This is a genomic window from Anaerotignum sp. MSJ-24, assembly GCF_018918145.1.
Taxonomy (GTDB): Bacteria; Bacillota; Clostridia; order Lachnospirales; family Anaerotignaceae; genus Metalachnospira.
In genome coordinates, this window is the sequence record NZ_JAHLPX010000005.1 from 173,015 (window position 1) to 288,357 (window position 115,343).

At 39.2% G+C, this 115,343-nt stretch carries 103 protein-coding genes, 1 tRNA gene, 2 pseudogenes and 4 other annotated features (2 of these 110 running past the window's edge); of the genes and pseudogenes, 81 read left to right on the forward strand and 25 right to left on the reverse strand.

Annotated elements, in window-relative coordinates; genetic code table 11:
• From KQI66_RS05175 to KQI66_RS05260, 18 genes and pseudogenes are all read left to right on the forward strand, one after another.
• Positions 1–140, forward strand: the 3' portion of a protein-coding gene (locus KQI66_RS05175; RefSeq protein WP_216427616.1) for a hypothetical protein. Its footprint begins 25 nt before the window's first position; 140 of the gene's 165 nt are visible here — the last part of the coding sequence; the start codon falls outside the window, past its left edge; it ends in the stop codon at positions 138–140.
• Between the two features lie 89 nt (positions 141–229).
• Positions 230–485: a binding site (T-box leader), on the forward strand.
• Between the two features lie 98 nt (positions 486–583).
• Positions 584–2,254 carry a 2-isopropylmalate synthase gene (gene leuA, locus KQI66_RS05180; RefSeq protein WP_330655031.1) on the forward strand — a complete coding sequence of 557 codons (1,671 nt, stop codon included), beginning with the start codon at positions 584–586 and terminating at the stop codon, positions 2,252–2,254.
• A 2-nt stretch (positions 2,255–2,256) separates the two neighbouring features.
• A complete protein-coding gene (leuC, locus tag KQI66_RS05185) occupies positions 2,257–3,531 on the forward strand; it encodes a 3-isopropylmalate dehydratase large subunit (RefSeq protein ID WP_216427617.1) in 1,275 nt (424 codons plus the stop codon).
• A 1-nt stretch (position 3,532) separates the two neighbouring features.
• A complete protein-coding gene (gene leuD / locus KQI66_RS05190; protein ID WP_216427618.1) occupies positions 3,533–4,030 on the forward strand; it encodes a 3-isopropylmalate dehydratase small subunit in 498 nt (165 codons plus the stop codon).
• A 78-nt stretch (positions 4,031–4,108) separates the two neighbouring features.
• A complete protein-coding gene (gene leuB, locus KQI66_RS05195) occupies positions 4,109–5,188 on the forward strand; it encodes a 3-isopropylmalate dehydrogenase (RefSeq protein ID WP_216427619.1) in 1,080 nt (359 codons plus the stop codon).
• Between the two features lie 115 nt (positions 5,189–5,303).
• Positions 5,304–6,158, forward strand: coding sequence for a DegV family protein (locus KQI66_RS05200; RefSeq protein WP_216427620.1), 855 nt, complete (start codon positions 5,304–5,306; stop codon positions 6,156–6,158).
• A 283-nt stretch (positions 6,159–6,441) separates the two neighbouring features.
• A complete protein-coding gene (locus KQI66_RS05205; RefSeq protein ID WP_253287680.1) occupies positions 6,442–7,683 on the forward strand; it encodes an AAA family ATPase in 1,242 nt (413 codons plus the stop codon).
• A complete protein-coding gene (locus KQI66_RS05210; protein ID WP_216427621.1) occupies positions 7,676–8,377 on the forward strand; it encodes an RloB family protein in 702 nt (233 codons plus the stop codon). The genes KQI66_RS05205 and KQI66_RS05210 overlap by 8 nt, the downstream gene beginning before the upstream one ends.
• A 14-nt stretch (positions 8,378–8,391) precedes the next feature.
• Positions 8,392–10,641: an AAA family ATPase gene (locus KQI66_RS05215; protein ID WP_216427622.1), complete on the forward strand. Its 2,250-nt coding sequence runs from the start codon at positions 8,392–8,394 to the stop codon at positions 10,639–10,641.
• A 541-nt stretch (positions 10,642–11,182) separates the two neighbouring features.
• Entirely contained in the window at positions 11,183–11,329 is a 147-nt protein-coding gene (locus tag KQI66_RS05220) for a hypothetical protein (RefSeq protein ID WP_216427623.1), read from the forward strand.
• A gap of 164 nt (positions 11,330–11,493) precedes the next feature.
• Positions 11,494–13,065, forward strand: coding sequence for a recombinase family protein (locus KQI66_RS05225; RefSeq protein WP_216427624.1), 1,572 nt, complete (start codon positions 11,494–11,496; stop codon positions 13,063–13,065).
• Positions 13,016–13,177 (forward strand): annotated as a pseudogene (locus KQI66_RS05230) (sporulation transcriptional regulator SpoIIID); the annotation flags it as partial. The gene KQI66_RS05225 and the pseudogene KQI66_RS05230, both read left to right, overlap by 50 nt.
• A 276-nt stretch (positions 13,178–13,453) precedes the next feature.
• Positions 13,454–14,620, forward strand: coding sequence for a M20/M25/M40 family metallo-hydrolase (locus KQI66_RS05235; protein ID WP_216427625.1), 1,167 nt, complete (start codon positions 13,454–13,456; stop codon positions 14,618–14,620).
• A 27-nt stretch (positions 14,621–14,647) separates the two neighbouring features.
• Positions 14,648–15,685, forward strand: coding sequence for an ABC transporter substrate-binding protein (locus KQI66_RS05240; protein ID WP_216427626.1), 1,038 nt, complete (start codon positions 14,648–14,650; stop codon positions 15,683–15,685).
• A 68-nt stretch (positions 15,686–15,753) separates the two neighbouring features.
• Entirely contained in the window at positions 15,754–16,830 is a 1,077-nt protein-coding gene (locus tag KQI66_RS05245; RefSeq protein WP_216427627.1) for a M20 metallopeptidase family protein, read from the forward strand.
• Between the two features lie 113 nt (positions 16,831–16,943).
• Positions 16,944–17,264 carry a PadR family transcriptional regulator gene (locus tag KQI66_RS05250; protein WP_216427628.1) on the forward strand — a complete coding sequence of 107 codons (321 nt, stop codon included), beginning with the start codon at positions 16,944–16,946 and terminating at the stop codon, positions 17,262–17,264.
• A complete protein-coding gene (locus KQI66_RS05255) occupies positions 17,257–18,027 on the forward strand; it encodes a DUF1700 domain-containing protein (RefSeq protein WP_216427629.1) in 771 nt (256 codons plus the stop codon). The genes KQI66_RS05250 and KQI66_RS05255 overlap by 8 nt, the downstream gene beginning before the upstream one ends.
• A gap of 2 nt (positions 18,028–18,029) precedes the next feature.
• The gene (locus tag KQI66_RS05260; protein WP_216427630.1) at positions 18,030–18,593 is read left to right on the forward strand and encodes a hypothetical protein; all 564 of its coding nucleotides are present in this window, start codon (positions 18,030–18,032) and stop codon (positions 18,591–18,593) included.
• A 44-nt stretch (positions 18,594–18,637) separates the two neighbouring features.
• Here the strand turns inward: KQI66_RS05260 and asnB are convergent, their stop codons facing one another.
• Positions 18,638–20,218, reverse strand: a complete 1,581-nt coding sequence (gene asnB / locus KQI66_RS05265; protein ID WP_216427631.1) for an asparagine synthase B — start codon at positions 20,216–20,218, stop codon at positions 18,638–18,640.
• Between the two features lie 42 nt (positions 20,219–20,260).
• Positions 20,261–20,497 (reverse strand) — a binding site (T-box leader).
• Between the two features lie 328 nt (positions 20,498–20,825).
• On the opposite strand from asnB, the gene glnA reads away from it, so the two are divergent.
• The 7 genes from glnA (at position 20,826) to KQI66_RS05300 (ending at position 27,203) form a co-directional block, all read left to right on the forward strand.
• Positions 20,826–22,157, forward strand: coding sequence for a type I glutamate--ammonia ligase (gene glnA, locus KQI66_RS05270; protein ID WP_216427632.1), 1,332 nt, complete (start codon positions 20,826–20,828; stop codon positions 22,155–22,157).
• Positions 22,158–22,297: 140 nt separating this feature from the next.
• Entirely contained in the window at positions 22,298–22,603 is a 306-nt protein-coding gene (locus tag KQI66_RS05275; protein ID WP_216427633.1) for a hypothetical protein, read from the forward strand.
• A gap of 160 nt (positions 22,604–22,763) precedes the next feature.
• Positions 22,764–23,612: an amino acid ABC transporter substrate-binding protein gene (locus tag KQI66_RS05280; RefSeq protein WP_216427634.1), complete on the forward strand. Its 849-nt coding sequence runs from the start codon at positions 22,764–22,766 to the stop codon at positions 23,610–23,612.
• Positions 23,613–23,704: 92 nt separating this feature from the next.
• On the forward strand, positions 23,705–24,355 hold the full coding sequence (locus KQI66_RS05285; protein WP_216427635.1) for an amino acid ABC transporter permease: 651 nt from the start codon (positions 23,705–23,707) through the stop codon (positions 24,353–24,355).
• A gap of 12 nt (positions 24,356–24,367) precedes the next feature.
• Entirely contained in the window at positions 24,368–25,126 is a 759-nt protein-coding gene (locus tag KQI66_RS05290) for an amino acid ABC transporter ATP-binding protein (protein ID WP_216427636.1), read from the forward strand.
• A gap of 51 nt (positions 25,127–25,177) precedes the next feature.
• The gene (locus KQI66_RS05295) at positions 25,178–25,996 is read left to right on the forward strand and encodes a hypothetical protein (protein WP_216427637.1); all 819 of its coding nucleotides are present in this window, start codon (positions 25,178–25,180) and stop codon (positions 25,994–25,996) included.
• A gap of 61 nt (positions 25,997–26,057) precedes the next feature.
• The gene (locus KQI66_RS05300; RefSeq protein ID WP_330655053.1) at positions 26,058–27,203 is read left to right on the forward strand and encodes an aminotransferase class V-fold PLP-dependent enzyme; all 1,146 of its coding nucleotides are present in this window, start codon (positions 26,058–26,060) and stop codon (positions 27,201–27,203) included.
• A gap of 242 nt (positions 27,204–27,445) precedes the next feature.
• On the opposite strand, the gene trhA is transcribed toward KQI66_RS05300, so the two are convergent.
• Positions 27,446–28,117, reverse strand: coding sequence for a PAQR family membrane homeostasis protein TrhA (trhA, locus tag KQI66_RS05305; protein ID WP_216427639.1), 672 nt, complete (start codon positions 28,115–28,117; stop codon positions 27,446–27,448).
• Between the two features lie 180 nt (positions 28,118–28,297).
• Here trhA and KQI66_RS05310 point away from each other — a divergent pair, with 180 nt between their 5' ends.
• Entirely contained in the window at positions 28,298–28,810 is a 513-nt protein-coding gene (locus KQI66_RS05310) for a DUF1836 domain-containing protein (protein WP_216427640.1), read from the forward strand.
• Between the two features lie 45 nt (positions 28,811–28,855).
• Here the strand turns inward: KQI66_RS05310 and KQI66_RS05315 are convergent, their stop codons facing one another.
• The gene (locus tag KQI66_RS05315; protein ID WP_216427641.1) at positions 28,856–30,040 is read right to left on the reverse strand and encodes a DUF2974 domain-containing protein; all 1,185 of its coding nucleotides are present in this window, start codon (positions 30,038–30,040) and stop codon (positions 28,856–28,858) included.
• 135 nt (positions 30,041–30,175) lie between these two features.
• On the opposite strand from KQI66_RS05315, the gene KQI66_RS05320 reads away from it, so the two are divergent.
• The gene (locus tag KQI66_RS05320) at positions 30,176–30,409 is read left to right on the forward strand and encodes a FeoA family protein (protein ID WP_216427642.1); all 234 of its coding nucleotides are present in this window, start codon (positions 30,176–30,178) and stop codon (positions 30,407–30,409) included.
• A gap of 5 nt (positions 30,410–30,414) precedes the next feature.
• Positions 30,415–31,659 carry a FeoB small GTPase domain-containing protein gene (locus KQI66_RS05325; RefSeq protein ID WP_216427643.1) on the forward strand — a complete coding sequence of 415 codons (1,245 nt, stop codon included), beginning with the start codon at positions 30,415–30,417 and terminating at the stop codon, positions 31,657–31,659.
• A 221-nt stretch (positions 31,660–31,880) separates the two neighbouring features.
• Here the strand turns inward: KQI66_RS05325 and KQI66_RS05330 are convergent, their stop codons facing one another.
• The 12 genes from KQI66_RS05330 to KQI66_RS05385 all read right to left on the reverse strand — a co-directional run bounded on the left by KQI66_RS05330 (position 31,881) and on the right by KQI66_RS05385 (position 47,276).
• Complete coding sequence (locus tag KQI66_RS05330) at positions 31,881–32,432, reverse strand: type II secretion system protein M (protein WP_216427644.1); 552 nt, start codon at positions 32,430–32,432, stop codon at positions 31,881–31,883.
• A 15-nt stretch (positions 32,433–32,447) separates the two neighbouring features.
• Positions 32,448–33,038, reverse strand: coding sequence for a hypothetical protein (locus tag KQI66_RS05335; RefSeq protein WP_216427645.1), 591 nt, complete (start codon positions 33,036–33,038; stop codon positions 32,448–32,450).
• Between the two features lie 15 nt (positions 33,039–33,053).
• Positions 33,054–34,067 carry a pilus assembly protein PilM gene (gene pilM, locus KQI66_RS05340; protein ID WP_216427646.1) on the reverse strand — a complete coding sequence of 338 codons (1,014 nt, stop codon included), beginning with the start codon at positions 34,065–34,067 and terminating at the stop codon, positions 33,054–33,056.
• Between the two features lie 246 nt (positions 34,068–34,313).
• Positions 34,314–35,123, reverse strand: a complete 810-nt coding sequence (locus tag KQI66_RS05345) for a prepilin peptidase (RefSeq protein ID WP_216427647.1) — start codon at positions 35,121–35,123, stop codon at positions 34,314–34,316.
• Between the two features lie 129 nt (positions 35,124–35,252).
• The gene (locus tag KQI66_RS11430; RefSeq protein ID WP_216427648.1) at positions 35,253–35,642 is read right to left on the reverse strand and encodes a prepilin-type N-terminal cleavage/methylation domain-containing protein; all 390 of its coding nucleotides are present in this window, start codon (positions 35,640–35,642) and stop codon (positions 35,253–35,255) included.
• Between the two features lie 90 nt (positions 35,643–35,732).
• A complete protein-coding gene (locus tag KQI66_RS05355; RefSeq protein WP_216427649.1) occupies positions 35,733–36,929 on the reverse strand; it encodes a type II secretion system F family protein in 1,197 nt (398 codons plus the stop codon).
• A gap of 69 nt (positions 36,930–36,998) precedes the next feature.
• Positions 36,999–38,051 (reverse strand): type IV pilus twitching motility protein PilT, encoded by a 1,053-nt coding sequence (locus tag KQI66_RS05360; protein WP_216427650.1) that lies wholly within the window; start codon positions 38,049–38,051, stop codon positions 36,999–37,001.
• Positions 38,041–39,753, reverse strand: a complete 1,713-nt coding sequence (locus tag KQI66_RS05365; protein ID WP_216427651.1) for a GspE/PulE family protein — start codon at positions 39,751–39,753, stop codon at positions 38,041–38,043. Before KQI66_RS05365 ends, KQI66_RS05360 begins: the two co-directional genes overlap by 11 nt.
• Before the next feature lie 21 nt (positions 39,754–39,774).
• Complete coding sequence (locus KQI66_RS05370) at positions 39,775–40,287, reverse strand: prepilin-type N-terminal cleavage/methylation domain-containing protein (protein WP_216427652.1); 513 nt, start codon at positions 40,285–40,287, stop codon at positions 39,775–39,777.
• The gene (locus tag KQI66_RS05375; protein WP_216427653.1) at positions 40,280–40,597 is read right to left on the reverse strand and encodes a type IV pilus modification PilV family protein; all 318 of its coding nucleotides are present in this window, start codon (positions 40,595–40,597) and stop codon (positions 40,280–40,282) included. Before KQI66_RS05375 ends, KQI66_RS05370 begins: the two co-directional genes overlap by 8 nt.
• Positions 40,590–41,387: a hypothetical protein gene (locus tag KQI66_RS05380; protein WP_216427654.1), complete on the reverse strand. Its 798-nt coding sequence runs from the start codon at positions 41,385–41,387 to the stop codon at positions 40,590–40,592. The genes KQI66_RS05375 and KQI66_RS05380 overlap by 8 nt, the downstream gene beginning before the upstream one ends.
• A gap of 30 nt (positions 41,388–41,417) precedes the next feature.
• Positions 41,418–47,276 (reverse strand): hypothetical protein, encoded by a 5,859-nt coding sequence (locus KQI66_RS05385; RefSeq protein WP_216427655.1) that lies wholly within the window; start codon positions 47,274–47,276, stop codon positions 41,418–41,420.
• Between the two features lie 202 nt (positions 47,277–47,478).
• On the opposite strand from KQI66_RS05385, the gene KQI66_RS05390 reads away from it, so the two are divergent.
• Complete coding sequence (locus KQI66_RS05390; protein WP_253287681.1) at positions 47,479–48,345, forward strand: recombinase family protein; 867 nt, start codon at positions 47,479–47,481, stop codon at positions 48,343–48,345.
• A 14-nt stretch (positions 48,346–48,359) separates the two neighbouring features.
• A pseudogene (locus KQI66_RS05395) lies at positions 48,360–49,205 on the forward strand (nucleoside recognition domain-containing protein); the annotation flags it as partial.
• Between the two features lie 37 nt (positions 49,206–49,242).
• Here KQI66_RS05395 and argH read toward each other — a convergent pair.
• Entirely contained in the window at positions 49,243–50,619 is a 1,377-nt protein-coding gene (gene argH / locus KQI66_RS05400) for an argininosuccinate lyase (protein ID WP_334300585.1), read from the reverse strand.
• An 8-nt stretch (positions 50,620–50,627) separates the two neighbouring features.
• A complete protein-coding gene (locus KQI66_RS05405) occupies positions 50,628–51,854 on the reverse strand; it encodes an argininosuccinate synthase (RefSeq protein WP_216427659.1) in 1,227 nt (408 codons plus the stop codon).
• A gap of 303 nt (positions 51,855–52,157) precedes the next feature.
• On the opposite strand from KQI66_RS05405, the gene KQI66_RS05410 reads away from it, so the two are divergent.
• From KQI66_RS05410 to KQI66_RS05470, 13 genes are all read left to right on the forward strand, one after another.
• Positions 52,158–52,571 carry an FMN-binding protein gene (locus tag KQI66_RS05410; RefSeq protein ID WP_216427660.1) on the forward strand — a complete coding sequence of 138 codons (414 nt, stop codon included), beginning with the start codon at positions 52,158–52,160 and terminating at the stop codon, positions 52,569–52,571.
• A gap of 46 nt (positions 52,572–52,617) precedes the next feature.
• Positions 52,618–54,390 carry a single-stranded-DNA-specific exonuclease RecJ gene (recJ, locus tag KQI66_RS05415; RefSeq protein WP_330655054.1) on the forward strand — a complete coding sequence of 591 codons (1,773 nt, stop codon included), beginning with the start codon at positions 52,618–52,620 and terminating at the stop codon, positions 54,388–54,390.
• A gap of 50 nt (positions 54,391–54,440) precedes the next feature.
• Positions 54,441–54,956, forward strand: a complete 516-nt coding sequence (locus KQI66_RS05420; RefSeq protein WP_216427818.1) for an adenine phosphoribosyltransferase — start codon at positions 54,441–54,443, stop codon at positions 54,954–54,956.
• Between the two features lie 143 nt (positions 54,957–55,099).
• Positions 55,100–55,447: a 50S ribosomal protein L19 gene (gene rplS, locus KQI66_RS05425; protein WP_216427662.1), complete on the forward strand. Its 348-nt coding sequence runs from the start codon at positions 55,100–55,102 to the stop codon at positions 55,445–55,447.
• A 70-nt stretch (positions 55,448–55,517) separates the two neighbouring features.
• A complete protein-coding gene (lepB, locus tag KQI66_RS05430) occupies positions 55,518–56,069 on the forward strand; it encodes a signal peptidase I (RefSeq protein ID WP_216427663.1) in 552 nt (183 codons plus the stop codon).
• A gap of 12 nt (positions 56,070–56,081) precedes the next feature.
• A complete protein-coding gene (gene ylqF / locus KQI66_RS05435; RefSeq protein ID WP_216427664.1) occupies positions 56,082–57,029 on the forward strand; it encodes a ribosome biogenesis GTPase YlqF in 948 nt (315 codons plus the stop codon).
• A 129-nt stretch (positions 57,030–57,158) separates the two neighbouring features.
• Positions 57,159–58,121, forward strand: a complete 963-nt coding sequence (locus KQI66_RS05440) for a 2-hydroxyacid dehydrogenase (protein ID WP_216427665.1) — start codon at positions 57,159–57,161, stop codon at positions 58,119–58,121.
• A gap of 365 nt (positions 58,122–58,486) precedes the next feature.
• Positions 58,487–59,182: a FadR/GntR family transcriptional regulator gene (locus KQI66_RS05445; protein WP_216427666.1), complete on the forward strand. Its 696-nt coding sequence runs from the start codon at positions 58,487–58,489 to the stop codon at positions 59,180–59,182.
• 179 nt (positions 59,183–59,361) lie between these two features.
• Positions 59,362–60,786, forward strand: a complete 1,425-nt coding sequence (locus KQI66_RS05450) for an FAD-binding oxidoreductase (RefSeq protein WP_216427667.1) — start codon at positions 59,362–59,364, stop codon at positions 60,784–60,786.
• Positions 60,787–60,871: 85 nt separating this feature from the next.
• Positions 60,872–62,011, forward strand: coding sequence for an acyl-CoA dehydrogenase family protein (locus KQI66_RS05455; protein ID WP_216427668.1), 1,140 nt, complete (start codon positions 60,872–60,874; stop codon positions 62,009–62,011).
• A gap of 93 nt (positions 62,012–62,104) precedes the next feature.
• Complete coding sequence (locus tag KQI66_RS05460; RefSeq protein ID WP_216427669.1) at positions 62,105–62,875, forward strand: electron transfer flavoprotein subunit beta/FixA family protein; 771 nt, start codon at positions 62,105–62,107, stop codon at positions 62,873–62,875.
• Positions 62,876–62,896: 21 nt separating this feature from the next.
• The gene (locus tag KQI66_RS05465; RefSeq protein ID WP_216427670.1) at positions 62,897–63,874 is read left to right on the forward strand and encodes an electron transfer flavoprotein subunit alpha/FixB family protein; all 978 of its coding nucleotides are present in this window, start codon (positions 62,897–62,899) and stop codon (positions 63,872–63,874) included.
• A 254-nt stretch (positions 63,875–64,128) separates the two neighbouring features.
• The gene (locus tag KQI66_RS05470; RefSeq protein ID WP_216427671.1) at positions 64,129–68,799 is read left to right on the forward strand and encodes an S-layer homology domain-containing protein; all 4,671 of its coding nucleotides are present in this window, start codon (positions 64,129–64,131) and stop codon (positions 68,797–68,799) included.
• A 211-nt stretch (positions 68,800–69,010) separates the two neighbouring features.
• Here the strand turns inward: KQI66_RS05470 and KQI66_RS05475 are convergent.
• Positions 69,011–69,084: transfer RNA gene (locus tag KQI66_RS05475), tRNA-Pro, on the reverse strand.
• Positions 69,085–69,275: 191 nt separating this feature from the next.
• On the opposite strand from KQI66_RS05475, the gene KQI66_RS05480 reads away from it, so the two are divergent.
• Entirely contained in the window at positions 69,276–70,178 is a 903-nt protein-coding gene (locus KQI66_RS05480; protein ID WP_216427672.1) for a stalk domain-containing protein, read from the forward strand.
• Between the two features lie 47 nt (positions 70,179–70,225).
• Here KQI66_RS05480 and ptsP read toward each other — a convergent pair whose 3' ends face one another.
• The 4 genes from ptsP to KQI66_RS05500 all read right to left on the reverse strand — a co-directional run bounded on the left by ptsP (position 70,226) and on the right by KQI66_RS05500 (position 74,554).
• Positions 70,226–71,878: a phosphoenolpyruvate--protein phosphotransferase gene (ptsP, locus tag KQI66_RS05485; protein ID WP_216427673.1), complete on the reverse strand. Its 1,653-nt coding sequence runs from the start codon at positions 71,876–71,878 to the stop codon at positions 70,226–70,228.
• A 14-nt stretch (positions 71,879–71,892) separates the two neighbouring features.
• Positions 71,893–72,150 (reverse strand): HPr family phosphocarrier protein, encoded by a 258-nt coding sequence (locus KQI66_RS05490; RefSeq protein ID WP_216427674.1) that lies wholly within the window; start codon positions 72,148–72,150, stop codon positions 71,893–71,895.
• A gap of 120 nt (positions 72,151–72,270) precedes the next feature.
• A complete protein-coding gene (locus KQI66_RS05495; protein ID WP_216427675.1) occupies positions 72,271–73,134 on the reverse strand; it encodes a CPBP family intramembrane glutamic endopeptidase in 864 nt (287 codons plus the stop codon).
• Positions 73,135–73,258: 124 nt separating this feature from the next.
• On the reverse strand, positions 73,259–74,554 hold the full coding sequence (locus tag KQI66_RS05500) for an AI-2E family transporter (RefSeq protein WP_216427676.1): 1,296 nt from the start codon (positions 74,552–74,554) through the stop codon (positions 73,259–73,261).
• 210 nt (positions 74,555–74,764) lie between these two features.
• On the opposite strand from KQI66_RS05500, the gene KQI66_RS05505 reads away from it, so the two are divergent.
• The 14 genes from KQI66_RS05505 to KQI66_RS05570 all read left to right on the forward strand — a co-directional run bounded on the left by KQI66_RS05505 (position 74,765) and on the right by KQI66_RS05570 (position 92,551).
• The gene (locus KQI66_RS05505) at positions 74,765–75,736 is read left to right on the forward strand and encodes an AAA family ATPase (protein ID WP_216427677.1); all 972 of its coding nucleotides are present in this window, start codon (positions 74,765–74,767) and stop codon (positions 75,734–75,736) included.
• Positions 75,737–75,746: 10 nt separating this feature from the next.
• Positions 75,747–76,610: a DUF58 domain-containing protein gene (locus KQI66_RS05510; RefSeq protein WP_216427678.1), complete on the forward strand. Its 864-nt coding sequence runs from the start codon at positions 75,747–75,749 to the stop codon at positions 76,608–76,610.
• 276 nt (positions 76,611–76,886) lie between these two features.
• Positions 76,887–81,779: a DUF3783 domain-containing protein gene (locus tag KQI66_RS05515; RefSeq protein ID WP_216427679.1), complete on the forward strand. Its 4,893-nt coding sequence runs from the start codon at positions 76,887–76,889 to the stop codon at positions 81,777–81,779.
• Between the two features lie 195 nt (positions 81,780–81,974).
• Positions 81,975–82,802, forward strand: a complete 828-nt coding sequence (gene pheA, locus KQI66_RS05520) for a prephenate dehydratase (RefSeq protein WP_216427680.1) — start codon at positions 81,975–81,977, stop codon at positions 82,800–82,802.
• Positions 82,803–82,820: 18 nt separating this feature from the next.
• Entirely contained in the window at positions 82,821–84,767 is a 1,947-nt protein-coding gene (locus tag KQI66_RS05525; RefSeq protein ID WP_216427681.1) for a DHH family phosphoesterase, read from the forward strand.
• Position 84,768: 1 nt separating this feature from the next.
• The gene (gene rplI, locus KQI66_RS05530) at positions 84,769–85,215 is read left to right on the forward strand and encodes a 50S ribosomal protein L9 (RefSeq protein WP_216427682.1); all 447 of its coding nucleotides are present in this window, start codon (positions 84,769–84,771) and stop codon (positions 85,213–85,215) included.
• A gap of 30 nt (positions 85,216–85,245) precedes the next feature.
• Positions 85,246–86,595, forward strand: coding sequence for a replicative DNA helicase (gene dnaB / locus KQI66_RS05535; protein ID WP_216427683.1), 1,350 nt, complete (start codon positions 85,246–85,248; stop codon positions 86,593–86,595).
• A gap of 114 nt (positions 86,596–86,709) precedes the next feature.
• Positions 86,710–86,880 (forward strand): DUF362 domain-containing protein, encoded by a 171-nt coding sequence (locus KQI66_RS05540; RefSeq protein ID WP_216427684.1) that lies wholly within the window; start codon positions 86,710–86,712, stop codon positions 86,878–86,880.
• Positions 86,881–87,107: 227 nt separating this feature from the next.
• Positions 87,108–87,626, forward strand: coding sequence for a hypothetical protein (locus KQI66_RS05545; protein WP_216427685.1), 519 nt, complete (start codon positions 87,108–87,110; stop codon positions 87,624–87,626).
• Positions 87,627–87,790: 164 nt separating this feature from the next.
• Positions 87,791–88,039 (forward strand) — a binding site (T-box leader).
• Positions 88,040–88,104: 65 nt separating this feature from the next.
• Positions 88,105–89,151, forward strand: a complete 1,047-nt coding sequence (locus KQI66_RS05550) for an ABC transporter substrate-binding protein (protein ID WP_216427686.1) — start codon at positions 88,105–88,107, stop codon at positions 89,149–89,151.
• A gap of 29 nt (positions 89,152–89,180) precedes the next feature.
• Positions 89,181–90,065, forward strand: coding sequence for an ABC transporter permease (locus KQI66_RS05555; protein ID WP_216427687.1), 885 nt, complete (start codon positions 89,181–89,183; stop codon positions 90,063–90,065).
• Positions 90,058–90,831, forward strand: a complete 774-nt coding sequence (locus KQI66_RS05560; RefSeq protein ID WP_216427688.1) for an ABC transporter ATP-binding protein — start codon at positions 90,058–90,060, stop codon at positions 90,829–90,831. Before KQI66_RS05555 ends, KQI66_RS05560 begins: the two co-directional genes overlap by 8 nt.
• A gap of 156 nt (positions 90,832–90,987) precedes the next feature.
• Positions 90,988–91,977: a UDP-glucose 4-epimerase GalE gene (gene galE / locus KQI66_RS05565; protein WP_216427689.1), complete on the forward strand. Its 990-nt coding sequence runs from the start codon at positions 90,988–90,990 to the stop codon at positions 91,975–91,977.
• Positions 91,978–92,134: 157 nt separating this feature from the next.
• Positions 92,135–92,551, forward strand: coding sequence for a YjdF family protein (locus KQI66_RS05570; protein ID WP_216427690.1), 417 nt, complete (start codon positions 92,135–92,137; stop codon positions 92,549–92,551).
• 39 nt (positions 92,552–92,590) lie between these two features.
• Here the strand turns inward: KQI66_RS05570 and KQI66_RS05575 are convergent, their stop codons facing one another.
• Genes KQI66_RS05575 through KQI66_RS05585 form a run of 3 tightly spaced genes read right to left on the reverse strand, consistent with a single transcriptional unit; the run spans position 92,591 to position 95,095 of the window.
• Positions 92,591–93,424, reverse strand: coding sequence for a metal ABC transporter permease (locus KQI66_RS05575; RefSeq protein WP_216427691.1), 834 nt, complete (start codon positions 93,422–93,424; stop codon positions 92,591–92,593).
• The gene (locus tag KQI66_RS05580; RefSeq protein WP_216427692.1) at positions 93,408–94,172 is read right to left on the reverse strand and encodes a metal ABC transporter ATP-binding protein; all 765 of its coding nucleotides are present in this window, start codon (positions 94,170–94,172) and stop codon (positions 93,408–93,410) included. Before KQI66_RS05580 ends, KQI66_RS05575 begins: the two co-directional genes overlap by 17 nt.
• Positions 94,169–95,095 (reverse strand): metal ABC transporter substrate-binding protein, encoded by a 927-nt coding sequence (locus KQI66_RS05585; RefSeq protein ID WP_216427693.1) that lies wholly within the window; start codon positions 95,093–95,095, stop codon positions 94,169–94,171. The genes KQI66_RS05580 and KQI66_RS05585 overlap by 4 nt, the downstream gene beginning before the upstream one ends.
• Before the next feature lie 185 nt (positions 95,096–95,280).
• Between KQI66_RS05585 and KQI66_RS05590 the strand changes: the two genes are divergently transcribed.
• The 23 genes from KQI66_RS05590 to KQI66_RS05700 form a co-directional block, all read left to right on the forward strand.
• Positions 95,281–95,541, forward strand: a complete 261-nt coding sequence (locus tag KQI66_RS05590) for a TIGR03905 family TSCPD domain-containing protein (RefSeq protein ID WP_216427694.1) — start codon at positions 95,281–95,283, stop codon at positions 95,539–95,541.
• Positions 95,542–95,655: 114 nt separating this feature from the next.
• Entirely contained in the window at positions 95,656–95,805 is a 150-nt protein-coding gene (gene rpmG / locus KQI66_RS05595; protein ID WP_216427695.1) for a 50S ribosomal protein L33, read from the forward strand.
• Between the two features lie 27 nt (positions 95,806–95,832).
• Positions 95,833–96,114, forward strand: coding sequence for a preprotein translocase subunit SecE (secE, locus tag KQI66_RS05600; protein ID WP_216427696.1), 282 nt, complete (start codon positions 95,833–95,835; stop codon positions 96,112–96,114).
• A 19-nt stretch (positions 96,115–96,133) separates the two neighbouring features.
• A complete protein-coding gene (nusG, locus tag KQI66_RS05605) occupies positions 96,134–96,676 on the forward strand; it encodes a transcription termination/antitermination protein NusG (protein ID WP_216427697.1) in 543 nt (180 codons plus the stop codon).
• 90 nt (positions 96,677–96,766) lie between these two features.
• Entirely contained in the window at positions 96,767–97,192 is a 426-nt protein-coding gene (rplK, locus tag KQI66_RS05610; protein WP_177937303.1) for a 50S ribosomal protein L11, read from the forward strand.
• A 13-nt stretch (positions 97,193–97,205) separates the two neighbouring features.
• Positions 97,206–97,901: a 50S ribosomal protein L1 gene (gene rplA, locus KQI66_RS05615; RefSeq protein ID WP_216427698.1), complete on the forward strand. Its 696-nt coding sequence runs from the start codon at positions 97,206–97,208 to the stop codon at positions 97,899–97,901.
• Between the two features lie 35 nt (positions 97,902–97,936).
• Positions 97,937–98,075, forward strand: a sequence feature (ribosomal protein L10 leader region).
• A 31-nt stretch (positions 98,076–98,106) separates the two neighbouring features.
• Positions 98,107–98,607, forward strand: coding sequence for a 50S ribosomal protein L10 (rplJ, locus tag KQI66_RS05620; protein ID WP_216427699.1), 501 nt, complete (start codon positions 98,107–98,109; stop codon positions 98,605–98,607).
• A 70-nt stretch (positions 98,608–98,677) separates the two neighbouring features.
• Positions 98,678–99,049: a 50S ribosomal protein L7/L12 gene (gene rplL, locus KQI66_RS05625; RefSeq protein WP_216427700.1), complete on the forward strand. Its 372-nt coding sequence runs from the start codon at positions 98,678–98,680 to the stop codon at positions 99,047–99,049.
• 190 nt (positions 99,050–99,239) lie between these two features.
• Positions 99,240–99,518: a hypothetical protein gene (locus KQI66_RS05630; RefSeq protein WP_216427701.1), complete on the forward strand. Its 279-nt coding sequence runs from the start codon at positions 99,240–99,242 to the stop codon at positions 99,516–99,518.
• Between the two features lie 18 nt (positions 99,519–99,536).
• Positions 99,537–100,472: a copper amine oxidase N-terminal domain-containing protein gene (locus tag KQI66_RS05635; RefSeq protein WP_216427702.1), complete on the forward strand. Its 936-nt coding sequence runs from the start codon at positions 99,537–99,539 to the stop codon at positions 100,470–100,472.
• Between the two features lie 370 nt (positions 100,473–100,842).
• Positions 100,843–101,925 (forward strand): 3-phosphoserine/phosphohydroxythreonine transaminase, encoded by a 1,083-nt coding sequence (gene serC, locus KQI66_RS05640; protein WP_216427703.1) that lies wholly within the window; start codon positions 100,843–100,845, stop codon positions 101,923–101,925.
• Positions 101,926–101,956: 31 nt separating this feature from the next.
• The gene (locus KQI66_RS05645; protein WP_216427704.1) at positions 101,957–103,132 is read left to right on the forward strand and encodes a phosphoglycerate dehydrogenase; all 1,176 of its coding nucleotides are present in this window, start codon (positions 101,957–101,959) and stop codon (positions 103,130–103,132) included.
• Between the two features lie 15 nt (positions 103,133–103,147).
• Positions 103,148–104,386 carry a DUF1015 domain-containing protein gene (locus tag KQI66_RS05650; RefSeq protein WP_216427705.1) on the forward strand — a complete coding sequence of 413 codons (1,239 nt, stop codon included), beginning with the start codon at positions 103,148–103,150 and terminating at the stop codon, positions 104,384–104,386.
• A gap of 71 nt (positions 104,387–104,457) precedes the next feature.
• On the forward strand, positions 104,458–104,625 hold the full coding sequence (locus KQI66_RS05655) for a hypothetical protein (RefSeq protein ID WP_216427706.1): 168 nt from the start codon (positions 104,458–104,460) through the stop codon (positions 104,623–104,625).
• A 124-nt stretch (positions 104,626–104,749) separates the two neighbouring features.
• On the forward strand, positions 104,750–106,204 hold the full coding sequence (gene gltX, locus KQI66_RS05660) for a glutamate--tRNA ligase (protein ID WP_216427707.1): 1,455 nt from the start codon (positions 104,750–104,752) through the stop codon (positions 106,202–106,204).
• A 225-nt stretch (positions 106,205–106,429) separates the two neighbouring features.
• A complete protein-coding gene (locus tag KQI66_RS11275; protein WP_253287683.1) occupies positions 106,430–107,737 on the forward strand; it encodes a LysM peptidoglycan-binding domain-containing protein in 1,308 nt (435 codons plus the stop codon).
• 19 nt (positions 107,738–107,756) lie between these two features.
• On the forward strand, positions 107,757–109,223 hold the full coding sequence (rho, locus tag KQI66_RS05670) for a transcription termination factor Rho (protein WP_216427708.1): 1,467 nt from the start codon (positions 107,757–107,759) through the stop codon (positions 109,221–109,223).
• Positions 109,224–109,324: 101 nt separating this feature from the next.
• Positions 109,325–109,528 (forward strand): 50S ribosomal protein L31, encoded by a 204-nt coding sequence (gene rpmE / locus KQI66_RS05675; protein WP_216427709.1) that lies wholly within the window; start codon positions 109,325–109,327, stop codon positions 109,526–109,528.
• Positions 109,529–109,658: 130 nt separating this feature from the next.
• Positions 109,659–110,663, forward strand: coding sequence for a DUF1385 domain-containing protein (locus KQI66_RS05680; protein WP_216427710.1), 1,005 nt, complete (start codon positions 109,659–109,661; stop codon positions 110,661–110,663).
• A gap of 2 nt (positions 110,664–110,665) precedes the next feature.
• Positions 110,666–111,526, forward strand: a complete 861-nt coding sequence (gene prmC, locus KQI66_RS05685; RefSeq protein ID WP_216427711.1) for a peptide chain release factor N(5)-glutamine methyltransferase — start codon at positions 110,666–110,668, stop codon at positions 111,524–111,526.
• Complete coding sequence (prfA, locus tag KQI66_RS05690) at positions 111,527–112,594, forward strand: peptide chain release factor 1 (protein ID WP_216427712.1); 1,068 nt, start codon at positions 111,527–111,529, stop codon at positions 112,592–112,594. It abuts the gene before it with no gap.
• Between the two features lie 63 nt (positions 112,595–112,657).
• A complete protein-coding gene (locus tag KQI66_RS05695; protein WP_216427713.1) occupies positions 112,658–113,044 on the forward strand; it encodes a hypothetical protein in 387 nt (128 codons plus the stop codon).
• A gap of 20 nt (positions 113,045–113,064) precedes the next feature.
• Positions 113,065–115,343 carry the 5' portion of a glycogen/starch/alpha-glucan phosphorylase gene (locus tag KQI66_RS05700; RefSeq protein WP_216427714.1) on the forward strand. 160 nt of this gene lie beyond the right edge of the window, so only the first 2,279 of its 2,439 coding nucleotides appear in the window; its start codon is at positions 113,065–113,067; its stop codon lies off the right edge, out of view.

The window sequence follows — 115,343 nt, forward strand, 5'->3', positions numbered from 1 at the left end:
CGGACTTTTCCGAACGTATTTCGGACATACTTCCGAAGGTCATTGCTGACATAATAGTGAAGGATATTAAAAGGCGTTTTAAAGAGGATTTTAACAGTAAATATGCCGAAAGCAACAATGATATTCATTCCGGTACATAATGTCTGTTGCAAAAATGCTAAAAAAAGCTGTTGACAAAGATTTTGTTTTGTGTTAACGTAATTAGCATATTAATGAATTGAATAACTTTTACAACACTATGAAGAGGAATAGTAGGTTGTCGGAAGTTTTCAGAGAGCAGGCGGTTGGTGCGAGCCTGTAACGGAAGAGAACTGAACTCGCCTTGGAGTGATTCGCTGAAAATGCTTTTTGTATATAGGTGGAATCGGAGAGTCAACCGTTATAATGACAGGGTATCGGCAGTTGTTTAGCCCGTACCTATATGAGAGTATTCCTATGGAATAAATTAGAGTGGTACCACGGAAGTTCAGCCTTTCGTCTCTTAACAGAGACGGAAGGCTTTTTTATTTGCTTTTCGACTGTGGTAATTTTTGTTGTAAGAGAAGTTCAAAATAAATTTATATTGCAAAGGAGCAAAAAAATTATGATGAACTACACTAAGTACAGACCTTATCCCCCTATGAACATGCCAAACAGAAAATGGCCGAACAATGTTATTAAAAAAGCACCTATCTGGTGCAGTGTTGACCTTAGGGACGGCAATCAGTCGCTTGAAATACCTATGAACATAGACGAAAAGCTTGAATTTTTTAACTTTCTGGTTAAAACTGGTTTTAAAGAAATAGAAATCGGTTTTCCGGCAGCAAGCGATACAGAGTTTGAATTTGCAAGAAGACTTATTGATGATAACCTTATTCCCGATGATGTAACTGTACAGGTGCTTACACAGAGCAGACCGCACATAATCAAGAGAACATTTGAGGCACTTAAGGGAGCAAAGAGAGCAATCGTACACCTCTATAATTCAACATCGACACTTCAGAGAGATGTTGTTTTCGGAAACAGCATGGAACAGACAACACAGCTTGCCGTTGACGGAGCTAAGCTTATGATTGAAGAGGCTACAAAAATTCCCGAAACTGATTTTATGTTCCAGTATTCACCGGAAAGCTTTACAGGAACGGAAATGGAATATGCTGTTGAGATATGCAATGCAGTGCTTGACGTATGGAAGCCGACTAAGGAAAAGAAGGTTATAATCAACCTTCCGTCAACGGTCGAAATGGCAACACCGAATGTATATGCAGACCAGATTGAATACTGCTGTGAAAATATTAAATACAGAGAAAATGTTATTATTAGCCTTCACGCTCATAACGATAGAGGAACAGCAGTTGCAGCAACAGAACTTGCATTGATGGCAGGTGCGGACAGAGTGGAAGGAACACTTTTCGGCAACGGAGAAAGAACAGGAAATACAGATATTATGAATGTTGCAATGAATATGTTTTCACAGGGAATTGATCCTGAGCTTGATTTCAGCAATATAGATGAAGCTGTCGAGATATACGAAAAATCAACAAGAATGGCGGTTCATCCAAGACATCCTTATGTAGGAGCACTTGTTTATACAGCATTCTCCGGTTCACATCAGGACGCAATAAGAAAAGGTATGGAAAGAATGAAAGAGCACCCCGATAGATGGGAGGTTCCTTATCTTCCTATCGATCCTAAGGACGTTGGAAGAAGCTATGACCCTATCGTAAGAATAAACAGCCAGAGCGGTAAGGGCGGAGTTGCATTCATACTTGAACAGAACTTCGGATTATTCCTTCCCAAAGCATTTCAGCAGGATTTCAGCACAACAACAACCGGCATAAGTGACAGAAAACACAAGGACCTTACTCCTCAGGAAATTTACGATGCCTTTATGGATAAGTATGTGGACATAAAAGAACCGGTACAACTTGTTAAATACAATGAAATAGCCGGTGACAGAAAGGATTATGCAGAGGTTGAGGCAGTTATCAAATATTATGGTGTAGAAATAACCGTAAGAGGCGTTGGTAACGGTGTTATTGATGCTTTCTGCCATGCACTTGAAAAGAAGTTCAATGTCAACATGGAAATTGTGGATTATCGTGAACATTCAATGGAATACGGTACAAAAGCAAGAGCTATTTCATATATACAGATTTCAAACGGCAAGGGCGGTAGATTTTACGGAGCAGGAACTTCAAGCAATATTACAAAATCATCACTCAGAGCAGTTGTCAGCACAGTAAATAAAATGATTACAACGGAGGCGGAATAAAAATGGGAATGACAATGACACAAAAAATTCTTGCGGCACATGCAGGACTGGACAGCGTAAAGGCAGGACAGCTTATTGAAGCAAAGCTTGATATTGTTATGGGCAACGACATTACAACAGCCGTTGCGCTTAAGGAATTTAAGAAAACAGGAGCAAAGAAAGTATTTGATAAGGATAAGGTAGTAATTGTACTTGACCACTTCACACCAAATAAGGATATTAAAGCGGCTGAACAGTGCAAGGCCTGTCGTACCTTTGCATGGGATATGGGAGTAAATAATTTCTTTGATGTTGGTCAGATGGGCATTGAACATGCACTTCTTCCCGAAAAAGGAATTGTTGTTCCCGGACAGGTTATAATCGGAGCCGATTCACATACATGTACATACGGTGCGTTAGGTGCATTTTCAACAGGTGTAGGAAGTACAGATATGGCAATCGGAATGGCAACAGGAGAGGCATGGTTCAAGGTTCCCAGTGCTATTAAGTTTGTACTTACCGGCAAGCCTGCAAAATGGATAAGCGGAAAGGATATTATACTTCATATTATTGGCATGATCGGTGTTGACGGTGCATTATACCGTTCGATGGAGTTTGTCGGTGACGGTATTCAGTATCTTTCAATGGACGACAGATTTTCAATGGCTAATATGGCTATTGAGGCCGGAGCAAAGAACGGCATATTCCCTGTTGATGAAAAAACTATGGAATATGTTAAGGAGCATTCGGTTAAAGAGCCTGTTGTTTATACAGCAGATGATGATGCGGAATATGATGAGGTTTATACAATCGACCTCAGTAAATTAAGACCTACGGTTGCATTCCCTCATCTTCCCGAAAATACAAAGACAGTTGACAATATGCCTAAGGTGGAAATTGACCAGGCAGTTATCGGTTCATGTACAAACGGCAGAATTGAGGATATGCAGATTGCGGCCGAAATACTTAAAGGTAAGAAGGTAAATCCTAAAGTAAGAACAATAATTATTCCGGCAACACAGAAAATATATCTTGAATGCGTTAAACGCGGATATACAGAAATATTTATTGAGGCCGGAGCTGTATTCAGCACACCTACCTGCGGACCTTGCCTTGGCGGATATATGGGCATACTTGCGGCAGGTGAAAAATGTGTTTCAACAACAAACAGAAACTTTGTAGGCAGAATGGGACATACCGAAAGTGAAGTTTATCTTGCAAGCCCGGCAGTTGCGGCAGCATCGGCCATAGCCGGATATATTGTTGATCCCGAAGAAATAGCAGGAGGTAAGAACTGATATGGAAAACGCAAAAGGAAAAGTTTTTAAATATGGTGATAATGTAGATACAGACGTAATTATTCCCGCAAGATACCTCAACGTATCAAGCGGTGAAGAGCTTGCAAAGTACTGTATGATAGATATAGATAAGGATTTCGTTAATAATGTACATAAAGGTGATATAATTGTTGCAGAGAAAAATTTCGGCTGTGGCTCATCAAGAGAGCATGCTCCGCTTGCAATCAAGTGTGCCGGTGTATCCTGTGTAATTGCATCAACCTTTGCAAGAATATTTTACAGAAATGCAATCAATATCGGACTTCCTATTCTTGAATGTGACGAAGCCGCAAGGGACATTAAGGCCGGAGATGAGGTTTCGGTTGATTTCAACACAGGCGTTATAACAAATGTCACAACAGGAAAAAGCTATAAGGCAGAGCCGTTCCCTGAATTTATGCAGAAGATAATGGCTGCCGGCGGCCTCGTTAGCTATACAAGCAGTAAAATAAGTGAATAAATACTAAATAAAACTTGCCGGAGGAAAAAACAGGACAAGTGATAAAATAAAATAGTAAATAAGATTGGAGGAACTGACATGGGAAATTATAATATTACGGTACTTAAAGGCGATGGAATAGGCCCGGATATAGTTGCGGAGGCGATGAATGTTCTTGAGGCAGTAGGAAAGAAATATAATCATAAATTTAATTTTAATGAAAAGCTTGTCGGCGGAGCGGCACTGGATGCTTGTGGAGTGCCTCTTCCCGATGATACACTTGAGGCCTGCAAAAACTGCGATTCGATTTTGCTCGGCGCGGTAGGCGGTCCTAAATGGGATAACCTTCCTTCAAATATGCGTCCCGAAGCCGGAGCATTGCTCAGACTCAGAAAAGAGCTTGGTCTTTATGCAAATCTCAGACCGGCTATTATACATAAGGCACTCAGCTCAGCAAGCCCGATTAAGCCGGAAATAATCGGTGACAGCCTTGATATTCTTGTTGTAAGAGAGCTTACAGGAGGAATTTATTTTGGAGAAAGAGGTCACAGAGAAGGCAAATACGGCGAAGAGGCTTATGATGTTGAGGCATACAGCGAATTTGAGGTAAAAAGAATTGCCAAAACGGCCTTCGAGGCGGCAATGAAGAGAAATAAGAGAGTAACAAGCATTGATAAATCCAATGTTCTTGAAAGCAGTAAGCTCTGGAGAAAAGCTGTTATAGAGGTTGCTAAGGATTATCCCGAAGTAGAGCTTGACCATATGTATGTTGATAATGCGGCAATGCAGCTTGTAAGAAATCCTAAGCATTTTGATGTAATTGTTACATCAAATATATTCGGAGATATTATTTCCGATGAGGCAAGCCAGATAACAGGCTCAATCGGCATGCTTCCTTCGGCAAGCCTTTCGGATGGTGCATTTGGTATGTATGAGCCTATACATGGTTCTGCTCCCGATATTGCGGGAATGGATATTGCAAATCCCATTGCAACTATACTTTCTGCCGGAATGATGCTTAGATATTCATTCGGACTTAATGCAGAGGCAGACGCTATCGAGGCTGCTGTAACAGAAGTGCTTGACGCAGGTTATAGAACACCGGATATTTACAGTGAAGGCACAACAAAGGTAGGAACAAAGGAAATGGGAAGAATAATATCTGAAAAAATTAAGTAAAAATGTTGTAAAATGCAAATTTAATGTTACATTTTCGCAAAAGTGTTTAATTTGCGGTGCTGTTATGGTATACTTAATATAAATGATATAAGTTTATATGAGAGAGGTATACTGAATGAATAAAAACATAGTTATTGTTGCAGAAAGCGGTTCGGATATAACGCCGGAGGTTGCGGAAAAATACGGAATAGAGATTGTGCCTATGCACGTATCAATGGGAGATAAGGTTCGTGCGGACGGAACATTTCCGGTTGACGAAATATGCGAATATTACGATACAACAGGTAAGCTTCCTAAAACAAGCGGAAGTTCACCGGAGGATTTTAATAAGGTATTCGATCGAATCCATGAAAAATATCCGGACAAACATATTTTATATCTGGCTTATTCCGCATCAACAACTGTTTCATATGCAAGTGCGAATATTGCGGCAGAAGGCAGAGATTATATAACTATGCTTGACACAAAGCATGTTTCGGTCGGTCAGTATGCTGTTGTTACAACCGTTGCAGAAATGCTCGAAAAAAATCAGGATATTACAGTAGACGAAGCATTGGCTTATGCCGAAAAAGTGTGTAAAAAAACAAGAATGTGTTTTGTTCCGAATGATCTTGAATATTTAAAGGCAGGCGGAAGAGTAAGCAATGTTGTTTTCATAAGCGGAAGACTTTTAAAGATACATCCGAGAATAGAAATACTTGACGGAAAGCTTATTGCAACAAAAAAGCATAGAGGAAATTTATCTAAAATAGCTCCTCAGCTTGTATATGATTATGCCGAAGAAAATAAGCTGAACAGAGATAAGCTTTGGCTCATATGGGCAATCGGCACAACCGATGCGGTTAAAAAAGCGGCATATGATGCGGCTGTTGACTGTGGCTTTAAGGAAATAGAATGGGTAAAGACAGGCTGTGTAATTACTTGTCACGGAGGCCCCGGCGCATTCGGCGTAGTCGGAATGGCAGAATAAAAATGTCTTTATTGCTACATCTGTTCATACGGATGTAATGGAAATGGACGTTTTATTTGGGGACTAAAAATCTTAATAAAAATATATGAAAAAAGCAGATAAATGAAAAATACTCGTTTGTCTGCTTTTTTTATGTACTTTGCAGAATATGGATAAATTAAGTGTGATAGAAATCAAGTAAATTTACAGAGAGGATTTTTGACGTAAAATATGAGATTTTATCTCAAATATATATTGTAAAAATGAAAAATAAGGATATAATAAAAGAAAGAAGATTATATAAATGGAGGTAAAAGAAATGTTATGTCAATTTACAGTAAGGAATTTTAAGAGTATACGGGATGAAGTAACATTTGATATGCAGGCTGCCGCCATTTCCGAACATGAAGATAGAATTATAAAAGATACAGACGGAGAATTATATTTGCCGGTATCTGCTGTATATGGCCCAAATGGTGGAGGAAAATCGAATGTACTTGAGGCGTTGCATAGTTTGGTTACAAAGGTATTAAGGCCACTATATGCTACAAGCAACAATGAAGAAATAGCAATTAGGATGAAAAAGTTGGTAATAGAACCTTTTGCGTTCGATAAAGAAACAGTAAATGAGCCGACAGAGTTTGAATTATTTTTCAGAACGGCATTAGCTGAGTACAGATATGAGTTGGTTGTAAAAAAAGATGTGATTGAATATGAAAAATTGGATCGCATCAAATTGGAAACAGGACGTAAATCAGCACTTTTTGAGCGTGATAGAGATGCTATTCTTTTGAAGGGTGGGTTTGCACGTTTGAAAACAAGTGATGAATTATCTGATACATTACCTTTGTTATCATATCTTGGAATTACCTATAGAAAAAATGAAGTGGTTCGGGATGTAATAGATTGGTTTGATGAAAAAATTGATTTTTTGAATTACGGAAATCCTATACAGGAATTGGGAATGGCTGTTTCGGACTCTGAAGCAGTAAAGACACTTATGCTTCAGATGATTCAAGAGATGGATTTGGATATTGTTGATTTTCGTGTAGAAGAAAAAGAAAATGAACGTCTTGAGATATTTACAAAGCATGTGGTAAATGAGTATGAAGCAGAATTAAATTTGTTTGACGAATCCAGTGGGACTAAGAAAATATTTGGGCTCTTACCATTTATTGCAGAAAGTTTATTGCATGGTACAACCTTGGTAATTGATGAATTGGATGCAAAAATACATCCGGTATTGCTTAAGTATCTTATAATGACTTTCAGCAATATGGAAAAAAACAAAAAAGGTGCACAGTTGATTTTTACATCACATGATTTATCAACTATGAACAATGATGTTTTCCGCAGAGATGAAATATGGTTTGTAGCAAAAGGAAATCGTCAGAACTCAAAATTATATTCTCTTGTAGAATTTAAAAATGAAAACGGAGAATCTGTTCGTAAAGATGCTAAGTTTGATAAGCAGTATCTGGAAGGAAAGTATGGAGCAGATCCTTACCTCAAGAAAATCATAGATTGGGGGAAGGTAAATGGCTAAAAGGTCTGAAAAGAATAATTGGAAGAAAAAACGCCGTCAAGAATATTTGGAGAAAAAAGAATTTCGCTATTATATTTTTTGTGAAGGTCAGGCAACAGAACCATTTTATTTTCAGGGATTTAAACAGTATATAGAAGATAATCCTATTTATCGTGATATGGTTTTGATAGAAATAGAGCCATGTCAGGCGGAAACAATGCGAGTTATTGGCAAAGCAGAAGAATATGTAAGAAAGAATAAGTTGGAAAGAGGACAGATTTGGTGTGTATACGATAAAGACAGTTTTCCAGCGAGTGATTTCAATGGAGTTGCATTGCGTGCGGAGCAACTAAATCAGCAAAATCCTGATATTCAGTATCATGCTGCTTGGAGTAACGAATGTATTGAGATTTGGTTTATATTGCATTTTGCCAATTACACTTCTAATAACCATAGGTCTGAGTATGTAAAATTTTTGAATGATAAATTTCAAAAGTTAGGTATCGGAAAATATGAGAAGAATATGAAAAATATTTTTGATATTTTATTTGAAAATGGTAATCCAAGATTAGCAATTCGATATGCAAAGAGCATTATTAAAAATGGCAGCGGAAAAACACCGACGGAGATAGCACCGGGAACGAAAGTTTATGAGTTGGCGGAAGAACTGGCGAAGTATTTGCCGGAGAAGATAAAGATCAAGTTTATAAGATAAAAGAGGGAGAACATATGTTAAGTGGAAAGTTTTCAAATTGTTATGGCTTGAAGGATTTCGAATTGCCAAAGATTGATTTTTCAACAAGTAACAGGGCAATTATTTATGCGCCTAATGGTGTGATGAAGACGTCTTTTTCAAAAGTAATGGATGACATATCGAAGGGGATAGCGCCTGTGGATAGAGTGTTTAAGGATGCTAGAACAAGCTATTCCCTAACTTATTATACATCACAATATATTTATAGTTCTGCAATGCCAGAAGATATACCATCATCAACTGATAGAATTTATGTTGTAAATACTTTTGTAGATAAATTTGATTTTACAAAAGAAACAGTAAGCACAATTTTAGCAGATGAGCAAACAAGAAATGAATATAATATTTTAATGGCAGAAATGAATGGTGAAATTCAACAGATATTAGAATCGTTGAGATTGGCAACCGGACTTACAAAGCCCAAAATTAAAGGGCAATTAATAAATGATTTTAAATTATCAAATATTGCAGATTGGCCAGATATATTTGATGCAATAAAAAGTGAATTAGATAGATATGAACATTTGTCATTATTTGATGATATTCTTTATACAGAATTGATTAATGATAAAGCACTTGCGGTTTATGCGAAGCCGGAATTTAAATCATCTATAGAAGCGTATATTGATAGCTTGAATATTTTTTTGGAAGAAAGCAATCTGTTAAGTAAAAACTTTACAGATAAAAGTGCAGAAGCACTGGGAAAAGCATTTGTTGGTAATAATCTTTTTGCTGCTGAACATTCGATTTTGTTACGTGATGGAAGAACACGTATAAGCTCAGTTGCCGAGTGGAATAAACTGGTTGATAAAGAATTAGAAGAAATTTATTCAAAGCCTGAAATGAGTACTGCATTTAAAAAATTAAAAACTCTTTTGACAGCAAATGCGGATGTTAATAAATTGAGGGATATTATAATTGCTCACAGAGAAATTATTCCATTTTTTAGTGATATTGACAAATTACGAAAAATTCTATGGCTAAATGCTATGTATGGATTGAAAAAGCCATTCAATGAATATTATGAAAAAATCTCATCTTATTCAGTTCGAATTAGAACACTATATGAAAAGGCATCGGAACAGTCACAAAGATGGCAAGATGTGGTTTCTGAATTTAACAGGAGGTTTAGAGTTCCATTTGAAGTAAAAATCAATAATAAAGCGAACTTTTTATTGAAAGATGAAGCACCTAATTTATCATTTGATTATTCCAGAGGAGAAGGAACTGAAAAACAAACGGAATCATTAGCTAAGGATGATTTGATGTTGACTTTAAGTACTGGAGAAAAAAGGGCACTGTATTTATTGTATATACTATTTGACTTAGAGCGAATAAGAAAGTTGGCTTCTCAAGGAACGGGAAAATATTTAGTAATAGCAGATGATATAGCAGATTCTTTTGATTACAAGAATAAATATGCTATTATTGAATATCTATCCGATTTGGCAAAGACAAATGGAGTTGAATTGCTTATTTTAACACATAATTTTGATTTCTATAGAACGGTAAAGTCAAGATTAGGAATTGAAAGATCTAAATGCTTTGTAGCCCAGAGAGAACCATCAGGAAAAGTGGGAATAACAGAATTTAAATATCAAAAAGATTTTTTCAAAAATGTTGTTATTAATGGAATAAAATCAGGTTGTATTACAACAGATGAAAAAAAGAAATTATTAATTTCAAGTATTCCTTTCTATAGAAATTTGTGTGAATATAGCGGAGATGAGGAATCTTATCTGAAATTAACGTGTTTTCTACATATAAAGACGACACCATTAAATACAAAAACAATAAGATTACAAGACTTGTGGGATATAATTAAAAACTTTGTTGGGGGTGTAAGTTTTACAGGAACAGATGAAGAATTTTATACAGCAGTAAAACGAATAGCAGCTGGTATCGTAAATGCATCGACAACAGATGAAGTTTCTTTAGATAATAAACTTGTGTTATCTATTTGTATTAGATTATTAGCAGAAGAATTTTTACATCGTGTAATTACTGATAATATCGGTTCATGCGAAGACAGTACAAGCAATCAAACAAGAGAATGGTTTGATTTGGCACGTCCATACATGACAGTTGAAGAAATTGCGGTTATAGAGAATGTTAATCTGATTACACCAGAAAGTATACATATTAATTCATTTATGTTTGAACCGTTGATAGATATTTCAGATTGGACTTTAAAAGAATTGTATGGTTCGGTGAAGAATCTATAAAACAAGTGCAGAGAATTATAGACTCAGTTGTACATTGATTTTTCATAAAATTTTCTATATTTTATAGAGATTTTAATATTTTCAAAAAAATTCGATTTTTTTAAATTTCTGTCGGGATATTATATGGGAAGTAAAATTTCCGAGCCTATTACAACTGAATACAAAACTTGCAGGCAACATTTAAAGAAACTTCCGTTCAGCCACAGTCCGAGCGTGATAACAACCGTCGCAGGCAATGGGAGCAGGTCGCCAAGAGGGGATAGGTAGGATTCCTATGGGTTTAGGAAACTCAGATTTAGTCATTGGCACATATATCAGCAGTCTATTTTACATCATATTTTACAAAAAGCCTTGGAAATACCATTTTAGGTATTCCCTGCATTTTTTGTTTTATCTGACGAAAAATATTTTTGCTGCTCTATGCAACAGAATAAATCGGAGTTTCCTTTGCCGTCTGTAAGTATAAATAATGCTTGTACTATTTTGCAAGGTATTTTCATAGGATAAGAAAAAGGAAAAATAAGGAGGTGCGGATTCCATTGTGAAAAAGCGAGAATTGAAATATATCTTTCACAATCCCAATTCAATGGAAGCTACCGCCAATCATTTACTGAAAGTTCTCATTGAGATGAACACAAATAAGGTGGAGGAATTGATTATAACTGCCGCAAAGCAGGATAGTACATAATAAAATTCGGAAACATACAGGTGTTCTGTGCAGGCTGCGTAGAATACCTTTTCTTTATATAAATAAAAATAAATTTGCCGGCAACTTTTTTGCGAAAAAAGAACTTTTCCATTACACTCTGGTTGCAGGTTGGCAATGTAAATATAACGGAAAGGTTTGATGATATGAATATAGCAGCTTACTGTCGAGTTTCTACCGATAAAGAGGATCAGCTTAACAGCTTGGAGGCACAGAAGGAATTTTTTGCGGAATACACAAAGCGAACAGGTGATACCCTTGTGGGACTTTATGCCGATGAAGGCATTTCAGGTACGAAAATCAAGAACCGCAAGGAATTTCTCCGTATGATGACAGACGCACAGCATGGATTGTTTGACTTGGTTGTGGTAAAGGATATTTCCCGTTTTGCCAGAAATACCGTTGACCTTTTGCAGAATGTCCGCAAGCTGAAATCCTTAGGCATTGAAACACAATTCCTTACCGCAAATATGACCAGCATGGGGAACAGTGAGTTTGTACTTACCATCTTCGGTGCATTGGCACAGGAAGAAAGTGCGAATACGTCCAAGAGAGTAAAGTTCGGCAAGAAAATGAACGCCGAAAAAGGACGGGTTCCAAATATTGTCTACGGTTATGATAAGACAATCGGTGATTATTTTAATCTTTCTATCAACAAAGCAGAAGCTGAAACCGTTCGTCAGATTTACAAATGGTATCTGGATGATGGCTATGGTGCGGCTAAAATTGCAAATATGCTCAATGAAAGCGGCTCCAAAACAAAGCGAAACTGCAAGTGGAGTCAAAATGCCATTTGCCGTATCTTAACCAATGAGCTTTATACGGGAAAAATAATTAACGGCAAGCAGGAAGTCAGCGATTTTCTGACGGGACAAAGAAAAGCGAAGGACGAAACGGAATGGTTTGTTGTGGGACGTCCGGAACTGCGCATCATTGACGATGAATCCTTTGAAACTGCACAGGAGATTTTACGAGGCAGGCACGATGCCTTTCATATGAAACATGAACGCCAGAGCAATAAGCACCTGTTTTCCACGCTGATTAAGTGTAAGGAATGTGGGTGGTCATATCGGCGTATTGTTCGCCAATATAAAAACACCTATATTCGTTGGGTATGCTCCGGTCGCAACGGAAAAGGAGCGGACAGTTGCCCCAACAGTGTTGTTTTGGATGAAGATGAACTGATTGAAACCTTGCAGAAATATTTTGTAAACGTCTTAAACAGCAAGAAGAAGGTAACGGAATATGTTGTAAAAGAATTTCAGCGTATTTATAAGGCAAAGGACGAAAATCTGGAGTATGAAAAGCAGTTGCAGGCACAGCTTGCAAAGCTGCAAAAATCCCGTGAGAAGTACATGGAAATGTATACGGATGATTTGATTTCCCGAGAGGAACTGAACCGGAAAATCGGCGGTATGCGAAAAGAAATGGAGCGGCTGGAAAATGACTTAAAGCTGGTATCCTATCATCTGACCAAAGGCGAGCAGTTAGATGGTATCTTAAACAGCACCTTTAAGAGAATTGAAGATGTTACGGATATACGACAGATGACAAATACACAGTTGAAACGAATCATTCAAAAGATTGAAGTGGACAAGTCCGGAAACGTGGAAATATTCTTAAATCCGTTGGGTGAGGTCGGTATGGACAAAAACGTTCTGATAAATCACCTCAACACACAAAGATATAACGGACAGAGTCGAGAAAATAGATCCTGAGCTTGCCCGTTCTGTCAGATGTGTTCTGGAGATAAACAAGGCAGAAAGGCATATCAGAGGCGGAATGGCGACAAGAGAAAAATATCTGCATTGCGGACACAAAAGGAAATGAAATATGTGCAAAATGGATATAAAGTATATTATATCCATTTTCTTGTTGACAAAAATAAATAAAAAGTATATACTTGCATTGTTTTTAATTGAATAAAACACTAGGGGTGCTTGTTTAGCAGGCTGAGAGAAGCAAAATTAGCTTTAACCCTTGGCAACACATATTTGTGTGCCGAACCTGATTTGGATAATGCCAACGTAGGAAAGTGAATGCTGTATATTTTAGGTGCTTTCCGGCGAAAGCACCTTTTTTGTTACGAGAGAAGGAGAGATTAAAATGGATGTTCAGAAGATAAAAGAGCTTGCGGAAGGCTATCTTGACGAACAGGTCGAACTGCTCAAGACATTTGCGGCTATCGACTGTGAATCAAATGATGTGGAAGGCAACAGAAAAACGGTTGATGTTGCTGAAAAGGTTTTAAGAACAATCGACGGAATAAAAATCGAAGAAATGTTCTTTGAAGGAACCGGAACCCATATCATAGCAACTATCAAGCCGGAAAATCACGACGGAAAAATTGTGCTTAACTCACATCTTGATACCGTATTTCCGAAAGGCTTTGCGGAAAAATATCCTCCGTTTATTGATGATGAAAACTGGCTTCACGGACTCGGAACAGGCGACTGCAAGGGTGGATTTGCGGTTTCCGCTTTCGCCGTAAAAATTGCATCTGAGCTTGGACTTCTTCCGAATAAGGAAATAGTCATGATATACAGCTGTGATGAAGAAATCGGTTCAATAACAAGCAGAGAAGTATTTGAAAAAGCCGCAAAAGGTGCGGAATGTGCATATGTTTTTGAAAGCTCGGTAAGAACGGACAATGGCTTGGGCGTTGTAAACGAAAGACGAGGAGTAATTCTTGGAGCACTTGACATAAAGGGCGTAGAGGCTCATGCCGGCGGTGCATATCTTGCCGGACACAGTGCAACAAAGGAGCTTGCTCATAAAATACTTAAGCTTTACAGCTTTAATGATTATGACAGAGAAATTTATTACAATGCGGCACCTGTTTCCGGCGGACGCCCCAACGGAGTTGTTGCAGGAGATGCAAGAATGGAATTCTGCTGTGCAGGTCTTCCGACGAATGATTCATTTGCCGAAGCAGAGGCCAATATCCGTTCACTTGCCGAAAGCAATGAAGATCCCGGATGCTCATCGGAGGTTACATACAGAACTCTTTTCCCGGCACTTGAAAAGAGCGATGCAGGAGATAAGGCCTGCGAAATAGCGTCAGAAGCAGGAAAGCTTTTAGGACTTACGGTTGAGGCTGTTGCAGAGCCTACGGCAACAGATGCAAACTGGTTCTGCTATTACGGAGTTCCGGCGATAGATGCACTCGGTCCTGTACAGTTCGGTATGCACACAACGGAAGAAAAGGTTTATATCCCGTCAATCAGCGAAATGACAGAGCTTTTCACTGTTATGCTCGCAATAATGAAATAATAAAACAATTACACAGGAGGAAATTTTATGAAGAAAATACTTGCGGTAATACTTTCGGCGGCTATGATGCTTTCAATGGCAGCCTGCTCATCAAGCTCAAGCAATACTCAGCAGAGCAATGATGACAGCAGCACAAATACAGCCGAAGCAACAGGTGATCTTGAAAACTTTGACATAGTTCTTGACTGGTATCCCAATGCGGTACATTCATTTATTTATGTAGCTATGGAAAAGGGATATTATGAAGAAGAAGGACTTAAAGTAAATGTACAATTCCCTTCAAACACAAACGACGCAATCTCTCTTACAGCGGCAGGAAAAGCAGATGCAGGCTTATATTATCAGCCTAACATTATTTCTGTTGCGGCTAACCAGAACATTCCTATAAAGGTGCTTGGTACAGTTGTTCAGCATCCTCTTAATGTTGTTATGTCACTTAAGGAAAGCAACATAAACGGCGCAAAGGATCTTGCCGGAAAGGTAGTAGGTTATCCCGGAACAACAGATAATGAATTCTTCATTAAAGCTATGATGGAGCATAACGGACTTTCATATGATGATGTAACAATGCAGGACGTTGGCTTTGACCTTAACACAGCACTTATTACAGGCAATGTTGATGCGGTAATCGGTACATATATCAACCATGAATATCCTACACTTTTACAGGAAGGCTATGACGTAACATATTTCAATATTACTGACGAAGGTGTTCCCGATTATGAAGAGCTTGTTCTTATAACAGGTGAAGATCAGGTTAAGAATGAAAGCGATAAGCTTGAACGTTTCATAAGAGCATCAAAGAAGGGCTTTGAAGATGTTCTTGCCGATCCTCAGGCGGCACTTGATATTCTACTTAAAAACCAGGACGAAGCAAACTATCCTCTTGATCCTAATGTTGAACAGGCAAGCATGGAAATACTTCTTCCTCTTATGACAAGCGATGAACATGGCTTCCTTGAAATAAACAAGGACAGCTGGACAGAAGATATTGACTGGCTCAAGGAACAGGGACTTCTCGAAGGAGAAATTACTGCCGACGATTTAATTGCAAACTTAGAATAAAATAAATATTTCAATGCCTCTTGCGTTTTGCGGGAGGCATTTTATAATTTACCGTAGAAGGTGATATTATGGATTTGGACAGAGTGAAAAAATTAAGATATGAGCTTCACAACATACCTGAGATTTCGGAAAACGAAATAAAAACACAGGAGCTGTTGAAAAAATATATAAAAAACAATTCAAAGCTTAAAATAGTCGAAAAGGACGGATATTTTTATGCGGTGCATTACGAAGGCGAAAATCTGAAAAACATAGCTTTCAGAGCCGATATGGACGCACTGCCATGTGAAAACGGAGCATACCATGGCTGCGGACATGACGGACATTCGGCTGTTTTGGCTGAATTTGCGGTTGATACGGACGGAAAAAGCTTTGGTAAAAACCTGTTTTTCCTTTTTCAGCCGGCAGAAGAAATCGGCAAAGGTGCGGAAAAATGCTGTGAAATGCTTAAGAAAGAGAGTATAGCCGAAATATATGGCTGGCACAATATTCCCGGACATAAGGAAGGCAATATACTTATACATAAGGGCTCGTTTGCCTGTGCATCTAAAGGCTTAAGACTTATTTTTGAAGGAAAGCAGTGCCATGCGGCATATCCGGAAACGGGAATAAATCCATCGTTTGTTATAGCCGATATTGTAAATAAGCTTAAGGATTTTATTAATGCGGAATATAAAGCACCTGTGCTTGCAACCATTGTCGAAATAAAGGTAGGAAACCGTAATTTCGGTATTTCTGCCGGAACAGGTGAAATATCCATGACCATAAGGGCACAGTATACCGAGGATTTGCAGAAATTACAGACATTGCTTTTGGATTATTCAAAAAGTTTGTCAGATAACAGCAGAATATCAATGACATATGAGGTTTATGATGAATTTCCGGCAACTGTGAACAGCAATAAGCTGTATTATGGCTTTAAAGATATGCTGACCGAAAACAATATTGCCTATGAAGATCTTGCCGAACCTTTGCGGTGGTCGGAGGATTTCGGACATTATTCAAAATATGCCGATACGCTGTTTTTCGGAATAGGCGACGGCGAGGATTATGCGGCTCTGCATACTTCAGGATTTGAATTTAATGATAAAATAATTGAAAATGCGATAAATGCGTTTAATATGATAGCAAAAGCTCACTTATAACTAAGTGGGCTTTTTTCTTACAAAATTATTAATTTAACTATTGATAGATTTTTAGTACTTGACATTACAAGGTACTAAACGTAATATAGTAATCAAGGAGGCGATAGTCATACATGAACGTGCAGTTTAAAAAGGGTGTGCTTGAGCTTATTGTTCTTGTGGCCGTTAATAAAAAGGATATGTATGGGTATGAGCTTGTTGCGGAGGTTTCCAAGGTAGTCGATGTAAATGAAGGAACGATATATCCGTTGTTAAAGAGATTGACCAACGAGCATTATTTTGAAACATATCTGAGAGAATCAACCGAAGGACCTCCCAGAAAGTATTATCATCTTACAGATGCCGGAAAAATATATAAACAACAGCTGGAAAATGAATGGGACGGTCTGCAAAGAAGTGTAAACAGCTTTTTAAAGGAGCATGAATATGAATAAAAGTGAATTTTTAAGTGAACTGGAAAAAAGAATACGGGTATTGGATAAGAGCGAAATAAAGGATATACTTGCCGAATATTCACAGCATATAGATATGGAAATGTCCAACGGACAGACTGAGGACGAGGCAATAAAAAGCTTTGGCTCTATAGATGAGCTTACATCTGAAATATTGGTTGCTTACCATGTCAACCCGGAATATGAATATGATGCGGAAATATCAGAAATAATTGATTCGGACAATATTGAAAACAAAAGTAAGGGAAAGAAAGCCTTTTCCGAGGCTAAGGAAGGCATTAAGGAATGGCAAAAGAAGCTGCATGATAAAAGGCTTGCGAAAAAAGCGATAAAAGCAGAGCAGAAGGCTTTGAAAAAGGAAAAATCAAAAGATGAATTTGGCGAATTTATCGAAAAAGGCAAAAACAACGGAAAGGCTGTCGGCAGATCGGTCGGTAACGGTGTAAAAACGCTTACATCAAAAATATGGACATTATGCAAATGGATATTTGTTATTCTCTGTATAATTCCCGATGCGGCACTGGCTGTAATTTCTATATTCGGTATAGGCATACTTGTCGTTCTTATGTTTCAGGGCTACCCTGTTATCGGAGTGCTTATAGCATTAATAGGTATGGCGATTGCATCTGTGGCATTTGGTGGCTTACTTATATCCATTGTGGTAAAGAAAAAGGTTGTAACGGTTGAGTCTGTTGAATATGATGATATACCGAATGATACAGATGATTTCACTGGGGAGGAATAAAGATGAACAGAAAAAAGCTTGGCATAGCCTTCGGAATAGGAATTCTTTTATGTGGCTTAGGCTGTGGAATAGCCTTTGCACAGTATTCGGATTTTGAGTATGCGGGAGAACGAAAAATAGGTGAAGAAACGCTTAAAACCGAAACTGTTGAAAGAGATATAGATGCAGACAGCAAGATATTTATAGGACATCCGGATTACGGCTGTGACATAACTCTGGTGGCTGATGAGAGTGTACCGATCGATAAAATAGATTTTGATGTTACATATAATACAAACGAGATAGATTTGCGTATATCAAAATATAATGATGTATATACAACCTATACAGACGATTATTATGATGATGACGGAAATTTAATAGATGGCAATGAGGTTGAAAAAAAGGAAATTAAATTTGTGTTTGGCACTCATAAAGACGATAGGGATATAGACACAATGTTTAAGATTAAGGACGAGCTGTTAAAGGATATTAAAAATAAGAAAATAGGAAATTACTATGTTCCCGGATTTGAGTCTATTGTAATAAGAATAAATCCGTCAAATTATGATAGAGTAGAAATATAATAAACAGGGAGAGCCCGCTTTTATCGGCTCTCCCTAAGTTTTTGTTATTTTCCGCTTTCACCGTAGTTTGAAAGAACTCTTGCCGAAGGATCCTTAACGTCACAGCCTTCCCAACTGCTGTTCGGCATCCAGAAGTCCTTGACCATTTCTGCCTGTCCGGGATAATATTTTTCAAAAAGATCTCTGTAAAGAAGAGATTCCTTTGTGAAGGGTGTTGCAAAATCATATTTTTTACAGCCTGCTTCAAATTCTTCATCTGTATATACTGTTTCGGCATATTCTTTAAGGTCGTCAACCATTGAATGACCGACAGCATCGGAAAATGCAGCCTTTTCTCTGTAAAGAATGCTATGAGGAAGAATATCGCCTTCAAAAGCATGACGAAGAAGATATTTGCCTTTGTTGTATTTGTTCATTTTCATTTCGGGATCAACTGTCATGACATATCTTGCAAAGTCGAGATCGCCGAAGGGAACTCTTGCTTCGATTGAGTTTGCCGATATACAGCGGTCTGCACGAAGAACGTCGTACATATAAAGCTCGTCAACTCTTTTCTTTGCCTCGGCCTGGAATTCTTCGGCATTGGGAGCAAAGTCTGTATATTTATATCCAAAAAGCTCGTCAGAAATTTCACCTGTCATAAGTACACGGATGTCTGTATTTTCATGTATATATTTGCATACGAGATACATACCCATGCTTGCTCTTATTGTTGTTATGTCGTATGTTCCGAGTATTGAAATTACTTCTTCAAGTGAGTTGATAACGTCATCTCTTGAAATAATTACCTCTGTATGGTCGCTTCCGATGTAGTCGGCAACCTCTTTTGCATATTTAAGGTCGATTGCGTCAACGTCCATTCCGATAGCAAATGTTCTGATAGGCTTTTTCAGAAGCTTTGCCGATACGGCACATACAAGTGAGCTGTCAAGACCGCCGCTGAGAAGAAATCCGAGAGGTGCATCTGCATCAAGACGTTTTTCGATACCGAATACAAGCTTGTCGTGAATGTTTTTGCATACTGTTTCAAGGTCGTCCTTGCAGTAGGTATCTACTGTTGTAAGGTCACAGTAGCGTACAAACTCGCCGTCCTCGTAGTAATATCCGGGAGGAAAAGGAAATACCTTTTCCACAAGACCTACAAGGTTCTTTGCTTCGCTTGCGAATGTAATTGAACCGTCAGCTTTAAGATAGCCGTAGAAAAGAGGCCTTATTCCGATTGGATCTCTTGCGGCAATATAGCTGTCCTTTTTGCCGTCATATATAACCATTGCAAATTCCGCATCAAGCTTTTTGAACATTTCTGTGCCGTATTCTTCATATAAGGGAAGAATAATTTCGCAGTCAGAGTTGCTTTTGAAAGTATATTTTTTGCTTAATTCTTCTTTTATGGGACGGAAGCAGTAAAGCTCTCCGTTGCAGATAGCTGCGTTTCCGTCAAGCTCAAAGGGCTGCATGCCTCTTTCTGTAAGTCCCATTATCGCAAGTCTGTGAAAACAGAGATAACCTGATTTTGTTTCGATAACTCTCGACATATCCGGTCCTCTTGAAATAGTCCTGTCAAAAAACTCCTGAAAATCCTTCTGTGATAAAGCTTTTGTTGTTAAACCCATTATTGAACACATAAAAAAACACCTCCGAATTATTAAGCAGCTTCATATCCTATCGTTTAGGACGAATAGCTGCAAATCCGCGGTGCCACCTAAATTACTGTACTGACAGTCTCTTTCAAACTCAAACAAGTTCACGCAGTTTAACGCACTGTTTACGTCTCACCTACTGACCGAAGTGTTCGGATCGATGCTCCGGAGTGTTATTCATTCCGCCTCTTGTACAGGTTTTCCACTATCACCTGCTCACTGTAACAGAACCTCGCAATTACTTCTCTCCATCATAGCCGATAATGTATTTCGTTTCGTTGAAATGATATTACACCATGAAAAAAGATATGTCAACAACTATTTTTCAAAGTATTAATATTTATCATAATTTGTGATAGTAAAAATTTACTAAAACATAAATGCAAAATCGAGTATATATTTTAATGTTTTGTAAGTCGAATTTTGATAAAATTTAAAGTGTACACCATATTGACATATTTTTGGGTGTACTGTATAATTAAATCATATTAGGGCAAAGGTGCTTATCTAATGAGATAAAGTCATTCTTTGCCCTTTTTTACATACTTACGGAATTTTGTGAAAATGTTATAAATTTTAAGGAGTGAAACGAATGCCAAAGTATACAAAAGAGGACATAATAAACCTCGTAAGAGATGAAGACATCAAATTTATAAGACTTCAGTTTACGGATATTTTCGGACAGCTTAAAAATGTTGCCATTATGGCATCACAGATTGAAAAGGCTGTTAATAACCAGATAATGCTTGACGGAAGTTCAATAGAAGGCTTTGTACGTATAGAGGAATCCGATCAGTATCTTTATCCTGATCTTGACACATTTACAATACTCCCTTGGAGACCTCAGCATGGCAGAGTAGCAAGACTTATCTGCGATATATATAATCCCGACGGAACACCTTTTGTCGGCGATCCCAGAGGTGCACTTAAGAGAGTGCTTAAAAAAGCCGCTGATATGGGCTATACATTTAATGTAGGCCCTGAATGTGAATTTTTCCTTTTCCAGACAGATGATGAAGGCAGACCTACAACAAAGACAAATGATGAAGCAGGATATTTTGACCTTGGCCCCCTTGACCACGGTGAAAGCACAAGACGAGAGGCTTGCCTTTCATTGGAAACAATGGGCTTTGAAATCGAGGCGTCTCACCATGAGGTTGCGGCAGGACAGCACGAGATTGACTTTAAATATGCGGATGCACTCACAGCAGCCGACAATATTATGACATTTAAGCTTGCGGTAAAGACAATAGCACAGAAGAACGGACTCCATGCAACATTTATGCCTAAGCCCATATATGGAATAAGCGGTTCGGGAATGCATACAAATATGTCGCTTTTTAAGGACGGAGAAAATATTTTCTTTGATCCAAACGGAGAAAAGAAGCTTTCCAAAGAGGCATATAGCTTTATTGCGGGAATTCTCCACCATGTTAGAGGTATGGCAGCAATAACAAACCCTCTCATCAATTCATACAAACGACTTGTTCCCGGATATGAAGCACCTTGCTATATATCATGGTCATCATCTAATAGAAGTGCACTCATAAGAATTCCGTCATCAAGAGGAAAAAGCACAAGAGTTGAGCTTCGTTCACCCGATCCGGCATGCAATCCTTATCTTACGATAGCGGCTTGTCTTGCGGCAGGACTTGACGGAATAGAAAAGAATATGACTCCGCCGGCCGAAATAACAGACAATATATTTGAAATGTCAAGTGAGGAAAGAGAAGAAAAGAATATCGGAAATCTTCCCGGTTCACTCCACGAGGCCATTGCCGAATTTGAGAATGATGAGGTTATAAAAGAGGCTCTCGGCGATCACATCGTTACACAGTACATTGCCGGAAAGAACAGAGAATGCGAAGAATACAACACAAGAGTAAGCAGTTGGGAAATTGAAAAATACATTTTTTCTTATTAAAAATTGTAATATTTTTGAGCTTGAATGGGCATATTAAATTGATTAATATGCTCATTTTTATATTATTTGATAATAAATATTGTCAAATAATAATTATTATGATATAATAAAAAAATCAAAAATATAAAGGAGGAACAAATATGAAAAGATTAAAGGACGTTTATCGTTGTGTTGTTTGCAGCGGAGATATGCAGGTAGTTAAAATAGATTTAAAAGAACGTAAGGTATATTACCGTTGCGAAAGATGCGGCTATGAAGAAACACTTACATTTGAAGAGGCACTTGTTGAAGATGAAAATTATTCCTTCTTTATATTAAAGGAAGACGGAACTCTTACATGGGAGTGCCCGGAAAGCGGAATAAAGACAGAACAGGCTGACGAAAATACCGATTTTTCGCAGTATTACAACATTGAGCATCTTTGTCCGGAGTGTTGTGAGGATTGATAGGGACTATAAAACTTGGCTGTGAAAACAGCCATTTTTTTATAAATAAAATTTTTTATAAAAATAATAAAATACCTCTTTACTTTAGTGTGCTACTATGATAATATATTAAAGAAATAAGACAGAAGGAAACTGTTTTAAACTTTAGGAGGAGATTTTTATGAAGAAATTTATGGCACTTGCACTCAGTGCGGTTGTTGCTCTCGGTGTTATGACAGGATGTTCAAGCAGCAATACAACAGATGATAAAGAAACAGAAAATACCGAAACAACAGATACAGCAGACAGAACACAGCTTATTGTCGGTTTCGATGCTGAATATCCGCCTTACGGATATATGGACGCTGACGGAAACTATGTTGGCTTTGACCTTGACCTTGCTCAGGAGGTTTGCGACAGAAACGGCTGGACACTTGTTAAACAGCCCATTGACTGGGATACAAAGGATATGGAGCTTAACTCAGGTTCAATCGACTGTATCTGGAACGGCTTTACATGCACAGGCCGTGAAGATAAATATACATTCAGCGAGCCTTATGTAGATAACAGTATCGTATTTGTTGTTCGTGCAGATTCAGACATTAATACAAAAGAAGACCTTGCAGGCAAGGTAGTTGTTACACAGGCTGATTCATCAGCTCTTACAGCACTTACAAACGAAGAGGATAACGACGAAAACCTTGCTCTTGCCGCTTCATTTGCTTCACTTGAACAGGTTGCCGATTACAACACAGCATTTATGAACCTTGAAAGCGGTATCGTTGATGCAATCGCAGTTGACATCGGTGTTGCACAGTATCAGCTTACTTCAAGAGGCGACCAGTTCAGAAAGCTTGATGAGCCACTTTCAACAGAGCAGTATGCAATCGGATTTAAGCTTGGCAACACAGAGCTCAGAGATCAGGTTCAGAACACACTTAATGAAATGGTTGAAGACGGAACATTTGATAAAATAGTTGCTAATTACTCAGATTACAACCTTGATCAGATGGTTTGCCTCGGTAAATAATTTATAGATATTAATTGTTAATACGCATTTACGGCGAAGATGTTTCTTCGCCGCTTTGTGCGTTATTGGTTAAATGAAAGGAGTCACTGTTAATGTCCTTCGGAATGATAGTACAGCAGCTTGCCGGCGGTTTTACAAAAACGCTGCTCATATTTGTTCTTACTCTGCTTTTTTCTATGCCGCTCGGTCTGCTTGTAGCATTTTGCAGAATGTCTAAATTTTCTCCTCTCAGAGGAATTACAAAGGTGTTTATTTCAATATTGAGAGGAACGCCGCTTATGCTTCAGTTATTGGTTGCGTTTTATGGACCTTATTATATATTTAAGGTTCAGCTTACAACAAGCTATAGATTTGTTGCTCTTATATTGGGCTTTGTTATAAACTATTCTGCGTATTTTGCGGAAATATATCGTTCGGGAATAGAATCTATTCCGGTAGGACAGTATGAGGCTGCCAATATACTCGGATACAGCAAAAGCCAGACATTTATAAGAATTATATTTCCACAGATGGTTAAAAGAGTAATACCTCCGGTAACAAATGAGGTTATAACACTTGTTAAGGATACATCGCTTTCCTATGCCCTTGCTTATGCGGAAATGTTTACTCTTGCAAAGCAGATTGCAGCCGCAAAAACTAATATTATGCCGCTTTTTGTAGCCGGTGTGTTCTATTTTATATTTAATGCGGTTGTGGCATTTGTTATGGAAACAATAGAAAAGAAATTAAGCTATTATCGCTAAGGAGGTAAAATAATGAAAATACTTGAAATAAATCATTGCAGAAAGCACTTTGGCGATAATGAGGTATTGAAGGATATTTCGCTTTCTGTTGAAAAAGGCAATATAGTGTCGATTATAGGACCTTCCGGCTCCGGTAAATCAACACTTTTAAGATGTGCAACACTTCTCGAAACAATGGACGGCGGCGACCTTGCCTATCTTGGCGAATATGCCGCAAAGGATAACGGAAACGGCTCTGTATATGCCTCAAATGAGGAGCTTAAAAAGATAAAATCCAACTTTGGTCTTGTGTTCCAGAATTTTAATCTGTTTCCGCATTATTCGGTTCTCAAAAACATAACCGAAGCACCGCTTATAGTGCAGAAAAGAGATAAAAAAGAGGTAATGGAGGAGGCTAAAATTCTTCTTGAAAAGATGGGGCTTTCCGATAAAGCCGACTCATATCCTCATCAGCTTTCCGGCGGACAGCAGCAGCGTGTTTCCATAGCGAGAGCGCTTGCTATGAATCCGAAAATGCTGTTCTTTGATGAACCGACCTCGGCGCTTGATCCGGAGCTGACAGGCGAAATACTTAAGGTTATAAAGGATCTTGCGGCAGAGCATATGACAATGGTTATAGTAACGCATGAGATGTCATTTGCGAGAGATGTTTCCAACCATATCATATTTATGGACGGCGGAGTTATTGTTGAACAGGGTGCACCTAATGACGTTATCAACAATCCACAGCAGGAAAGAACAAAGCTTTTCCTCAGTCGTTTTCAGCAATAAATAAAGCTTTCGACAGAATTTTATTAAATATACTCAGAATAGGTGAAGACAATGAAGCTCGATTTTGTTAAAATCAGTCCGACAGAAAACATGACAATACTCGTAAAAACAGCCGTTCCGACCGAACAGCAGCTTGCTGTCGGAGCAAAGCTTATAGAATATTCTTCTGTTTATGCGGAGCAGGCAGGCTTCATTGAAGAGCCTATAAACAAAAATGCCGCAGCAAGGCTCAGAATGATGGCAGGTGAATTTTGCGGAAACGCAACAATGTCATTGGGAGCGTATATTGCCTTCAAAAACGGACTTGAAATAGGAAATGAAACGGATATTCCGCTTGAGGTTTCGGGAGCAGAAGGCATTAGAAATTGTCATATTAAGGCGGTTGATGGCGGCTATATAGGAACGGTAAGCATGCCTCTTCCTGTGTCGGTAAAGGAATGTACGCTTAACATAAATGATAAGGAATATTATGTTACTGAAATAGCCTTTGAAGGAATTAAGCATTATATACTTCCGAAAAACAGCATTGGAGAAGGCTTTAAAGCAAAGCTTGAAGGCTCGCTTGAAAACTTAAAAAATGCTATTGAAGATGATGTTTTCGGAATAGTTGTGTTTGACGAAGAAAATATGCGTATAGATCCGTTGGTTGTCGTTAAATCAGCCGGAAGTGTTTATTGGGAAAGAGGCTGCGGCAGCGGCAGTGAGGCAACGGGAATATATCTTGCATATAAAAACAAAGAAAGCATTAAATGCGGACTTAAGCAGCTGGGAGGAATAATAACGGTTGATGTTGAATACGATAACGGCATTAAAAAAGCCGCTATTACAGGAAAAGTTAAAATAGCTGCGGAAGGAACCGCATATATCTGAAAACATTGCTCCGGTTGTAAACCGGAGTATTTTTTTGCTATAATTAAGTCGGTGATGATTGATGAAGGTTTATTTTGACAATGCGGCAACAACCTATCCGAAGCCGGAGAGCGTTGCAGACGCAGTTTATGATTATATTAAAAATAACGGAGCAAACATAGGCAGAGGCATATATAAATCGGCTTTGTCCGCCGCCGAAAAGGTATACGAAACAAGAGAGCTTGTTGCAGAGCTTTTTAATGCGGAAAACCCCGATAATGTCATATTTACCGCCAATGTGACAGAGGCGTTGAATATGGTTATAAAGGGATATCTTAAGGCAGGAGATCATGTTATAGTTTCGTCGATGGAGCATAATGCGGTAATGCGTCCGCTTACACAGTTGTTAGATTACGACATTACATTTGACAGAATACCGTCTGAAAAAAACGGCACAATGTGCGAGGACATGATAGCTCCGCTTATTAAAAGCAATACGAAGGCGATTATAACAACTCATGCGTCCAATGTCTGCGGAACAATTATGCCGATTGAAAAAATCGGCGGTATATGCAGAAAATATGGCTTGAAATTTATTGTTGATACGGCACAGACAGCAGGAATGGAAAAAATAGATATGCAGAAATGCAATATATCGGCACTGTGTTTTACAGGCCACAAAGGGCTTTACGGGCCACAGGGAACAGGCGGTTTTGTGCTTACTGACGAGATGGCAGAAATGCTTGAGCCACTCATAAGCGGTGGAACGGGAAGTATATCCGATAAGGAAACAGTACCGGATTTCTGCCCGGATAAATTTGAGGCAGGCACACTCAATATACCCGGAATTTACGGCTTGAACGAAGGAATAAGGTTCATAAACAGTGTCGGCATTGATAATATAAAACGGCATGAGCTTATGCTTACCGAGCAGTTTATAAGGGGCATAAATAAGTTGGATATGCTCAAAATTGCGGGGATAAATGGCATAGAAAACAGAACGGCAGTTGTTTCGATTGTCGAAAACAATATGAAAGGGGATATGTCTGAGCTTGCGGCATATCTTGAAAAATGTGGAATAATGTTGCGTATAGGAATGCACTGTGCACCAAATGCGCATAAAATTTTGGGAACATTTCCGTCGGGAACGCTGAGGTTTTCATTTGGGTATTTCAACAAACCTGAGGAAGTGGACTATACGCTTGAATGTATGGAGAATTTTGAATAATATAGCTCAAAAATATCTTGGGCTATGCCCTAAACCATATGAGCCTTTAATAAAATATATTCTGTGAACGTAGTATTGGAAAAATATTAATAATTAATCACAAAAATCATTTGTTAAAATGATTTTTAGTGAATTTAGGGCAAGCCTTTTTAAAGGCTTGCCGGGTATGGGACGGAGTTCCATGGTTTTGAAAAGTATACTAAAAAGCTCTAAGCCGATTTGGTTTGACTCAGAGCTTTGTTTTATTTTATGATGTAGTTCAAAATGCAGACATACTGTAATGCTGTTCCGATAACAACAAATATATGGAATACGAAGTGCATATAGCGTTTCTTTTTGCCTATGCCGTAAAGAACAGCACCTATCGAATAGCTTATTCCTCCGCCGATAAGATACATAACGCCCCTAAGCCCAATATAGGCAACAAGCGGCTTTATTATAAATATTGCAAACCATCCGAGTATAAGATAGCACGCCATGGAAAGTTTTGAATATTTGTCAAGGTCAATCATGTTGAACACTGTTCCGGCGATTGCCGCCGCCCATATCAATGAAAGCATTACTATTCCTTTTACGGGTGAAACTCTGTATATTACATTGAGAATCACAGGTGCGTATGAGCCGGCAATGAATATAAATATCATGCAGTGGTCAACTATACGCATAATCTGTTTTTGAAGCATGCTTTCGGCAGACATTCCGTGATAAAGGCTCGATACGGAGTACATAAGTATCATGGAAATGCCGTATATAATGCTTCCGGTTATGTTTACGTAATCCTTTGATGCTATTAAGCAGGTTATTAAAGCAACAAATCCCAAGGCTATGCCTATTGCATGGGAAATGGTATTCATAAGCTCTTCGGTTTTTGTATAATTTGGTAACGGTTTTGCTTTTAAAGCTGCTGCTGTCATTTTTTTCACCTCATATCAATGGTTGTTAAACTATTACAAGTGGTTTTGAATACTATATTATGATTATATGTATATTATGTGTTGATGTCAATATAAAATACTAAATAATCTGATTTTTAATACTATGTATTGAAGTTTGATAAATTGAATGATATACTTTGATCATAAGGAGAGATTTTTATGAACGAAGAATTGAAAAACGGTCTTGAAAAGGCTGCGGCAGATATAAAAAACATAAACATACCGACATGGGACGAGTTACCGTCCTTTGAGCTGTATATGGATCAGGTTATTACGCTTATAAACGAATATCTTGATGTAATGCGAGATAATGAAGATGAAGGCGTTATAACAAAAAATATGATAAATAACTATGTCAAAATGAAAATAATGCCGCCTCCGGTAAGAAAAAAATATTCCCGTCTGCATATTGCCTATTTAATAATAATATGTATGCTTAAGCAGATATTCAGTATTTCGGTAATAAACAGCATACTGATAAGCGATGCAGAGCCGGAGGAGATAAAGCGAATATATACAGCCTTTGCATCAAATGTGCGTAAAGCCGCCGATATAGATATATCAAAGTACGCTAAGGACGGCGTTGCGAGCGAAGAAAGCTGTGTAATAAGATTTTCGGCAGAGGCAATAATATTAAAGACATTGGCGGAAAAAATAATAAAGAACGCATAAAAATAACAGGTATCTATCTTCGGAATAGACACCTGTTATTTCTGTTTACTCGGATTTTTTGTTTTTATGTCGAACTATAAGCTTAATCGACCGAGAGCTTCGGGAGTGCTTTTTCTTATTGTGGTTTTCGTTAAGAACTGCATTTATTGCCATTGCACTGTCCTTGAACAATGCTCCGACAATTTTCATCATTCCGTTACGCTGTTCCTCGCTCATGTTTTTGATTGTCTTTATAACTCCACTTGCGGCTTTAAGCTTATTGCTGTTAAAGCCTGTTAATGTCGTTGCGTCTGTGCATTCCAGAAGGTCGAAAAGCGTATCGACAAAAAGCAGACGTTCTTCACCGTCAAGGCTGTTTATCCATGTGCGGAGTGCCATATCCGCAATTTCGCTGTATGTCGAGCGTTCCTCTGAAACAACAAATCTTGGGCCGAGAACCTCCCATGTAAAGGCGTCGTGCTGGAGAATACCGAGCTGTTTGCTCTTTACAATGGTGTATTTTTCATCGTGTTCAAGCAGCATTCCGACAACGGAGGATTCGGGAATTATTGTTTTTACTCTGTCACTTATTCGCAAATAATCCGGAGTGGTAAGTATGTCGTTTGTAAAACCGGGGCCATCGTTGTTATAAATTTTTATTATTCTGTCCTTAACGTCGCCCTTGCAGTAAATTCCGGAAAATACGGCGATATTTCCGCCTTTTGAATGGCCGCCGAGTATTAATTCTCCGCTTAAGCTGTCGGCAACTCTGTTCACATATTCAACGCCGGAAATCTGCGAAGGAACAGGCGTTATAAAGCTCATGTTAAAATCTTCTTTCCAGCCGACTATTGTATCATCTGTTCCTCGGAAGGCAATGTAATTTGTTCCGTCGCCGAGTATTATCGTAACAGCCGAAAATTGCTGCTGCTTTTCGCTGTCTATTTCATCTATGTATTTTGCAAGCCTCATATTTTTATAACGCTCGCTCTGTGCCATTTTCAAAAATAAATCCACAACATGGTTGGGAACAAGAACACCCATATTTACGTTTTTATCTCTGCCGAATTCAAGAAACTTCTCTGCGGCATCGGCTATGGAAATTGAGCCGTACTGTGCCTCGGTCGGAACAATCTCGCTGAAATCCGCAAAGCAGAGCTGTGTAAATATAAGATTATCCACATCATTGAAGGGGATTTTATCCAGTGTGAAATCACCGTACCAGTCAATATAATCAAGAATATAGGCCATATCGAAAAACCTCCTTTTATGACTAAATTATACGGGCAAAAGCCACATCTGTAAATAGCACGATTTGTTGCGGCTGTAACAAATGATACACCGTTTTCATATACTTAGACTAAGACCGGAAGGAGGGGAAACTACATGGAGGTATGCAGGCTTACCGATTTGAAAGAAGGAGAAAAGGCAAGCGTTGTACGTCTGGAAATGGATGGAACAATAAGACGGCGTATGCACGACATTGGCCTTACTCCGAACTGCTGTATAGAATGCGTACAGAAAAGTCCCTTGGGCGATCCGGTTGCATATAACGTATGCGGAGCATTAATAGCCATCAGAAATTCTGATGCGGATTTAATATTTGTCAGTAAAGGGTGATGCAGATGGGGCTTACGGGAAGGTCAACCGGAGCAGAGGCTATTGATAACGGACTTATTATAAAAAAACAATCCGAAAGCGACAAAATAATTGCTTTGGCAGGAAATCCTAATGTCGGAAAAAGCACGCTGTTCAATGAGCTTACCGGAATGAATCAACATACGGGCAACTGGCCCGGAAAGACGGTTGCCAATGCACAGGGCTGTTGCAGTTATAACGGAGTGAATTATATATTTGTGGATATACCGGGGAGCTATTCACTTTTTCCTCATTCGGCAGAGGAGGAGGTAGCCGGAGATTTTATATGCTCGGGAATACCGGACGCCGTTGCGGTTGTGTGTAGTGCATCATGTCTTCAGCGGAATATGAATCTTGTTATGCAGATAGCCGGAGTGACGGAAAACATAATCATTTGTCTTAATCTTATGGATGAGGCAGAAAAAAAGGGAATATCGGTTGATTATAGGCTTTTGGAGGAAAGACTCGGCATTCCTGTAGTGCCGATGTGTGCAAGAAACGGTGTCGGCAAAGATGAATTCCTGAAGGAACTTGAAAAATTGGTCAAAAACGGAGCAAAAATAAAATATCACATCAAATATAATCCCGAAATAGAAAAAGCGGCAGAATTAAACGGAAAAAAAGGTTTTAATGCTCTTCGTGAGCTTGACGGCTTTGATGAAGAGAATGACGGAGTTAAATATCTTTTGTCGCAGGGCATTGACGCGGTAAAATATCGGGACATGACCGCCTGTGCGACGATAGAGGCGGCTGACGAGCTGTGCAGAGATATTATAGACAAAAGGGACAGTAAGTCGGACGAAAAGGACAGAAGGCTCGACAGGCTGTTTACGAGCCGAAAAACAGGCTTTCTGATAATGGGAATGTTATTAATAGCGGTTTTCTGGATAACTATTGTCGGAGCAAATATACCGTCAAATATGCTGAACGGTCTTTTTACCGATATAGAGGTACGGCTTTTGGCATTTTTCGAAAAAACGGAAATAACACCATGGATTTACGAAATGCTAATACTCGGTATGTATCGGGTTGTTGCATGGGTTGTTTCGGTTATGCTGCCGCCTATGGCAATATTTTTTCCGCTGTTTACTATTCTTGAGGACTCCGGCTATCTGCCGAGAGTAGCGTTTAATCTCGACAAATGCTTCAGAAAGTGCCGAACCTGTGGAAAGCAGGCCCTAACCATGTGTCAGCGGAACAAAAACAGCCTCGGAAATTCCGAGGACACCTAAGTCGAAATCAGGATTTCGACTTGTTTAAACAGAAGCATGAATAGCTCATTCCATCGGCTAAAAAGCCTTGAAACTCGCTATTCTCCTCGACGGGAGTAAATCCCGCCTGCGGATTCCACTTAGGAAACTCTTCGTTTCCTAATACCTTCCGCTGTACAAAAATAACTTTATCTAAAGTTATAGCCTCGGAAATTCCGAGGCTATGTTTTCGAATTAAGAACTTAGTTTTTTTCTATGAATGTAATTGTAAGGCTGACCGTTACCGGACTTGTTGCGATGGACTCGTTTGACGATGATTCCGGTTCAATGCTTACACTGTCAATCATACAGCGGTACTGACAGTTATTTAAGTTTAAAATAATGTTCTTTGCGGCGGCATAGTTAGCGCAGTCAAAGGACATATTTATAGGTCTGTATACAAGTCCTTCGTTTGTGGTAATCTGCGAGAAGGATATGTTATAATCCGTTGTTGCGGAGCCGACAATGTTGTCAAGCTGTACCATTACGTTCTTTATATTGTTATACTGCGGTATCTCGGCTTTAAGGGTGTTGGAATCTGCCGCATCAATAACAGCCTGCATTTTTTTCATTTTTGTTGCTTTTGCCGATTCTATAACCATATTGTCCTCTGCATCTGCCTGGAGTGCCTGTGCCGCTGTTATTCTGTCGGTAACAGGAACCTGAACAACAAAGTAATAGAAAACGCCGATAAGCATACAGGCAAGGATAACAAGCAATACCTTTTCACGATTGTTAAATGAATATGTAAACATATGTATCCCTCCTGTTTATTCCGCTGATGATGAAGTATCATCTATTGCCAATGAATCATCAACCAAAAGCTGAATTGTCATTGTTGCCGTTGTAAGTGAGTTGTTTTTGTCGTTGGTTGATGCGGTATAGACCTGCACGTTGTCTATAAGCGGATCGCTCATAAGGTTGGCATATATGGTTGAAATCTGGTTAAGTGTTACACCGGAAATCTGTGCGGTTATAACATCGTCCACAACATCGAAGGAGTTCACCTGTGATGCGGATATAAGGTATCTTTCCACAAGACCGAGTCTTTCCATGGGCGTTGCAACAACATTGAGAGAGGACTTTGATGCAAGAAGTGCATTGTATTCTTCAAGCACCTTAGGATAATTGTTTGTGTATTCCTTAAGTGTTTCAAGCTGCTGCTGTGCAACTGTGGCAGAGTTCTCTGCCTCGCTTGCCTGCTCAAGTCTGTTGATTACAGCAAACTTAGAGAAAATGGCAATTGCAATAACAAGAATGATGAATGTCGGAATGGTTGTAGACAGTTTGTTTTGTTTCTTTTCACGAATGGCAAGGTTAATGTCGGTTTTAACCGGATATTTGTTTGAATTTTTCTTCATTTTACCTGCCTCCTGTTACTGTAATGTTATGGCAATGGCCGCCGTTGCTATTTCAGCCTCGGATTTTTCGCTGTCATATTTTTCAGCATCATAACCGGGAATAAGCTCTGCAACATTATGTATGTTTGCATCAAGCGTTGACTGTATTATCTCCATAAGCGGCTTTATTTTAACAAGACCGCCGCAGAAATAAATGTCGTTAAGAGTGCTTTCCGGGTTGTTATAATGATAGAAGTTTAAGGCTCGCAAAAGCTCAACAGCTATCCTGTTGTATAAATCATGACAGACATCAAGAGATTGAACATCATACATATTTGAAATTTTGTAATTAGATGCAAGATGAATGTCTACGTCCATATAGTCGGCAATAAGTGCGTCCAGTGCGGCACCGCCGTATTCGATTACACGAGTGGTATCATATATTGTGCCGTTGAACATGTGCATTCTTGTTGCGGCATGACCCAAATCAACAATACAGTATTCATCGGGATGGTTTTCGTTATTTTTCTGATATGTTCGCAGAAGATTTCTGTATGTAAGCGGTTCGGGAATGGCAAGCTTAAACTTAAGTCCTGCCTTTTTTAACATGCCGGTGTATTCATCAAGAATATCGTTTCTTGCCGCCGCTATAAGAAGGTCGAGCGACTCAACCTCGCCTTTTTCGTTTTCAAACTTTCCGATTACGGCATAGTCATAATTATATGATTCCTTTTCGTTCTGTATGTAATCGTGAAATTCGTAAGGAAGATTGATTTTAAGCTGTTCAATAGGCATATAGGGCATAGTGGTACGTCTTGCAAAGCTTACGTCTGATGAAAGAACGACAGCGGCGTTTTTGCATTTTATCTGATTGTCTTTGACAATGCCTTTTATAAGCTCGGATATTGCGTCAATAGATAAAATACGTCCGTCCTTAACAAGGTTTTCAGGAAGGGGTGTTACAGATATTCTGTCGATTTTGTCATCGGTAACCTGAGTGAGCTTTACGCTGTAATTACCGATTTGTATTCCGGTATAAACTTTAGACATGAAATCCCTCCTACGGGTTATAATTTTCTGCAAAAGGCTGTGCCTTTAAAACCAATGTTTCACACTCTTCAAGTGTGGGAGTATGTACTTTCCGCCGGGAAATATTGACCGCACTGTCTTGTGAGGTCAGCATTCGCAATTTAAGAGTTTACTACCTCACAAAATAAATTCCTAAAACTGCCGACAGACAGTTAATTTTATATTTTACTGAATTAAATCAATTCAGACTATTTTCTTCTTTAAGGCTCAAAAGAACAAGCCGAGGTACAAATTTATTATCGGTTCTGCAACAATCAGCGAGATAACAGCCGAAGCGGCAATCGAAGGCCCAAAGGGAAACGCCATTGGGTTATCCTCATCATTCGCCTTTATATTACTGAATATAAGTGTAAACACTATTCCTATTATACATGAAAGAAGCACCATAAACAAACTATATTTCCAGTTGAAATACATCGAAACCATGAAAAATAATTTTATATCGCCGCCGCCCATGCTTTCTTTCTTAAGAATCTTATCCATTATAAGTACTATTATAATAAGCGGCACGGCAATAACAAGACCGTTAAAAACTCCGGTGAGTATATTTTTTATTATATTTCCGCCGCCAAGAACGGCAAAAACAACATAATCTATTATTCCGGCTAAAATAAATCTGTCCGGTATTATCGCAATATCAAGGTCAATGAGCGATATTGCAAGAAGTATAATTACAAGAATCAAATATTGAATTGTATTGAGGCTTATATCATAACGGAAAAGCACAAGCACAAATGCAATACCGGTTATAAGCTCTGTTAATGGATAGCGTACGGAGATTTTTTCACCGCAGTAGCGGCACTTGCCTTTTTGGAAAAGCCATGAAAAAACAGGCACTAAATCCTTTGCACCGAGCTGATGTCCGCAAGCGGTACAATGACTGTGGCCATGCACAAAATCCTCGCCATGGGCAATTCTCCAAGCCATGCAGTTGGTAAAGCTGCCAAGCACCGTTCCGAGTACAAATGTAAGTATAAATATGTATGCTTTAAAAGCAGGAGTCATATATAACAACATTTCTGCCTCCTATTAATTAACAGGAGCCGCAACCCATCGGCTCCTGTATTTTTTGGGTTGAATCCGACTAACCGGTGTATGTCGGACTAAAAATTAATTACTTAATAAATTCAAACTTAAACAGATTGATTAGTGATCTCCACCTACAACGAATGGATCAGCATCCTTTAAAGAGTCATTTGTGTATGTAAGCTTGAAATCATCAACTGTTGTACCTGAAGCTGTTACGTCAGCACCTTTAGCCTGAAGTTCATAGCCGGCTGTTTTCATTGCTCCTTTAATATCTGTGCTTGGAAGTGTAGGATCTTTTTCTGTCATATTCTTAACCATAATTTCTGCATAGTAAGAACGAACATTAGCCTCGTCAGCTACTGTCTTAGCCTTGTTAAGAGAGTTGTTGAATGAAGGGATAGCTATTGCAAGAAGAATAACGATGATTGCGATTACAATAAGCATTTCCATTAATGTGAAGCCTTTTTTGTTTTTAAGTTTCTTTCTAAGTTCTACTAATTTATTCATAGTGAACGTCCTCCTTAAATATCTTTATTTAGTTCTTTTATATATCGGATGTGAATGGGTTGGATTTCACATGGGATAACATATTAATTGTTACATACTTCCGTACATTGTGAACATAGGCATGTAAACCGAAAGCAGTATGAATAATACAAGGAATGCAAGCACACAGATGATTATAGGTTCAAGGAGAGCAAGCATCTTTGTTGCGGCTGTATCGGATTCGTTGTCATAAAATGTACCTATTGTATCAAGAGTTGATTCAAGAGTACCGGTTTCTTCGCCGACAGCGGTCATTTCGATAAGCAGCTCCGGAAGATATTCGCAGCTTTGCAATGCACTTCCGAGAGTACGTCCCTGTTCAAGCTGAGGAACAGCGTTTATTATCTGTGAGCCGACATAATAGTTGTCGATTACCTTTCCGGTTATATTCACCGCCTCCATAATAGGAAGTCCGGCGGAAATAAGCGTAGACATTGTGTTTGCAAACTGTGACGCTGTTTTCATTCTTGTAAGTCTGCCGAGAATGGGATTTTTAAGCTTCATCTTGTCTGTTTTCAGCCTGCCGTCCTCACGCTTTCTGTAAAGCTTGTATAATATTCCACAGCTCGCCATAATTATAATCATAAGCCACCACCAATGAGTGAAGAAGTTTGATGTGGCTATGAGTGCCTTTGTTAAACCGGGCAAATCTGTGCCGAGAGCGTCAAAGCTTTCTGTAAATATTGGTACTGCAACTACCATTATAATTATTACAACAATAATTGCAACAACTATTGTAAAAATTGGATAAATCATAGCACTTTTTATCTTATTTGCTATTTTTGATGATTTGTCATAATACCTGTGCAGACGTTCAAAGGACGCTTCCAATGTACCGGATTCCTCACCGGAACGAATTGTTTCGATAAAGGTAGCCGGAAGCTTAGGGCCTTCGTCCTCAAAGCTTTTGGCAAGCGGATGTCCGTCGCCTACGTCGCCGGCAACCGCAGTAAGTATTTTCTTAAGTGGTTTGAATTCAGTCTGCTTTGCGATAAGGTCAACGGCACTGACGATAGGCAGACCGGCACCGAGTATTATCGAAAACTGCGAACACATTATTGAAAGATCCTTTTCCTTTATTCGTCTTTCAAAGGTTATCTGGTTTTTTTGTTTAACTTCTTTTATTTCCGTAACAACGGAGCAGGTTTCTTTTATTTTGGAAACGGCGTCAAATTCATTGATTGCCTCAACATAGCCGTCTACATCAGCTCCGTTTTTGGATTTGGCTTTATATTTGTAGGTAAGCATAAGAAATTCCTCCTGCGGATTATGTCCGGATATTATAAAACATTTCCGCCCGTTTAATTTTGCGATTTGTTAAAAGCCGAGATTTTTCTTTATATAATCCTGGTTTCTTGCGTAAATTCTTGCCGATTCATTGGAAATTTGTTTGCTTCGTGCAAGACGCAAGAGTGAATTATCCATAGATATTGCACCGATGTCGGCAGATGTGGCTATTGTACTGTCTATCTGTGCTGTTTTGCCTTCACGAATGAGGTTTTTGATTGCCGGATTGACAATCATAAGCTCACAGGCAACAACACGTCCCGAGCCGTCTTTTTTGGGGATGAGCTGCTGGGAGATAACGCCGACAAGCGTCATGGAAAGCTGAGAACGAATCTGATGCTGTTTTGCCTCCTCGAACGAATCAACAATACGGTCGATTGAATCTGCCGCAGAACCCGTATGGAGCGTAGCAAAAACAAGATGTCCTGTTTCTGCCGCCGTAAGTGCGGTTTCGATTGTTACGGGATCTCGCATTTCTCCGATAAGAATAACATCGGGATCTTCACGAAGTGCGGCACGAAGTCCGTTTGCATAGCTTTTTGTATCTCTGCCGATTTCTCGCTGGTTGACGATTGCCTTATCGGGAGTATAGATATACTCGATAGGATCTTCAAGAGTGAGAATGTGGTCGCATCTTGTGTGGTTTATTTCGTTAAGTATTGCGGCAAGCGTAGTTGACTTACCGGAGCCTGTCTGGCCTGTTACGAGAACGATTCCACGCTTAAGTAATGTAAAATTGGTTACAGCCGGAGGCAGTCCGAGTGAATCCAAAAGCGGAATGTTGTCGTTCAAAAGACGGAGAGCGATAGAAGTATGGTCCTGCTGACTGAATATATTGACACGGATTCGTGTGTCGCAGAGAGTTACCGCAAGGTCAACCTCGCCTTCGTCAAGATATTGCTGATAGCCTTCCTCGCCTGCAAGCTGTATTGCAAGGGAGTCGCACTCATCATGTGTGAGTATGTGGTCTGTCATGGATCTAAGCTCACCGATAACTCTGTATTTCGGCGGAAGTCCGCAGATTATATGAATATCGGAGGCATTATTTTCTTTTGCAGCTAAAATAAGATCTTCAATCTTCATAGTCGTAATCACCTGTGTTTGTTATACGTCTTGCCTCGGAAATAGTTGTTGTTCCGTCAAGAATAAGCTTGCGGCATCCTTCGGCAAGAGTTGTGAAATGACCGCTTTCGTTTGCTATTGCGGTTATTTCGTCACGTTGTTTGTTCTTTGAAATTGCGGTTCTGAGCTTTCCGTCAAGAAGAAGTATTTCAAAAACACCTATACGTCCACGATAGCCTGTGCCGTAGCAGGCAGAACAGCCTTTGCCATGATAGAATTTATGGCCGGCGGCAGTTTCCTTTGTAAAGCCTACGCTTTTTAATTCCTCTTCTGTTGGAGTATATTCCTCACGACATTCGGGACATATTTTTCTTACAAGACGCTGTGAAATAACGCCGTTTAATGCACTGGAGATAAGATAAGGCTCAACACCTATATCCAGAAGTCGCTCTATGGTTGCGATGGCATTGTTGGTATGGATAGTAGAAAGAACGAGATGTCCTGTTATGGCGGCACGCATTGCTATCTGTGCGGTTTCACCGTCACGTATTTCGCCGACAGCGATAATATCCGGGTCCTGACGGAGTATGGAACGAAGACCGCCGGCAAAGGTCATGCCTGTTTTTTCGTTTATCTGTACCTGGTTTATGCCGTGTATGTTGTATTCGACGGGATCTTCAAGAGTAACAAGGTTTACAAGCTCTGTGTTAAGCTCTCGGATCATTGAATACATAGTTGATGTTTTACCGGAACCGGTAGGGCCGGCTATAAGTATAACGCCGCCGTTTTTATTATTTATCAGATAGTTGTACTTTGCGAGATTTTCGTCCTTGAGACCGATTTTTTCCTTGCTTAAAAGCTGTGAGTTCTTGTCAAGAATACGGATAACGAACTTTTCGCCGTTTATTGTAGGTATGGTTGACATACGAAGGTCAATATCGGAATTTTTGATTCTTACGTTTGAACGGCCGTCCTGCGGAACCTTACGCTCCGTAATGTCCATGTTTCCCATTATCTTAAGACGGGAGATAACGGAAGACTGAAGGTTTTTCGGAACAGACATAATTGTTTTAAGAAGTCCGTCGATACGCATTCGCACACGAAGCTCGTCCTCTTCCGGCTCAAGGTGAATATCGCTGGCGTGCTCAACAATAGCACGCTCGATAAGAGAGTTTACAAGTCGGATAGTAGGAGCGGACTGGTTATCGTTTTCCAGTGAGTTTACGTTATCCATAGCGAAAGAAGGTGTGTCGGAAATCTCTCGCTTCATTTCCTCGATAGCTCTTGCGGCACCTTCGTTTCCGTAAAGTGTGGCAATTTCACGCTCGATAGAATCGGCGGTTGCTATCATCGGGATAACACGTTTTCTTGTAGCGTTTTTAACGTCCTCTATCGCAACGAAGTTAAGAGGGTCGCTCATGGCTATGTATAAAGCGTTACCGATAAGCTTAACGGGAACCAGGCCATGCTTTTTAGCAATGTTTTTAGGAAGAATTTCAGTAAGCTGAGGCGATATGGATGCGGTAGAAAGGTCGATTGCTTCAACACCGAGCTGCATCTGAAGAGCCTCGATTAACTGGCTTTCTGTTATTATTCCTTCTTCTATAAGTTCTTTACCTAAACGGTTTTTGGTTATTTTCTGATTTTTTAATGCCGATTCGAGCTGTTCCTGCGTGATAAGTCCGGCAGAAATAAGCAGGTCACCGAGTCTTGCGTATCTCATTATATTTGTCACTCCTTAATGTCAGGATATAGTTCTGAAGCTGAAAGTAAAGGTTTTTGATAAATCGGAATACATTTTGCTCTGCAATGTATAGCTTCCGGTAAATTCTCCGTCGTTGTAATTTAACTGAAAATCAGTCATTTTTGATGCTGTATATGTGCTTCCGCCTATAAGAGGCTTAAGATGGTCGCCGATAACGTCGTCGGAAATGTCATTTGTTGTGTTTATGTATAAAAAGCCTTGCTTTATTACAAAATGTCCGTCATCAATGCTGTAATTTTTGTTTGAGAACGATGAAACTGTGTTTGTGTCATCTGCACAGTTTATATCATAAGCATATCTCAAAACATCGGAGAGAGCTATATCTATCGTTGATGCGGTCAGGTCGCTTTCCGATACGAAAAGAGATCTTTTATATACTCGGTTTGATGCACTTATTCCTATGGTGACGCATGATGCAACCAAAAGGACAATTATAAGGGCAACGAGCGTTTCCAGCAGAGAAAAGCCTTTAGAGGACTTAAGCTTATCCATTGTTTGTCACCTCCGAAGGAATACGGTAAGAACGAAGTCCGTCTTCTTTTCCGTAGTATTCAACCGAATATCTATATGTTCCGGATTCACTTTTGACAGTTATCTGGCCTTTTGCCGGATTCTGCAAGCCTTCTGCGGCGGCAAGCTCATCACGGAAGTTTGTATCTGAGCTTTCAACCTTTCTGTTTATATTGGTTGACGCTATTGTCATGTTTACAAGTATGATTGCCGAAAAGGTGATTATTACTATTGCAACAAGTGTTTCCACAAGTGTTTCGCCTTTAGAAGCTCTTTTGCGGATATTACGCATTTGTCGTTACCCCCTTTGTTATTGTGCCTGAATCGTAGGTAACTGTTGTATTCAAAGTATATATAGTTACATCAAAACCACGCTCTACTTCGTGTTCTTCATCGCCTTCATCGGTTTTAACAATTTCAAGAACCAAATGCTTATCTGAATTCGGTTTGTACTCGATTTGTTCATCGACACTTCCCTTGTTTGGAGAAATGACTACCGGATTAAATCTGAGAGTTAAGGCATAGTCCGAAACAGCGTTTTCGGCTATTGTAAGATAAAAGATAGTTCCGTAGGTTTGTGTATTAAAAATCATTTTTACTTTTACATCGGGTATATCGGTATCTGCCGATGATACAGTAAATTCCTTTTCTATTTCCGAAGGCACTATTGTAGGTGCATAGTATTTTGTATGTGAACGATATGCGGTATAAACTACATCGGCTATATCAGCCTTTAAACCGGCATCATCGTTGTTTTCGTAGGTCATTTCATCGCATACATCTGCTACGTCGGTATGTTTTTCCGGACTCATCCAGTCATAATATCCGTAGCACTGGTATACGGTGTTGTTTTCCCATGCGGAATAAACCGTTCCGCCGAGAGAAGTTCTTATTAATTCGGCAGCAGAGCTTAATGCAAGATATTCCTGCTGTTCTGCTTCACGTTTTCTCATCTTGTCTGCATTTCCTGCGGCTGATGAAAGGATTACCGAGCCGACCATAACGCAGACAAGGAGAAGAACAAGTGCAATTATAAGTGAGGCACCACTCTGGCTTTTAAGTTTTTTAGATATTCTGTTCAAAATAGTGATGCCTCCTTGAGTAGTTAAAAGTTAATTGTAAGTAAAAGTCTGATCTGTCGTTGAATACTTAAATGTATAAGCGGCATTATATTTTTCGTTTTTGATAGTCAAGCTATCCATTGTTATAGTTCCGAGTTTAAAGTTGTTTGAAATATTTATAGCATATAAATCGCCGTCAATATTTTCAATACTTAAATATTGAGTACTGTTACCCCATGGTATTTCCTTTGAACGTAATTTGTCATTTCCGTCCTTATAGTTAAGTGATATTGTCCAGTCGGACAGATGTCTTTGAATATCCGAATCACACAATACAGCAAGTGATGTAGGGTAAGATGTACTATATGAATAATCATTGTTGATATATGTTGTTACTTTTCCGTCAGTTGAGTCAACGCATACGCCGTTTCCTTTATAGCTTCTGCCGTTCGTGAAATATTTTACAACACCTATTCTACCACTATCCAGCGATTTTGCCCAGTCTCCGCAGTGGTCTAATGAAGAAATTCTCGGATAAGGATATGTTGTATCATCAATATCCGTATCTTTAGGCCATGTATGACCGGCATTGTTTGTTGTAAATGCGGTTGATATATTAAGGCTCTTTATTTCTCTTAACGATTTTCTTGTTCCGGCACTTGTTCCTGTAACGGAATAATTTATGCCGGCCGCACTGTAAGCCCAATAGCATGAATTTGTTGCTATCGAATTGCTTGGCGGTGCAAAACCATATGAGGTCTTTGCGTTTATTTCGGATATTGTATAGCAGTTGCTTATTGAACCGTTTTTGTCGTTCGCTCCGACAAAGCCTGCGCCGGTTGCCTCTGCCGAATTAACCTTGCCTGCCACATAGCAGTTGGATATTGTTCCTGTATTGGAACGGGTGAAACCGGAAGCAAAGCCGTAATCCGATGTTACGTCACAGTTAGCATAGCAGGAAGAAATTTTTCCGCTGTTAAGAGCGACAAAGCCGGATGCGAATACTGTTCCGTATGCCGTTACAGAACCTTCTGTGAAACAGTTATTTATTGTTCCGAAGTTCGATACTGCCAACGGAGCTGTGCTTACCGCTGATGATTCAACGGCGGCATCAATTATTGCAGTGTTTGTTACCGTTCCGTTTGCGGCTATTGTGTTAAATAACGGTTTAGTAAGACCGATTATGTAATTACCTTTATTTCCTATGCTGTTGTAGCTTCCGTAGTGAGCACCGCTGCCTCCCGAAACATAACCGCCATCAAAATTATAGCCTTTATTATCGATGTTTCCGGTTGAGTCGGAAGCATATATGTTGTGAGTAACCTTTATATACCATCCGGCAGAGGCGTTGCTCATGTTCTGGAGCTGTTCGGCTGTTCTGACCTGGAAACGGTTTGCGGTTGAATTTGTGAGTGCTTTATCCGATATTGCATTTGCAAAGTAAGGATTGATATATACTGTTACCGATTTACTTGATGAAATATTATAATCTACAATATTATAATCAACTCTTACCGAACTGTAAATATTTGTTCCGTTCGGTTTGATACGGTTTACTGCGGCAGCTGTAAGTTTATAAAGATTATAGGTGCCTTTACCTATCTTTATATTTGAAAGAACCTCGTCACCGTTTGAAACCTCAAGTCCGTTGAGAGATATTTTATGTGTATCTCCGCTGAGATGGAATAAACCATAGCCTGCTGATGTGATTCTCTTTGAATTTGTCGTATCCATGGTTCCGACTGAAACCATTTTCCCTTCATCGTCCATGTAATTATAGAAGTAGGTATCATCGGAATATTTTTCATAGTACGCAATATATCCGGTAGGAAGAGGATTTGCCTCCGCATACCAGTCACCGAAGTGGAGATAATCTCCGTAGGTCTTTGTTTCCGGATCATAATCTCTTACAACGGCAGGGAACGGATAATTCCTTCCCTTAAGGTCGTCCGACCAAGGATATGTGTTGTCAGCCGAAGCTTTTCCCGAAGCGGCGGCGTTGCCATACTTAGGAAGCGTTACTTCGGTGAGTTCAGTGTAATCACACGCAGTATAACCAAGACAGTTGGGATAGCCCGACCATGGTGTCCTTACTGTTGTATTAACGATAGTGTTTTTAAGATAATAACAACTGTTAACGGTAAGTGTTTTGTAATCACTTGAAATACCATAAGCACGTACATCACCCTTAAGGTTTTCGCCGTTTATCGTGCAATAGCTGTAGCTCTGTGTTATTTTCTGAGCTCTCTTACTTTCGTTATTATTACCCCAGTATGCACCGTAAATATTGTCAAAGCCGCCGGCAATACCTCCGACGTATGCAATACCTCCTCCGTATGTAACGGAGATTTCGCCTCCGGCATAGGAATTTATTATTGAGCCTCGGCCGTTTAAACCTCCGACAAGACCGCCAATCAGCTTATATTGGGGATTAAACGAAGAATTTGTATCTGCTTTGACAATTTTGGAAACAGCAGAGCAGTTTTCAATCTTACCAAAGCACTCTCCGACAAGACCACCAATAGCATAAGGATTATGCTTTTTTCCGTTTGAGTCGGATTCTATTCCCTGTGCAACTGTATATCCGGAAACGGAGCAGTTGTACATTGTAGAATATGTATGACTGTATGGGTCAGTGTTGCCGTAATTCTTTATATACTCCTTATCACTTTCGCATTCAACATAGAGCAGACCGACCATTGCACCGACACCGGAATGTTTTTCATCGGTAGCACGATAGTATGATTTTACATATCCGCTTTCGTTATCGGGATCTGATGCAATCATATGAATGTTTTTAAGAGTCGCCTCCTGAACCTCTCCGAAAAGGCCGGTGAACTGATAGTTGTCTTCCTCGTATGTAACACATCTATAATCGATAATAACCTTATTCTGTCCGTCATAAGTGTTACGGAAGTTGCTCGGTGAATACTTTACACCGCTCGGAGTTGTGAACGGCTGTGAGTTAGGTCTTCCGATAGGAACATTTCTGTATGTATTTCCCTTTGATGTATCCATAAGGTCATATGTTTTACCGCAGTAGGTTTTTACATATGTTCCGAAGTTAATATCGGTTTCCTGTAAGAAATACATTTTTTTACTTCCGTTAAATGTGTTCCAGTAATATGATGCATGACCTAAAGCGTTTATATGTCTTGCACTTCTTACATAAACCGGATTGTCTTCTCCGGTAGGGTCATCGGGACATTTTGCATTTGTAACGCTTATGTCGGGATTTATTGCATTCTTTGCAAAGTCCGGGCAGTAGAAGAATGTGTAATTTTCGAATTTAGCCTCTGTATTTATATAGCCCGTAACTGTGATTTTATCGTAAAATCTTGCGGCATTGTTTCTCTCGGTCATCTGGAGAACATACGGAAGCTGGAATATTTTACAACTTGTTACCGTATAGGAAGAACCGTCATTTACGTTTTTAAATTCCAATGTTGCATTGTTATCAATTCTTACAGATAAGCCGTCGCCTGCTGTTTCGCTTATTTTAACGGTATTAAGCTTTGCGTTTTTGTCTATATCGTCGTTAAGCTTATATGTATAGCTTGATAAAGAATAAATACTCATTATTGCATAGCCGTCTTCTATACAGGTTTCATCTCTTAAGGTATCGACCTTCCAGTTGTTAAGACCACCTGTATCAAGATCGGCATTAACAGCCGTAAGGCTTGTTTCCGCATAGTAGCCGAAATATTTTCCGTCGGCATCGGGAGTTGCATATTTTTCATAATATACAAGCGATGTCTGAAGCTTAAGCTCTGCCGGCCAGTCGCCGTAATGATCCATAAGAGAACCGTTTGAATCGTTAAGCATAGCAAAAGGGAATACCGCATTGGCAAGCTCTGTTGAGTACGGATGGCTGTTTGCCTTGCTGTTTGTTATGCCTTTCTTTAAATCCGTATATCCGTAAGCGAAAGCACCGGAAGGAATATAATAATCCGAGTTGTAATTTGCCTGGCGAAGGAATTTACAATCCGTAAGACCTATGCTGGTTGCGTTTCTGTTTCCGCAGATTGCCGCAGATGTGTTTAAATCAACGGAATCATCTTCTCTTGCTACTCGTCCGTAAGCGTTACATCTTGTTATAAGTCCGCTCGTTGCATAGCCGACAATTCCGGCTGAATAGCCCTGTGCGGTAATATCGGAGGTTGAATAACAATCTGTAAGTGAAGCCGATCGTGCAAAACCGACTATACCGCCTGCGTAGTTGAGTGTTGTTGTTATATCTCCGGAGGTATAGCATTTACCGATTATGCCGCTTTCGTGATAGCCTATAAGACCTCCGGCATAAGAAGATGCCTTGACATTTATTGCACCGAAGGAATCGGTGAATGTAACGCCTCTTGAAGTTTTGCCGACAAGTCCGCCGGCATTACTGCCTCTTGCTGTTATCATGTATTTTTCAACTCTGTCAGCCATATCGGGAAGATGTCTTCCGTATTCATCGACATTAGTAAGATAAACGCCTGTTGATATAACACTTCCGCCATTCATTTCTCCGGCAAGAGCACCGACATTGCTTATACCGTCAACATCGATATTCACAAGACGGGTATTCTGAACGGTACAGTTGTTAAGCGTTTCAAAAAGTCCTGTGCTTGTCGATGACGATGTATTTGCTATTTTGAAGTGGTTAATGCTGTTGTTGTTGCCGTTATATGTTGTTCCGTTGAAAAGAGTTGAGTTGTTTATAGGTTTAATACCTGTTTCTGCATAAGGGTTTGCCAACGGCTTTCCTTTTATAATTGCGTCATCATCCCAGTTCTTTGAACCTACATCGGTGCTTTTTACTTCAAAATCTATCGGTGCGGTTTGCGTTATTGTTATTCCGCCTTTTTTAGCGTCATAAATTGTGCTTCTGAGGTTGTTAAGATGACGTACCGCATGGACGGTGATATTTCCGTCTGCATCTCTTGAACCGAATAAGCTGTTTACATTTGAAACTTCTCCGTAGCCGGTAAGAGTCATTCCGTCATATGAATATGTAAGGCTTATTGCTACTTTAAGATTATCGCCGGGATTAAGTTTTCCGTTAGTAATCTTTTCAAAGGATTCGCGATCGCCACGAATACTGTCAAACAGAGTGTTAAATGAAAGCGTATCGTTTCTGAGCCAGAAATCCGTACCGCCTCGTAAATCGGTTGACCATATATGCTCTGTTTCGTTCCCGGAAACATACTCTTCGTCTGTAAGAGTTACCGTAGCGATTATATAACGCTGTGTTTTAAGGAGTTTTCTTACACCTGAGCATGTAACTTTGGCATATAAATCTTCTTTGTTGATTATATCTATAGTAGGATTCAAATTTTCGGGATAATCCGATTCGGCCGAAAGACCGATTGAACCGCCGTAATAGCCTATCATTACAGGTTTTCTGTCCGAACGGTCTCTTGAAGGAAGTCCGTTGAAATTAACTTCGTCATAAACAAAGCTCTTTTTGGCATAAAATACACCATAGACGTCACCTGATTCCGGATTAAGTTCGATTATGAAATGGCCGTTCTGGTCAAGCGAAGATACAAGTATTGAATCGTCGCCTATTATATAATCCTGTAAAATAGAATCGTTATTGTTCAGTACATAAAGTTTTTTCCAGTCATCGTCGCCTAAATCGTAATCCTGCGGACACATATCCGTTTCACTAAGTCTTCGTCCGAGATACCCGGCTTCGAGATCGTCCTGGAAATTAGCGAGAGATCCCGTTGCTTTCATGGTTGTAAGCTTGTTTTGCGTTACAAGATATATCTGCCGGGCTGTGTCGTCAAGCTCCGCAATCATAAGATTTTTTCTGAGTGAGGATATTGCCGGAATGGCAATAGCAAGCGTAATTATGATTATTCCGATTGTAATAAGAAGCTCTTGGAGAGTGAAGCCTTTTTTATTATTTATTTTTTTCATAGCATTTCCGCTCCGTTTTATTAAAAATTTGGTTGATTAAAAAAGCAGACATATACTTAAATTATAATACTATTAGGGCATGTAAACAACATTTTTTAACAATTTTTTGCCGAGAAATCTATTAAAGGCAAGTTGTATTAAAAGACGAATTTATACTTTCAAAAAGGGGATTTTGATGAAAAAATATGTTGCGGCCTTATACATGAGGCTTTCAAAAGATGACGGAAAAATTGAAAGCTCAAGTATTTCAAATCAGAGGAAGATATTGAAAAGATATGCAGAAGAAAACTGTTTTGATATATACAAAGAATACATTGATGACGGTTACAGCGGAACAAGCTTCGACAGACCGGCATGGAATAAAATGATAACGGATATAGAGAATGGAAGTATCAATACGGTTATGGTAAAGGACTTATCGAGGATAGGCAGGGACTACATAATTTCGGGACAATATACGGAAATTTATTTTCCCTCAAAAGGAGTAAGGATAATTGCAGTCAATGACGGATATGATTCATTCGGCGGATTTTCTGATATGATACCGTTTAGAAATGTATTAAATGAAATGTATGCAAGAGATATAAGCAGAAAGATAAGAAGTTCGCTCCACAGCAAAATGCTTGAAGGCAGTTTTATAGGAAATTTTGCACCGTACGGATATAAAAAAGATGAGAACAACAAAAATCATTTAATTATAGATAATGCTTCGGCAGAAATAGTAAAACGGATTTTTGAATATGCGTATTCGGGCTTAAGACCGACTGAAATTGCAGAAATGCTTAATAAAGAAAATGTACTTACGCCCAAGGAATACAGAAAATACGGTTTTATAAAAGGATACGTGAAAGATAAGCTTATGTGGAGAGCATCAACCGTGTGTAAAATAATTTCCAATGAGGTATACATAGGTAGTGTTGTACAGGGAAAATCAAAGAAGGTATCATTCAAAAGTGATGTAATGATACGGAATCCTAAGAATGAGTGGATAAAAAGTGAAAATAGACATGAAGCGATAATCGATAGAGAGACATTCGAGAAAATATCGGAAGTAAGGAAAAGAAAATAAATAATTCCGCTGACATGTGCATGGGATTCGGGTGCAATGCCGCCGGAGTAACCGGGTGCAGAATCATTGATTCGGAAAGAGAAAGACTGGTTGCGATAATAACAAACAGCTTTGTTCCCTGTAACGGGAGGTTTCCAATGCTTATTTCGATAATAACAATGTTCTTTACGGGCTATGCTGTCGGATTTAGGCAGACTGCGGCTTCGGCTGTTATACTCTGTGCATTTATTGTGTTCAGTGTAGTAATGACGTTTATTGCATCGGGAATACTTACGAGAACGCTATTGAAGGGGACGCCTTCGTCATTTATTCTTGAAATGCCGCCGTATCGAAAGCCGAAAATAAAAACCGTTGTGTTGCGGTCGGTAATAGACAGGACAATATTTGTTCTCGGAAGGGCGATAACTGCGGCAGCTCCGGCAGGTATACTCATATGGTTAATGGCAAATATCTATATCGGAGATATTACCTTGCTTTCTATGTTATCCGGAGCGTTAGACCCGATAGGGAAAATAATGGGATTGGACGGAGTTGTTTTGACTGCATTTATATTGGGATTTCCGGCAAATGAGATAGTTGTGCCGATTATGATAATGGCTTATATGGAGAATGGCGTTATTGTAAATATGTCGAGTTTAGCCGAGCTTAAGGCGTTGTTAATTTCAAACGGCTGGACATGGATAACTGCGGTAAGTATGATGCTGTTTTCATTAATGCACTGGCCTTGTGCAACAACGCTTATGACGATAAAAAAAGAAACCGGAAGTGCAAAATGGACTGTGATTTCGTTAATAATGCCGTTGGCGGCAGGTTTTATAATATGCACTTTATTTTCAAATATAGCGAGGTTATTTATATAAAAACAGGTCGGAAATTTTTCCGACCTGTCAGTTACTTTTATTTTGCAAGATATTCCTTGTTTTTCTGAATAAGTGTTTTGATGTATTCCGGTGAAGGTCCGCCGACAATGTTTCTTGCCTGAACGCATTTTTCAACGGATATAGCATCATATACCGTTTCATCAAAAACAGGCGATATTGCTTTGAATTCATCAAGTGATAAATCCTCAAGCGAAGTATTGTTGTTTATGCAGTAAAGCACAAGCTGACCGAGTATTGCATGGGCATCTCTGAAAGGAACGCCGTGCTTAACAAGCCAGTCTGCCGCATCGGTTGCGTTTGTAAAGCCGCCCTTTGCTGCATTATACATATTATCTGTTTTGAAAACAGCAGTTTTAATCATATTTGTGAATACGGGAACACACATCTTAATTGTGTCGATTGCATCGAATACGCCTTCCTTATCCTCCTGCATATCCTTGTTGTATGCAAGCGGAAGTCCTTTCATAACTGTGAGCATTCCCATAAGGTCGCCGTATACACGGCCTGTCTTTCCGCGGATAAGCTCTGCCATATCGGGATTTTTCTTCTGAGGCATTATGCTTGAGCCTGTTGAATATGCGTCATCAAGCTCAACAAACTTAAATTCGTGACTGCTCCAGAGAATTATTTCTTCGCAGAAACGGCTTAAGTGCATCATTATTATAGAAAGCGTTGAAAGAAGCTCAACACAGAAATCTCTGTCGGATACACCGTCCATGCTGTCGAGAGTTATTGCCGCAAAACCGAGAGTGTCTGCAACCATGCTTCTGTCGAGCGGATAAGTTGTTCCGGCAAGAGCGCCTGAACCGAGAGGCATTACGTTTGTTCTCTTGTATGTATCGTCAAGTCTTTCTATATCACGCTTGAACATTTCGCAGTAAGCAAGAACATGGTGAGCAAGTGTGACAGGCTGGGCACGCTGAAGATGTGTATAACCGGGCATAATTGTGTTGATGTTTGCTTCGGCTATATTGTTGAGTGCCTCAATAAGCTCAAGCATAAGCTTTCTGATGTCTGTAATCTGTTCCTTTACATACATTCTTATGTCGAGAGCAACCTGGTCGTTTCTGCTTCTGCCGGTATGAAGTTTTTTGCCGACATCACCTATTCTTGAAATAAGTATTGTTTCGACATTCATATGAATGTCTTCTGCTTTTTCATCAAAAACAACTTTGCCGTTTTCAATATCGTCAAGTATTTCAAGAAGGGTTTTGTGTATAAGTTTTGCGTCTTCAACAGGAATTACGCCCTGTTTTCCGAGCATATCGACATGTGCCATACTGCCGGTTATATCTTCCTTATACATTCTCTGGTCAAATGAGATTGAAGAATGGAAGTGGTCAGTAAAGCTGTCGGTTGATTTTGTAAAACGTCCGCCCCAAAGCTTCATAATGCGACTCCTTACTTATTGTTTTTTTCTACGTTCTGTAACATCATTGCACGAACCTTAAGAGGAAGACCGAAGAGGTTGATGAAACCGTCAGCATCCTTGTGGTTGTAAAGTTCACCTGTTGTGAAGCTTGCGATTGATTCGTTGTAAAGTGAATAAGGTGATGTTGATCCGGCAGGAATGATGTTGCCTTTGTAAAGTTTAAGTTTAACTGTACCTGTTGTTGTTTCGTTTACGCTGTCAAAATATGCTGAAAGAGCTTCACGGAGAGGTGTGTACCATTCGCCGCTGTAAACAAGCTCTGTGAATTTGTTGCTTGCGATTTCATTGAAAGCCTGAGTTTTCTTGTCGAGTGTAAGATATTCAAGCTCTCTGTGTGCATACATAAGGATTGATCCGCCGGGAGTTTCGTATACACCTCTTGACTTCATACCTACAACACGGTTTTCGCAGATGTCTTCGATACCGATGCCGTTTGCTCCGCCGATTTCGTTAAGCTTTGTAAGAAGTTCAACAGGGCCAACCTTTTCGCCGTTAAGTGTTGTGCAGATACCTTTTTCAAATCCGAGTGTTACATATGTAGGTTTGTCGGGAGCCTTTTCGGGTGATACACCAAGCTGGAGAAGGTGCTCATAGTTAGGCTCGTTTGCAGGATCTTCAAGCTCAAGACCTTCATGGCTTAAGTGCCAGATGTTACGGTCACGGCTGTAGCTGTCACCTTTCTTAACGGGAGCGGGAATTCCTCTGTCTTCAAGATATTTAACTTCTGCTTCACGAGAATCCATCTTCCATGTATCAAGTCTCCAAGGAGCGATGATTTTAAGATCGGGAGCAAGAGCCTTTATTGTAAGCTCAAAACGAACTTGGTCGTTTCCTTTTCCTGTTGCACCGTGGCAGATAGCTGTTGCGCCTTCCTTACGAGCGATTTCAACAAGTCTTTTTGCGATGATGGGTCTTGCCATTGATGTACCGAGAAGATATTTTCCTTCGTAAACAGCGTTAGCCTTTACACAAGGGAAAATAGCGTCTGTAATAAATTCTTCTGTAAGATCCTCAAGATAAAGCTTGCTTGCACCTGTTTTAAGTGCTCTTTCTTCAAGACCTTCTGTTTCTGAGCCCTGTCCTACGTTTGCACATACGGCAATAACCTCAGCATCGTTGTAGTTTTCTTTTAACCAAGGGATGATAACTGTTGTATCAAGTCCGCCTGAATAAGCAAGTACGATTTTTTCTTTCATAATTATTCAAACCTCCGATTTATAATAAATTTTATATATGTTTTTCAATATAAAGAAGTATACATTGATGTTGTGAAAATTGCAACAACTTAATCCAAAAATAATTAAAAACGTGAATATTTATGCAGTACAAACAAATTTTAATACATGATTGTGCATAATAAGTTGCTTTTTGGTATTTTTAGTGCTATTTCTGACAAAATATACAATTAAAATATACTATACCAATAATAGTGTTGCAATAATATATAAAAAGATGATATAATATGTCAGAGGAAGATATTAATGTTGGGGGAGTTTTATATGGCAAGCTTTTATAGAAATGAAAATTTAAAAAAATGTTTGTTGATTGTCTTATGGGGAGTTACTCTCTTTGCAATCGGTTTCGGCATCCAGTTTTACCGAGGACTCGGTCAGAAATTTGATGCTGTTCAGAATATTCCCATAAACGAAGTTAAGCTTGATACTGTTGCAGACGGTACATATGAAGGAGAATATACATTTGAAACCATAAGTGCCAAGGTTACTGTAATAGTAAAAGACAATGAGATTAAGAAAATAACTCTTGATGAATTTGAAACAGATAAGGGTGAGGCTGCTGCCGATATAGTAGACACCATTGTTTCGGATCAGAGCGTTATGGTTGATGATGTTACAAAGGCAACCGATTCCAGCCGAGTTATAAAGCTTGCTGTGCTTAATGCTCTCGGCCAGTAATTTAATATTAAAAAAATAAAGGGCCGCCTTTGGTGGCCCTATTTTGGTGAATAAAATGGAAAAATGGTTTATAGCAAATAAAAAAGCGGATTTTGATGCAATAGGAAAACACTTTGGTATTTCTCCTATATTGGCAAGAATAATAACGAACAGAGGAATAATAGGCGAAAAAAATATACATGAATATTTATTCGGTACAATAAATAACCTTTACTCACCGTATCTAATGAAGGACATGGAAAAGGGCATAAATATTCTTGTGAACGGAATAAATGAAAACAAAAAAATAAGGGTAGTGCAGGACTATGATGTTGACGGCTGTATGTCCGGTTACATACTTGTTACGGCATTGAAAAGATGCGGAGCTGATGCGGATTATGATGTTCCGGACAGAAAAAGCGAAGGCTACGGAATTAATGAAAGAATAATAAGAAACGCAAAGGCTGACGGTGTTGATATACTTCTTACCTGTGATAACGGCATAGCCGCAATAAATGAGGTTAAGCTTGCAAAACAGCTTGGACTTACGGTTATTGTAAGTGATCACCACGAAGTGCAGTATGAGCATACGGAAAACGGTCCGAATTATATAATTCCGGAGGCAGATGCGGTTATAGATATAAAAAGACCGGACTGCGATTATCCGTTTAAACAGCTTTGCGGTGCCGGAATTGCCTATAAAATAGCCGAATGTCTTTATGAAAAATTCGGAATCGCTAAAGGTGAGCTTTATAAGCTTATGCAGTTTGCAGCAGTTGCAACGGTGTGTGATATTGTTGATTTAACGGGTGAAAACAGAATAATTACCAGAGAAGGCATGAAGATACTTGATAAGACCGAAAATTTCGGAATGAGAGCTTTGCTCGACAGATGTCTTAAGCCCGGAGAAAAAATTTCGGTCGGAAGAATAGGCTTCTTCATAGGACCGGTAATAAATGCCGGAGGCAGAATGTCAACTTCTATACTGGCAATGCATCTGTTCTTCAGCAAAAGCAGAGACGAGGCAGAAAATATACTTGATGAACTTATTACATATAATAATGAAAGAAAAAAAGCAACAGAGGACGCTGTAGGGAAAATTGTATCGGAGCTTGGCGACGATGCCGAAAATTCAAATGTTATAATAAAGTATATTCCCGACTGTCACGAAAGCGTTGCCGGAATAGCGGCAGGACGAGTTAAGGATATTTACCACAGACCTGTTATAGTACTGACGGACAGCAGTGACGAAAACAGCATAAAAGGCTCGGCAAGAAGCGTTGAGGGCTTTGATATATTTGAAAGAATAATGACCTGTCGTGATCTGCTTTCCAGATTCGGAGGACATCCTATGGCGGCAGGGCTTACGCTCGAAAAGAAAAATTTCGATGAATTTGTAAGAAGAATGAATGAACCGGGCTGGCCCGAGGGTGCTGATAAATTTAAAAGAATAGTAATAGATGCGGCTGTTCCGTTTTCAAAAATCAACAGTAATTTAGTTAATGAAACGGCACTTATAGAGCCATGCGGAAAGGCAAATACAAAGCCTGTTTTTGCGGCTAAAAATGTTTCGATACGAAGGGCAATGATATTGGGAAAAAACAAAAATGTTCTTAAGCTGTATCTTGACGACGGAACAACGGAGCTTGAAGCTATATGGTTCGGCGATGTTGATAAGGTTGTTGAAAATATAAAAGCCAAATACGGTGACAAACAGGTGTCAAATATGTTTGCCGGAAAAGAAAACAATGTATACACTGACATTATTTATGTACCAAAGATAAATAAATATAATGGGTTTGAGCGAATACAGCTTGATATAACGTCATTCCGGTGGTAAAATAAAAATGTTGTTTATAAATAAATTCACTCGGCTATTGAGGAGGAATAATAATGGATTTAAAAGATACCATAAGAAGCATTAAGGATTTTCCGGAAAAGGGTATTATTTTCAGAGATATAACTACACTTCTTAAAGACGGAAATGCTTTAAGACAGGCAGTTGACGAAATGGCAGATGCTCTTTCTGATGTTGATTATGATATTGTGGTAGCACCGGAATCAAGAGGATTTATATTCGGTATGCCTATTGCTTATAATAAATGCAAAGGCTTTGTGCCTATAAGAAAGAAAGGCAAGCTTCCTGCCGAAACAGTAAGCAAGGAATATGCTCTTGAATATGGCACAGCAACAATCGAAATGCACGTTGATGCACTTCAGAAGGGACAGAAGGTAGTTATCCTTGATGACCTTCTTGCAACAGGCGGAACAGCAAAGGCTATGATCGAGCTTGTTGAGTCGGTAGGAGCAGAGGTTGCAGGTCTTTGTTTCCTTATTGAGCTTGAAGACCTTAAGGGCAGAGATGTACTTAAAGGCTACAACGTAAAGAGTATACTTAAATATTAAAAAATGCTTGCTTTTCGGGAAAGTATCTGATATAATAGCAAATGCGTTTGACCTGAAAAGGTCTTGTTGGTTATTACCGGTGCTCCGCTGTTACGAAAATAAGTAGTATTTATGAACACCGTTGGAAGGAAGGAGGAACGAAAATGAACGAATTAATCAGACAGATCGAAGCTGAACAGCTTAAGAGCGACATTCCTCAGTTCAATGTTGGTGACACAGTACGTGTTTATGCCAAGGTTGTAGAGGGTTCAAAAGAAAGAATCCAGATGTTTGAAGGCGTTGTTATTAAAAAACAGAACGGCGGCGTAAGAGAAAACTTCACAGTAAGAAGAATTGCATCAGGCGTTGGTGTTGAAAAGACATGGCCTGTACATTCACCCAGAATTGACCATATCGAAGTTGTAAAACGTGGTATTGTCAGAAGAGCTAAACTTTACTACTTAAGAGACAGAGTTGGTAAAGCAGCTAAAGTTAAAGAAGCAATCAGATAATTTTTTACAGCGTGCAGATTTTCTGCACGCTGTTTTCACAGTTGCGTAATTTTGTTTCGGAGGTAGCTTTATGAGCAAGGAAAAAGTTAAAAAAAGCCCCAAACAGGAATTAAAGGAATGGCTTACGGTAATAGTAATCGGAGCAGTACTTGTTATCGGAATAAGAAACTTCGGTTTTAGAATCACTACGGTTAAGGGTGTTTCAATGGAGCCGAATTATATACACGGAGAATTGGTGTTTACGGATATGTTTACATATAAAGTATCTGCACCAAAGAGAAATGATATTGTAATATGCGAATATGACAGCGGAATGGATAACGAGCTTTTTATTAAGCGAGTTATTGCAGGACCCGGTGATGAAATAAATATATATTATAATGAAGACGAAAGCTGTTACAATGTGGCAGTAAACGGTGAAACAATTAATGAAGATTATATAATGGAGCCTATGCTAAGTGGCGGTGACTGGCAGTATCCCATAAAGCTTGTTACAGACGAGTATTTTGTTATGGGTGATAACAGAAATATAAGTGCGGACAGCCGTGACAGCTATATCGGTATATTTGACCGAGATAAAATAATAGGCAAGGTACGTTTTAAAATAATGAGTAAAGCATAACAGAGGTGTAATATGAATATACAGTGGTACCCGGGACACATGACAAAAACCGTACGAATGATGTCGGAAAACATATCGTTGGTTGATGTTGTTGTAGAATTAATAGATGCTCGTATACCATACAGCAGTAAAAATCCCGATATAGATAATCTTGCAAAAAACAAAAAAAGAATTATAGTAATGAACAAAACCGACCTTGCGGATCCGGCAAAAACAGAGGTCTGGAAAAAATGGTTTGAGGCAAAGGGTTTTACGGTTATACTTGCTGATGCGGTTAAAGGAACAGGCGTAAACAAGGTTGCTGATACGGCAAGAACGCTTATGAAGGATAAAATTGAGCGAGAAAAAGCAAGAGGCAGACTTTTTGTTCCGGTAAGAGCTATGATAGTCGGAATACCCAATGTAGGAAAATCTACATTTATAAATAAAACGGTAGGAAAAACAACCGCAAAAACCGGAGATAAACCCGGTGTTACAAAGGGAAAGCAGTGGATAAGGATTAAAAAGGACTTTGAGCTTCTGGATACTCCCGGAATACTCTGGCCAAAATTTGAGGACGAAGAGGTCGGGCTTAAGCTTGCCATGATAGGCTCAATTAATGATAATATACTCGATACGGAAACATTGTGTACCGAATATATCAATCTTATGATGGTTGTTAATCCGAATTTTATAAAGAACAGATATAATGTTGAATTTGATACTATTGACGAACCGCATGATGTTCTTGAAAAAATAGCCGTTTCAAGAGGCTTTATCAAAAAAGGCGGAGAGCCTGACTGCGAAAGAACGGCAAAAATAGTTCTTGATGAATTCAGAGGCGGAAAAATAGGAAAAATTACATTGGAAATGCCTGAGGATATTCACGAAATGGAAGCTAAAATGGTTCGTGAGGAGAAGGAAAAGAAGGCAAAGGATGCCGCAAGAAAGGCAGAATACAAGAAAAAGAATAACAGATAACACAAATGATAATGAGTCCATTGGAATAATACACAATGGACTTATTTTATTTACGGTAATTTTATACATAGGTAATTACAGAAAAATATGCTAAAATTTTATGTATACTATTATATAGGAGGTTTGAATATGAAAATAAGTCTTTTGGAACCTATAGGAATTGATGCGGAATTAATGGATAAGCTTTCAGCTCCTTTAAAAGAAATGGGACATGAGTTTGTTTATTATAACAATAAGACTACGGATAAGGATGAGCTTTTAAAAAGAGCCTGTGACAGCGAAATAGTTATGATTGCAAATAATCCGCTTCTGGACAGCGTAATAGAAAAATGCGATAAGCTTAAAATGCTTGATGTTGCCTTTACGGGAATTGACCATGTAGGCCAGACTGCCTGCAAAGCAAAGGACGTTATGATATGCAATGCGGCAGGATATTCAAACGAAACGGTTTCCGAGCTTGCGGTGGGAATGGCAATAGCCGTTCTCAGAAAAATAGCCGAAGGTGATAAAGCGGTAAGAAACGGCGGAACGCTTGCAAGTGCCGGACTTATGGGAACAGAGCTCAATACAAAAACCGTCGGTATAATAGGAACGGGAAGAATAGGAATAATGACAGCCAAGCTTTTCAAGGCATTCGGCTGTAAGGTTATCGGTTACAGCAGAACAAAGAAGCCCGAAGCTGTTGAGGCCGGTATCGAATATATGGAGCTTGATGATGTTCTTAAGACAAGTGATATAGTATCTCTCCATATTCCGGCAACGGCAGAAACTAAGCAGTTTATCAATAAAGAAAAAATAGCTCTTATGAAGAAGAGTGCTATACTTATAAATTGTGCAAGAGGAGCTGTTGTTGATAATACGGCACTTGCGGAGGCACTTAATGTCGGAGATATAGCCGGTGCGGCAATAGATGTATTTGATATGGAACCGCCTATTCCTGTGGATTATCCTTTACTTTCGGCTAAAAATACACTCCTTACACCTCATGTCGCATTTGCGTCAAAGGAATCTATGATAAGAAGAGCTAATATAGTGTTTGATAACTTATATGCTTACTTAGAAGGCAAACCTATTAATGTTGTTAAATATTAATTTAACGATCTGCCTTTTGGATAGTTTGTTTTGTTGTCAAGTTTTATAAATTTTTAACAATCAAATTTAAAGTTTATTTAATCTCTGTCGGTAAATCCGGCAGAGATTGTTTTGTGCAATTTGTTCAATATGACATAATGATATGATGAATAACTCTGCATATGTATGAAAAATACGGTCGGATTTTGATACAATTTTTTTGCGGTTCGTTTCTTTAGGGTAATTTTTATAAATTTACGGTAACAAATACGTAAAAAATTACGGTTGACACTTTGTACTATTTTTAGTACCCTTTTAAATAACTTAAGCAATTCTGTAAGACAGCATGTGTAAAAGATTTTTAGGGCGGAAAGAAAGGAGTTGTCATGGAACTCAAGACTGTCCAAACCCAAAAAATTTACAAAAACATCGTTGAACAGATAGTAGACCTTATCCATGACGGCAGCCTCAAATGCGGAGATAAGCTTCCGCCGGAGAGATCGCTTGCGGAGATGCTAAATGTAAGCAGAACTTCCGTAAGAGAAGCACTTAAGGTTATGGAAATAATGGGTATAATCGAAATCAGACCGGGCGAAGGCTCGATAGTGTCGGATTTCAATGTACAGCCGTTTTTATCAATGGTCTGGCCCGTTATTATAGCCAATGAGAACACGGAAAGGGATTTGCTGGAGTTCAGAAAAATACTTGAAGAAGGCTCTATAAGGCACTTAGCACTTAAAGGCAACAGTGTGGAGTTTTACAAAGGTCTTAAGGATATAATCGACGAGATGGCTTGTGCCGGCGATGATATCGAAAAAAGCGTTCAGCTTGATATTCGGTTTCACAGGCATATATTTGAGCTTACCGGCAACAGAATGCTTGTAACGGTACAGAATTTTGTTGAGTATATACTTGAAAAAACAGTCAACTACAACAGAAGTGCCGCACTTGAAGAAAAAGGTTCCAATGTGGCGATATTCAACCAGCATAGAGAAATTTATGATGCGTTGGTTGCAGGAGATAGCTGTACGGCAGTTCAGAAAATGTCTGATCATTTGGACTACGTACAAAATTTAAGTTAATTCCGTCAGGAAAATTTTTTTTAGCATGACTGGTTAGACCATCATACCGATAGTTTATTAACAAACAATTTAATCGGTAGCTTCGGTCAGAACATAATAATCAGCACCAAATTAAGTAAATGCATCACAATGTCTTAAGTAAACAGATAATTTGATTTTTAAAAAGGAGGAAATTTAAGATGGAATTTAATAAGGTTACACCTGAAATTATTGAACAGCTTAAAGCAATCGCACCCGGCAGAGCGTTTGCAGGCAGCGAAATCAACGAAGACTACGCTCATGACGAAATGAGATTTTACGGAACAAAGCTTCCCGATGTAGTTGTTGAGGCTACTTCAGCTGAAGAAATTTCAGCTATTCTTAAACTTGCTAACGAGAACAATATCCCCGTAATCCCCAGAGGTGCCGGCACAGGCCTTGCAGGCGGTGCTGTTGCTAAATACGGCGGAATCATGGTTTCAACAGTAAGAATGAACAAGATCAAATCATATGACCTTGGAAACCTTACAGTAGTTGTTGAACCCGGTGTTCTTCTTAACGATCTCGCTGAAGATGCAGCGAAACAGGGTCTTATGTATCCACCCGATCCCGGTGAAAAGTTTGCAACACTCGGTGGTAACGTTTCAACAAACGCCGGCGGTATGAGAGCTGTTAAATACGGTTCAACAAGAGATTACGTTCGTGCTATGCAGGTAGTTCTTCCTACAGGCGAAATCGTAAGATTCGGTTCAAACGTAACAAAGACAAGTTCAGGTTACAGCTTCATCAACCTCATCTGTGGTTCAGAAGGTACACTTGGATTTATTACAGAGCTTACACTTTCACTTATTCCTATGCCTAAGGAATTCGTAAGCTTAATCGTTCCTTTCGAAGATCTTGAATCATGTATCGCTACAGTACCTCAGATCTTCCTCAACAAGTTCGAGCCTCAGGCACTTGAGTTCATGGGCAGAGATATTGTTGAAATGAGTGAGAAGTATCTTGAAAAAGAAAACTTCCCTAAAGTTATCGATGGTGTTGAAGCAGGCGCTTACCTTCTTATGACATTCGATGGTAACGACAGAGATCAGCTTGATGCAATCTGCGAGCAGATCAGTGAAGTATTATTCGAGAACGGTGCTCTCGACGTATTCGTTGCTGATACACCTGACAAGAGAAGAGATGCTTGGGCTGCAAGAAGCCAGTTCCTTGAATCAATTCAGGCTGCAACAGATGAACTTGACGAATGTGACGTAGTTGTTCCCAGAGATAAGATTGCTGAATACTTCAACTGGGTACTTACACTTCAGGATAAATACAAAGTTACAATCAGAGGCTTTGGTCATGCCGGAGACGGTAACCTTCATATCTATGCTTGTAAAGAAGGCGATATGTCACTTGATGAGTTCGCTGAAAAGGCTCACGATGTTATGCAGGAAATGTATGCAAAAGCTGTTGAAATGGGCGGCGAGATCTCAGGCGAGCATGGTATCGGACATAGTAAGGTTGGCTTCCTTGAGGATGCTGCCGGAGAAACAAAGATGGCTCTTATGCAGGGTATCAAGAAAGTATTCGACCCTAACAACATCTTAAATCCCGGTAAGGTTTGCGAGAAGTTTGACTAATTTGATAAATTTAATTAAAATTAAAACGGAAGTTAATTTTGAATAAACAGTAGTTATTTGTAATAATTTGGGGAGGAAATTAAAAATGGCTTATATTTTAGATGACGACGGACGTGCTTTAGTTGCTGACGTTAAGAATTTCTGCGATAAAGAAGTAAAAGAACAGTGCAAGGCTTATGATGAATCAGGCGAATGGCCTAAAGAAATTTATGACAAGGCTATCGAACTTGGTTACCAGATGCTCGAAGTTCCCGAAGAATACGGCGGACTCGGACTTCCCGGAGAAACAATCCTTGCAATGTATGAGGAAATGGCTTGGTCAGATGCAGGTTTTGCTGTAACAATGGCAGCAAGCAACCTTGCTCTTAAACCTATTCTTATTTCAGGTACAGAAGAACAGAAACAGAAATACTGTGACATGGTTGTAAACGGTAGCCTTGGTGCTTTCGGTCTTACAGAGCCCAATGCAGGTTCAGACCCCGGTGCAGGAAAAACAACAGCAGTTAAAGACGGCGATGACTATATCCTTAATGGTAGAAAATGCTTCATCACAAACGCACCCGTTGCTGATTTCTTCATCATCACAGCTCTTACAGACAAATCAAAAGGTCTTAAGGGTATGAGTGCATTCATCGTCGACAAGGGTACACCCGGATTAAGCACAACAAACCATGAAAACAAAATGGGTATCAGAACATCAATCACAAGTGACGTTGTTCTTGAAGATGTAAGAATCCCCGCAACACAGAGACTTGGTGCAGAAGGTACAGGCTTCGCAACAGCTATGAAGACTCTTGACCTTGCAAGAATGTTCGTTGGCGGACTTGCAGTAGGTATCGCTCAGAGAGCACTTGACGAAGGTATCGCTTATACAAAGACAAGATGCCAGTTCGGCAGACCTGTTGCTAAGAACCAGGGACTTCAGTTCAAGATGGCTGATATGGCTATCCAGATTGAAACAGCTCGTCAGCTCGTATTACATGCTCACAAGCTTTATGAACTTGGTCTTCCTTATGGTAAGGAAGCTGCTATGGCTAAATGCTACGCAGGCGACATCGCTGTTCAGGTTGCACTTGACGGCATCCAGTTATTCGGCGGATATGGATATTCAAGAGAGTATCCTGTAGAAAAACTCTTAAGAGACGCTAAGATCTTCCAGATCTTCGAAGGCTCAAACGAAATCCAGAGAGTTGTTATTGCAAACCACATTCTTGGAAAATTCTAATTAACTTAAAATAATAAACAACTTGACAGTAGACGTGCACAATTATGTGTACGCCTACTGCTGTTATAAAATACTATGAGGAGGAATTTCTAAATGGAAATTTTAGTTTGTGTTAAACAGGTTCCCGATGCAGACGTTGAAGTAAAATTAAACGCTGATGGCAAACCCAATGTAGATAGCATTGCACCTGTTGTTAATGCATTTGATGGATATGCATTAGAGATGGCTACAAGATTTAAAGAAGCTAACGGCGGTACAGTTGTTGTTATGTCAATCGGATCTGACAATGTTAAGGATTCGATGAAGAACTGCCTTGCTGTTGGTGCTGACGAAGCTTATATCATCAGCGATGTTATTGCTGATGCAGATACACTTGCTACAAGCGAAGTTCTTGCTGCTGCAGTTGCTAAGCTTGAAGAAGTTAGAGGTAAAAAATTCGATATCGTTTGCTGCGGTAAAGAATCAACAGACTTTGCTTGCGGACAGATTTCACAGGAGCTTTCAGAAAAGCTTGGCTATGGTGAAGTAGTTGACGTTATCGGCTTCGAGCCTAAGGACGGCGTTCTTTCAGTTAAGAAAGAAACAGAAGAAGGCTACAACATGCTTGAAATCGGAACACCTTGTGTTCTCGGTATCATTAAGCCCGATTACGAGCCCAGATACCCGACCATGAAGAGCAAAATGGCTGCAAGAAAGAAAGACATTCCTGTAGTTGAAACAGGCGTAAACGCTGCTTCTCCCGTAAAAGTTGTTAAGGTTTATACACCTGCTAAGAAATCAGCCGGCGTAAAAATCAAAGAAGAAACTAATGAAGAGTCTGCACTTAAGGCATTCGCTATGTTAGTTGATGCAAAAGTATTATAATAAGGGAGGAGGACTATTCAAATGAGTAAAAATATTTTTGTTTATGTTGAAGCTGCCGAAGGAAAGGCTAAAAATGTAGGTCTTGAAATTCTTACACCTGCAAGAGTAGCTGCTGACGGCGGAGAAGTTACTGCTGTTGTAATCGGAAACGGTGTTGAAGAGGCTGCAAAACAGGCTATCGCTTTCGGTGCTGATAAGGTTATCGCTGTTGACGATGCTCAGTATGCAACATACAATACAGATACTTATGCAAACGCACTTGTAGAACTTGTTAAGAAATACAATCCTAATGCTGTATTTGTTGGTGCTACTCCAGACGGAAAAGATTTTGCTCCCGTAGCTGCTGCAAAATTAGGTTCAGGCTGTGTTGCTAACGTAACAGGCGTTGCTGTTGAAGACGGAAAAATCGTTTACACATCACCTGTATATGCAGGTGCTATCCTTAACGATGCAGTTTGCGAAAGCGACGTTGAATTTGCTGTTCTTCGTTCAGGTGCTTTCAAGAAGGCTGAACCCGATGAAGCAAAGGCAGGAGAAATCATTGCTGAGCCTATCACATGTGCTGCAGATGCAATCAGAGCTAAGGTTGTTGACGTTGTAAAAGAAATTTCTGAAACAGTAAACCTTGAAGAGGCTGACGTAATCGTTGCCGGCGGACGTGGTGTTGGTTCTGCTGAAAACTTTGCAATCCTTAAAGAGCTTGCTGATGCACTTGGCGGCGTTATCGGTGCAACAAGAGCACCTATCGAAGCTGGCTGGATTTCAAGAGCTTACCAGATCGGTCAGTCAGGCAAGAGCGTTGCTCCCAAGCTTTACATTGCTTGCGGTATCTCAGGTGCTACACAGCATGTTGCAGGTATCACAGGTGCTGACTATATCGTAGCTATCAACAAAGATGAAGATGCTTCAATCTTTGATATTGCTAACGTAGGTATCGTAGGAAACCTTCTTGAGGTTGTTCCCGTACTTACAGCAGAAGTTAAGAAGCTTAAAGGCTGATATAAAAATTGATTTTAGCAGTCCCATGATTGAGTTCATGGGACTGTTTTTGTTTTGTCCAAAACTAAAAGTGAGCATAAGTTGCAATAATATGGCGAATAAATACAAATATATATTATCTTTCCTCGGTGGAGATTATGCCAAAAATTTCAAAAGCTATTGAAATTATAATTTGTTCTATGTATAATTATATTTGTTACAAGTTATATTTTATAACTCAAATAATAAATTATATTTTAAAGGGAGGATGCTTTATGCGAAAGCGCATAATAAGCACATTGCTCTGTCTTGTAATGGTATTAGGATTGGTTCCAGCCACTACTTTTGCGACAGGGCTTGATGCGGAGGACGATGGCGATTCAATAATATATGTTGATGCCATTGACGGCGATGACGACAACGAAGACGTAGGTACAAGCTGGGAGACAGCTTACAAAACGCTGAGCACGGCGGTGGAAAATGCGGAAAGCGGTTCAACTATTATGCTTTCTGCTACAAAGTACACACTCTATGGTTCTGTCAGTACAGAAGGCAAGGATTTGACTTTTGTGGGACAGGGTGCCGATGACGAAGGAACAATATGGAATATCGGCGCAGAAATCGACGAGGATGCCGATTTTAACAGCGATAACAGCTTTGACGGTGCAGGAACTGTTACTTTCAAAGATATGCTCATGCAGACAGGCGATACTGACGGCCTTGGCTTTGTCGGTGCTGACGAGACAGTTGTTGAGAACTGTGTTATAAACGGCAAAACATCATATTGGGGAACAACAGCAACATTTACAGATACAGAGTTCAACTGTCCCAAGGATGATTATTGCATTTTGACAGAAGGCTCGGATGAAATAACATTCGATACTTGTACTTTCAATGCTGACGGTTATCTTATAAAGGCTTATCGTGAAAGCGTTGATGAGGACAGTGTAGGCGAGTCAGCCGAAAATCCTATCAAAATCAGCCTTGAGAATTGCAATGTAAAATCAGATAAGGCCGAAAAGGCAGTTGTTGATATTAACGATAGCACAGCTTTCTATGAAGTGAGCTTTTCGGGCGAAAACACTGTAAAGGGTCTTGATGTCAACGAGTATACTTGCTCAAAGCTTTTCTCTGTTGAGGGTCTGACAGATGGATATAACCTCACAGAGGCTGCAGAAGGAAATGATATAAGCAAGCAGGCAACGGTTATTGTTGACGGCGAAATAGTTTGGGAGAATGGAAGAATGACTTCCCATGAGCTCACAGACGGCGAAAACGACGATGCCTTCACAGTTGCTTGGGGCGAGTGGAGCGAAGGCGAGGACGGCACACAGAGCCGTGACGGAAAACGTGTTTGTGATTACTGCGGCTACAGCGAGGAAGTTAAGGATACAATAGACGCTGAGTCTGAGGACAACAAGAATGAAAACGATGCTATATTGGACGACGAACCGAGCGTTTTAGATGGCGAGAACGGCGAGGACGGCAAGGCTGAAGCATCGGTTATATATGTAGATGCCAAAAACGGCAATGATGACAACGAAAATGTAGGTACAAGCTGGGATACAGCTTATAAAACATTGAGCAAGGCAGTAGCAAACGCAAAAAGCGGTTCAACAATTATGCTTTCTGCTGCAAACTACACACTTTACGGAATAAACAGTGCAGGTTCAACAAAGGGCAAGGATTTGAAATTTGTTGGACAGGGAACAGGCGAGGGTGGAACATCTTGGAACATCGGAGCAGAGGTTCCCAATCCTGATTTATACGGAACAGAATACAACGGAGACTATAGCTTCGACGGCGCAGGCACAGTTACATTTAAAAATATGCTGCTCCGTTCGGGAAGTACCGGCTATCTCGGCTTTATACGAGCTGACAAGACAGTTGTTGAGGACTGTGTTTTAAATGGCTTAACATATTATTGGGGCTATTCTTCGGCAATGTTTAAAAACTGTGAGTTTAATTGTCCTAAAAAAGATTATGTTATATTCACAGTTTATGATTATGCCGTAGATGCGTACAGCTCAGATGAAATGACATTTGATAATTGCACCTTCAACGGTGGCGGAAAGTGCGTCAATGTTTATGCTGACTACCTAGAAAAAGATAAGCCAGGTCTTTCTGCTGATAACCCCAGAGTTATCAATTTGATAGATTGTACGGTAAATTCAAGCACATCGGGTAAAGCCGTTCTTAATATTAAGGACAATAATGCTTACTATGAGGTAAATATTTCAGGTAAGCACAGCATTACCGGCTTAGAAACTGATAAGTATACATGCTCAAAGCTTTTCCAGGTTGAAGGCGTGGCAGACGGCTATAACCTTACAAAGGGAGCAAAGGGCAATGGCAACAAGACACAGGCAACCGTTTCTATTGATGGCGAAATCGTTTGGAAAGACGGAAAGATGGTTTCTCATGATTATACAGACGGCAAAAAGGACAACAACATTATAACAACATGGGGTGCATGGATCGCAGGACGTGACGGAAAAATGCACCGTTACGGTGAAGAAAAATGCGGCTATTGCGGATACTCAGGCTTAATAGAGGATACAAAGGATTTAGAGCTTGATGTATCACGTTCAAAAACAGCAACAGAGCTTAATTCAAGAAAACAATCTAAGGTAACATTATCAATGCCGAGTGCGGAAGAACCATTTGTGAGTGACGTAGTATTTGTTATTGACGGTTCTTCTTCAGCGGAAACAGATGCGGTCAAGAAGGCGCTTGGGCTTCTGGATGATCTTAAGGAATCCATTGAAAACAGTGAGGCAACGGTAAATGTTTGCGTTGTTAAGTTTAAAAAGAGAGCATACAAATCCGAGTGGTATAATCTTGCCACAAACTATAGCGATATAGAAACAGCCATGACAACAAAGCACAGCGAAGGCTCAAATATTCATTCGGGACTTCTTGCGGGTCAGGAGGCTTTGGAGGAGCATACGGCTGTTCCGGCAAAAAATAAATATCTTATTTTGATATCTGACGGTTCAACCTACCTCTATAATAAGGATTGCAACTGGGATAGTGAAACACCCAATACACGTTCATATTACACATTAGATAATTATAAATTTTTCGCCGGAAGCTTTAACGATGATGGACTTTATAACCCCAATAACTACGCTTGCAATGTAAGCCGTCCTAAAAACACATCTGACGTAATTGCATGGAAAGAATACTTTAAGGATGTTGAGGACAGAAACAAGGAAAACAATGGTGACAATTATGATTACCATTGCGAATACGACAACAACTTTAATAATGGAATTCCCAGTAAAGACTTTAAGTCACAGCCGGCTAAAGAGCGTAGTGCCAACAACCGAGATATGGCATATTACTATGCAAATAATACATGGCAGGAGATAAGAGAAGCAGGATACAATGTATTCTCAATTGCAACAAAGGACGGTTCTGCCGGAGCGGGAAATGCAGATGATTCAAAATGCTTTATGAATTATCTCAATGACGGAGCAAGTCTTAATTTTGATGATATTAAACGTGAAATGCTCTATGCTGTCGGCGAGGGTACAACTGTTGAGGACAAGATGGGCAGTGAATTCGATTTTGTTTCTGATTCAATGACTCTTACAGTTGGCGGAAAAGAGCTTGAGTCCAAGACAGTGGATAACGTAACATATTTTGGTAACAATAAGGAAGAGCTTGACGAATCCAACTATCGCTTTAAGGTAGAGTATGATTCTGATGAGGATAAGTTCACATGGTTCATAGGCGAGACAGTTTATGACTATGCGCCCGTTCAGCTTTCATACAATATTAAGCTTGCTAAGCCAAGCAAAACAAAGGGCAAATATACAGTACCCACAAACGAATATGCTAAGCTTACACCCGTTGACAGCTTAGGAAATAAGTATAATGCACTTCTTTTCCCCGTGCCTACGGTAACATATAAAGTAAGTGGTGGCAGCGGTGGCGGAGAAGGTTCTTCAACATATTACTACTTTGCCATTGAAAAGATAGACGGAGAGGACAACAGCACGCTTAAGGGTGCCAAGTTCGGTCTTTATCTCAACGGAAACCAGATTGCAACAGCAACATCGGACAAAAACGGTATTGCATTATTCACTGTTGCTGAAAGAGATTATAAAAAGATAAATGAAAACAGCGATCTCTATTATAAGGAGCTTAAAGCACCTGCGGGCTATGCACTTAACGAAGATAAGGAAGAGCTTGAAAAAACTGATTTCTATTGCAACGATATGGACAAGGCCGTTAAAAATGCGGAAACAGTAAAGAACTCTTTGGAGAATATCGATACAGGCTATAAGGTTCCCGAGGGCTTAAACGGTGATGACCATGTGGCTTATGTTCATGGCTACACAGATGGTACAGTAAAACCTAACAACAATGTTACACGTGCGGAGACAGCAACAATGCTTTATCATTTGCTTACTGACAGTCGCAGAAACGAAATCCAGACAGTAATCAATGGCTTCAGCGATGTTTCGGCTGATAATTGGTATAACGAATATGTTTCATCAATGGCAAACGGCAAATACATAATGGGATATCCCGACGGAACATTTGGCGGAGATAAGACCATTACCCGTGCCGAGTTTGTGGCAATGCTTGTACGTTTTATAGGCGTACAGGAGGATGAATGCAGCTTTACGGATGTTTCAAGAAGCCATTGGGCATACGGCTGTATTGCAACAGCAACAAAGGCAAATTGGATAAGCGGATATCCCGACGGCACATTCAAGCCTGAACAGCCCATAACACGTGCCGAGGCAATGTCTATAATAAACCGTGTTCTTAACCGTGGTGTCAACGAAAACAGTGAGTTGTTGAACTTCAAGGTTTGGCCGGACAACGAGCCTTGGGCATGGTATTATTACGAGGTTATAGAGGCGTCGAATGAGCATGAATATACAGGCGCACGTCCTTCGGAAAATTGGACAAAGGTTGGTATTAATTAATATTTAAAGGTATACAAAAAAGCCCGAACAATTAAGTTTGGGCTTTTTATTACAACATAAAAATTCAATAGTATACATAATTTTACTCAATCGTTTTAACGTGCGTTTTTACGTTAATAACCTTATTTCGCATTAAATAACTAATTTTTTATTAGAAAACAAAAGTGCCGGGAATCCTTAAGATTGCTGGATTTTCGGCACTTTTTTATAATCGGGGTAACAGGATTTGAACCTGCGGTCTCTGCGTCCCGAACGCAGCGCTCTACCAAACTGAGCCACACCCCGACACAGTATTTATATTATAACCAGTTATTAAGAAAAAATCAAGGCCTATTTTAGAAAATTTAATCAAACCGAATTTTTAAAACAAACCGATAAAATTCTTAAGAAAAACTGACTTTTGTGACAAATGTGATTTTTTATGATATTATGGTTGTACAAATAAATAAAAAATATTATTTGAAAGGAAGATTTATATGAAAAAATATTTAGGAATTTCAGCGATGGCTCTTTCAGCTCTTATTATATCAACAGTTGGGGTTACAGCATTTGCAAATGAGCCCGTACTCATCAGTGCAAAGGACACAACAACTGCGGTTGATACAACAAAGGTTGCCGCAGAAGCATATTCTGCACTTACAGGCAAAATTACAGCTTGCGAAAAGAACGAGCAGGGCTATTCAATCACTTTCGAAAGCAACGAAATGGGAACAATTATTTTAAACGAGGCTGAAAACGGCTGTTTAGTATTTGATGGTTCAAAGCTTGCTGATTTTACAGCACTCAAAGCAGATACAGAGGTAACAGTTGTTCTTGACAACAATGCACCTATGACAATGAGCCTTCCCGGACAGACTAACGGCGCTGTTGCAATAGTTATGAACAACAATGCTTTTGTAGGAAAGTTTAATGATAATCTTGAAAACGATAAGCTTAAACTCGAAATCGGTGACAATACACAGATTCTTGATGTAAGAGGAACAAAGCAGATTCTTAAGGCTGACGATATTAAGGGCAAAGAGGCTATCGTGGTTTACGGAGTATCAACAAAGAGCATTCCTGCTATTACAACACCTGACTTTGTTGTTATTCTTGACAATGATGCTGATGTTAAAGTACCCGAAGAAACAAAACCTGAAGAAACAAAACCCGTTGAAAAGGTTACATTAAGAAAAGCATTTGAAGAAAAAGGCTATAAGGTTGAATGGACAGCAAATGATAAGCCGATCGTTATTTCAAACGATAAGGTTAAGGCTGAAGTTACAATCGGAAGCAATAAGGTTGTAGTTGACGGAGATATGGCTTATGAAATTTCTGCTCCCGTAGAATTAATTGACGGTGTAACTTATGTAACAAGCGATGCTTTAGAACTCTTTTAAGCTAAAAAATATTTCAGGTATCCGCATTGAATGCGGATACCTGTTTTTTATATGTTCAGTTCATTTGGAAGGATATAGCCGGTTAAATCTGTATTCAATATAAGCTCCTTTACCGGGAGCAGATAGCCGGAGGAAACCGAAAATTCATCTATACCTATTGCTATAAAAAGCTTTAACAGCTCATTGTCTGCGGCGGCTTCTCCGCAAATGCCTATCCATTTACCTTCCTTGTGTATATTGTCGGCAGCAAGCTTTATAAGCCGGAGTATTGCGGTATGATGTGCGGTATAAAGCTTGGACAGATGTGGATTTTGTCTGTCGGCGGCAAGCGTATATTGTGTTAAATCATTTGTGCCTACACTGAAAAAGTCAACATGCTTGGCTAATTTGTCACTTATTATTGCGGCAGCAGGCGTTTCTATCATTATGCCGACGGGTATTTCTTTAAAAGGTATGTTTTCGGCCTTAAGGTCAGAGCATACTTTTTTAATTATTTCCTTTGCTCTTACAACTTCATCAACCGATATAATCATGGGAAGCATTATATATATGTTTCCGTATGCCGAGGCTCTGTATATTGCCCTTAACTGTGTTTCAAAAATATCAGTGCGTTCAAGACATATTCGTATTGCTCTCCAGCCCAATGCAGGATTCTCTTCATAAGGTAAGTCTAAAGCATCTGTCTTTTTGTCTGCACCTATGTCGAGTGTTCTTATTATAACAGGCTTGCAGTCCATTTTTTCCGCAATGGATTTATACATTTCAAAAAGCTCATTTTCAGAAGGCAGTGTTTTTCTGTCCATATACAAAAATTCACTTCTTAAAAGCCCTATTCCCCTTGCATCGTTGTCTATAATTCTGTCTACATCGGCCGATGTGGTTATGTTTGCAAAAAGCATTATTTCCTTACTGTTTTTTGTTATATTGGGTTTGCCTTTGAGCTTATTCAATTCTTCAAGCCGCATTTTTTCATGTATGCGTTTATTTTCGAGCATTTCGGTTGTGGTTGTATCCGGTTCAATGTATATTTTTCCGTCAGAACCGTCTATATAAGCGGTTTTTCCGTCATAATCCGGAGTTAAAGCGTCACCTATATTTATTATTGCAGGTATATTCATTGTTTTTGCCAGTATTGATGTATGAGATGTGGCAGAGCCGCCCTTGAGTATAAAGCCCATAACGTGTCCCCGGTCAAAGCCGGCTGTTTCACTTGGCGAAAGATCATCGGCGGCTATTATTACATTTCCTGACGTAAGACTGTTATATTCTGTATCGGAAAGAATGTTTATAAGTCTTTCGGAAATGTCGGCAACATCTCTTGAACGCTCACGTAAATATGCGTTATCCATATTTCTGAAAAGCTGTACATATTTTTTTGATATTTCGGATACGGCATATTCGGCACAAACCTTATTTTCGGTTATATAGCTTTTTATGTCATTGGTGAAATCATCATCGGAAAGCATAAGAATATGCGTATCGAATATTCCGGCAGTATCGGCGTCTGCCGATTTTTCGGTTTTCTTCCGAAGCTCTTCAAGTTCCTCTATGCCTTTAGTTACAGCATTTTCAAGACGGTTAAGCTCTTTGGGTATATCGTTTGCCGGTTTTCTTTCGATATTGACGGATGATTTGTTTATGAAAAATATTTTTCCACAGGCAATGCCGTTACATACGCCGTTTCCTTTAAGAGTCTGCATATATACGACCTCCTTTAAAGATTTTTGCCTATAAATTCGGATATATGGGCTTTTGCCTCAGCTTCGTCCGAACCGTCAAAGGTGAGCGTTATGGTATCTCCGCTGCGTACACCTAAGCCCATTACTGCAAATATCTTTTTTGCGTCGGCGGTTTTTCCGTTTCCGTCAATGGTTATGGAGCAGCTATATTTTGCACATTCCTTTACAAGCATTCCGGCAGGGCGTGCATGAATACCGTTTGGATCTTTTATAGCATAAGTAAATTCAGTCATTTTGATTATCCTCCGAGTTAAAATTGTTTATGGAGTTAATCTTTGCAATATGGAATTTTTTATGCGTGAAAAAAATTCCTATGACAGATAAAGTCATAGGAATGAAAAATTCAGTATTGATTATGCAAATGTAAGAACTATATATCCGATATATATAATCAAAATTACGAAAAATGCCGGAGTAAATACTTTTTCCGCAAAGCCGTCCTGAGGTTTGTAATCAAAAACCGTTTCGTTATATACGGGAAGAAATTCGTTGTCCGTTAAAATCATATTGTCGGCAGGAAGAGAAACAGTCCTTCTTCTGCCCATAAACTTCAATATGATGTATATAAGCGGTATTGATATTACAGTCATAAGTACATAAGGCAGAACGAGCTGGCCTATTGTCATTTCGGAGGCTGCCGCTGCTTCTGTAATTGTGTTTGTGAGTTCTTCTGTAAATTCGGTATCGGTTGTAAACCTTGAAAAAATAAGCTGACTGAAGTTTATAGTAAAATGAACAACGATTGTCGGTATTATTGAGTTTGTTTTATAAACAACATAGCACATCAACGCACCCATTGCAAAAGCATAAAGAAACTGCTGTGCATCAAAATGGGCGATTCCGAAAAGAACGCCGGTAAGCAGACAGGCTGTTTTTAACGGAATATTTTTAAACTGTGAAAACAATGCACCTCTGAAAAACATTTCCTCGCATACAGCCGGAATTAATGCTGTTGATATAACGGATATTATCAGCGGTGAATCATAGGTAACAGCCATATATTCCGATACTTCATTTGGAAATATTATCGTCGAAAGCATGGATAAAAGCGACATTGCCGGTTCAATGGCAAATGCAAGGAATATAGCAAGAATAATATCTAAAACAGGAACTTTGTTGAATTGATATATATTTTTCACACTGTCCTTTGAAACCGCAATACATATCAGAAGAAGTGGAATAAACATAATAAGCTGACCTATTATGTTATAGAGCATTAAATCGATATTCTCTAAGCCGGGTATGGAAAACAATACGAAACTACTTCCAAAATATAAAACTATGAATATAAAAAACATTATATAAGCTCTTTTTACTTTAGACAAAATAAAAACTCCTTTATTAAATAGTGCTGTCTGTGTCATCAATATCATTATTGATTTCGGTATCAATGTCATCTTCATCATATGACCAGTCGTTTGAATAGTCATCGGGAATATCGGGATTTCCGTTAGGATATTTTTCACGATAACGACGGTTTATGGCCTCAGATAAGAAAAGCTTTACGGAAGCAACAACCGGAACGGAAATGAACATACCCAATGCACCGCCGAAATATGCACCAATAGCTATTGCAAAAAGCACCTGCAACGGCGAAAGACCTGTCGGATCACCGAGAAGTCTGGGACATATAAGATAGTTGTCTATCTGCTGGATTACCAGTATGTAGATCAAAAGCCAAAGAGCTTTTATTGGGCTGACAAGCAAAACGATAAATACAGCAGGCACTGTTCCTATGAACGGGCCAACATATGGTATCATATTGGTTATGCCTATTACAACACTTATTACTAAAGCGTAAGGTATTTTTAAGATTATCATGCCGACAAAGCACATAAGACCGAGAACTATTGCATCAAGAAGTTTTCCGAGAACATAATTCTGGAAAATAATATTAACACGCTGCATATTGTGGATATACCCTTCCGCACGATCTTCCTTGAACATTGCAAGACACAGCTTTTTGCATGAGGCGGCAATACTTTCCTTTGTTGAGAGCATATAAAAGCTTATAATTATTCCGATTATAAAATTAATAACAGTCGAGAATATATTCACTGTTCCGTTTATAAAATCAGATATGTTCTTGCCTTCTGACATATATGTTTCCATAAGCTCCGGAAGATTTGCAAGCTTTTGTCTTAGAGGAATTATAAGCTCCATTATTGTGTTTATAATGGTTGTTCTTGTTTCCTCATCAAGCTTTGCGAGATAAACCGGCAGTTTTTCGGAAAGAGAATCCAGGTTATCCGGCAGAGTGTAAATTAGCATTGAAAAGCTTTTTCCTACCGTAGGTATCATATAAACCATAAGCCATATAAAACAGCCTATGAATATTGTATAGGTTATTAATATAGTAAGATTACGCAGAGCTTTAGGACGCTTGCGTAAGCCGTTTATATTGTTTCCGAGAAATTTTTCAAGAAAATTAACGAGTGGCGTAAAGAAATATGCAATGCAGAAACCGTATATAAAAGTAATAAGAATATCCTTTATTCTGCCAACAAAGCTTTCGGCAGATGCAAAAAATACATCGACATTGTCAAGAAATTTTGAAAGAAGTATACAGGCAGCAAGAACGATAAAGCTGTATATTGCTATTTTGGTATACTTTTTATCCGGTCTGAATTTACGCAAGCTTATCACCTCTCGGAAATATTTTCAATTTGATTGTACCATAATGTACAGCTTATTGCTATATAAAGAAAATCCATTAATCGTATTAAAATCTTAAATAAATGTTAAAGAAACCTTAAGCCGATTGACTACAAAGTGGATATAAGGATATACTGGAAATACGATAAATAAAATTTTAAATGTCATTAAATAATTCGGGAGGATAAGAATATGGCTGACCGCATAGATGAAGATAAAATAAAAGGCTTTGCATCGGATTTTAAAAAAATAGAAGATGAAATATCCAAGGATATTATCGGACAGAAGGATATAATACATAAAATAATTATTTCTATGATTGCAGACGGAAATGTACTTCTTGAAGGTCTTCCCGGAACAGGAAAAACACAGCTTGTAAAGACCGTTGCAAGAGTAATGGATTTAAGCTTTTCGAGAATACAGTTTACGCCGGACTTAATGCCTGCCGACGTTACCGGTACAAACATGATGGACGCCGAAACAGGTACGGTTTCCTTCAAAAAAGGCCCTGTATTTGCAAACATTGTGCTTGCCGACGAGGTAAACAGAGCAACACCCAAAACACATTCGGCACTTCTGGAGGCAATGCAGGAGAAAACGGTAACAGCCGGAAACACAACATATAAGCTTCCCGATCCGTTCTTCGTTCTTGCTACACAGAACCCGTTGGAGCTTGAAGGAACATATCCTCTTCCTGAGGCACAGCTTGACCGATTTATATTTAAGCTTGACGTTAAGTTCCCTTCAAAAGAGGAGCTTTTGAGCATTGTAAATATAACGACCGGAACAAGAGGAGCGCAGGCACAGAAGCTTTTTAATGCAGACAAAATAAAAGAAATGCGAGATATGGCACTTGAGGTTCCTGTTGCCGACGCCGTTGCGGAATATGCAATGAATGTGATAATAAAGAGCCATCCGGAGCTTGAGGCATCACCGGAGGCGGTAAAGAAATATGTACGTTACGGCTCAAGTCCGAGAGGCGCACAGGCAATAATAAAGACAGCAAGAATAAATGCACTTGCATCGGGAAGATATAATGTTTCGTATGATGACATTAAGGCAGTTGCCTATGATGTTTTAAGACACAGAGTTTTCCTCAACTTTGACGCACTTTCGGACGGAATAACGGTTGAAAACATAATTGATGAGCTTATTAAGGAATAAGGTGTAAGCTATGCTTAGAGATATACTTACAAATGAATATCTTTCAAGGCTTGAAGTGCTGGATATGTCCATACGCAAAAGGCTTTCGGCGGCACCTTCGTCCGGAGCACGAAAATCCTCCTCAAAGGGTTCGTCAATAGAGTTTTCGGATTTTCGTGAGTATGCACAGGGCGATGATTTGAGAAGGGTTGACTGGAACAGCTATGCACGATTCGGAAGACTGTATACAAAGCTTTTCAATGAAGAAAGACAAGCCTCGATAAATATAATACTTGACGGAAGTACGTCAATGCGGCTTTTTGAGAAAAAGCTTGATTTTGCACAGGCAGTTGCTGCATCGGTTGCATACATAGCACTGAACAATTCCGATAAGGTAAATATATTTATTGCTGACGGAATGAATCTGGAAAAATGCACCGGACTTGTTTCGAAACAGGCGTTTTCCAGATGTGTAAATTTCATAGCAGAGGAAAGAAAAGGTGGGGAAACTTTTCTCAATAAGTTTTCCGAACAGCTTGCCAATGAAAGACTCGGTGACGGTGTTTCAGTTATAATATCGGATTTCTTTTCCAATGATGGATATGATAAGGCTGTTAAGCTGTTAAAAGGAAAGAAACAAAATGTTATAATGGTTCAGATTTTGGATTTCAGCGAGGTTGAACCACAGGAAAAAGGCAATGTAAGGCTGATTGACAGTGAAACAGATGCAAAAAGAGAGCTTGAAATAACGCCGGAGGTTGTTGACAGATATAAAAAAGCTCTTGACAATTATAGAAATGAACTCAGAGAATTTGCGGTAAGGAATGAAACTGCATTTTATAGCTTTGATACATCTATGCCGATTATGGCGGCGGTTGGAGAAATAATAAAATAATTTAAGTTGAAAAAGCTCGTATTTTAATATACGGGCTTTTTAGCATATTTTTTGACTGAATGAAATTGAAATTAGTTTATTATGTTAGTATAATATAACAGAATATGTTAGCAAATGCTAATGTTTAAGCTTTAAACCTTAGTTTAACAATTCTTATGCAAAAATGTCGTAAAGAAGATTTTTATTGCGTAATAGGGATTTGTTGACGAAGGTTTTTTAAAAGATGCAATGTTAGCTAAGACAAACAAAAATCTAAAGAAAGAAGGGGTATTTAAAATGCAGAATTTCCAAAAGCAGATTGGAAAAAAGGTTTTAAGCTGTGTAATTGCATTGCTTATGGTTGTTTCAATGCTTCCGTTTGCGGCATTTACAGCTTTTGCCGAAACACAAAGTATATCATTTGTTACAGATACGATAACACCTGATACAAAAAAGGTTGAGGTAAATATCGGACAGGCAGTAACAGGTGGATTTGCAAAAATAATTCAGATTGACGGTGATGAAGAGTATAATCCGGAGAAATTATTTCAATATGACGGATTAAGTGGTGTTATCGGTTATAAAAACATCACCGAAGGAAGCAATACATTTGATTTGGTGTCAGAACCGACAGAAGGCATGGATGTATATGCAGTTCTTCGTGATACTTCATCCAGAGAATCACAGGAATATGTTGCAGGGCCTATTAAGGTAACAGCATCACATGGCGGTGGAGAAGAGGAAGCACCGACTACCGATCAGATACTTAAAGGCTGTGAAGTAACAATAGACGGCTATGAAGACAGCAAGATAACAGAGGACGCAACATCTTTAACAGCAAATGTAAAGCTTCATAAGAGCGTTGAAAGCTGCTATATGATAGTTATTTCATATCCTGCAAATGTCGAGTTTGATCCCGACAGCAGTGCAGTAAAGGTGCTTTACAGCGGAAGAGTAGTAGACGGCGAAACATATACATGCAATTTTGCTAAATCAAATCTTCCGTTACAGGTAGGCCAGAAGGTAAGTGCATATCTTAATGTTCCCATCGGAGATGACAATTACAGACAGGTACGTTCCAGAGAGCTTGTCGTTGTTGACGAAAATGGTGAAGGCTTTAAAGAGTATGTATGGCCAGAAGTAAGTATAGCAGATACAGAATTGAAGGCAGGAGATACAAAGCTCCACATCAACTTTTCGGCAGATGACAGACTTCTTGCATATGCAAAGGATGAAAATGTGGATTTCCACATGACTATTTCAATTCAGCAGTATCCTAAGGACGAGAAGTTTGACTTTGAAGGAGATTATATGCGCCAGATGATTTCGCCCATGCAAGTGAGCGAAAATCTTGATAATTATGAAGTAACTCTCAATGAGCCGCTTCTTGCAGGCTATCGTGTTCGTGCGGTTGTATATTGGTTACAGAATAAGGAGCTTTTCATTCCGAAAGGAAATGACTATGAGGCAGCCGGAATACACGATGATTCAGTGCTTATTCCCGAAGAGCCTGTTGCACCTTCATTAAAAATCAATGCAGAAAAAATCAAAGCTGGAGCAACAAATGTAAGCATTGAGGTTGCCGGTGACATAGAATCGGGCACTATGCTTATAGTAAGACAGTATGCTACATTAGACGATGTAGGAACAGATAATTGGAATTTCTTCGGAAGCACATCTGTTTCGGAAGCAGGAAATGTTTCTGTTGATAAAAATTCAGTTGCTCAGGAGCTTGAGGCAGGCGAATATGTTGCGGCTGTTCTTATGAAGAGCGGAACAGTTATTGCAACTTCAAATGCGGTGCCTGTTGTTTCGGAAACAGAGGTTGATAAGCCTGTACTTACCGTAAACGGAAATGTTTTTGAAGGCGACAAAACAGTAAGCCTTAATGTAAGCAAAACAGATTTAATTCTTTCCGGAAAAGGCATGATAAATCTTTATGTAGCTGATTCAAACGGAGAAGTAGATGTATGGGGCGGTGCTGTTTCAGTAGGAAGCAAGAGTCCTGTTGTAAGCGGAGATAATGTTGAAATACCTGTTACAGGAGAATTAAAGGCAGGAGATATTATTGTTCCGTATATCTACTACTATGATGTTGATGCGGACAGACAGTATTATTATCCCGGAACAGCATTTACAGTAAAGGCTGCCGTTGAAGGAGATAACTTCACTGTTTCTCCCGAAACAATAACAGCAGACACAGAAAGCATTACGGTTTCTGTAAACGGATATGATTCTTATAAAGACGGTTATGTATTTGCTAAGCTTGCAAACAGTGAAAATACTGATCCCGATTCGGCAACATTCATTGGAGGCGGAAAGAAATATACAGGCAGTGGAACATATACATTTGATACAAAGGGCAAGCTTACTCCCGGAAAATATGTGCTTGTATATCTTTACAAATATGATGTTGATACAGACAGAACAAATTACAGCGATAAGCTTTATCTTCCCATAACAGGAAAGGTAGAAAAAGAGCCCGTTGTTGAAATAACATCATCAAAGACTCTTTCAACAGATAATGCAATTTATGTGAAGGCTGATTATGATGCAGAGCTTACTGGACAGTTAGATATTTATACATACAGCTATGCCGGTGAATTTGATCTTACAAATGAAAACAATGTTCTTTTATATACAGGAAATGTAACACCGAGCGAATATGGCAACAAAGTAAGCTTTACAGACGCACTCACAGCAGGCAACAAAATTGTTGCTGTTCTTACACTCAATGGAGGAGAAAGCAGGGTTGTTAAGGTTTCTGATTCTAAAACAATACAGGCACCTCCTCAGATTACAGAGCCTTCAGCATACATAAGAGAAGAGCATATTTCCGAAGGCGATACTAAGATGGATGCTTATATCAATTTCGAAAAATATTACTATGATAAAGTAAGCTATGTTGTTTACAACTATACAGGTGATACACTTGACGAAAGCACAGCCAAGATAGCTGCACAGGGCGATAATATATATAATCCCGGTCAGTTGTCAATAGGCTTTAAGTCAGAGGTTAAACCTCTTGAGGCAGGTTCAAAGCTTGTTATCAAGCTTATACTTGTTAAGGACGATAAAACAAAGACAGTATATTCAAACGTAAAGGTTGTTGAGGCTGCACCCGATTGGGCAACACCTACCGTTTCAATAGACGTTGCGGCAGTGAGAACAACAGATACAACAATTCCCGTAACAGTAACATATGATAAGGGATACACAGAGATGAGTGACTACTATTGCAATGTAACAGCTTATCAGTTCCCTTCAACATATACAGATGATGATTTTGAAAAGAAAGAGCTTCATGAAAATACAACAATAACAAAGCGTGTCGGTCAGTGCGATGCAAATAAGGAACAGAAGGAATACCTTACAACAATAAGCATTCCGGTTAAGGCTGATGTGCTTGAGGCAGGAAAACGACTTATTGTTAAACTCAGACTTCCTCATCCCGAATGGGCAGGCGAAGAGGCTGATTATCTTTCATATTCAGTACCTGTAATAGGTGCTGATGAAGAAGCTCCTGTCGCAAAGGTACTTCTCTTCAATCTCGGTGAAGACACTGTAAAGGGAAGCAAAATAAGAAATATCCTTAAAGAAATGGGTATTGAGACAGTAACGGTTGAAAAGAGTGAGATTAATCAGACAGTAGGTTATCTTGCAGGTTTTAAGGGATATAACGGAGATGCGGAGAAGTTTACAGGCGAAGGCTATACATCAGAGTTCATGCTTATGAGCAGCTTAAGTGAAACACAGCTTGACAACTTCCTTGCGAAGATGAGAGAAGCCGATGCGGTTATAGACCACAAGGCAATGGTAACAGAAACAAATAAAGAATGGAGCTTCAAACAGCTTATCGGCGAAATCGAAGAAGAGCATGAAACAATGCAGGCTTGGAACGCTTTAGGCAATGTAATAAAAGAGGCTGAAAAGTTAAAAGAGACAGATTATAAGGCTGAGGACTGGGCTAAGTTCAAAGAGGTTCTTGATCAGGCTAAGGAGCTTTACGGCTATGAAGCATCGGCTAAGGATTACAATGATGCGGCAGCCGCATTAAAAGAAGCTTATAAAGAGCTTACGGGAACAAGCCTTGATAAGGTAAAACACACAGTAACAGTAGAAGGCAGCAAGGCTTCAAACACAGGTGCCGGAGAATATCTTGCCGGTGAAACAGTAATAATTTCCGCAGGCAAGAGAAGCGGATATAAATTCAAGGGCTGGACAGCTGATGGTATTAAATTTGAAGATGAAAGCTCGGCAGATACAACATTCGTTATGCCTGATGAAAATGTAACAGTTACGGCAGAATGGAAGAAAGTAAGCAGTGGTTCATCTTCCGGCGGAAGCGGCAGCTCAGAAAAGGATTACAGTGTAGTCAAGTCAGACGTTGATAACGGAACAGTAAAGGTAAACAAAACATCTGCATCAAAGGGCAGCAAGGTAACAATTACGGTTACTCCCGATAAAGGATATAAGCTTGATAGCCTTGTTGTGACAGACAAGAACGGAAACAAAATTAAGCTTATAGACGAAGGTGACGGAAAGTACTCATTTGAAATGCCGTCATCAAAGGTAGAAATAAAGGCAGAATATGTGCCTGTTGAGGAAAGCACAGACGATGACCAGAGCACCTCAACAGACGGTTTCATAAATCCCTTCAATGATGTTAATAAAAACGATTGGTTCTATAATGCAGTTAAATATGCTTACGAAAACAACATTATGAGCGGCGTTGCCAATAACGAGTTCGGTGTAAACAGCAGTGTTTCAAGAGGAATGGTTATTGCCGTACTCCATCGTATTGAAAACGAGCCTGATGCAGGTTTATCAACATTTACAGACGTAAGTTCGGATAAATATTATGCAAAAGCAATCGCGTGGGCTAAGGAAAACAATATCGTAAACGGTTACGATGAATATACCTTCGGACCCGATGATGTTATCACAAGAGAACAGCTTGCGGCTATATTATACAGCTATGCACTTTACAAAGGCATGGACGTAAACGAAAGTGGAAACTTAGCGATATTTGTTGATACGGAAAGCATATCCGCATGGGCAAAAAAGGCTGTTACATGGGCAGTTGGCGAAGGCCTTATCTCCGGAAAAGGCAACGGAAACCTTGCTCCTCTTGCAACAGCATCAAGAGCGGAAGCGGCACAGATATTTATGAACTTTCTTGACAAATAATTTTAAGACAGAATAATATTTAAAATTAAGGGTGAATGGCTTTTTAACGGCTTTTCACCCTTAGTCTTTATAGAGTTGTCTGAAATTTTTCTGTACTTTTAAGCTTTTATATTAAGGAAGTCTTTTATTTATTTACGGAATCGAATTTGTGTGGTAAAATACTATATCAGAGTTTGTTTTAAAGGAGATAAATCGATGAAGCTTGGTTATCTTGGCCCTAACGGAACCTTTTCCGAACAGGCGGCAATGATATATGCTAATAAACAAGAGGATGTATGTGAATATAAAATATTTTCGACAATAACCGATGTTATAGAGGCGGTTACGGACGGAACTGTGGACGAAGGAATAGTTCCTTTGGAAAACTCAATAGAGGGTACTGTTACAAGTACTATGGATAAGCTGATTTTTGATGTTCAGCTGTATATAAAGTGCGAGCTAATACTTAAGGTAAATCAGAACCTTATGGTTAAAAAAGGCACGGAGCTTAAAAATATCAAAGAGGTTGTGTCACATATGCAGGGTATTGCCCAGTGCAGAAAATATTTAAAGGATATGGGATTTACACATACCTCTACGGTCTCGTCAACTGCTGAGGCGGCTCATATTGTTGCAGAAAGTGACGGAACGCTGGCGGCTGTTGCTCCCGAAAGAGCAGCTGAGGTTTACGGACTTGAAATAATCGGAAAAAATATTGCCGATGATGATACAAACTCAACAAGATTTGTTGTTATATCAAAGGCGGAAGGAAAACTTCAGGCTAATAAAAAAACAAGCATAGCTTTTACGCTTGATGATGACAACAGTCCCGGACAGCTTTACCGTGTTCTGGATATTCTTAATATATATGATATAAATATGGTTAAAATTGAATCAAGACCGGCTAAACATAAGCTTGGTACATATGTTTTTTATATTGACCTTGTTGCTGATAACGATGATGATCTTAATGATGCCATAAAACTTCTTAAAAGAAAGGTATCGTTTTTTAAATATCTTGGAAGCTATTTATCTATTGATTGAGGACTGACGGTGGCTAATATGGATAATGATGATTTTAAAAAAAGTAATGACTTTTTGATTATTCTTCTTTTTGCTGTGCTTGGTGCAATAGGTGTTATTGTCGGCGGAATTTTCGGCATAGTTATTATTGCGGCAGAGGCTGTCATTGCTACTGTAATAAAGAAAAGACGGCTTATGCAGCAGAAGGAAAAGATAGAAGAGCCTGCCGAAGAGGACGATGAGCCGGAGGTGGTCGTGAAAAACGATATACCTGTGCCATATGCGGTGATTGACGGCGAATTTAACCTTATAGGCTGTAATGAGGAGTTTTATCAGCTTATGGGGCTTAAATGCTTTAAGGATCTTAATATTAAAGAAAAAATACCGGAATACAATGAGCATCTCAATAATCAGATAGTCAGTCTTAATGACAGACAATACCGCATCTATTCTTCTCATGCGGAGCTTACAGACGGAAGCATAGCCAATTCTTTATGCTTTATGGATGTTACCGAGCTTACAACGCTCAGAAAAAGCCTTGAAAACGATAAAACCGTTGTCGGACTTATATATATTGATAACTATGATGAGGTTATCGAAAGTGTTGATGATTCTGTTATACCTATGCTTACTGCCATTGTGGACAGAAAGCTTACGGCAATGGTACATGATGCAAAAGGTATACTCAAGAAAACGGAAAAGGACAGATATTTTTTCTGTATTGCGGCAGAAGAGCTTACAAAGCTCCAGAAAAACAAGTTTGAAATACTCAATGAAATAAGAGAGATAACAATAGGTGAGCATATTCCCGTTACTTTGAGTATAGGTATCGGAATAGGCGAAGCTTCACTTGAAGCTGCAATGAAGAGTGCAAAAGCGGCTATCGACCTGGCTCTCGGACGAGGCGGCGACCAGGCACTTATCAAAAACGGAGAGAAATATATATTTTACGGCGGAAAAAGCGGAGAGGTATCCCATAATGCCAGAATCAGAGCAAGAGTTAAGGCAGATGCACTTTCGGAGCTTATTACTGAATCCGAAAAGGTATTTGTTATGGGACATAAAATTCCTGATTCGGACTGCTTTGGTTCTGCAATAGGCATATACCGTATATCAAAGGCATTGAATAAGGACTGCCATATAATAATTGATGAAGTTCCGACAATAATAAGCAAAACTGTTTCTAAGTTTACTGCCGGTACGGATTATGAAGGGCTTATTATCGATTCACAGACAGCATGGCAGGATCTTACCGAAAACACACTGCTTGTTATTCTTGATACGCATATAAACAGCAGAGTTGAATCTGTTGATGTTCTGAATAAGGCAACTAAGGTCGTTGTGTTTGACCACCACAGAAAGAGCACAGATTTCATTGATAAGGCGGTTATGGTTTATCATGAACCGTATGCTTCGTCAACGAGTGAGCTTATAACGGAAATGATACAGTATATCGGTGAAAAGGTTAAAATTAAGCCGCTTGAGGCTGATGCACTTCTTGCCGGAATAACTGTTGATACACAGAATTTCAGCATGAAAACGGGAACAATTACCTTTGAGGCTGCTGCATATCTTAAAAGATGCGGAGCAGATGGCATAAGAGTAAGAAAGCTTTTGCAGGAGGATATGAGTGTGTTCCGTGCAAGAGCCGCTGCTGCGGCAAATGCCGAAATGATAGCAGACGGAATGTATCTTTCCATATGCCCTTCTGATTACGGAAATTCAGCAGTTACAGCCGCACAGGCGGCAGATGAGCTGCTTGATGTTGAAGGTGTTAAGGCATCATTTGTGCTTTGTGACGACAGAAACACAATATTTGTCAGTGCAAGAAGCCTTGGTGAGGTCAATGTGCAGGTTATACTTGAAAAAATCGGCGGTGGCGGACATCAGACGATAAGCGGTGCCCAGTTTAAAAATACGAATATTGAGGCTGTAAAGGAGCTTGTGAAAGAGGCTGTACAGCAGTATATAGAGGAGGCAAATTGATATGAAACTTATATTACTTGAAGATGTAAAAAGCGTTGGTAAAAAGGGTGACATCGTAAACAAAAACGACGGCTATGCACTTAATTACCTTATTCCTAAAAAACTTGCGGTTGAGGCAACAAAGGCAAATATGAATGACCTTGAGCTTAAGAAAAAAGCAGAGGAAAAGAGAAAGAAAGAGGAGCTTGAAGAGGCTAAGAAAATTGCCGAACAGCTTAATGACAAGGTTGTAAAGGTAAGCGTAAAGGCAGGAGAAAACGGAAAGGTATTCGGATCCGTAACAAACAAGGAAATTGCCGATGCACTTGCAAAGCAGACAGGAATGGATATAGATAAAAAGAAAATTTCTTTTGACGCTCCCATTAAGATGGTAGGCAGAAGAATTGTTAAGATTAAGCTTCATCCTCAGGTAACGGTTGAGCTTGCGGTTGAAATAGCCGGAGAATAATAGATTTTTTGATACAAAGGAGAGATTATCATGGAGCAGTCACAAAATGACAATAATTTAATACAGAAGAGAATGCCCCATGATATTGATGCAGAACAGGCTGTGCTTTCGTCCATATTTATGGACAGAGATGCGGCCGCTGAGGCATTTGAAATATTAAAAAGCGAGGATTTTTACTCACCGGAAAACAAGGCTGTCTTTGAGGCGGCCTTTGAGCTTTATACAAAGGGGACACCTATTGATGTCGTTACCGTAAAAAATAAGCTCGAAGAAATGAATGTGTTTAACGAAATCGGCGGCGTTGAAACGCTTGCCAATATTGTCGGTGCGGTAGGAAGCTCCGTTAATGTAAGAAATTATGCGAAAATAGTTGAGGAAAAGTCCGTTCTCAGAAGATTAATCAAGCTTTCCGGAAACATTTCCGAAATGAGCTACAAAGGTGCGGAAAATATAAACGATATTCTCGATAAAGCTGAAAAGGGAATATTCGATGTTATGCAGAACCGAAATACGGACAGCTTTTCTTCAATTATGGACGTTGCCTATAATACGTTCTCAAAAATAGAGGAAATATATAACTCGAATGAGAAAATAACAGGTATATCAACCGGCTTTGTTGATTTTGATGCAAAGACAGCCGGACTTCAGAAATCCGATTTTATACTTATTGCGGCAAGACCGTCTATGGGAAAAACAGCGTTTGCGCTTAATATTGCCCAGAATGCGGCTGTAAAACAGCATGTTCCGGTTGCTATATTTTCTCTGGAAATGAGCAAAGAACAGCTTGTAAACCGTATGATGTGTGCTGAAGCACTTGTTGACGCACAGAAGGTAAGAACCGGTGACCTTAATGCCGATGACTGGAGCAAGCTTGTCGATGCAATGGGTGTGCTCAGTGAGGCACCTATATATATTGATGATACTCCGGGAATTACGGCAATGGATATAAGAGCAAAATGCAGAAGGCTTAAGCTTGAAAAAGGGCTCGGACTGGTTGTAATCGACTATCTCCAGCTTATGAGCGGAAACGGGAGAACCGATTCACGTCAGCAGGAAATATCGGAAATATCCCGTTCACTTAAGGCTATTGCAAGAGAGATAGAGGCTCCGGTAATAGCACTTTCGCAGCTTTCCCGTGCCTGTGAGGCAAGAGCGGACCACAGACCTATGCTTTCCGACCTTCGTGAGTCGGGAGCTATAGAGCAGGATGCCGATGTTGTTACGTTCCTCTACAGAGATGAATATTATTTTCCGGAGTCGGAAAAGAAAAATGTTGCCGAACTTATTATAGCTAAACAGAGAAACGGCCCTACGGGAACGGTAAACCTTACATGGTTGGGACAATATACAAAATTTGCAAATATGGCTCCTCAATATTAAGTGCTGTTATCTAATACTAACAAAATTTTGTCATGTTTTACGCAAATTTTTCTTGCAATTTTTTGTATTATGTTATAAAATAATAAAAGATTTTATTTGAGGAGGTGTATTCAAATGGCATACCATATTGGTTCAGAATGCATCGGATGTGGTGCATGTGCAGCAGACTGTCCTACATCTTGCATCGTAGAAGACGGTGGCGTTTTCAAAATCAATGAGGGAGATTGCATCGAGTGTGGTGCATGTGCAGGTAACTGTCCTGTAGGAGCTCCTAAACTTGCTTAATTTCCATTATAAAGTGAAATTTATGTAGATCTACATAAAAAAAGGAACTGCTTTCAGAAGTAGTTCTTTTTTTATGCCTTTTAACGGTGATGAATAGAATAGGGCGGAGAAAAAGGTTGTTGATACTTTTCTGATATATGCTGAAGTGTGAGTGGAAATGTTTGAGGCTTTAGGATATAATTTAGATAAGTAAAGATGAATATGATTGTAAAAAGGAATATGAGGGTATGGAGTCGCTTTTTGAACGATATAAGAAATTGAATATAAATGGTTCTTTGATAGGCCTTGAGCATATTGAAGATGTTTGCGGATACTTTTGTTATCCTATCAACGCAAAGGCGATAGGCTTTGAAGGGAATATTATGTATTGCTTTATTGAGCCTTATGGAGATATGGTTTTTGCTTGCAATCCCGATACCTGTGCCGATGCTTTTGTATATCCTTTGGCAAAAAGCTTTGAGGATTTTATGCGTCTTATTATTGCTTGCGGTTCAACTAATCCTATTGAGCAGATTGTGTGGATGGATAAAAATAAATTTATAGAGCATCTAAAAGAAGAGAAAGCGATCCGAACGGAGGAGCAGAAAGCAACAATAAAATATATAGAAACAGAGTTAGGTATTGCTCCTATGGATAATCCTTATGAATATGTAAAAGAAATACAAGCATATTTTGATAATAGCGGTATTGAGTATAGTGATGAATATTATGACATACTGGGGATTGAGAGAGAACAGAAAAAATAATTTTTGGTTTGATGAATAATGCTTTTATTTATAGATTTTAATACCATTCTAAGTGTGGCTGTGTTCTTAAATTACTTAAGTATTGACTACGTTGGCTGAGTTTTATTCAATGTATTTGAAATAATACTTGACTTTTGCTATTTAACGTGATAGTATTTGATTTGTTAAAACCTATGACGAAGAGTAGTAGACTTATTCCGGAACTTCAAAGCGAGCTGTCGGTGGTGAGAGGACAGTATTTTTCAATAAGTACGAATGGACTTCTGAGGGCAGAACGAACGGTTTTCTTAGTAGTTTCTGACGGGTGTTTCTGTACCCGTTATCAAAGAGAAATGTATGATTGTACATTAGAGTGGCTTTAGGGCAAATTGAGTGGTACCACGATTATAATTATGTTTATAACCGTCTCAAACGATTAGTTTGAGACGGATTTTTTTATTTATGAATGAATTTAAAATGTGTTTAAGGGGGAAATATTATGAAAAAGAGAATTTTAGCGATGGTATTTGCAGCAGCAATGGTGTTATCAACAGCAGCCTGCTCATCATCAACATCAAACTCAGGTTCAACAACAGATACAAAGGAAACAACAGATACAACAGACGGAACAACATACAAAATCGGTATTTCACAGTTTGCTGAGCATGGTTCACTTGACAACTGCCGTGAAGGCTTTATACAGGGACTTGCGGAAGAAGGCATTGTTGAAGGCGAAAACCTTGAAATTGTTTACCAGAACGCACAGGCTGACACAGGAACAGCCGGACAGATTGCAGACAGCTTTATTTCAAGCGGCGTTGATATGATCTGCGGTATAGCTACACCGGCAGCATTAAGCGCATACAATGCAGCAATGAAGACAGATATTCCTGTTATATTCACAGCTATAACAGATCCCGTAATGGCAGGCCTTGCAAACGAGGACGGAACACCTGTCGGAAATGTAACAGGTACAAGTGATAAGCTTCCTGTTGAGGCACAGCTTGAAATGATAAGAAAAATTCTTCCCGATGCAAAGACAATCGGTATTCTTTACACAACAAGCGAAGTAAACTCAGAATCAGCAATTAAAGAATATGAAGCACTTGCAGGAAAATACGGATTTGAGCTTGAAACAGTAGGTATCAGCACAATAGCGGATATTCCTCTTGCAATGGATAACATAGTTACAAAGGTTGACTGTATCTCTAACCTTACAGACAACACAGTTGTACAGGGACTTGCAACAGAAATTTCTAAGGCAACAGCAGCCGGCGTTCCGGTATTTGGTTCAGAAATTGAACAGGTTAAGAACGGATGCTTTGCAACAGTTGGTCTTGACTATGTAAGTCTTGGTGTTCAGACAGGTAAAATGGCAGCAAAGGTATTAAAAGGTGAGGCTAAGGCTTCGGAAATGAATTATGAAACAATCTCAGAATGCGGATTATACTTAAATACAGCAGTTGCAGATAAGCTTGGAGTAATAGTAGACGACGAATATGCGTCAACAGCAGTAGAGGTTTTTGATACAATAGCAGAACAGTAATAGGTTTTTATGGAAGGGGCAGTAAAGACATGGGTATACTCATAGGAGTATTGGAACAGGGCCTTATATACGGAATAATGGCTCTTGGAGTTTATATAACATATAAAATACTTGATTTTCCGGATTTGACAACAGACGGAAGCTTTCCGGCAGGTGCGGCTATAACAGCCGTTCTGCTTACGAAAGGTATAAATCCATATCTTTCACTGCTTATATCCTTTATATCGGGTATGGTGATAGGTGCACTTACAGGTATTATACACGTTAAGTTTAAGGTTCGTGACCTTTTAAGCGGAATTATAATGATGACAGCGCTTTACAGTATAAACTTAAGAATAGCCGGAAAGGCGAATGTACCGCTTTTCAGCCAGAATACTGTTTTTGACAACAGCTTTGTCAATTCAATATTTCCGCAGTCACTTGTTCTGTATAAAACGGTAATAATTGCACTTATACTCACTCTTATTACTAAGTTTATTCTTGACGCCTATCTCAATACAAAGAGCGGATTTCTTCTCAGAGCCGTAGGAAATAACGAAACACTTGTGACCACGCTTGCAAAGGATACAGGACTTGTTAAAATACTCGGCCTTGCCATTGCCAACGGCCTTGTTGCAATGAGTGGCTCAATAATGTGCCAGCAGCAGAGATTTTTTGATATATCAATGGGAACGGGTACGGTTGTTATCGGTCTTGCAAACGTAATAATAGGTACAAATGTGTTTAAAAATGTTTCGGCAGTTAAGGCAACGACAGCGGTTCTTTTCGGAGCTGTTGTATATAAGGCTTGTGTTGCTTTTGCGATATCAAGAGGCTTAAGTGCAACGGATATGAAATTTATTACGGCATTTTTGTTCCTAGTGATACTTGTAATAACTATGGACAGAAAAAAGAAGGTGAAGAAAAATGCTTGAGCTTAAGAATATAGATAAATATTATAATGTAGGTACTGTAAACGAAATGTGCCTTTTCAATGATTTTAACTTTACGGTCAATGACGGTGAATTTGTTTCGGTTGTCGGCTCAAACGGTTCAGGCAAAACCTCTATGCTTAATCTTATATGCGGAAGCACATATGTTGACGGCGGCCAGATAATAATGAATGGCGAGGACATAACAAACAAAAAGGAATTTTTAAGATATAACGATATAGGAAGAGTATATCAGAATCCTTCAATGGGAACATGCCCCGATATGACAATATTGGAAAATATGGCACTTGCCGATAATAAGGCAAAAAGCTACGGTTTAAGCCTTGGAATAAACAAAAAACGTATTGAGTATTACAAAGAGCAGTTAAGTACTCTTAATCTCGGTCTTGAGGACAAGCTTCATATAAAGGTCGGTGTTCTTTCCGGAGGACAAAGACAGGCTATGGCTCTCCTTATGGCAACAATGACTGATATTAAATTCCTTATATTGGACGAGCATACTGCGGCACTTGATCCCAAAACGGCAGACCTTATTATGAAGATAACCGATGATGTGGTAAGAGAAAAGCATTTGACCACAGTTATGGTAACACATAACCTCAGATATGCCGTTGAATATGGCAGCAGACTTATAATGATGAATCAGGGCCATATAGTTATGGACAAAGGCGGAGATGAAAAGGCAAACCTTAACGTAGATGATATACTTGATGTATTCAATAAAATAAGTATTGAATGTGGAAACTGATTGAAACTGTATTTGAATTAAAACCGTATCGGATTAATGACATTTGTGCGTTAATTTGGATACGGTTTTTGTTTTTAATGCTGGTGTTATGCCGATAACAGTAATATAATAAGGATATATTATTTAATCTTTGTGTATAAAGGAGAGTGTGTATAAATGAAGGTTTTGGTACTCGGCGGAGCCGGATACATAGGCTCGCATACCGTTAAGGCATTATGTGAGGAAAATATAGATGTTGTTGTTGCTGATAATCTTGTTACGGGACATATTGAGGCAGTTGACAGCAGAGCAAAGTTTTATAAAGGTGATATAAGAGATATTAATTTTCTTGATGATCTTTTTTCAAAGGAAAAAATTGATGCGGTAATACACTTTGCGGCATATTCACTTGTAGGCGAAAGCGTTACTGATCCGCTTAAATATTATGATAATAACCTTTGCGGTACAAAGGTATTGCTTGAGAGCATGGTCAAAAATAATGTAGATAAAATTGTATTTTCGTCAACAGCCGCTACATATGGCGAGCCGGAGAACATTCCCATTCTCGAAAGTGACAGAACAGAACCGACAAATCCATATGGCGAAACAAAGCTGTCTATGGAAAAAATGTTTAAGTGGACAGCAAATGCTCATGGACTTCGTTTTGTATCGCTCAGATATTTCAATGCCTGCGGTGCAGATGAAAGTGGAAAAATAGGCGAGGCACATAATCCCGAAACACATCTTATACCGATTATTCTCCAGGTGCCTAACGGACAGAGAGAGTTTGTAAGTATATTCGGTAACGATTATCCTACAAAGGACGGAACATGTATAAGAGACTATATACACGTTACCGACCTTGCACAGGCACATATTTTAGCAGTCAAATATCTTATGAATGGCGGAAACAGCGATATATTCAATCTCGGAAACGGAGTAGGCTTCTCGGTAAGAGAGGTTATCGAGACAGCAAGAAAGGTAACGGGACATCCTATACCGGTAAAAGATGTGGAAAGACGTGCCGGAGATCCTGCACAGCTCATTGCGTCAAGCGAAAAGGCTAAAAAGGTTCTTGGTTGGAAGCCTGAGCATGACAGTCTTGAAGAAATTATTGCATCGGCATGGAACTGGCATAAAAATCATCCAAACGGATATACACATTAATGTTAAAAACAACAAAGATAAAAACACAACGCAGAAGAAACTCTGCCAGAGCCGGTAGGTAGTCCGGCCGCATCTTAAAATTAACAGATGTAAGTAACCCTCCCTCCTTGGGCCGTCCGTTCTTTGTTCATATCAATTTATTTAAGGAGGAATTGTCGTGGACAAAGTATCTATTGAGCTTACAGTTTTATTTGACGGACAGTTTTGGATGGGAGTGTTTGAAAGCACATCTGAAAACAAGCTGTGTGTATGCCGTACCGTTTTTGGTGCAGAACCAAAGGACGGAGAGGTATATAATTTTATAATCGGAAAATATTATAAGCTCAAATACAGTCCGGCTGTTGCAGCTGTTGTAAAGGAAAAAATAAAAAATCCCAAAAGACTTCGAAGAGAGATAAGAAAAGCCGTTGAAAACAACGGAATAGGAACAAAATCTCAGCAAGCCTTGAAAATACAACAGGAGCAGGCTAAGCTTACAAGAAAATCAAATAGGCATGAGAAAAATATGCTTGAAAAGTATTTGAGGTTTAATCTGAAACAGCTAAAACGCAAGGAAAAGCATAAAGGTCATTAATAAAAATGCAGTCAGTGAATAAAACTGACTGCATTTTTGTTATTTGTTCGATTTTAAATAGGTTATGAAATATACCGCTGCCGCAATAAGAACCATTGTTGCTCCGGCAGCTGTTCCGGCGTAGAAGGATATAACAAGTCCGGCAATACCGCAGACGAGAGCGATAACTGTGGAAATTATATGATACTGCTTTGAATTTGAACATATGTTTCTTGTTGCCGCTGCCGGAAGAATGAGCAGGGAATTTATTGTAAGAATACCTATCTGCTTTATAGAAATCATAACGGCTATGGCTATGGTTACAACAAAAATATTTTCTATAAGTGCGTTTCGTATTCCTCGGCTTGCTGAAAGCGAAGGATTAATGCTTAAAAGCAAAAGCTGATTATATATAAAATACCATATTATATATACAACTATAAGGAATATAGCCATTATCTTTATATCAGCCGGTGAAATTGTAAGTATATCACCTATAAGATATGATGAGTATTTTGCAAAGCCTCCGCTTTTGGAAAGTATGACTATACCGAGTGCAATAGATGTTGACGAAAATACGCTGATTACCGTATCGGAAGAGGTTTTTGTGTTGCTTTTTACCTTTCTTATGGCAAGGCCGAATATTATTCCGAATATGATCATGCTTATTATTACGTTTTTTGTTCCGAGTATTACGCCTATTGCTATGCCTGTAAGAGCACTATGACCGAGTGCGTCTGAAAAGAAGGCCATCTTGTTGTTTACTGCCATAGTTCCGAGCATACCGAAAAGAGGTGTAAGAAGAATTGTCGCAAGCAATGCGTTTTTCATAAAGTCAAACTTTATGAAGGAAAACGGAATAATTGCTTCCATTATATTATATATTGTCTGCATTGTTTTCTGCCTCCTTTAAGGTATAGCCGAATATATTTTTGAACGCTTCGGTTTGAAAAACTTCGTTCGGTGTACCCTGTGCGATTACTGTTCTGTCCATTAAAACTATTCTGTCAGCATAGTGCTTTATAAGCCCGATGTCATGGGAAACGAGAAGAATGGCCATATGATATTTGCTTCTCAGCTCGGTTACTTTTTTATAAAACATATCAAGACCGTTTATGTCAACGCCCGAAACAGGTTCATCAAGTATAAGAAGGTCGGGCATAGGCTCTATTGCGGTTGCGAGAAGAACTCTTTGCAGTTCACCGCCGGAAAGCTCTCCGAGAGTACGGTCGATAAGATGTCCGGCATTAAAATCATCAAGTCTTTTTTGGATACTGTTTCTAAGCTCTTTTTTAACTCTGAGCCATACCGGACGTTTTGTTACCGTTGATGCCATAAAGTCCAGCACGGAAACAGGAGTGCTTTTGTCAAAAGCAAGTTGTTGCGGCACATATCCTGTTTTATGTGTTGTTATTTGATTGCTGTTGTTATCGAAATATTTTATTTCGCCGGTATGTGGACGTTCGTTAAGCAGGGCTTTTATAAGAGTTGTTTTGCCGGAGCCGTTTTTACCTATTAGTGCTGTAAGCTCTCCGCAGTGAAATTCCATGTTTACGTTTGATATAATAGGTTCGTTTCCGTCGTATACGGCGAGATTTTCTATGTTTACACGGTGCAGACCGCAATTATTGTGTATACTCATTTTAATCCTCCGTTTATTGCATTTTCCAATATGTTTGTATTGTTTATCATAGCTTTCACATAGCTGTCGGCAGAATAATCTCCGGTAAGAACAGGATCAAGTCTTATGACCTTTGCGTTTGTTTCTCTTGCTATTGTGTCGGCGATAAGCTCTCCGGCATCATCTGCCGTTATCAAAAGCTGGATGTTGTCCTCATTTACTGAATTTATTATTTCCGCAAGCTCCTTTGCGGACGGACTTTGGTTTTCATCAAGCTCGACACAATATGGAATGTCCATATTGTATGAAAGCTCAAAATATTCAAATGCTTCATTAAATACACAGGCTTTTATGCCACTGCCGTCAAATGAAGGAATTGAAGAAAGTGAATCAATAAATGCTTTTGTGTTATTTTTAAATACTTCGCTGTTTTCCGGCATTGCCTCGCATAAGGCGTTGCATATATTTTGTGCCTGTATTGCGGCATTTTCGGGATAAATCCAGAAATGAGCGTTTTCCTCATGGTCATGCTCATGCTCATCGAGATTGCCTTCATCGTGCTCGTCAATCTCGATTGTTCCTATTGATGTATCAATTATGTTCAAATCGGGATATAATGCAAGAGCATTATCAAGAAAGCTTTCCATACCGCCGCCGTTAATTATAAAAATATTGGCTTTATCAAGTTTTTTCATATCCGTTGTTGAAAGCTGATAATCATGCAGACAGCCGGTTTGAGGCGGTGCCATATTTTCGAGCGATATTCCGTCGGCATCTCCTATTACGTTTTCGGCAATGACATACATCGGATAAAATGATGTCATGACGGTTAAATTATTATCCTGAGTACTTTCGTCCGGCTTTGAAGCGGAACATGCGGAAAGCATTGACACTGACAGTGCAGACAAAATTATAATTGACAGAATGTGTTTGAGTTGTTTCATATATATAATTACCTCCGTAAGGCATTTTGTAAATGCAAATGATTTGCGTTTAAGTGCAAGGACTATTATATTATCATATTTGGTGATATGTCAATATTTTTTATTGCAGTAGTTAAAATATTGTGTTATATTCAAATGACGAAAAACGATATATTTTAAATTAATATAGAAAAGGATGAAACGCTATGAGATATAAATATGAAACAAAAGGCACTTGCTCAAGACTTATCGAGTTTACGGTTGAGGACGGAATACTTAAAGACGTAGTTTATACAGGCGGCTGCAACGGAAACCTTCAGGGAATTTCAAAGCTTGTCGAAGGCATGAAGGTTGAAGACGTAATTGCAAAACTTAAGGGAGTAAGATGCGGAATGAAGAGCACAAGCTGTCCGGACCAGCTTGCAACGGCACTTACAGCAGTTCTTGAAAAACAGAAAAACGCTTGATAAAATTTGTTGACAAAGGGCGGTACTTATGATAGTATCGATATGATTGGCATAGGTATGCTTGTTTTAGTGTGCCGTTTTTGCCTTTGAATTTAATAACAGGAGGTGGAAGTTGTGAGAACAAGAATTACCTTAGCATGTACAGAATGCAAGCAGAGAAACTACAGTATTACAAAGGATAAGAAAACTCATCCTGACAGAATGGAAACAAAAAAATATTGTAGATTCTGCAAAACACACACTCTCCATAAAGAAACAAAGTAATTTGAGCTCGAAGGGAGTGAAAATGTAATGGAAGAAGAAAAGAAAACCACAAACCCAAACGAAAAAAACGAAGTGAAAAAGACTGCGGCTAAAAAGACCGATAAGAAAAAGAATGATAAGAAGAGCTTATCTGAAAAAGCGGCTGACTGTAAAGCTGAATTCAAAAAAATTATCTGGCCTAATCGTGAAACAGTCAGAAAAAATACAATCACAGTAATTTGCACATCTTTGATAATCGGTGTTATTATTTTCGGAATGGATACTGTTTACACAACAGTTATTAATTTAATTGTAGGCCTTTTAGGCTGATTTAAAAAGGAAGATTGTTATGTCAGAAGAAATCAATAAGCCGGTTGAAGGCGAAAGCAGATGGTATGTTGTTCATACTTATTCCGGATATGAGAACAAAGTAAAAGCTAATATCGAAAAAATCGTTGAGAACCGTGGTATGCAGGATTATGTTCATGAGGTAAGCGTGCCTGTTCAGGAGGTTGTTGAAATGAAGAACGGTCAGAAAAAGACTGTTCAGAGAAAGACATTTCCCGGATATGTGCTTATCAAAATGATTATGAATGAGGATACATGGTATATAGTAAGAAACACAAGAGGCGTTACAAGCTTTGTAGGCCCCGAAAGCAAGCCCGTTCCGCTTACTCCCGAAGAAGTAAGAATGATGGGTATTGAAACTGTTTCCGAAAACTTTGATATGGAGGTTGACGATACTGTTAAGGTTGCATACGGACCTTTTGTTGATTCAATCGGAAAGATCAAAGAAATCAATGAGCAGAGAAAGACTGTTACGGTTGTTCTTTCGATATTCGGTCGTGAAACACCGGTAGAATTCGACTTTAACCAGGTTATCAAGATGTAATTGTTCGTTTTTGGAAAGCATGTCCGTTTTCGGATGTGCGTGGGAGGGACAGTTCCCCGTTAATTACCACATTTTATAGGAGGTGCCACAATGGCAAAGAAAGTAACAGGTTATATTAAATTACAGATTCCGGCTGCAAAGGCAACACCGGCTCCCCCGGTAGGTCCCGCTCTTGGTCAGCACGGTGTAAATATCATGGGATTCTGCAAAGAATTCAATGAAAAAACAGCATCTCAGGCAGGTCTTATTATCCCTGTTGTAATCACAGTATATCAGGATAGAAGCTTCACATTTATCACAAAGACTCCTCCCGCAGCAGTTCTTCTTAAGAAGGCTTGCAAGATTGAGTCAGGTTCAGGTGTACCCAACAAAACAAAAGTAGCTAAGATTTCTAAAGATGAAGTTATGAAAATCGCAGAAATGAAAATGCCCGATCTTAACGCTGCTAACCTTGATTCCGCATACAGCATGATCTGCGGTACAGCAAGAAGCATGGGTATTGTTGTAGAGGAATAAGGAGGGTACAGTAATGAAAAGAGGAAAGAAATATACAGAAAAAGCTAAGCTTGTAAACAGAGCTACGCTTTATGATACAGATGAAGCTATCAAACTTGTACAGGAAACAGCTGCTGCAAAGTTTGATGAGACAGTTGAAGCACATATTCGTTTGGGCGTTGACAGCAGACATGCTGATCAGCAGGTTCGTGGTGCCGTTGTTCTTCCACACGGTACAGGTAAAACAGTTCGTGTATTAGTATTTGCTAAAGGTGATAAAGCTGATGAAGCTTTAGCAGCAGGAGCAGATTTTGTTGGCGCAGAAGATCTTATCCCTAAAATTCAGGGTGAAAACTGGTTCGGTTTCGACGTTGCAGTTGCTACACCTGATATGATGGGTGTTGTTGGTCGTCTTGGTCGTGTACTTGGACCTAAGGGCTTAATGCCTAACCCCAAGGCCGGCACAGTTACAATGGATGTAACAAAGGCTATCAAGGATATTAAAGCTGGTAAGATTGAATACCGTCTTGACAAAACAAACATTATCCATGTTCCCGTTGGTAAGGTATCATTCGGTACAGAAAAGTTACTCGAAAACTTCCAGACTCTTATGAGCGCAGTTCTCAAGGCTAAACCTGCAACTGCAAAGGGCCAGTATCTTAAGAGCGTTGTTATTACATCAACAATGGGCCCCGGCATCAAAATCAACCCTGCAAAGATTTCTGAGTAATCAGTGCTTGACAGGCATTGACTTTTGAGATATAATCAAATAGTTGAATATTGCCGCAGACAGCAGGTGCGAAAGCATAAAAGGTGAAAACCTTGCCAGCCGAGGAGACTTGATTAAAAAAGAGTACTTGAGCCCCTTTGTCTGCAATGACGAAGGGGCTGTTTATTTACGGCAATCCTTATAAAAAACTTAAGGAGGTGTTAAAATGGCAAAGATCGAAGCAAAACAGGCCGTTGTTAACGAAATTAAAGAAAAACTTGACAAGGCTGTATCACTTGTACTTGTTGATGCAAGAGGACTTACAGTTGCTGAGGATACAGACTTAAGAAAACAGCTCAGAGAAGCTGGCGTTGATTACAAAGTATACAAAAATACAATGATCAACTTCGCAATTAAAGGCACACAGTTTGAAGGTGTTTCTCAGTATCTTGAGGGACCTACAGCAGTTGTTATCGCATATGAAGAAGCAACAAAGGGTGCTGCTATTGTTAAAAAAGTATCTGAAACAGCAAAGAACCTTGAATTTAAGGCCGGCGTTGTAGAAGGTATCGTTTATGATGCAGAAGGTATCAAGGCTATCGCTGACATCCCTTCAAGAGAAGTTCTTATTTCCAAGCTTCTCGGAAGCTTCAAGAGCCCCATTTCTTCATTCGCAAGAGTTATTCAGGCGATTGCAGACAAGGACAACGAAGCAGCAGCTGAATAATTTATTCGGCAAAGAACAGAAATTTAAACAGAGAAAAAAGTTTTAAAAATATTATCGGAGGTGCTATAAAATGGCAAAATTAACAATCGAAGAAATCCTTGCAGCTGTAGACGAACTTACAGTTATCGAACTTAACGACCTCGTTAAGGCAGCAGAAGAAAAATATGGCGTATCAGCAGCAGCAGGTGTTGCAGTAGTAGCAGCAGGCCCTGCAGCAGCAGCTGAAGAAAAGACAGACTTTGACGTAGAACTTACAGAAGTTGGTTCAGAAAAGATCAAAGTTATCAAGGTAGTTAGAGAAGTAACAGGTCTTGGACTTAAAGAAGCTAAAGAGCTTGTTGACAACGCTCCTAAGACACTTAAAGAGCAGGCTTCTAAGGAAGATGCTGAAGCTATCAAGACAAAACTTGAAGAAGTTGGCGCTAAAGTTACACTTAAGTAATTTTAATTTAAAACTTATAGCTGAAATTTCGAAGAACGGTCATTTTATGGCCGTTCTTTTTTGTGGCGGAAAACAGTATTTCTGTTCTAAATTTTGAAGATTGTTGAAATAGTGGTTTTCTTATGATAAATTAAAATTAATAAGGTTGTTATGTAATGACATTTGAGCTTGTTGGAAAGGTTGAGGTTTTATGACGAGATTTCTTGAATATTTCAAGGGCAGAAGAGAGTTATTTATGACCTACAAAATAGAAGATTTATCAAAAGTAATCAATACCCTGAATGAACATAACATAAAATACTATGTATTTACAAGATATGATGGAATTGCAAACAGAAGAACCGGTGCATGGGTTTCAATTTTTGAGAGAACCGAATATGAAACACAGTATTATGTATATGTGGACAAAAATTCACTTGAACAGGCAAGATATGTTCTTAAGGAAGTCGGTGAGAATGTAAGCTTATAATTTAATGGAGTTGACGCTATGAATATCAAAAAATCAGTATTAATCAGCTTAATTTTTATGGCTGTAACAACAACAGCATACGGAAAGGATATTTCGGTAAGGTTGAACGGAAATGACATTGGCACTTCGGCAATTATTGAAGATGACAGGTCTTTTGTTCCTTACAGAGCTGTGTTCGAAAAAATGGGCTATACGGTAGAATGGAACGACAGAAGAATTACGGCGAAAAATAAAGATACCGAAATGATTCTTGCGGTCGGCTCTTCCTTGGTGCAGATAAGAAAAAACGGAGAAACTACTGCTGTTGATTGCGGCAATAATGTGATATTGAGAAACGACAGAACCTATATGCCGTTGAGGTTTGTTACCGAAAATTCCGGTTATACTGTTGACTGGAATGGTGATAGTGTTGATTTGTGTAGCATTGCGGAAATCCCGGTGTATGACGGAAAGCATGAAAGAGAGATTAAGCTTGATATGCCGATTGCCTGTGATGCAGAAAACGAGGATTTTAAATATATATCAGAATTTATCAGAAGAAATATAGATGAAAATTTTGATATAAATAAATTTGCGGTATCTGAAAATTCGTCGGTTAATGTGGGCGGAATAACAAATTTAAGCATACTGTCTTTAAAATATAAGCTTAACGGTTTCAGAACCGACAGCGGATATGATTTTTATATATGCAATAATGAGGCAATAAAGCTGACAATAAAGGGAAATCCTTTGTGTATTGATGATGAAGAATTTCCGGATATAAAATATTATTCCGATGAAGAGCTTAAACAGATGGCACTTGAAGAAATCAAGCTTTACAAAAATGAAGTTGTGGAAAAACAAAGAGTATTAAAGAAATACAAAGACGGAAAATATGTTTATGGCGTTGTGACTGAAATAATCAATACAGCATCAAACATAGGTAGAGCAGAATATTTTGAAATAGAAGGATAAAGTTGAAGAACGGTTATTAAGGCCGTTCTTTTATGTTAATGTGTTAGTTGCTACTGTGTGGACAAATGTATTTTTATTAACATATATTTTCTTTAGTTTTACACAAAAAGAATTAAATGATTTTTTATGATTTGAACACATTTTACATATTTGAGAACTCCTATTAAAACAATAGGAGATTGTTTGATTAAAGTGTAACAACAATAATGTAAAAATAAGGTCAATTTATTGGAGTAAACCACTATACTTTTAGTAGGAATTAGACTTGACTTATTTCATAGTATATTGGTATAATATGCGGAACAAACACAAATTACTCTGAGAGAAATACTCTCAGGTATATCTATTATTTTAAGGAGGCTTATTTACAATGGAAAGAGTTTACAATTTTTCTGCCGGACCATCTATGTTACCGCTCGAAGTGCTCGAAAAGGCACAGAAGGAGCTTGTCTGTTACGGAGACACAGGCATGTCAGTAATGGAGATGAGTCATCGATCTAAGCCTTTCGAAAAGATAATTCAGAGCGCAGAGGCTACACTCCGTGAGTTAATGCATATTCCCGATAACTATAAGGTTCTTTTCTTACAGGGTGGCGGCTCAACACAGTTTGCCATGATTCCCTTAAACCTTATGAACAAAAATAAAAAATGTGATATTGTTCTTACAGGACAGTGGTCAAAGAAAGCTAAATCAGAAGCATCTAAATATGGTAAGGTAAACGTAGTTGCTTCTTCAGAGGATAAAGTATTCAGCTATATTCCCGAACTTGACAAGAGCAAATTCGATCCCGAAGCTGATTATTTCTATATTACATACAACAACACTATTTACGGAACAAGATATACACAGCTTCCTGATACAGGAAACGTACCTCTTGTAACAGATATTTCTTCAATCATTCTTTCAGAAGAAATTGACGTAAGCAAATTCGGTCTTCTTTTCGCAGGAGCACAGAAAAACGTAGGCCCTGCCGGTGTTACTGTTGTAATTGTTCGTGATGACCTTATCGGAAATGCTATGGACTTTACACCTACAATGCTTGATTATAAGACACATGCAGATAACGATTCACTTTACAACACACCTCCTACATTTGCAATTTATGTTGCAGGTCTTGTATTTGAATGGGTAAAAGAACAGGGCGGTGTAAAGGCAGTTCAGGAAATCAACGAAAAGAAAGCGGGAATACTTTACAATTTCCTTGATTCAAGCGATTTCTTCAAAGGAACTGTTGTACCTAAGGATCGTTCGCTTATGAATGCACCTTTCATTCTTCCTACAGAAGAGCTTAACGCTAAGTTCATTAAGGAAGCAACAGCAGCAGGTTTTGTAAACCTTAAGGGACACAGAACAGTAGGTGGTATGAGAGCAAGCATGTACAATGCAATGCCTGTTGAAGGCGTAGAAAAGCTTGTTGAGTTTATGAAGAAGTTTGAGCTTGAAAACAAATAATTCAAGCTTGTCGGATACGGAGGAATATAGCATGTATAATATTTTGACATTAAATTCAATTTCAGAGGTTGGTTTAAATAAACTTGAGCCGGAAAAATTCGCTGTAAGCGGAGAAATGGCTAATCCCGATGGTATAATTTTAAGAAGCTACGAAATGAAGGATATGGAGCTTCCAGAAAAACTTGCGGGCGTTGCAAGAGCAGGTGCAGGAACAAACAATATTCCCATTGATAAGTGTTCGGAAAAAGGTATCGTAGTATTCAATACTCCCGGTGCAAACGCAAATGCCGTTAAGGAGCTTGTTCTTACAGGTATCTTCCTTTCATCAAGAAAGATCGTTGCCGGTATCGAATGGGCAAAGGAATTAAAAGGCAAAGAAAATGTTGATAAGCTTGTAGAAAAAGGCAAAGGCCAGTTCACAGGCCCCGAAATAAAGGGCAAAAAGCTTGGCGTAATCGGCCTTGGAGCTATCGGTGTACTTGTTGCCAATGCGGCTGTTGCTCTTGGTATGGAAGTATACGGATATGATCCTTACCTCTCTGTTGATGCGGCTTGGAATCTTTCAAGCGATGTAATTAAGGCTGCAAGCATGGAGGCACTTGTTGCCGAATGTGATTATATTACTATCCATGTACCTCTTAATGATAATACAAGAGGAATGTATAACAAAGAGCTTTTTGCAGCAACAAAGAAAGGTACAAGACTTCTTAACTTTGCAAGAGGCGGTCTTGTTGACACAGAGGCACTTAAGACTGCACTTGCAGACGGAACAATTACAGAATATATTACAGACTTCCCTGACGGAGAGGTTATTGAGCTTGAAAATGTAATCTGTATTCCTCATCTTGGTGCATCAACACCCGAAAGTGAGGACAACTGTGCAGAAATGGCTGCTATCGAGCTTAAACAGTATCTTGAATACGGTATAATTAAAAATTCGGTAAACTTCCCTAACTGTGACGCACCTTACACAGGAAAGGCAAGAATTGCATTATTACATAAAAATGTATCAGGTATGGTCGGTGCAATCACAAACATACTTTCAGCAGACGCACTCAACATTGATAACATGGTTAATAAGAGTAAGGGTGCATGGGCTTATACACTTATTGACCTTGATACATTCGGCGGAAAAGCAGACAAGCTTGTTGAAGAGCTTGGAAAAATCGAAGGTATCTGCCGTGTAAGAATAGTACAGGAAGCATAAGAGAGGGCTGATAATATGGCTGTAATCAGAAAATTTAAAGCTATACGTCCCACAAGCGAAATGGCAGAGGCTGTTGCGGCACTTCCTTATGATGTTGTAAACAGCGAAGAAGCAAGAGAGATGACTAAGGATAAGCCTTATTCATTCCTTCATGTGGATAAAGCGGAAATAGACCTTCCTGTCGATACGGATATTTATTCACCTCAGGTTTATGCAAAGGCAAAGGAAAACCTTGATAAGCTGGTAAGTGACGGAATACTTGTACAGGATAATAAGCCTATGCTTTATGTATATGAGCTTACTATGGACGGCAGAAGCCAGACAGGTCTTGTCGCCTGTACATCTATTGACGAATATCTCAACGGCATAATTAAAAAGCATGAGCTTACAAGAGAGGATAAGGAGCAGGACAGAATACATCATGTAGACATATGCAACGCAAACACCGGCCCTATATTCCTTGCATACAGAACCGTTGATGAAATATCGGCGATCATCGAAAATGTAAAGAAAAATGCACCTGTTTATGATTTTACCGCAGAAGACGGAATAAAACATAGAGCATGGGTAATAGATAATGATGAAACGGCAAATAAGCTTATTGAGCTTTTCAAGGCTGTTCCCAATCTTTATATTGCGGACGGACATCACAGAAATGCGTCGGCGGCTAAAGTCGGTCTTAAAAGACGTGCGGAGCATCCGGATTATACAGGTAATGAAGAATTTAACTACTATCTTGCGGTTATATTCCCGTCAGACCAGCTCAAAATCATGGATTACAACAGAGTTGTAAAGGATCTTAACGGAATGACAAGCGAAGAATTTATGAATAAGCTTGCCGAAAAATTCGATATACATGAGGCTGAAGGCAAAGCGAAGCCCGAAAAGCAATATGATTTTGGTATGTATCTTGATAAAAAATGGTATATGCTTACTGCAAAGGAAAATCTTCGTGTAAACGATGCCGTTGCCGGACTTGATGTTTCGATTTTACAGGACAATGTGCTTATTCCTATTCTTGGCATCGGCGACATCAGAACCGATAAAAGAATTGACTTTGTCGGCGGAATAAGAGGACTTGGTGAGCTTGAAAGACGAGTTGACAGCGGAGAAATGAAGGTTGCCTTCGCAATGTATCCCACATCAATCGACCAGCTTATGACAATAGCGGACGAAAACAAAATAATGCCGCCAAAATCAACATGGTTTGAGCCAAAATTAAGAAGCGGTTTATTTATTCATTCGTTGGATTAAAAATATAAATATATGAAATACTAATAGCGTACCTGATTTTGAGGTACGCTATTTTTTATGGAGGTGGCTGTATGGGCAGATTTGTCAATGGATTGATTTTAGGCGGTATCGGTGCAATGGCAGGAGCTTATTATCTGGATAAAAACAAGGATAAGGGCAGACAGATTGTTCAGGACGGTAGAGATGTGCTTGAAAAAGCGGAAAACTGTCTGGATAAAGCAGAGCAGAAAATGATGTAAATTACTGATTTTACCGGCAGGAGGTCTGCGATTTATGCAGGCCTCTGCTTTTTTTGCTTTACAATTATAACTTAAAAGTATATGATATTATAGAATAAATATGAATACTATCGGAGGTAAAACAATGGAGATAAGAACCAGATTTGCACCAAGCCCGACAGGTTATATGCACATCGGAAATTTAAGAACAGCACTTTATGAATATCTTATTGCCAAATCACAGGGCGGCAAATTTATACTCAGAATAGAAGACACCGACCAGGGAAGAAAGGTTGATGGTGCGGTTGACGTTATTTACAATACACTCAAAATGACAGGTCTTCAGCATGACGAAGGTCCCGATGTCGGCGGAGATTACGGCCCTTATGTACAGAGCGAAAGAATGGGAATGTATATGGATTATGCTTTACAGCTTGTGGAAAAAGGCAAAGCATATTACTGCTTCTGTACAAAGGAACGTCTGGACTCACTTAAGGCAAGCAATGAGCATGGTGATGCCTTTGCAAGATATGACCGTCACTGTCTTTCACTCAGCCAGGAAGAGATAGAGGCTAATCTTGCGGCAGGAAAGCCTTTTGTTATACGTCAGCTTATGCCTAACGAAGGCACAACAACATTCGAGGACGTTGTATACGGCTCAATTACTGTTGACAACAGCGAGCTTGATGACCAGATACTTATTAAATCCGACGGTTTCCCGACATACAATTTCGCAAATGTAGTTGATGACCATACAATGAAAATAACCCATGTAGTAAGAGGCAGTGAGTATCTTTCATCAACACCTAAATATAATCTTCTTTATGATGCTTTCGGTTGGGAGGCACCTACATATATCCACCTTCCGCCCGTTATGAGAGATGCACAGCATAAGCTTTCAAAGCGTCATGGAGATAAGTCATTTGAGGATCTTATAAACGAAGGTTATCTTGTAGATGCAATAATGAACTACATTGCACTTCTTGGCTGGAGTCCTTCGGACAACCAGGAAATATTCACAATGGATGAGCTTATAAAGAAATTCAATATATCCGGAATAAGCAAGTCACCTTCTATTTTTGATATTAAAAAGCTCACATGGATGAACGGTGAATATATTAAGGCTATGGATTTTGATAAGTTCTATGAGCTTGCCGAAAGCAGACTTAAGGACGCTGTTAAAACTCCGGGAGTTGACCTTAAATTTATTGCACAGCTTCTCAAAACAAGACTTGAAACACTCAATGATATAGCAGAAATGGTTGACTTTGTGGATAAGCTTCCCGAATATTCAACAGATCTCTATGTTCATAAAAAGATGAAAACAACACCCGAAATTGCACTTAAAGCACTTAAGGCTGTTGTACCTGTTCTTGAGGCACATGAGGACTGGACAAATGACAGTCTTTATGAATGTCTTATGGGACTTGCAAAGAGCATGGAATTTAAGAACGGTCAGATTTTATGGCCGGTAAGAACAGCTCTCTCCGGCAAACCTTCATCACCCGGAGGAGCAACAGAGCTTGCTGTAATTCTCGGCAAAGAGGAAACAATAAGAAGAATAGAAGAAGGAATTAAGCTTCTCGAAGCGGCAGAATAAAAATTGATTTAAACGGGATATGTACTGTATTTGTGCATATCTCGTTTTGCTTTTAACCGCATTATATGTCTTATATAAAAATTACAATATACTTAAATAAAAGCCTCGGATGTTGACACATCGGCTAAGGAAATGTAAAATAAGACAATAAAGTATCTTACAGTGGATAACTATGTAAACATACAGTTGTTGACACATATATATTGTCAGGAGGATAATAAAAATATGGACGATAATATGAATAACGATAACCTCAACAATGAGGAAATTGATGATGTGCAGAAAGATGAAAATTCAGAAACAACTTTCGGCTCAAGCGAATACTATAAAAAGCTTTATGACGATATGCCGGAAGATGTAGCGGAAATGCTTATTGGAACACATCCGCTTATGAAAAAAGAGGTAAGTGATGAGCTTACTCACAACATGAGAATAAGATCCGCAAGAGCAAAAAACAGAAGAGCTATGGAGGAACCGGAAGAAACGGAATACGCAGAAGAACAGAATACAACAGAGGAACCTGTTCATGATGTTGCACCTTCAAAGGATCCTGTTGATGAAATTCCGGAGGAACCGGCAACAGATGATTTTAACGAAGATATTGATGATGTAACAAGCTTCACAAAAGGCCTTGTTTCCGCATCAGCGGCAAGTAAACACGGTGCTGCAGAGGCTGCACAGGAGGAATCGGAAGAGCCGGAGGAAAAACCTGCCGAAAACAAGAGCGAAAACGACATTACAGCCGAAAAAATAGCACAGATGCTCGGCGGCGGCAATGTTACACCTGTTGATGAGTCCGAATATGATGATTTTGAATTTGAGGACGAAAACGAAAATGAAAATGCTCCGGAAGAAAGAGTTGAAGAGGAAAAGCCTTTAAAGAAGCATCATTCTAAAAAAGAAGCAAAGAAAGAGCATTTGAGAGAAGAAAGACCTGCAAGAAAGAAACGTAAACGTATCGATGAAAAGGATCTTGAGCTTTCAAACATTGATAAACAGGCTAATCTCAATGAGCTTTTCCGTGAAGATGATGATTATTATGATGAAAAGCATTCCGGAAACAGCGTTGTAAGAATAGTTATAATTGCTGTTGTTATCGTTGTATTTGCATTCCTTATTTATAAGGCTGCATCGCTTTCGGGACAGGTTTCTAAGCTTAATGAGCAGATTGAAACATATAAGACTATGGAACAGGAATATGAACAGCTTAAGCTTGACAACCTTAGCCTTACAGAACAGGTTGAAGCTCTTGGCGGTGGACAGACAACAAACGGCACAGACAGCAATGGTGAAAACGGAGATACAACAAACGCTTCAACAACAAACAACAGCCAGACCAATACTAACCAGAGCTCCAATTCAACATCTGCCGGTTCAACAACATATACTGTTCAGAGCGGCGACACATATTGGGGAATCGCAACAAAGGTTTACGGAAACGGCTCATACTATACAAAGATTCTTTCTGCCAACGGTCTTACTGAAAAAGATACAATCCAGGCTGGTACAGTCCTTACCATACCTGCGTTATAATTCGGAGGAATGAATAAATATGTACCTTGACTTAGAGGGCAAAACGCTTGCAGAGCTTAGAGAAGAAGCGAAAAAGCTCGGTATCAAACGCATAAGCGGAATGAAAAAAGACGAGCTTTTGAAAAATATTAAAATAGCAATACATGAAATAAATGTAGCGGAGGCGGCCGAAAAGAACGAAAAATCGGCTGCCGAAGGTGCAAATAAACAGGATAAATCCGAAAAAACGGAGAAAAACGAGAAATTCGAAAAAAACAATAAACCTCAGCAGTCTGAATCACAGGAAAATGAAAAATCCGAAAAAACGGATACGTCGGATAAGAAAGAAAAACAGCCCGATCCGGCATCTGCCGAAGGCGAAATAAGCCACGGTATTCTTGAAATAATGGCTGACGGTTATGGTTTTCTCCGTACGGAAAATTTTGAACAGGGCGATAATGATATTTACATAGCGCAGTCACAGATAAAAAGATTTGGGCTCAGAACCGGCGATAACGTAATGGGTGTTACCCGTGCGGCAAGAGAAGGCGAACGCTATGATGCAATACTTTATGTCAAGAGCGTAAACGGAGATAATCCGGATAAAGCTGTCGGAAGACCTGTTTTTGAAAATCTTACACCGATATATCCCTGTGAAAAGCTGAAAATCGAAACAACAAGGGACGAAATAAGCGGAAGAATTATAGATCTGGTTTCACCGATAGGCAAAGGTCAGAGAGGAATGATTGTTGCTCCGCCTAAGGTAGGAAAAACAATTTTGCTCACAAAGCTTGCCAATGCGATAACCAAAAATCATAAGGAAGTAAATCTCATAATGCTGCTTATCGATGAGCGTCCCGAGGAAGTAACGGATATTCAGCGTTCAATCGAAGGCGATAATGTGGATATTGTTTATTCAACATTTGACGAAAAGCCGGAGCATCATAAGCTTGTTGCGGAAATGGTGCTTGAAAGAGCCAAAAGAATGGTTGAACAAGGTAAGGATACGGTTATACTTCTGGACAGCATAACAAGGCTTTCGAGAGCTTATAATCTTATTGTTCCTCCCAGCGGAAGAACTCTTTCGGGCGGTCTTGATCCGTCTGCATTGTATTTTCCTAAGAAATTTTTCGGTGCAGCAAGAAATATAGAAAACGGCGGAAGCCTTACTGTTCTTGCAACAGCACTGATAGACACAGGAAGCAAAATGGACGAGGTTATATTCGAGGAATTTAAAGGAACAGGCAATATGGAGCTTGTTCTTGACCGAAAGCTTGCCGAAAGACGAATATTCCCTGCCATAGATGTGAACAAAAGCGGCACAAGACGAGAGGAACTTCTTTTAAGCAAGGCAGAACTTGAGGCAATGTATGCAATGAGAAGAATGGCCGGTATGTCCAATGCGGCTGAAACAACTCCGTTTGTTATCGAAATGATGACCAAGACAAAAAACAACAAAGAATTTGTGGAAAGATTGTCACAAATGGAGAAAAATATTGTAAAGTAGTATATTGCAAGATGAAAAGCAGTATGTTATAATCTATTTGTTGTCTATAAATAGAGATAGAAACTATTGATCAACGAGTATACAGAATGAGGTGAATAACAATGAAGAAAGGTATCCATCCTGAGTACAAACAGGTAAAAGTAAAATGTCATTGCGGCAATGAATTCGTAACAGGTTCTACTAAAGATGAAATCACTGTTGAAGTTTGCTCAAAATGCCATCCGTTCTACACAGGAAGCCAGAAGCTCCTCCTTGAAAACGGCGGACGTGTTGAGAAATTCAACAAGAAATACGGCAGAAAGTAATTTTAAAAAGAGAGAGGGCGGGCATTTGTTGCCAGCCCTTTTTGCGTATTTGACCAAAATTTGGAAATATACAGAAATAAAAATAACAGGCTACTACACTTACATTTAAAAAGTAAAGAAGGAATACAATATGCCTAATGAAAATACAAAAAACAAACCTACTTTCTATTACGGCGGACAGGCAATAATAGAAGGAGTTATGATGAGGGGCCGTAAAATATATGCGGCAGCTGTGCGGACAACCGATGAAGAGATTACCGTCGAAAAGAAAGAAAATGAAACGGTTCTCGGAAACATAGGCCTTTTTAAACTGCCAATTTTCAGAGGAATGTCGGCTTTTATAGATTCGCTTGTAACCGGAACAAAAATACTTATGAGAAGTGCATCTCTTGCCGGAGAAGAAATAGAGGAAGAACCGTCTAAATTTGAAAAAATGCTTATGGATAAATTCGGAGACAAGCTTACTGATTATCTTATGTATTTCAGTGTCGGTGTTTCCATGATTATTGCACTTGTGCTGTTTTTTCTTCTTCCGGTAGTTCTCGGAAGCTTGTTTAATAAATTTATATCCGGCACATATCTTCTCGGTGTTATAGAAGGTTTAATAAGAATAGCAATATTCCTTGTGTATATATTCATAATATCAAGAATGAAGGAAATAAAACGTGTTTATGAATATCACGGAGCAGAGCATAAAACAATAAACTGTTTTGAATCTGGAAAGGCACTTACTGTTGAAAACGTAAAGAAATGCTCAAGAATGCACAAGCGTTGCGGAACAAGCTTTTTGCTTATAGTTATGCTTGTCAGCATGATTGTGTTTGTTTTTATAAGAACCGACCATATCGGCTTAAGACTTTTAAGCCGTATACTTCTTGTGCCGTTTGTATCCGGTATAAGCTATGAAATAATTAAATGGGCAGGCAGAAGCGACTCAACATTGGTAAAAATAATAAGTGCACCCGGTATGTGTCTGCAAAAGCTTACTACGGCAGAACCGAAGGACGATGAAATAGAGTGTGCAATAGCCGCACTTGTGTCTGTAATTATGGAGGAAGAGCCGGAGGCTGTACCGGAATATCATGTTAAATGGAAATATCTTGAACCGGAAGAAACAGTAAAGGAAACGGTGTAAATATGGAAACAGGCAGTATAAAAATGCTGTTATATAATGCAAAAAAGATATTGAAGGAAGCCGGAATACAGGAATATGCACTTGATGCAGAGCTGTTTATGATGAAGGCTGTCGGAATGGACAGAATTCATATAATAACCGAAGGAGACAAAATGCTTACTGAGGAACAGCTTGAATATTTTAATCGGTGTGTAAACCGAAGGCTTAAAAATGAGCCGACTGCGTATATAATCGGAAGCAGAGAATTCATGGGCTTGGATTTTTATGTTGAAAACGGTGTTCTTATACCTCGTCCGGATACGGAAATATTGGTTGAAAGAGTTATAGAAGAGGCAAAAAAGAGAAACGGAAAGGCTCTTGTTGCGGAAGTCGGTGCAGGAACCGGTTGTATTTCAATAAGCATTGCAAAATATACAAATGCCGTATGCCGTTGTACAGATATAAATCCGACTGCTGTTAAGCTTGCAAGAAAGAATGCGGAGCTTAATAATGTTTCGGACAGAGCTTTTTTCTATGACGGAGATATATTTAAGGGTTTACCCGAAAATGGAAAATATGATATTATAGTATCCAATCCGCCGTATATAAATAAAGCGGATATGGAAACACTTATGCCGGACGTTAAAGACTATGAACCGTCAAATGCACTTTTCGGAGGCGATGACGGTATGGATTTTTACAGAAAAATAGCATCTGACGGCTTTGAACTGCTCAATGCCGGCGGCGGTATATTCTTTGAAATAGGCTATGATGAGGCTGAAGGCGTAAGTGAGATATTAATAAATAACGGATATACAGATATAGAGGTTTTGAAAGATTTAAGCGGACTTGACCGTGTTGTTTCGGCATACAGGAGGAAATAAATGTTTGATCGTTTAGCTGAATTTATAAACAGACATGAGGAGCTTTCCTCACTTATAAATGATCCGGATATAATTGCCGACCAGACACGCTGGCAGGCACTTATGAAGGAATACAGCACAGTTACGCCCATTGCGGAGAAATATCGTGAATATTGCGATGCAAAAAAGGCTGTTGAAGAAGCGATAGAAATGCTTGACGATAATCCGGATGAGGAATTTCGTGAGCTTTTAAAGGAAGAACTGGCTGAAAACAAGACTAAGCTTGCGGAAACCGAACAGGAGCTTAAGCTTATGCTTATTCCGAAGGATCCAAATGATGATAAAAACGTAATTATGGAAATAAGAGGCGGTGCCGGCGGCGACGAAGCGGCACTGTTTGCCGGTGACCTTTTCAGAATGTACACAAGATATGCTGAAAAGCATGGCTGGAAGACAGAGTTTATGAGCGCCAGTGAAAGTGACCTCGGCGGATTTAAAGAAGTATGCTTTATGATTACCGGACAGGGTGCATACAGCAGACTTAAATATGAAAGTGGTGTACACCGAGTTCAAAGAGTTCCGGAGACTGAGTCTGGCGGAAGAATACATACATCAACGGTAACGGTTGCAGTTCTTCCGGAGGCAGATGAGGTTGATGTAGACCTTAATATGAATGATGTAAGAATTGATGTTTTCCGTGCATCGGGAAACGGCGGACAGTGCGTAAACACAACCGATTCGGCTGTGCGTGTAACGCATATACCTACAGGCATAGTTGTTTCATGTCAGGACGAAAAGAGCCAGCTTAAAAATAAGAATAAGGCTTTGAAGGTATTGTATGCAAGACTTTACGACATGGAGCTTGCAAAGCACAATGCAGAAATTGCCGGAGAAAGAAAAGCACAGGTCGGAACAGGCAACAGAAATGAAAGAATAAGAACATATAACTTTCCGCAGGGGCGAGTTACAGATCACAGAGTCAATCTTACGCTTTATAAGATAGATTCAATAATGGAAGGCGATATTGATGAAATAATCGATACGCTTACTGCCGCTGAACAGGCGGAAAAGCTTAAGACAGAAGAATAATAATTTTAGACAGGCGTTTGAATCATATAATGTAATAAGATTATATGTATATGGGAGAATGCCATGAGAGTTAATAAAAAAAGACTTACGGAATTTGCGGAAGGTTTGTTCGGAGGAGTATTTATTGCTGTCGGGGCATTTTCGGCAATAGGCTTTACGGAAAATCCGGATAAATCATTTGCGGCTGTTGCTTTTTTGATTGTCGGAGCTTTTATTGGAATTTTGATTGATATATTGAGAATAAACAGATATTTTGTAAGTATGTTGTCGGTGGTTATTCTTGCTGCCGCATATTTTTCAAAAATTGAGCTTTTAGGATATATTGTTTCGGGAACGGTGCTTTATGCAGGCTGTCTGCTGGCACTGCCGGAAAAAGAAATGTCCGAAAATACATTGACGGGAGCGGCAGCTGCCGTCGGATTCATCACAGCGGTTATACTGATTCTTTAAATTCCGAAGGGAGAAGGAAAATGGAGCAGAGCTTTTCAAAAGAAACTATTAAAAATGCTGTTGTAGAATGTCTTAGAAATTTGTTCAGAAAGACTGTGGAAACTGCAACAGATGTGGAGCTTTACGAGGCGTGCATATATGCGCTCAGAACGGTTTTTACTGAAAAATGGATAAAGACACATGATGAATATAAAGAGAAAGATGTAAAAATGGTATATTATCTTTCCATGGAATTTCTTATGGGAAGATTTTTCGGCAACGGTGTAATAAATCTCCAGATGTATGATACCATAAGAGAGGCTCTTGGGGAGCTTGGTATTGATTATAACCTTATTGAAAACACAGAGCCGGATCCGGGACTCGGAAACGGCGGCCTTGGCAGACTTGCGGCATGCTTTCTGGATTCCCTTTCTACAATGGAATATCCTGCATACGGCTGTGGAATAAGATACCGTTACGGAATATTTGAACAGAAGATAGAAAACGGTTTTCAGGTTGAAAAGCCCGACGGCTGGCTTGAATCGGGAGATTTCTGGTCAATAAAGCGTACCGAATATGAGGTTGAGGTAAAATTCGGCGGTGATGTCCGAATAGAAGCAAAAGAGGATGGAGAATATAAATTTATACAGGAAAATTATTCTTCTGTAATTGCCGTACCTTATGATTATCCGGTTATAGGTTACGGAAATAATACGGTTAATACACTCCGACTTTGGGAGGCAAGACCTAAAAATATGTTTGACCTTCAGTCCTTTAACGAAGGAAATTATGCGAAGGCTGTTGAAGAGGCAAACATAGCAAGAACAATAACCGAGGTGCTTTATCCTGCCGACGAACACATACAGGGCAAGGAGCTTAGATTAAGACAGCAGTATTTCTTTATTTCGGCAACGGTTCAGAGAGTTATTGCAAGATTTAAAACAAACCATACCGATTTCAAGGAATTGCCGGATAAGGTTGCTTTCCAGCTCAATGACACACATCCGAGCATTGCAGTTGCAGAGCTTATGAGAGTGCTGGTTGACGAAAACGATGTTCCATGGGACAATGCCTGGGACATAACAACAAATGTATGTGCGTACACAAACCATACTATCATGTCGGAGGCACTTGAAAAATGGCCTGTTGAGCTTTTCAGCAGACTTCTTCCGAGAATTTATATGATTGTTGAAGAGATAAACAGACGTTTCTGCATAAGCCTTGTTCAGAAATACGGAAACAATCCCGGAATTGTACACGATATGTCTATAATATCCGATGGACAGATAAAAATGGCGTACCTTGCCATTGTCGGAAGCCACTCCGTAAACGGCGTTGCAAAGCTCCATACGGAGATTCTCAAAAATCAGGAGCTTAAAAACTTCTATGACTTTTATCCGGATAAATTCAATAATAAAACAAACGGCATAACACAGAGAAGATGGTTATTGCACGCAAATAAAAAGCTTTCAGAGCTTATTACAGAAAATATAGGTGACGGCTGGATAACAAACCTTGATGAACTGAATAAGCTTATACCGCTTGCGGACAACAAAGAATTCAGAGATAAGTTTATAGAAATAAAGAAACATAATAAAAAAGAGCTTGCGGATTATATATTAAAAACAAACGGTATTGACATTAATCCCGATTCAATATATGATATACAGGTAAAAAGACTGCATGAGTATAAAAGACAGCTGCTTAATGTATTCCATATTATAAATCTTTATTTCATGCTTAAGGATAATCCTGATATGGACATTGTTCCGAGAACATTTATTTTCGGAGCAAAGGCTGCCGCCGGATACAAAATAGCAAAGGATATAATAAAGCTTATTAATTCCGTTGCTGATGTAGTAAACAATGATCCGGATATAAAGGGAAAAATAAAGGTTGTGTTTATGGCAAACTATTGTGTAACGCTTGCGGAAAAGCTTATACCTGCGGCAGATATAAGCGAGCAGATTTCCACAGCCGGAAAAGAAGCCTCCGGAACAGGAAACATGAAGTTTATGCTTAACGGTGCATTGACGGTCGGAACAATGGACGGTGCAAATGTGGAGATTTACGAAGAGGTCGGAAAGGACAATATATTTATTTTCGGACTTTCCGCACAGGAAACTGCAAGAATGTATGCAGACCACAGCTATAATCCTTGGACTGTTTATGAATACGACAACCGCATAAAGCGTATAATGAATTCACTGGTTGACGGCACATTTGCTCCCGAATATCCCGATATATTCAGAGATATTTATAATTCGATAATCGGCAGAGATGAATATTTTGTGCTTGAGGATTTCGCATCTTATGTTGA

Coding starts and splice junctions, on each gene's coding strand:
- leuA (WP_330655031.1), top strand. CDS start 584: ATGATGAACTACACTAAGTACAGACCTTATCCCCCTATGAACATGCCA.
- leuC (WP_216427617.1), top strand. CDS start 2,257: ATGGGAATGACAATGACACAAAAAATTCTTGCGGCACATGCAGGACTG.
- leuD (WP_216427618.1), top strand. CDS start 3,533: ATGGAAAACGCAAAAGGAAAAGTTTTTAAATATGGTGATAATGTAGAT.
- leuB (WP_216427619.1), top strand. CDS start 4,109: ATGGGAAATTATAATATTACGGTACTTAAAGGCGATGGAATAGGCCCG.
- KQI66_RS05200 (WP_216427620.1), top strand. CDS start 5,304: ATGAATAAAAACATAGTTATTGTTGCAGAAAGCGGTTCGGATATAACG.
- KQI66_RS05205 (WP_253287680.1), top strand. CDS start 6,442: ATGGAGGTAAAAGAAATGTTATGTCAATTTACAGTAAGGAATTTTAAG.
- KQI66_RS05210 (WP_216427621.1), top strand. CDS start 7,676: ATGGCTAAAAGGTCTGAAAAGAATAATTGGAAGAAAAAACGCCGTCAA.
- KQI66_RS05215 (WP_216427622.1), top strand. CDS start 8,392: ATGTTAAGTGGAAAGTTTTCAAATTGTTATGGCTTGAAGGATTTCGAA.
- KQI66_RS05225 (WP_216427624.1), top strand. CDS start 11,494: ATGAATATAGCAGCTTACTGTCGAGTTTCTACCGATAAAGAGGATCAG.
- KQI66_RS05235 (WP_216427625.1), top strand. CDS start 13,454: ATGGATGTTCAGAAGATAAAAGAGCTTGCGGAAGGCTATCTTGACGAA.
- KQI66_RS05240 (WP_216427626.1), top strand. CDS start 14,648: ATGAAGAAAATACTTGCGGTAATACTTTCGGCGGCTATGATGCTTTCA.
- KQI66_RS05245 (WP_216427627.1), top strand. CDS start 15,754: ATGGATTTGGACAGAGTGAAAAAATTAAGATATGAGCTTCACAACATA.
- KQI66_RS05250 (WP_216427628.1), top strand. CDS start 16,944: ATGAACGTGCAGTTTAAAAAGGGTGTGCTTGAGCTTATTGTTCTTGTG.
- KQI66_RS05255 (WP_216427629.1), top strand. CDS start 17,257: ATGAATAAAAGTGAATTTTTAAGTGAACTGGAAAAAAGAATACGGGTA.
- KQI66_RS05260 (WP_216427630.1), top strand. CDS start 18,030: ATGAACAGAAAAAAGCTTGGCATAGCCTTCGGAATAGGAATTCTTTTA.
- asnB (WP_216427631.1), bottom strand. CDS start 20,218: ATGTGTTCAATAATGGGTTTAACAACAAAAGCTTTATCACAGAAGGAT.
- glnA (WP_216427632.1), top strand. CDS start 20,826: ATGCCAAAGTATACAAAAGAGGACATAATAAACCTCGTAAGAGATGAA.
- KQI66_RS05275 (WP_216427633.1), top strand. CDS start 22,298: ATGAAAAGATTAAAGGACGTTTATCGTTGTGTTGTTTGCAGCGGAGAT.
- KQI66_RS05280 (WP_216427634.1), top strand. CDS start 22,764: ATGAAGAAATTTATGGCACTTGCACTCAGTGCGGTTGTTGCTCTCGGT.
- KQI66_RS05285 (WP_216427635.1), top strand. CDS start 23,705: ATGTCCTTCGGAATGATAGTACAGCAGCTTGCCGGCGGTTTTACAAAA.
- KQI66_RS05290 (WP_216427636.1), top strand. CDS start 24,368: ATGAAAATACTTGAAATAAATCATTGCAGAAAGCACTTTGGCGATAAT.
- KQI66_RS05295 (WP_216427637.1), top strand. CDS start 25,178: ATGAAGCTCGATTTTGTTAAAATCAGTCCGACAGAAAACATGACAATA.
- KQI66_RS05300 (WP_330655053.1), top strand. CDS start 26,058: ATGAAGGTTTATTTTGACAATGCGGCAACAACCTATCCGAAGCCGGAG.
- trhA (WP_216427639.1), bottom strand. CDS start 28,117: ATGACAGCAGCAGCTTTAAAAGCAAAACCGTTACCAAATTATACAAAA.
- KQI66_RS05310 (WP_216427640.1), top strand. CDS start 28,298: ATGAACGAAGAATTGAAAAACGGTCTTGAAAAGGCTGCGGCAGATATA.
- KQI66_RS05315 (WP_216427641.1), bottom strand. CDS start 30,040: ATGGCCTATATTCTTGATTATATTGACTGGTACGGTGATTTCACACTG.
- KQI66_RS05320 (WP_216427642.1), top strand. CDS start 30,176: ATGGAGGTATGCAGGCTTACCGATTTGAAAGAAGGAGAAAAGGCAAGC.
- KQI66_RS05325 (WP_216427643.1), top strand. CDS start 30,415: ATGGGGCTTACGGGAAGGTCAACCGGAGCAGAGGCTATTGATAACGGA.
- KQI66_RS05330 (WP_216427644.1), bottom strand. CDS start 32,432: ATGTTTACATATTCATTTAACAATCGTGAAAAGGTATTGCTTGTTATC.
- KQI66_RS05335 (WP_216427645.1), bottom strand. CDS start 33,038: ATGAAGAAAAATTCAAACAAATATCCGGTTAAAACCGACATTAACCTT.
- pilM (WP_216427646.1), bottom strand. CDS start 34,067: ATGTCTAAAGTTTATACCGGAATACAAATCGGTAATTACAGCGTAAAG.
- KQI66_RS05345 (WP_216427647.1), bottom strand. CDS start 35,123: ATGTTGTTATATATGACTCCTGCTTTTAAAGCATACATATTTATACTT.
- KQI66_RS11430 (WP_216427648.1), bottom strand. CDS start 35,642: ATGAATAAATTAGTAGAACTTAGAAAGAAACTTAAAAACAAAAAAGGC.
- KQI66_RS05355 (WP_216427649.1), bottom strand. CDS start 36,929: ATGCTTACCTACAAATATAAAGCCAAATCCAAAAACGGAGCTGATGTA.
- KQI66_RS05360 (WP_216427650.1), bottom strand. CDS start 38,051: ATGAAGATTGAAGATCTTATTTTAGCTGCAAAAGAAAATAATGCCTCC.
- KQI66_RS05365 (WP_216427651.1), bottom strand. CDS start 39,753: ATGAGATACGCAAGACTCGGTGACCTGCTTATTTCTGCCGGACTTATC.
- KQI66_RS05370 (WP_216427652.1), bottom strand. CDS start 40,287: ATGGATAAGCTTAAGTCCTCTAAAGGCTTTTCTCTGCTGGAAACGCTC.
- KQI66_RS05375 (WP_216427653.1), bottom strand. CDS start 40,597: ATGCGTAATATCCGCAAAAGAGCTTCTAAAGGCGAAACACTTGTGGAA.
- KQI66_RS05385 (WP_216427655.1), bottom strand. CDS start 47,276: ATGAAAAAAATAAATAATAAAAAAGGCTTCACTCTCCAAGAGCTTCTT.
- KQI66_RS05390 (WP_253287681.1), top strand. CDS start 47,479: ATGAGGCTTTCAAAAGATGACGGAAAAATTGAAAGCTCAAGTATTTCA.
- KQI66_RS05405 (WP_216427659.1), bottom strand. CDS start 51,854: ATGAAAGAAAAAATCGTACTTGCTTATTCAGGCGGACTTGATACAACA.
- KQI66_RS05410 (WP_216427660.1), top strand. CDS start 52,158: ATGGCAAGCTTTTATAGAAATGAAAATTTAAAAAAATGTTTGTTGATT.
- rplS (WP_216427662.1), top strand. CDS start 55,100: ATGAACGAATTAATCAGACAGATCGAAGCTGAACAGCTTAAGAGCGAC.
- lepB (WP_216427663.1), top strand. CDS start 55,518: ATGAGCAAGGAAAAAGTTAAAAAAAGCCCCAAACAGGAATTAAAGGAA.
- ylqF (WP_216427664.1), top strand. CDS start 56,082: ATGAATATACAGTGGTACCCGGGACACATGACAAAAACCGTACGAATG.
- KQI66_RS05440 (WP_216427665.1), top strand. CDS start 57,159: ATGAAAATAAGTCTTTTGGAACCTATAGGAATTGATGCGGAATTAATG.
- KQI66_RS05445 (WP_216427666.1), top strand. CDS start 58,487: ATGGAACTCAAGACTGTCCAAACCCAAAAAATTTACAAAAACATCGTT.
- KQI66_RS05450 (WP_216427667.1), top strand. CDS start 59,362: ATGGAATTTAATAAGGTTACACCTGAAATTATTGAACAGCTTAAAGCA.
- KQI66_RS05455 (WP_216427668.1), top strand. CDS start 60,872: ATGGCTTATATTTTAGATGACGACGGACGTGCTTTAGTTGCTGACGTT.
- KQI66_RS05460 (WP_216427669.1), top strand. CDS start 62,105: ATGGAAATTTTAGTTTGTGTTAAACAGGTTCCCGATGCAGACGTTGAA.
- KQI66_RS05465 (WP_216427670.1), top strand. CDS start 62,897: ATGAGTAAAAATATTTTTGTTTATGTTGAAGCTGCCGAAGGAAAGGCT.
- KQI66_RS05470 (WP_216427671.1), top strand. CDS start 64,129: ATGCGAAAGCGCATAATAAGCACATTGCTCTGTCTTGTAATGGTATTA.
- KQI66_RS05480 (WP_216427672.1), top strand. CDS start 69,276: ATGAAAAAATATTTAGGAATTTCAGCGATGGCTCTTTCAGCTCTTATT.
- ptsP (WP_216427673.1), bottom strand. CDS start 71,878: ATGCAGACTCTTAAAGGAAACGGCGTATGTAACGGCATTGCCTGTGGA.
- KQI66_RS05490 (WP_216427674.1), bottom strand. CDS start 72,150: ATGACTGAATTTACTTATGCTATAAAAGATCCAAACGGTATTCATGCA.
- KQI66_RS05495 (WP_216427675.1), bottom strand. CDS start 73,134: ATGCTCTATAACATAATAGGTCAGCTTATTATGTTTATTCCACTTCTT.
- KQI66_RS05505 (WP_216427677.1), top strand. CDS start 74,765: ATGGCTGACCGCATAGATGAAGATAAAATAAAAGGCTTTGCATCGGAT.
- KQI66_RS05510 (WP_216427678.1), top strand. CDS start 75,747: ATGCTTAGAGATATACTTACAAATGAATATCTTTCAAGGCTTGAAGTG.
- KQI66_RS05515 (WP_216427679.1), top strand. CDS start 76,887: ATGCAGAATTTCCAAAAGCAGATTGGAAAAAAGGTTTTAAGCTGTGTA.
- pheA (WP_216427680.1), top strand. CDS start 81,975: ATGAAGCTTGGTTATCTTGGCCCTAACGGAACCTTTTCCGAACAGGCG.
- KQI66_RS05525 (WP_216427681.1), top strand. CDS start 82,821: ATGGATAATGATGATTTTAAAAAAAGTAATGACTTTTTGATTATTCTT.
- rplI (WP_216427682.1), top strand. CDS start 84,769: ATGAAACTTATATTACTTGAAGATGTAAAAAGCGTTGGTAAAAAGGGT.
- dnaB (WP_216427683.1), top strand. CDS start 85,246: ATGGAGCAGTCACAAAATGACAATAATTTAATACAGAAGAGAATGCCC.
- KQI66_RS05540 (WP_216427684.1), top strand. CDS start 86,710: ATGGCATACCATATTGGTTCAGAATGCATCGGATGTGGTGCATGTGCA.
- KQI66_RS05545 (WP_216427685.1), top strand. CDS start 87,108: ATGGAGTCGCTTTTTGAACGATATAAGAAATTGAATATAAATGGTTCT.
- KQI66_RS05550 (WP_216427686.1), top strand. CDS start 88,105: ATGAAAAAGAGAATTTTAGCGATGGTATTTGCAGCAGCAATGGTGTTA.
- KQI66_RS05555 (WP_216427687.1), top strand. CDS start 89,181: ATGGGTATACTCATAGGAGTATTGGAACAGGGCCTTATATACGGAATA.
- KQI66_RS05560 (WP_216427688.1), top strand. CDS start 90,058: ATGCTTGAGCTTAAGAATATAGATAAATATTATAATGTAGGTACTGTA.
- galE (WP_216427689.1), top strand. CDS start 90,988: ATGAAGGTTTTGGTACTCGGCGGAGCCGGATACATAGGCTCGCATACC.
- KQI66_RS05575 (WP_216427691.1), bottom strand. CDS start 93,424: ATGCAGACAATATATAATATAATGGAAGCAATTATTCCGTTTTCCTTC.
- KQI66_RS05580 (WP_216427692.1), bottom strand. CDS start 94,172: ATGAGTATACACAATAATTGCGGTCTGCACCGTGTAAACATAGAAAAT.
- KQI66_RS05585 (WP_216427693.1), bottom strand. CDS start 95,095: ATGAAACAACTCAAACACATTCTGTCAATTATAATTTTGTCTGCACTG.
- KQI66_RS05590 (WP_216427694.1), top strand. CDS start 95,281: ATGAGATATAAATATGAAACAAAAGGCACTTGCTCAAGACTTATCGAG.
- secE (WP_216427696.1), top strand. CDS start 95,833: ATGGAAGAAGAAAAGAAAACCACAAACCCAAACGAAAAAAACGAAGTG.
- nusG (WP_216427697.1), top strand. CDS start 96,134: ATGTCAGAAGAAATCAATAAGCCGGTTGAAGGCGAAAGCAGATGGTAT.
- rplK (WP_177937303.1), top strand. CDS start 96,767: ATGGCAAAGAAAGTAACAGGTTATATTAAATTACAGATTCCGGCTGCA.
- rplA (WP_216427698.1), top strand. CDS start 97,206: ATGAAAAGAGGAAAGAAATATACAGAAAAAGCTAAGCTTGTAAACAGA.
- rplJ (WP_216427699.1), top strand. CDS start 98,107: ATGGCAAAGATCGAAGCAAAACAGGCCGTTGTTAACGAAATTAAAGAA.
- rplL (WP_216427700.1), top strand. CDS start 98,678: ATGGCAAAATTAACAATCGAAGAAATCCTTGCAGCTGTAGACGAACTT.
- KQI66_RS05630 (WP_216427701.1), top strand. CDS start 99,240: ATGACGAGATTTCTTGAATATTTCAAGGGCAGAAGAGAGTTATTTATG.
- KQI66_RS05635 (WP_216427702.1), top strand. CDS start 99,537: ATGAATATCAAAAAATCAGTATTAATCAGCTTAATTTTTATGGCTGTA.
- serC (WP_216427703.1), top strand. CDS start 100,843: ATGGAAAGAGTTTACAATTTTTCTGCCGGACCATCTATGTTACCGCTC.
- KQI66_RS05645 (WP_216427704.1), top strand. CDS start 101,957: ATGTATAATATTTTGACATTAAATTCAATTTCAGAGGTTGGTTTAAAT.
- KQI66_RS05650 (WP_216427705.1), top strand. CDS start 103,148: ATGGCTGTAATCAGAAAATTTAAAGCTATACGTCCCACAAGCGAAATG.
- KQI66_RS05655 (WP_216427706.1), top strand. CDS start 104,458: ATGGGCAGATTTGTCAATGGATTGATTTTAGGCGGTATCGGTGCAATG.
- gltX (WP_216427707.1), top strand. CDS start 104,750: ATGGAGATAAGAACCAGATTTGCACCAAGCCCGACAGGTTATATGCAC.
- KQI66_RS11275 (WP_253287683.1), top strand. CDS start 106,430: ATGGACGATAATATGAATAACGATAACCTCAACAATGAGGAAATTGAT.
- rho (WP_216427708.1), top strand. CDS start 107,757: ATGTACCTTGACTTAGAGGGCAAAACGCTTGCAGAGCTTAGAGAAGAA.
- rpmE (WP_216427709.1), top strand. CDS start 109,325: ATGAAGAAAGGTATCCATCCTGAGTACAAACAGGTAAAAGTAAAATGT.
- KQI66_RS05680 (WP_216427710.1), top strand. CDS start 109,659: ATGCCTAATGAAAATACAAAAAACAAACCTACTTTCTATTACGGCGGA.
- prmC (WP_216427711.1), top strand. CDS start 110,666: ATGGAAACAGGCAGTATAAAAATGCTGTTATATAATGCAAAAAAGATA.
- prfA (WP_216427712.1), top strand. CDS start 111,527: ATGTTTGATCGTTTAGCTGAATTTATAAACAGACATGAGGAGCTTTCC.
- KQI66_RS05695 (WP_216427713.1), top strand. CDS start 112,658: ATGAGAGTTAATAAAAAAAGACTTACGGAATTTGCGGAAGGTTTGTTC.